114 protein-coding genes and 1 tRNA gene (2 of these 115 only partly in view) are annotated in these 112905 nt (G+C 66.5%); 60 read left to right on the top strand and 55 right to left on the bottom strand.

Annotation, left to right across the window (positions count from 1 at the left end; all coding sequences use genetic code 11):
* Positions 1–1324, bottom strand: partial view of an adenylate/guanylate cyclase domain-containing protein gene (locus tag G6N27_RS14105; RefSeq protein ID WP_163781788.1) — the 5' portion only. The gene continues 323 nt to the left of window position 1, outside the view; 1324 of the gene's 1647 nt are visible here — the first part of the coding sequence; its start codon is at positions 1322–1324; its stop codon lies beyond the left edge, outside the window.
* Positions 1325–1372: 48 nt separating this feature from the next.
* Here G6N27_RS14105 and G6N27_RS14100 point away from each other — a divergent pair, with 48 nt between their 5' ends.
* A complete protein-coding gene (locus tag G6N27_RS14100) occupies positions 1373–2569 on the top strand; it encodes a DNA polymerase III subunit delta' (RefSeq protein WP_163776893.1) in 1197 nt (398 codons plus the stop codon).
* 64 nt (positions 2570–2633) lie between these two features.
* Positions 2634–2709: transfer RNA gene (locus tag G6N27_RS14095), tRNA-Thr, on the top strand.
* Between the two features lie 11 nt (positions 2710–2720).
* Here G6N27_RS14095 and G6N27_RS14090 read toward each other — a convergent pair.
* Complete coding sequence (locus G6N27_RS14090; protein ID WP_163776892.1) at positions 2721–4550, bottom strand: hypothetical protein; 1830 nt, start codon at positions 4548–4550, stop codon at positions 2721–2723.
* Between G6N27_RS14090 and G6N27_RS14085 the strand changes: the two genes are divergently transcribed.
* From G6N27_RS14085 to G6N27_RS14075, 3 genes are all read left to right on the top strand, one after another.
* Positions 4516–5460, top strand: coding sequence for an NAD-dependent epimerase/dehydratase family protein (locus G6N27_RS14085; protein WP_163776891.1), 945 nt, complete (start codon positions 4516–4518; stop codon positions 5458–5460). The two genes, G6N27_RS14090 and G6N27_RS14085, sit on opposite strands and share 35 nt — an antisense overlap.
* A gap of 63 nt (positions 5461–5523) precedes the next feature.
* On the top strand, positions 5524–5667 hold the full coding sequence (locus G6N27_RS14080) for a hypothetical protein (protein ID WP_163774186.1): 144 nt from the start codon (positions 5524–5526) through the stop codon (positions 5665–5667).
* A 4-nt stretch (positions 5668–5671) separates the two neighbouring features.
* Positions 5672–6790, top strand: a complete 1119-nt coding sequence (locus G6N27_RS14075; protein ID WP_163776890.1) for a YeiH family protein — start codon at positions 5672–5674, stop codon at positions 6788–6790.
* 4 nt (positions 6791–6794) lie between these two features.
* On the opposite strand, the gene G6N27_RS14070 is transcribed toward G6N27_RS14075, so the two are convergent.
* From G6N27_RS14070 to G6N27_RS14055, 4 genes are all read right to left on the bottom strand, one after another.
* A complete protein-coding gene (locus tag G6N27_RS14070; protein WP_163776889.1) occupies positions 6795–8294 on the bottom strand; it encodes a hypothetical protein in 1500 nt (499 codons plus the stop codon).
* Between the two features lie 146 nt (positions 8295–8440).
* A complete protein-coding gene (locus G6N27_RS14065; RefSeq protein ID WP_163776888.1) occupies positions 8441–8779 on the bottom strand; it encodes a DUF2304 domain-containing protein in 339 nt (112 codons plus the stop codon).
* A complete protein-coding gene (locus tag G6N27_RS14060; RefSeq protein WP_163776887.1) occupies positions 8776–9468 on the bottom strand; it encodes a glycosyltransferase family 2 protein in 693 nt (230 codons plus the stop codon). The genes G6N27_RS14065 and G6N27_RS14060 overlap by 4 nt, the downstream gene beginning before the upstream one ends.
* Before the next feature lie 43 nt (positions 9469–9511).
* Entirely contained in the window at positions 9512–10786 is a 1275-nt protein-coding gene (locus tag G6N27_RS14055; protein WP_163776886.1) for a hypothetical protein, read from the bottom strand.
* A 199-nt stretch (positions 10787–10985) separates the two neighbouring features.
* Between G6N27_RS14055 and G6N27_RS14050 the strand changes: the two genes are divergently transcribed.
* Positions 10986–11945, top strand: a complete 960-nt coding sequence (locus G6N27_RS14050; RefSeq protein ID WP_163781786.1) for a TerC/Alx family metal homeostasis membrane protein — start codon at positions 10986–10988, stop codon at positions 11943–11945.
* Here the strand turns inward: G6N27_RS14050 and G6N27_RS14045 are convergent.
* Positions 11942–12631 carry a hypothetical protein gene (locus tag G6N27_RS14045; RefSeq protein ID WP_163776885.1) on the bottom strand — a complete coding sequence of 230 codons (690 nt, stop codon included), beginning with the start codon at positions 12629–12631 and terminating at the stop codon, positions 11942–11944. The genes G6N27_RS14050 and G6N27_RS14045 overlap by 4 nt on opposite strands.
* A gap of 44 nt (positions 12632–12675) precedes the next feature.
* Complete coding sequence (locus G6N27_RS14040; RefSeq protein ID WP_163776884.1) at positions 12676–13164, bottom strand: inorganic diphosphatase; 489 nt, start codon at positions 13162–13164, stop codon at positions 12676–12678.
* A gap of 121 nt (positions 13165–13285) precedes the next feature.
* Between G6N27_RS14040 and dacB the strand changes: the two genes are divergently transcribed.
* From dacB to hpt, 4 genes are read left to right on the top strand one after another with little or no spacing between them, the layout of a single operon-like run.
* The gene (gene dacB / locus G6N27_RS14035; protein WP_163776883.1) at positions 13286–14683 is read left to right on the top strand and encodes a D-alanyl-D-alanine carboxypeptidase/D-alanyl-D-alanine endopeptidase; all 1398 of its coding nucleotides are present in this window, start codon (positions 13286–13288) and stop codon (positions 14681–14683) included.
* The gene (locus G6N27_RS14030) at positions 14680–15726 is read left to right on the top strand and encodes a zinc-dependent metalloprotease (RefSeq protein WP_163781784.1); all 1047 of its coding nucleotides are present in this window, start codon (positions 14680–14682) and stop codon (positions 15724–15726) included. The genes dacB and G6N27_RS14030 overlap by 4 nt, the downstream gene beginning before the upstream one ends.
* Complete coding sequence (gene tilS / locus G6N27_RS14025; RefSeq protein WP_163776882.1) at positions 15705–16742, top strand: tRNA lysidine(34) synthetase TilS; 1038 nt, start codon at positions 15705–15707, stop codon at positions 16740–16742. Before G6N27_RS14030 ends, tilS begins: the two co-directional genes overlap by 22 nt.
* Before the next feature lie 17 nt (positions 16743–16759).
* On the top strand, positions 16760–17377 hold the full coding sequence (gene hpt, locus G6N27_RS14020; protein WP_163776881.1) for a hypoxanthine phosphoribosyltransferase: 618 nt from the start codon (positions 16760–16762) through the stop codon (positions 17375–17377).
* A gap of 7 nt (positions 17378–17384) precedes the next feature.
* On the opposite strand, the gene G6N27_RS14015 is transcribed toward hpt, so the two are convergent.
* From G6N27_RS14015 to G6N27_RS13995, 5 genes are all read right to left on the bottom strand, one after another.
* Positions 17385–18101 carry an SIMPL domain-containing protein gene (locus tag G6N27_RS14015; protein WP_163776880.1) on the bottom strand — a complete coding sequence of 239 codons (717 nt, stop codon included), beginning with the start codon at positions 18099–18101 and terminating at the stop codon, positions 17385–17387.
* 10 nt (positions 18102–18111) lie between these two features.
* Entirely contained in the window at positions 18112–19560 is a 1449-nt protein-coding gene (locus G6N27_RS14010) for an APC family permease (RefSeq protein ID WP_170308170.1), read from the bottom strand.
* Positions 19561–19800: 240 nt separating this feature from the next.
* On the bottom strand, positions 19801–20805 hold the full coding sequence (locus G6N27_RS14005; protein ID WP_163776879.1) for a zinc-binding dehydrogenase: 1005 nt from the start codon (positions 20803–20805) through the stop codon (positions 19801–19803).
* On the bottom strand, positions 20805–21995 hold the full coding sequence (locus G6N27_RS14000; RefSeq protein ID WP_163776878.1) for an LLM class flavin-dependent oxidoreductase: 1191 nt from the start codon (positions 21993–21995) through the stop codon (positions 20805–20807). The genes G6N27_RS14005 and G6N27_RS14000 overlap by 1 nt, the downstream gene beginning before the upstream one ends.
* Entirely contained in the window at positions 21992–22981 is a 990-nt protein-coding gene (locus G6N27_RS13995) for an alpha/beta fold hydrolase (RefSeq protein WP_163776877.1), read from the bottom strand. The genes G6N27_RS14000 and G6N27_RS13995 overlap by 4 nt, the downstream gene beginning before the upstream one ends.
* A gap of 194 nt (positions 22982–23175) precedes the next feature.
* On the opposite strand from G6N27_RS13995, the gene ftsH reads away from it, so the two are divergent.
* From ftsH to clpC1, 14 genes are all read left to right on the top strand, one after another.
* Positions 23176–25506 carry an ATP-dependent zinc metalloprotease FtsH gene (gene ftsH / locus G6N27_RS13990; protein WP_163776876.1) on the top strand — a complete coding sequence of 777 codons (2331 nt, stop codon included), beginning with the start codon at positions 23176–23178 and terminating at the stop codon, positions 25504–25506.
* Between the two features lie 17 nt (positions 25507–25523).
* Positions 25524–26132, top strand: coding sequence for a GTP cyclohydrolase I FolE (gene folE, locus G6N27_RS13985; RefSeq protein ID WP_163776875.1), 609 nt, complete (start codon positions 25524–25526; stop codon positions 26130–26132).
* Positions 26129–26959 (top strand): dihydropteroate synthase, encoded by an 831-nt coding sequence (gene folP, locus G6N27_RS13980; protein ID WP_163776874.1) that lies wholly within the window; start codon positions 26129–26131, stop codon positions 26957–26959. The genes folE and folP overlap by 4 nt, the downstream gene beginning before the upstream one ends.
* Entirely contained in the window at positions 26952–27353 is a 402-nt protein-coding gene (folB, locus tag G6N27_RS13975; RefSeq protein WP_163776873.1) for a dihydroneopterin aldolase, read from the top strand. Before folP ends, folB begins: the two co-directional genes overlap by 8 nt.
* Positions 27354–27628: 275 nt before the next feature.
* Positions 27629–28195, top strand: a complete 567-nt coding sequence (gene folK / locus G6N27_RS13970) for a 2-amino-4-hydroxy-6-hydroxymethyldihydropteridine diphosphokinase (protein ID WP_163776872.1) — start codon at positions 27629–27631, stop codon at positions 28193–28195.
* Entirely contained in the window at positions 28195–28671 is a 477-nt protein-coding gene (locus tag G6N27_RS13965) for a DUF3180 domain-containing protein (protein WP_163776871.1), read from the top strand. The genes folK and G6N27_RS13965 overlap by 1 nt, the downstream gene beginning before the upstream one ends.
* Positions 28672–28757: 86 nt before the next feature.
* Entirely contained in the window at positions 28758–30353 is a 1596-nt protein-coding gene (locus tag G6N27_RS13960) for a DUF6779 domain-containing protein (RefSeq protein WP_163776870.1), read from the top strand.
* A gap of 110 nt (positions 30354–30463) precedes the next feature.
* Positions 30464–31375 (top strand): Rossmann-like and DUF2520 domain-containing protein, encoded by a 912-nt coding sequence (locus G6N27_RS13955; RefSeq protein WP_163776869.1) that lies wholly within the window; start codon positions 30464–30466, stop codon positions 31373–31375.
* 5 nt (positions 31376–31380) lie between these two features.
* Complete coding sequence (gene panC / locus G6N27_RS13950; protein ID WP_163781781.1) at positions 31381–32373, top strand: pantoate--beta-alanine ligase; 993 nt, start codon at positions 31381–31383, stop codon at positions 32371–32373.
* Positions 32373–32780, top strand: coding sequence for an aspartate 1-decarboxylase (gene panD, locus G6N27_RS13945; RefSeq protein WP_163776868.1), 408 nt, complete (start codon positions 32373–32375; stop codon positions 32778–32780). The genes panC and panD overlap by 1 nt, the downstream gene beginning before the upstream one ends.
* 13 nt (positions 32781–32793) lie before the next feature.
* Entirely contained in the window at positions 32794–33609 is an 816-nt protein-coding gene (locus tag G6N27_RS13940) for a type III pantothenate kinase (protein WP_163776867.1), read from the top strand.
* A gap of 44 nt (positions 33610–33653) precedes the next feature.
* On the top strand, positions 33654–35153 hold the full coding sequence (gene lysS, locus G6N27_RS13935; protein ID WP_163776866.1) for a lysine--tRNA ligase: 1500 nt from the start codon (positions 33654–33656) through the stop codon (positions 35151–35153).
* A gap of 114 nt (positions 35154–35267) precedes the next feature.
* Positions 35268–35606, top strand: a complete 339-nt coding sequence (gene lsr2, locus G6N27_RS13930) for a histone-like nucleoid-structuring protein Lsr2 (protein WP_163776865.1) — start codon at positions 35268–35270, stop codon at positions 35604–35606.
* A 230-nt stretch (positions 35607–35836) separates the two neighbouring features.
* Positions 35837–38386, top strand: coding sequence for an ATP-dependent protease ATP-binding subunit ClpC (clpC1, locus tag G6N27_RS13925; protein WP_163776864.1), 2550 nt, complete (start codon positions 35837–35839; stop codon positions 38384–38386).
* Positions 38387–38447: 61 nt separating this feature from the next.
* On the opposite strand, the gene G6N27_RS13920 is transcribed toward clpC1, so the two are convergent.
* Both G6N27_RS13920 and mhuD read right to left on the bottom strand, forming a co-directional pair.
* Positions 38448–39815: a serine hydrolase gene (locus tag G6N27_RS13920; protein ID WP_163776863.1), complete on the bottom strand. Its 1368-nt coding sequence runs from the start codon at positions 39813–39815 to the stop codon at positions 38448–38450.
* Positions 39790–40107 carry a mycobilin-forming heme oxygenase MhuD gene (gene mhuD, locus G6N27_RS13915; RefSeq protein ID WP_163776862.1) on the bottom strand — a complete coding sequence of 106 codons (318 nt, stop codon included), beginning with the start codon at positions 40105–40107 and terminating at the stop codon, positions 39790–39792. Before mhuD ends, G6N27_RS13920 begins: the two co-directional genes overlap by 26 nt.
* Before the next feature lie 181 nt (positions 40108–40288).
* Here mhuD and G6N27_RS13910 point away from each other — a divergent pair, with 181 nt between their 5' ends.
* Positions 40289–41047 (top strand): alpha/beta fold hydrolase, encoded by a 759-nt coding sequence (locus tag G6N27_RS13910; protein WP_163776861.1) that lies wholly within the window; start codon positions 40289–40291, stop codon positions 41045–41047.
* Here G6N27_RS13910 and G6N27_RS13905 read toward each other — a convergent pair.
* On the bottom strand, positions 41044–41952 hold the full coding sequence (locus G6N27_RS13905; protein WP_163776860.1) for an A/G-specific adenine glycosylase: 909 nt from the start codon (positions 41950–41952) through the stop codon (positions 41044–41046). The two genes, G6N27_RS13910 and G6N27_RS13905, sit on opposite strands and share 4 nt — an antisense overlap.
* Between G6N27_RS13905 and G6N27_RS13900 the strand changes: the two genes are divergently transcribed.
* Positions 41951–42586, top strand: coding sequence for a carbonic anhydrase (locus G6N27_RS13900; protein WP_163776859.1), 636 nt, complete (start codon positions 41951–41953; stop codon positions 42584–42586). The genes G6N27_RS13905 and G6N27_RS13900 overlap by 2 nt on opposite strands.
* A 116-nt stretch (positions 42587–42702) precedes the next feature.
* Here G6N27_RS13900 and G6N27_RS13895 read toward each other — a convergent pair whose 3' ends face one another.
* The 7 genes from G6N27_RS13895 to G6N27_RS13865 form a co-directional block, all read right to left on the bottom strand.
* Positions 42703–44142, bottom strand: coding sequence for a hydrogenase large subunit (locus G6N27_RS13895; protein WP_163776858.1), 1440 nt, complete (start codon positions 44140–44142; stop codon positions 42703–42705).
* A 47-nt stretch (positions 44143–44189) separates the two neighbouring features.
* Positions 44190–45659: a proton-conducting transporter transmembrane domain-containing protein gene (locus G6N27_RS13890; protein WP_163776857.1), complete on the bottom strand. Its 1470-nt coding sequence runs from the start codon at positions 45657–45659 to the stop codon at positions 44190–44192.
* Entirely contained in the window at positions 45659–46321 is a 663-nt protein-coding gene (locus G6N27_RS13885; protein ID WP_163776856.1) for a hypothetical protein, read from the bottom strand. Before G6N27_RS13885 ends, G6N27_RS13890 begins: the two co-directional genes overlap by 1 nt.
* 85 nt (positions 46322–46406) lie before the next feature.
* On the bottom strand, positions 46407–47354 hold the full coding sequence (locus G6N27_RS13880; RefSeq protein ID WP_163781779.1) for a respiratory chain complex I subunit 1 family protein: 948 nt from the start codon (positions 47352–47354) through the stop codon (positions 46407–46409).
* 5 nt (positions 47355–47359) lie between these two features.
* Positions 47360–49330 (bottom strand): proton-conducting transporter transmembrane domain-containing protein, encoded by a 1971-nt coding sequence (locus G6N27_RS13875; RefSeq protein WP_456320140.1) that lies wholly within the window; start codon positions 49328–49330, stop codon positions 47360–47362.
* Complete coding sequence (locus tag G6N27_RS13870; RefSeq protein ID WP_163776854.1) at positions 49327–49806, bottom strand: NADH-quinone oxidoreductase subunit B family protein; 480 nt, start codon at positions 49804–49806, stop codon at positions 49327–49329. The genes G6N27_RS13875 and G6N27_RS13870 overlap by 4 nt, the downstream gene beginning before the upstream one ends.
* Positions 49807–49810: 4 nt before the next feature.
* Positions 49811–50152 (bottom strand): ArsR/SmtB family transcription factor, encoded by a 342-nt coding sequence (locus G6N27_RS13865; RefSeq protein ID WP_163776853.1) that lies wholly within the window; start codon positions 50150–50152, stop codon positions 49811–49813.
* 212 nt (positions 50153–50364) lie between these two features.
* Here G6N27_RS13865 and G6N27_RS13860 point away from each other — a divergent pair, with 212 nt between their 5' ends.
* Positions 50365–51153 (top strand): hypothetical protein, encoded by a 789-nt coding sequence (locus tag G6N27_RS13860; RefSeq protein WP_179963287.1) that lies wholly within the window; start codon positions 50365–50367, stop codon positions 51151–51153.
* 2 nt (positions 51154–51155) lie between these two features.
* Here G6N27_RS13860 and disA read toward each other — a convergent pair whose 3' ends face one another.
* Genes disA through G6N27_RS13845 form a run of 3 tightly spaced genes read right to left on the bottom strand, consistent with a single transcriptional unit; the run spans position 51156 to position 54329 of the window.
* Positions 51156–52268, bottom strand: a complete 1113-nt coding sequence (gene disA, locus G6N27_RS13855) for a DNA integrity scanning diadenylate cyclase DisA (RefSeq protein ID WP_163776851.1) — start codon at positions 52266–52268, stop codon at positions 51156–51158.
* Positions 52268–53698 (bottom strand): DNA repair protein RadA, encoded by a 1431-nt coding sequence (gene radA, locus G6N27_RS13850; RefSeq protein WP_163776850.1) that lies wholly within the window; start codon positions 53696–53698, stop codon positions 52268–52270. The genes disA and radA overlap by 1 nt, the downstream gene beginning before the upstream one ends.
* A 40-nt stretch (positions 53699–53738) precedes the next feature.
* Entirely contained in the window at positions 53739–54329 is a 591-nt protein-coding gene (locus G6N27_RS13845) for a hypothetical protein (protein WP_372512988.1), read from the bottom strand.
* Positions 54330–54643: 314 nt separating this feature from the next.
* Here G6N27_RS13845 and carD point away from each other — a divergent pair, with 314 nt between their 5' ends.
* The 5 genes from carD (at position 54644) to rlmB (ending at position 58752) form a co-directional block, all read left to right on the top strand.
* Positions 54644–55132, top strand: coding sequence for an RNA polymerase-binding transcription factor CarD (gene carD, locus G6N27_RS13840; RefSeq protein ID WP_163781774.1), 489 nt, complete (start codon positions 54644–54646; stop codon positions 55130–55132).
* Between the two features lie 25 nt (positions 55133–55157).
* The gene (ispD, locus tag G6N27_RS13835; RefSeq protein ID WP_232064576.1) at positions 55158–55829 is read left to right on the top strand and encodes a 2-C-methyl-D-erythritol 4-phosphate cytidylyltransferase; all 672 of its coding nucleotides are present in this window, start codon (positions 55158–55160) and stop codon (positions 55827–55829) included.
* Entirely contained in the window at positions 55826–56299 is a 474-nt protein-coding gene (gene ispF, locus G6N27_RS13830) for a 2-C-methyl-D-erythritol 2,4-cyclodiphosphate synthase (protein ID WP_163776848.1), read from the top strand. Before ispD ends, ispF begins: the two co-directional genes overlap by 4 nt.
* Before the next feature lie 109 nt (positions 56300–56408).
* Positions 56409–57830, top strand: a complete 1422-nt coding sequence (cysS, locus tag G6N27_RS13825) for a cysteine--tRNA ligase (RefSeq protein ID WP_163776847.1) — start codon at positions 56409–56411, stop codon at positions 57828–57830.
* Positions 57820–58752, top strand: a complete 933-nt coding sequence (gene rlmB, locus G6N27_RS13820) for a 23S rRNA (guanosine(2251)-2'-O)-methyltransferase RlmB (RefSeq protein WP_163776846.1) — start codon at positions 57820–57822, stop codon at positions 58750–58752. The genes cysS and rlmB overlap by 11 nt, the downstream gene beginning before the upstream one ends.
* On the opposite strand, the gene G6N27_RS13815 is transcribed toward rlmB, so the two are convergent.
* From G6N27_RS13815 to G6N27_RS13805, 3 genes are read right to left on the bottom strand one after another with little or no spacing between them, the layout of a single operon-like run.
* Positions 58749–59990 (bottom strand): SLC13 family permease, encoded by a 1242-nt coding sequence (locus G6N27_RS13815; RefSeq protein ID WP_163781772.1) that lies wholly within the window; start codon positions 59988–59990, stop codon positions 58749–58751. The genes rlmB and G6N27_RS13815 overlap by 4 nt on opposite strands.
* Positions 59987–60913, bottom strand: a complete 927-nt coding sequence (locus tag G6N27_RS13810) for an MBL fold metallo-hydrolase (protein ID WP_163776845.1) — start codon at positions 60911–60913, stop codon at positions 59987–59989. Before G6N27_RS13810 ends, G6N27_RS13815 begins: the two co-directional genes overlap by 4 nt.
* Positions 60913–61671, bottom strand: coding sequence for a LamB/YcsF family protein (locus G6N27_RS13805; protein ID WP_163776844.1), 759 nt, complete (start codon positions 61669–61671; stop codon positions 60913–60915). The genes G6N27_RS13810 and G6N27_RS13805 overlap by 1 nt, the downstream gene beginning before the upstream one ends.
* 99 nt (positions 61672–61770) lie before the next feature.
* On the opposite strand from G6N27_RS13805, the gene G6N27_RS13800 reads away from it, so the two are divergent.
* Positions 61771–62844 (top strand): LacI family DNA-binding transcriptional regulator, encoded by a 1074-nt coding sequence (locus G6N27_RS13800; protein WP_163776843.1) that lies wholly within the window; start codon positions 61771–61773, stop codon positions 62842–62844.
* 4 nt (positions 62845–62848) lie between these two features.
* Here G6N27_RS13800 and kstR read toward each other — a convergent pair whose 3' ends face one another.
* Positions 62849–63457, bottom strand: coding sequence for a cholesterol catabolism transcriptional regulator KstR (gene kstR / locus G6N27_RS13795; RefSeq protein ID WP_163776842.1), 609 nt, complete (start codon positions 63455–63457; stop codon positions 62849–62851).
* A 305-nt stretch (positions 63458–63762) separates the two neighbouring features.
* Here kstR and G6N27_RS13790 point away from each other — a divergent pair, with 305 nt between their 5' ends.
* Positions 63763–65871 (top strand): acyl-CoA dehydrogenase, encoded by a 2109-nt coding sequence (locus G6N27_RS13790; protein ID WP_163776841.1) that lies wholly within the window; start codon positions 63763–63765, stop codon positions 65869–65871.
* Between the two features lie 3 nt (positions 65872–65874).
* Here the strand turns inward: G6N27_RS13790 and G6N27_RS13785 are convergent, their stop codons facing one another.
* The gene (locus G6N27_RS13785) at positions 65875–66336 is read right to left on the bottom strand and encodes a cupin domain-containing protein (RefSeq protein WP_197746504.1); all 462 of its coding nucleotides are present in this window, start codon (positions 66334–66336) and stop codon (positions 65875–65877) included.
* 69 nt (positions 66337–66405) lie between these two features.
* Here G6N27_RS13785 and G6N27_RS13780 point away from each other — a divergent pair, with 69 nt between their 5' ends.
* Complete coding sequence (locus G6N27_RS13780; RefSeq protein WP_163776839.1) at positions 66406–66780, top strand: hypothetical protein; 375 nt, start codon at positions 66406–66408, stop codon at positions 66778–66780.
* 79 nt (positions 66781–66859) lie between these two features.
* Here G6N27_RS13780 and G6N27_RS13775 read toward each other — a convergent pair whose 3' ends face one another.
* The gene (locus G6N27_RS13775; RefSeq protein ID WP_163776838.1) at positions 66860–67696 is read right to left on the bottom strand and encodes a DUF5995 family protein; all 837 of its coding nucleotides are present in this window, start codon (positions 67694–67696) and stop codon (positions 66860–66862) included.
* Between the two features lie 145 nt (positions 67697–67841).
* Between G6N27_RS13775 and G6N27_RS13770 the strand changes: the two genes are divergently transcribed.
* Complete coding sequence (locus G6N27_RS13770; RefSeq protein ID WP_163776837.1) at positions 67842–68693, top strand: type 1 glutamine amidotransferase domain-containing protein; 852 nt, start codon at positions 67842–67844, stop codon at positions 68691–68693.
* 4 nt (positions 68694–68697) lie between these two features.
* Here the strand turns inward: G6N27_RS13770 and G6N27_RS13765 are convergent, their stop codons facing one another.
* Both G6N27_RS13765 and G6N27_RS13760 read right to left on the bottom strand, forming a co-directional pair.
* Positions 68698–69222 carry a hypothetical protein gene (locus tag G6N27_RS13765; RefSeq protein WP_163776836.1) on the bottom strand — a complete coding sequence of 175 codons (525 nt, stop codon included), beginning with the start codon at positions 69220–69222 and terminating at the stop codon, positions 68698–68700.
* Positions 69223–69269: 47 nt separating this feature from the next.
* Positions 69270–70340, bottom strand: a complete 1071-nt coding sequence (locus G6N27_RS13760; protein ID WP_163776835.1) for a ferredoxin--NADP reductase — start codon at positions 70338–70340, stop codon at positions 69270–69272.
* Between the two features lie 145 nt (positions 70341–70485).
* On the opposite strand from G6N27_RS13760, the gene hsaA reads away from it, so the two are divergent.
* The 5 genes from hsaA to G6N27_RS13735 all read left to right on the top strand — a co-directional run bounded on the left by hsaA (position 70486) and on the right by G6N27_RS13735 (position 75681).
* Positions 70486–71670, top strand: coding sequence for a 3-hydroxy-9,10-secoandrosta-1,3,5(10)-triene-9,17-dione monooxygenase oxygenase subunit (hsaA, locus tag G6N27_RS13755; RefSeq protein ID WP_163776834.1), 1185 nt, complete (start codon positions 70486–70488; stop codon positions 71668–71670).
* Positions 71671–71673: 3 nt separating this feature from the next.
* Positions 71674–72546, top strand: a complete 873-nt coding sequence (gene hsaD, locus G6N27_RS13750) for a 4,5:9,10-diseco-3-hydroxy-5,9,17-trioxoandrosta-1(10),2-diene-4-oate hydrolase (protein ID WP_163776833.1) — start codon at positions 71674–71676, stop codon at positions 72544–72546.
* Positions 72546–73448: an iron-dependent extradiol dioxygenase HsaC gene (gene hsaC / locus G6N27_RS13745; RefSeq protein ID WP_163776832.1), complete on the top strand. Its 903-nt coding sequence runs from the start codon at positions 72546–72548 to the stop codon at positions 73446–73448. The genes hsaD and hsaC overlap by 1 nt, the downstream gene beginning before the upstream one ends.
* Positions 73449–73450: 2 nt before the next feature.
* Positions 73451–74014, top strand: a complete 564-nt coding sequence (gene hsaB / locus G6N27_RS13740) for a 3-hydroxy-9,10-secoandrosta-1,3,5(10)-triene-9,17-dione monooxygenase reductase subunit (RefSeq protein WP_163776831.1) — start codon at positions 73451–73453, stop codon at positions 74012–74014.
* A 110-nt stretch (positions 74015–74124) separates the two neighbouring features.
* Positions 74125–75681: an FMN-binding glutamate synthase family protein gene (locus G6N27_RS13735; RefSeq protein ID WP_179963396.1), complete on the top strand. Its 1557-nt coding sequence runs from the start codon at positions 74125–74127 to the stop codon at positions 75679–75681.
* Here G6N27_RS13735 and G6N27_RS13730 read toward each other — a convergent pair.
* The gene (locus tag G6N27_RS13730; protein WP_163776829.1) at positions 75678–76922 is read right to left on the bottom strand and encodes a hypothetical protein; all 1245 of its coding nucleotides are present in this window, start codon (positions 76920–76922) and stop codon (positions 75678–75680) included. The two genes, G6N27_RS13735 and G6N27_RS13730, sit on opposite strands and share 4 nt — an antisense overlap.
* A gap of 202 nt (positions 76923–77124) precedes the next feature.
* Between G6N27_RS13730 and G6N27_RS13725 the strand changes: the two genes are divergently transcribed.
* Genes G6N27_RS13725 through G6N27_RS13715 form a run of 3 tightly spaced genes read left to right on the top strand, consistent with a single transcriptional unit; the run spans position 77125 to position 80237 of the window.
* Positions 77125–78294 (top strand): FAD-dependent oxidoreductase, encoded by a 1170-nt coding sequence (locus tag G6N27_RS13725; RefSeq protein WP_163781771.1) that lies wholly within the window; start codon positions 77125–77127, stop codon positions 78292–78294.
* A complete protein-coding gene (locus tag G6N27_RS13720; protein WP_163776828.1) occupies positions 78294–79379 on the top strand; it encodes a methyltransferase in 1086 nt (361 codons plus the stop codon). Before G6N27_RS13725 ends, G6N27_RS13720 begins: the two co-directional genes overlap by 1 nt.
* Positions 79380–79409: 30 nt before the next feature.
* The gene (locus G6N27_RS13715) at positions 79410–80237 is read left to right on the top strand and encodes an arylamine N-acetyltransferase family protein (RefSeq protein WP_163776827.1); all 828 of its coding nucleotides are present in this window, start codon (positions 79410–79412) and stop codon (positions 80235–80237) included.
* Here the strand turns inward: G6N27_RS13715 and G6N27_RS13710 are convergent.
* From G6N27_RS13710 to fadD3, 5 genes are read right to left on the bottom strand one after another with little or no spacing between them, the layout of a single operon-like run.
* Positions 80234–81394, bottom strand: coding sequence for a pyridoxal phosphate-dependent aminotransferase (locus G6N27_RS13710; protein ID WP_163776826.1), 1161 nt, complete (start codon positions 81392–81394; stop codon positions 80234–80236). The genes G6N27_RS13715 and G6N27_RS13710 overlap by 4 nt on opposite strands.
* 10 nt (positions 81395–81404) lie before the next feature.
* The gene (gene ipdE2, locus G6N27_RS13705; protein ID WP_163776825.1) at positions 81405–82352 is read right to left on the bottom strand and encodes an acyl-CoA dehydrogenase IpdE2; all 948 of its coding nucleotides are present in this window, start codon (positions 82350–82352) and stop codon (positions 81405–81407) included.
* Positions 82349–83308 carry an acyl-CoA dehydrogenase family protein gene (locus tag G6N27_RS13700; RefSeq protein ID WP_163776824.1) on the bottom strand — a complete coding sequence of 320 codons (960 nt, stop codon included), beginning with the start codon at positions 83306–83308 and terminating at the stop codon, positions 82349–82351. Before G6N27_RS13700 ends, ipdE2 begins: the two co-directional genes overlap by 4 nt.
* Complete coding sequence (locus G6N27_RS13695) at positions 83305–84438, bottom strand: acyl-CoA dehydrogenase family protein (RefSeq protein WP_163776823.1); 1134 nt, start codon at positions 84436–84438, stop codon at positions 83305–83307. Before G6N27_RS13695 ends, G6N27_RS13700 begins: the two co-directional genes overlap by 4 nt.
* Positions 84438–85973, bottom strand: coding sequence for a 3-((3aS,4S,7aS)-7a-methyl-1,5-dioxo-octahydro-1H-inden-4-yl)propanoate--CoA ligase FadD3 (fadD3, locus tag G6N27_RS13690; protein WP_163776822.1), 1536 nt, complete (start codon positions 85971–85973; stop codon positions 84438–84440). The genes G6N27_RS13695 and fadD3 overlap by 1 nt, the downstream gene beginning before the upstream one ends.
* A gap of 73 nt (positions 85974–86046) precedes the next feature.
* On the opposite strand from fadD3, the gene ipdE1 reads away from it, so the two are divergent.
* Genes ipdE1 through fadA6 form a run of 4 tightly spaced genes read left to right on the top strand, consistent with a single transcriptional unit; the run spans position 86047 to position 89744 of the window.
* Positions 86047–87192 carry an acyl-CoA dehydrogenase IpdE1 gene (gene ipdE1 / locus G6N27_RS13685; protein ID WP_163776821.1) on the top strand — a complete coding sequence of 382 codons (1146 nt, stop codon included), beginning with the start codon at positions 86047–86049 and terminating at the stop codon, positions 87190–87192.
* Positions 87189–87977, top strand: coding sequence for a (5R,7aS)-5-hydroxy-7a-methyl-1-oxo-2,3,5,6,7,7a-hexahydro-1H-indene-carboxyl-CoA reductase (ipdF, locus tag G6N27_RS13680; RefSeq protein ID WP_163776820.1), 789 nt, complete (start codon positions 87189–87191; stop codon positions 87975–87977). Before ipdE1 ends, ipdF begins: the two co-directional genes overlap by 4 nt.
* A complete protein-coding gene (kstR2, locus tag G6N27_RS13675) occupies positions 87974–88573 on the top strand; it encodes a TetR family transcriptional regulator KstR2 (RefSeq protein WP_163776819.1) in 600 nt (199 codons plus the stop codon). The genes ipdF and kstR2 overlap by 4 nt, the downstream gene beginning before the upstream one ends.
* A gap of 1 nt (position 88574) precedes the next feature.
* Positions 88575–89744: a steroid 3-ketoacyl-CoA thiolase FadA6 gene (fadA6, locus tag G6N27_RS13670; RefSeq protein ID WP_163776818.1), complete on the top strand. Its 1170-nt coding sequence runs from the start codon at positions 88575–88577 to the stop codon at positions 89742–89744.
* Between the two features lie 11 nt (positions 89745–89755).
* On the opposite strand, the gene G6N27_RS13665 is transcribed toward fadA6, so the two are convergent.
* The 3 genes from G6N27_RS13665 to G6N27_RS13655 all read right to left on the bottom strand — a co-directional run bounded on the left by G6N27_RS13665 (position 89756) and on the right by G6N27_RS13655 (position 91794).
* The gene (locus G6N27_RS13665; protein ID WP_163776817.1) at positions 89756–90502 is read right to left on the bottom strand and encodes a hypothetical protein; all 747 of its coding nucleotides are present in this window, start codon (positions 90500–90502) and stop codon (positions 89756–89758) included.
* Positions 90499–91146 (bottom strand): SatD family protein, encoded by a 648-nt coding sequence (locus tag G6N27_RS13660; RefSeq protein ID WP_163776816.1) that lies wholly within the window; start codon positions 91144–91146, stop codon positions 90499–90501. Before G6N27_RS13660 ends, G6N27_RS13665 begins: the two co-directional genes overlap by 4 nt.
* A gap of 63 nt (positions 91147–91209) precedes the next feature.
* Positions 91210–91794, bottom strand: coding sequence for a TetR/AcrR family transcriptional regulator (locus G6N27_RS13655; protein ID WP_163776815.1), 585 nt, complete (start codon positions 91792–91794; stop codon positions 91210–91212).
* Positions 91795–91878: 84 nt separating this feature from the next.
* Here G6N27_RS13655 and G6N27_RS13650 point away from each other — a divergent pair, with 84 nt between their 5' ends.
* Both G6N27_RS13650 and G6N27_RS13645 read left to right on the top strand, forming a co-directional pair.
* Positions 91879–92565, top strand: coding sequence for a DUF899 domain-containing protein (locus tag G6N27_RS13650; RefSeq protein ID WP_163776814.1), 687 nt, complete (start codon positions 91879–91881; stop codon positions 92563–92565).
* Positions 92562–92939 (top strand): VOC family protein, encoded by a 378-nt coding sequence (locus G6N27_RS13645; protein WP_163776813.1) that lies wholly within the window; start codon positions 92562–92564, stop codon positions 92937–92939. Before G6N27_RS13650 ends, G6N27_RS13645 begins: the two co-directional genes overlap by 4 nt.
* Positions 92940–92944: 5 nt before the next feature.
* Here the strand turns inward: G6N27_RS13645 and G6N27_RS13640 are convergent, their stop codons facing one another.
* From G6N27_RS13640 to echA20, 5 genes are read right to left on the bottom strand one after another with little or no spacing between them, the layout of a single operon-like run.
* A complete protein-coding gene (locus G6N27_RS13640; RefSeq protein ID WP_163776812.1) occupies positions 92945–93361 on the bottom strand; it encodes a PNPOx family protein in 417 nt (138 codons plus the stop codon).
* 60 nt (positions 93362–93421) lie between these two features.
* Positions 93422–94480: a (3aS,4S,5R,7aS)-5-hydroxy-7a-methyl-1-oxo-octahydro-1H-indene-4-carboxyl-CoA dehydrogenase gene (gene ipdC, locus G6N27_RS13635; RefSeq protein ID WP_232065081.1), complete on the bottom strand. Its 1059-nt coding sequence runs from the start codon at positions 94478–94480 to the stop codon at positions 93422–93424.
* 10 nt (positions 94481–94490) lie between these two features.
* Complete coding sequence (gene ipdB / locus G6N27_RS13630) at positions 94491–95234, bottom strand: cholesterol ring-cleaving hydrolase subunit IpdB (RefSeq protein ID WP_163776810.1); 744 nt, start codon at positions 95232–95234, stop codon at positions 94491–94493.
* Positions 95231–96115: a cholesterol ring-cleaving hydrolase subunit IpdA gene (gene ipdA, locus G6N27_RS13625; RefSeq protein WP_163776809.1), complete on the bottom strand. Its 885-nt coding sequence runs from the start codon at positions 96113–96115 to the stop codon at positions 95231–95233. The genes ipdB and ipdA overlap by 4 nt, the downstream gene beginning before the upstream one ends.
* Complete coding sequence (gene echA20 / locus G6N27_RS13620; RefSeq protein ID WP_163776808.1) at positions 96112–96873, bottom strand: (7aS)-7a-methyl-1,5-dioxo-2,3,5,6,7,7a-hexahydro-1H-indene-carboxyl-CoA hydrolase; 762 nt, start codon at positions 96871–96873, stop codon at positions 96112–96114. The genes ipdA and echA20 overlap by 4 nt, the downstream gene beginning before the upstream one ends.
* A 67-nt stretch (positions 96874–96940) precedes the next feature.
* Between echA20 and G6N27_RS13615 the strand changes: the two genes are divergently transcribed.
* Genes G6N27_RS13615 through G6N27_RS13605 form a run of 3 tightly spaced genes read left to right on the top strand, consistent with a single transcriptional unit; the run spans position 96941 to position 99358 of the window.
* Entirely contained in the window at positions 96941–97726 is a 786-nt protein-coding gene (locus G6N27_RS13615) for an SDR family oxidoreductase (RefSeq protein ID WP_163776807.1), read from the top strand.
* Between the two features lie 16 nt (positions 97727–97742).
* Positions 97743–98648 (top strand): SDR family oxidoreductase, encoded by a 906-nt coding sequence (locus G6N27_RS13610; RefSeq protein ID WP_163776806.1) that lies wholly within the window; start codon positions 97743–97745, stop codon positions 98646–98648.
* An 8-nt stretch (positions 98649–98656) separates the two neighbouring features.
* Positions 98657–99358: an MBL fold metallo-hydrolase gene (locus G6N27_RS13605; protein WP_163776805.1), complete on the top strand. Its 702-nt coding sequence runs from the start codon at positions 98657–98659 to the stop codon at positions 99356–99358.
* Here G6N27_RS13605 and G6N27_RS13600 read toward each other — a convergent pair.
* The 5 genes from G6N27_RS13600 to G6N27_RS13580 form a co-directional block, all read right to left on the bottom strand.
* Complete coding sequence (locus G6N27_RS13600) at positions 99333–100274, bottom strand: phosphoglycerate mutase family protein (RefSeq protein ID WP_163776804.1); 942 nt, start codon at positions 100272–100274, stop codon at positions 99333–99335. The two genes, G6N27_RS13605 and G6N27_RS13600, sit on opposite strands and share 26 nt — an antisense overlap.
* Positions 100275–100414: 140 nt before the next feature.
* Positions 100415–101404: an NAD-dependent epimerase/dehydratase family protein gene (locus tag G6N27_RS13595; protein WP_163776803.1), complete on the bottom strand. Its 990-nt coding sequence runs from the start codon at positions 101402–101404 to the stop codon at positions 100415–100417.
* A 32-nt stretch (positions 101405–101436) separates the two neighbouring features.
* Positions 101437–101895: a nitroreductase family deazaflavin-dependent oxidoreductase gene (locus G6N27_RS13590; RefSeq protein ID WP_163776802.1), complete on the bottom strand. Its 459-nt coding sequence runs from the start codon at positions 101893–101895 to the stop codon at positions 101437–101439.
* 64 nt (positions 101896–101959) lie between these two features.
* The gene (locus tag G6N27_RS13585) at positions 101960–102325 is read right to left on the bottom strand and encodes a nuclear transport factor 2 family protein (RefSeq protein ID WP_163776801.1); all 366 of its coding nucleotides are present in this window, start codon (positions 102323–102325) and stop codon (positions 101960–101962) included.
* Positions 102318–103481: a steroid 3-ketoacyl-CoA thiolase gene (locus G6N27_RS13580; RefSeq protein ID WP_163776800.1), complete on the bottom strand. Its 1164-nt coding sequence runs from the start codon at positions 103479–103481 to the stop codon at positions 102318–102320. Before G6N27_RS13580 ends, G6N27_RS13585 begins: the two co-directional genes overlap by 8 nt.
* 133 nt (positions 103482–103614) lie before the next feature.
* On the opposite strand from G6N27_RS13580, the gene G6N27_RS13575 reads away from it, so the two are divergent.
* The 7 genes from G6N27_RS13575 (at position 103615) to G6N27_RS13545 (ending at position 110487) form a co-directional block, all read left to right on the top strand.
* Positions 103615–104853 (top strand): cytochrome P450, encoded by a 1239-nt coding sequence (locus tag G6N27_RS13575; RefSeq protein ID WP_163776799.1) that lies wholly within the window; start codon positions 103615–103617, stop codon positions 104851–104853.
* Positions 104853–105872, top strand: coding sequence for an acyl-CoA dehydrogenase family protein (locus G6N27_RS13570; RefSeq protein ID WP_163776798.1), 1020 nt, complete (start codon positions 104853–104855; stop codon positions 105870–105872). Before G6N27_RS13575 ends, G6N27_RS13570 begins: the two co-directional genes overlap by 1 nt.
* Positions 105857–107020: an acyl-CoA dehydrogenase FadE29 gene (gene fadE29 / locus G6N27_RS13565; RefSeq protein ID WP_163776797.1), complete on the top strand. Its 1164-nt coding sequence runs from the start codon at positions 105857–105859 to the stop codon at positions 107018–107020. The genes G6N27_RS13570 and fadE29 overlap by 16 nt, the downstream gene beginning before the upstream one ends.
* On the top strand, positions 107017–107967 hold the full coding sequence (locus G6N27_RS13560; protein WP_163776796.1) for a bifunctional MaoC family dehydratase N-terminal/OB-fold nucleic acid binding domain-containing protein: 951 nt from the start codon (positions 107017–107019) through the stop codon (positions 107965–107967). Before fadE29 ends, G6N27_RS13560 begins: the two co-directional genes overlap by 4 nt.
* Entirely contained in the window at positions 107964–108374 is a 411-nt protein-coding gene (locus G6N27_RS13555) for a MaoC family dehydratase (protein WP_163776795.1), read from the top strand. Before G6N27_RS13560 ends, G6N27_RS13555 begins: the two co-directional genes overlap by 4 nt.
* Positions 108364–109533 (top strand): lipid-transfer protein, encoded by a 1170-nt coding sequence (locus G6N27_RS13550; protein ID WP_163776794.1) that lies wholly within the window; start codon positions 108364–108366, stop codon positions 109531–109533. The genes G6N27_RS13555 and G6N27_RS13550 overlap by 11 nt, the downstream gene beginning before the upstream one ends.
* A gap of 78 nt (positions 109534–109611) precedes the next feature.
* On the top strand, positions 109612–110487 hold the full coding sequence (locus tag G6N27_RS13545) for a DUF559 domain-containing protein (protein WP_163776793.1): 876 nt from the start codon (positions 109612–109614) through the stop codon (positions 110485–110487).
* 33 nt (positions 110488–110520) lie between these two features.
* Here G6N27_RS13545 and G6N27_RS13540 read toward each other — a convergent pair whose 3' ends face one another.
* Both G6N27_RS13540 and kstD read right to left on the bottom strand, forming a co-directional pair.
* A complete protein-coding gene (locus G6N27_RS13540) occupies positions 110521–111381 on the bottom strand; it encodes a MaoC family dehydratase (RefSeq protein ID WP_163776792.1) in 861 nt (286 codons plus the stop codon).
* Position 111382: 1 nt separating this feature from the next.
* On the bottom strand, positions 111383–112905 hold the 3' portion of the coding sequence (kstD, locus tag G6N27_RS13535; RefSeq protein ID WP_163776791.1) for a 3-oxosteroid 1-dehydrogenase. It continues 160 nt past the right edge of the window; the window shows 1523 of its 1683 coding nt (coding positions 161–1683); the start codon falls outside the window, past its right edge; the stop codon is at positions 111383–111385.

Raw genomic sequence — 112905 nt, 5'->3', positions numbered from 1 at the left:
GCAGCAACTCGTCGTGCAGCTCGCGGGCCGCGGCCAGGGCGCCACCGGAGGCGTCCGGATGCTCGATCGGAGCGCCGAAGATGGCCAGCGCGGCGTCACCCTGGAACTTGTTGACGAAACCGCCGTGCCGGCCGACGGTGTCGACCACCACCCGGAAGAACTCGTTGAGCATGCTGACCACCTCAGCCGGCGGTCTCGTGGACGCCAGCTTGGTCGAGCCGACCAGGTCGACGAACAGCACCGCAACGTCGCGCTCCTGGCCGCCCAGCTCGGTGCCCCGCTCCAGCGCGCGACGGGCCACGTCTTCGCCGACATAGCGGCCGAACAGGTCGCGCAGCCGTTGCCGCTCGGCCAGGTCGCGGACCATGTCGTTGAAGCCGGCCTGCAGCAGGCCCAACTCGCTGGCGTCGTAGATCTGCATGTGCGCGTTGTAGTTACCGCGTTGCACCTCGCCGAGCGCCCAGCGCAGCTGGCGCAGCGGGTCGGCGATCGACATGGCCACCAGCAGCGTGCTGGCCAGCCCGATGCCCAAGGCCAGCAGCGCCAGCAGCAGGATCGGGTTCAGCAGCTTCTCCGGTGGCCCGTGCAGGTACTCAGCCTTGTCGGCGACCACGGCCAGCACGATCGTCAGCACCGGAACGCCGGTGGACAACGCCCAGGCCAGCATTTGCCGCCCGATCACACCGGAGGCCCGGATGTTCTCCGGCAGGCCGCCGCGCAGCGCGGCCACCGCCACCGGGCGCAGCACCCGCTCGGACTGCAGGTAGCCGATGATCGCGGTCGCGGTCGCACCCAGCGCGGTCGCGACGGCCACCACCGGCGCGGCGTGTTTGGCCACCGGCCAGCTGGCGACGATGAAGATCGTGCCGCCGATGCACCAGGACGCCAGGTTGATGACGGTGCGGTAGAAAGGCGTGCGCAGCGCCCGGCTGCGGGCCAGTGCGGTGGCGGTGGGGTCGGTGTCGGTGAGCAGACCGTCGCGCCGCTGCCACCGGAACACCGGTACCAGCAGACGTGCGCTGATCGCGGTACCGATGAGGAAAAGCAGGACGATCGACCCGGCGAAGGTGGCCAGGTTGAGGGTCGGCAGCTTCTGCAGTTCGATGCGGTCTTCGGGCGGCAGCCCGTACCGCAGGAAGCCCAGGACCAGCAGCGCGCCGATGATGTCGGCCTGCAATTGGCTCAGCGTGAAAACCGGCCACGGTGTGCGCACGAACCATTGGACGAATCCACTGATCCGTCCGGGTAGGCCCGCCGCGGTGCTCACCTGCCCACCGTATCGGTCGGCGGCGACCAAAAAGTAGCCAAAACGTTCGATCGTCAGCCGCTGACGGTGTCGGAGTGTCCGCCGTGAGCACTACTGTTTCGGGTGATGTCGCGGGTATTCACACGCTTGGTTGGCCAGGAGTCGGTCGAGGCCGACCTGGTGGCCGCTGCCACGGCGGCGCGTGGTGATTCGACTCACAACGCCGCGATGACGCACGCCTGGCTGATCACCGGCCCACCCGGGTCGGGCCGATCGATCGCGGCGCTGTGCTTTGCGGCCGCCCTGCAGTGCACCTCCGACGGGGTAGCGGGCTGCGGGGAATGCCGGTCCTGTTCGACGACGATGGCCGGCACCCACGCCGACGTGCGGCGCGTCATCCCCGAAGGGCTCTCCATTGGTGTCGACGACATGCGCGCGATCGTCCAGATCGCCTCGCGACGGCCGAGCACCGGTCGCTGGCAGATCGTGCTGATCGAGGACGCCGACCGGTTGACCGAAGGCGCGGCGAACGCGCTGCTCAAGGTGGTCGAGGAGCCGCCGCCGCGGACGGTGTTTCTGCTGTGTGCGCCGTCGGTGGACCCCGAGGACATCGCGATCACGCTGCGGTCCCGCTGTCGGCACGTCGCGCTGGTGACGCCGGCGCCGGAGGCGATCGCCCAGGTGCTGGTCGACAACGACGATCTGCCGGCGAAGACCGCGACCTGGGCGGCGTCGGTCAGCGGCGGTCACGTCGGCCGGGCGCGCCGGCTGGCCATCGACCCCGAGGCCCGGGATCGACGGCTTCAGGCGTTGGGGCTGGCCCGCGACGCGGCGACCCGGTCGAAGGGTTACGCCGCAGGCGAGGCGCTGGTGGCCGCTGCCGAGGCGGAAGCGGCGGTGCTCACTGCCGGGCGCGACGAGGCCGAGACCGAGGAGTTGCGCACCGCGCTGGGCGCGGGCGGCACCGGTAAGGGCACCGCCGGCGCGTTGCGTGGCGCGACGGGTGCGATCAAAGACCTTGAGCGACGACAGAAGTCGCGTCAGACCCGAGCGTCGCGAGATGCGTTGGATCGCGCGCTGATCGACCTGGCGACCTACTTTCGGGACGCGCTGCTGGTCTCGTCGGGCGCGGGGGGTGTTCGGCCCAATCATCCCGACATGGCTGAGCAGGTCGCGGCGATGGCCGCGCACGCCCCGCCCGATCGACTGCTGCGCTGCATCGAGGCGGTGCTGGAGTGCCGCGAAGCCCTGGCCGTCAACGTCAAGCCCAAGTTCGCCGTCGACGCGATGGTCGCCACGATCGGTCAGGCGCTGCGCGACTAGGCGTGCAGGCGAAGTTGGGCGGCTGAACGGGCCTGTCGTAGACTCGTGCCGCCCGTCAGGGCACGCCACCTTAGCTCAGTCGGTAGAGCGGCTCACTCGTAATGAGCAGGTCAGGAGTTCGATTCTCCTAGGTGGCTCCACGTTTGCCCGCTCAACGCGGCAGCACGTAGCCCACCGGGCCGGCCGCCACGCACACGCTCAACGCGGTCGTATTGGCCCGCACGAGTACCGCATCGCCCGCGCCGGGCAGTCGGACGAATACGCGGTTGAGCCCGGGATGCACCGCAACCCGGGTCGCGGTGCCCTCGGGCAACGACATCGTCATCGAGCCGTCGCTGTTGGCGAGGTAGTTGATCTCCGCCGTCCAATCCGTCGGCAGCAGCGGCCCGTCCAGCGCGAGCCTAACCGGCCGGTCGGGCTGCACGAGATACCCACACCGTGGCACCGGTCCGGGCTTGATCGCGCGCACCCAGGTCACCTGCGCGTCCACTAGTCGACCCGAAGTGTCAAGGGTACGCAATTGCGTTGTGGCCGAGGAGAATTCCGGGCGATCGTGCAATAGGGCGAACATGTGACTGGCCAGATTGCTCGGCCAGGCCACCCGTCCGAGCACCAACGGATCGACCTCCTGGTCGAGCAGCGGTGCACTAGAAGCGGCATGCGCGGCGGCCAACCCGCGTCGCGCATTCTGTAGAAACGGCTGAGCCGGGTTGTCCCGCCAGGACTTTAAGAAGGTCGCCGTCGAATATCCGCTGCTCGCAACAAAACACGTGGCGACGGCGGTGGTCATGAGCGCGCGGGCCGACGAAGCGTCCAGCCAACGTGACGCAGGGCGGTTGGGCGCGCAAAATCCAACGGCGGCAAGCAAAGCCAGCACCGTGACGAGATCGGGGAAATACCGCAACGTCTGGGCCAGTTCCAGCGCGGTGAACCGCGACGAGCGCATCAGGTAGATCGGCACCTGGCAGGCGACCACGTAGCCGGCGGCGGTCAGCCACAGCGGCGCGATGCGCTGTTTGCGGGCCAGCGACAGCGCCAGCAGCGTGGCCAGCACCAACCAGCCCAGCACCCTGACCGTCGTCGGCGGCACGGCCCACGGCGAGGCCGGCGCCCACCTGGCCCACGCCCACGGTCCGCCGGCCAGACCCGGCACGATCCCATGAGTCACCGAGCGGCACAACAGGTCCCACGTCATCGACAGATCCGAACTCCACCGCCGCTGGTTGACCACGACCAGATACACCGCGACCCAGGCGCCGGTCAGCGCCAGCGACGCCGTCCACAGTCGGATGCCGGCCCGCCACACCGTCGCGCACGCCGAGCGATCGCCGTTGACGTGCCACAGCAGCGCTGCGATCGCGAACGCAACGAACGGGATCACCGCGGCCTTCTCGAAGAACACCAGCCCGCCGAGGTAGGCCGATACGCCCGTCACGGCATAGCGCCGGTTTCCGGTGCGGACCAACAGGACCGCGTCGGCGCACACCCAGGCGAGCGCGGTCAGCATCGGTAACGAGTTCAGCGCCGCCGCCCACCAGGCGAACCCGGGCACGCCCAACGGGGTGAACAACGCGAAGGTCAGCGGAATCAGCAGCACCGGCCGCCAGCCCAGGATCACGTACAGCGCACGCAGCAGCGCGAGCGAAGCCAGGAGCTGCAGCACGAGAAGGCTGATGGCGGGCCCGACCCAGTTCAACGGCGCCAACCGGGTGACGGCGCCGGCGACCAAGAACGCGGCCGGCATCACGTGGCCGTCGTGATCGTCGAACAGGTATGACGGCGACAGCAGGCCGTGCGTCCCCGCCCGGCTTACCAGAATCAGGTCGTCCCAGTAGAAGTAGCCCCGAAACGCCAGCACGCCGCGAATCACCAGCTGCAGCGCCACCAGCGTCGCCGCTGCCAGCGCCACCTTCGGCACCCGGTGCGCCCGCCGGTATGGTGGGCCGGTGCGCGCACTGGTCACCGGGGCAGCCGGGTTCATCGGGTCGACGCTAGTCGACCGGTTGCTGAACGACGGGCACCGCGTCGTCGGCCTGGACAACTACGCCTCTGGCCGGGCGACCAACCTCGAGCATCTGGTCGGCATCGGCGAGTTCGTCTTCGTCGAGGCCGACATCGTCACCGCCGACCTGCACGCCATCTTCGGCGAGCACCGGCCGGAGGTGGTGTTCCACCTGGCCGCCCAGATCGACGTGCGGCACTCGGTGGCCGACCCGCAGTTCGACGCGTCGGTCAACGTGCTCGGCACGGTACGGATCGCCGAAGCCGCGCGCAGCACCGGCGTCCGCAAGGTCGTGCACACCTCGTCGGGGGGATCGATCTACGGCATCCCGCCGACCTACCCGACCAGCGAAGCGGTGCCCACCGATCCGGCGTCGCCCTACGCCGCGGGCAAGGTGGCCGGCGAGATCTACCTCAACACGTTTAGTCATCTCTACGACCTGGAGTGCTCGCACATCGCACCGGCCAATGTCTATGGCCCACGCCAGGATCCGCACGGCGAGGCCGGCGTCGTCGCGATCTTCGCGCAGGCGCTGTTGTCCGGCAAACCCACCAAAGTCTTCGGCGACGGGTCCAACACCCGCGACTATGTCTTCGTCGACGACGTGGTGGAGGCGTTCGTCAAGGCGTCCGGCCCGGCCGGGGGTGGGCAGCGGTTCAACGTCGGCACCGGTGTGGAAACCTCTGACCGCCAACTTCATTCAGCGGTGGCCGCCGCCGTCGGTGCGCCCGACGACCCGGAATTCCATCCGCCGCGGCTCGGCGATTTGAAGCGGTCCTGCCTCGACATCGCCTCAGCTGAAAAGGTTTTGGGCTGGCTACCGCAGGTGCCACTCGATGAGGGCATACGCCGCACGGTGGACTACTTCCGGAAGACGCACTCCGGCTAGCTTATCGATCAGCCAGAACCAATCTCTTGTCCGGTGGCACGGACGGCGTAAGCATGTTTGACCGTGAACGATCAGAGTCACGAAGCGGGCTCGACCAGTGGGGCCGGACACCTGGCCCGGATAAGCGTCGACTGGTGGGCCACCATCGTGGCCGGCATCGTGGTGCTGTTGGCCGTGGCCGGCTTGCTGCCCAAGATTCCGTGGTGACCCGGTGAGCACCGTCGTCGCTGACCAGGCCGAACCCGACGAAGCCGGTTTCACCAGCGGCAACCTGTTCGCGTACTTGCCAGGTGTGCTTCTGCTCATTGCGGTCGGACTGCTCGGCAAGTATTCCCAGATCTGGTGGAATTCCTTTGCCCACCAACAACATTGGGTGGTGCCGGACGTCGAGTATGTGCTATGGGCGATTCTCATCGGCCTGCTCGTGACCAACACCGTCGGGTTGCACCGCATCTTCCGCGCCGGGGTGCAGACGTACGAATTCTGGCTGAAAATCGGGATCGTCGCACTGGGCGTGCGGTTCGTGCTCGGCGATGTCCTGAAGCTGGGCGGGATCTCGCTGGTGCAGATCTTGGTGGACATGACCGTTGCCGGGGCGATCATTGTGGCCGCGGCCCGCTTCTTCGGCCTGTCCGGCAAGCTCGGTTCGCTGTTGGCGATCGGAACCTCGATCTGCGGCGTCTCGGCAATCATCGCGTCCAAAGGTGCCATCCGGGCGCGTAACTCCGACGTCTCCTACGCCATCGCCGCGATCTTGGCGCTCGGCGCGGTCGGCCTGTTCACGCTGCCGGTCCTGGGACACGCGCTCGGCTTGACCGATCACGAATTCGGTTTGTGGGCAGGGCTTTCGGTGGACAACACCGCGGAGACCACCGCGACGGGTTACCTCTATTCCGAGCAAGCGGGCAAGCTTGCGGTGCTGGTGAAGTCGACCCGCAATGCGCTGATCGGTTTCGTCGTCCTCGGCTTCGCTCTCTACTGGGCGTCGCGCGGTGAAGCCGACGAAGTCGCGCCAGGTCTTCGCGCGCGGGCGGCGTTCGTGTGGGTCAAGTTCCCGAAATTCGTGTTGGGCTTTTTGGCAGTGTCGGCGATCGCGACCGCGCACTGGCTCAGCAAGGGCCAGACCGCCAACGTCGCCAACGTGTCGAAGTGGGCGTTTTTGTTGACGTTCGCCGGCGTCGGGCTGAACACCAACATTCGCGAACTCGTCCACACCGGGTGGCGGCCGCTGGTGGTCGCCGTCGTCGGACTGGTCGTCGTTGCCGCGGTCTCGCTCGGGCTGGTGCTGCTCACCTCACGCGGCCTGCACTGGGGTGTCGGCGCAGGCTGATCGCTCAGAAGCTATTGAACAGGTCCAACCACGGTGCATCGAGGAATGTCACCAAGCCGTCGCTGGGACTGAGACCCGCGGACGCGTCGATCAACGAGGTGAGGTCGGTGTTGCCGAACGGGGTCACGAGCGTATCGGTGATGAGGTTGTGCCCGTCGGTTCCCAGCCCCGGCAGGTCGGCGTAGACGCTCGCGAATCCGCTGCCATAGGTCGTCATGTCGATGATCGAGCCGTCCGGCAGCACCGTCGGGTCGCTGGAGTCCGTAACGAGCAGCGCCTCGGAGTAGTGGCTGTAAAACATCTCCTGAATGTTGGTGACGTCGGCCGTGAAGGTCGTCGACGGTGTGTCCGAGCCACCCGAGTAGATGCCGAACGTGTCGGTGCCCTGGATCGAGGCGTTGCCCGGCGGCAGCCCGTTGATCCCGGTGAACGCCTCCTGCGCCCCCGAGATCGGGTGGATGGTGGCGTCGCCGAACGTGATCGGGTGCAGCGCCGTACCGTCATTGAGGCCCAGGGATGCGTCGTAGGGGGCGAACAGGTACGTCAGGTCCGTCGTCTGTCCGGTGGTCGTGTCGATCAATGTGTCGGTGACCTTGTCGATGCCGTCGGCCTGCGGAATCGACGAGTAGACATTCGACATGTTGCTGTAATCGATGATGTTGTAGATGGATCCGACCGGCAGCGAGTCAGCGGTGCCGGTGTCTTTGGTGACGAGGAATGCCTCGGTGTGGAATCCGAGGCCGTCCCTGGTGGTCGTTTCGACCGCGTTGAAGGTCGCATCCGGATTGCTGTCGACCTCGAAGGGTTGATAGCCCTGAAGCGCGATAGTGAGCGGCGGCAACCCGTTTACCGCGGTGATCACCGGATCGGCAGTCGACGTAATGCCGTCGGGCAACGCCGGGGCGACGTCGGCCGCGTCAAAATCAAGCGAGTCGACGAACGGGGAGATGTCGAATGTCCCAAACGGGGACTTCAAGACGTCGGTGACCGTATCGATGCCGTCGGCGTCGGGGATGGCGGAATAGATGTGTTGGATCTCGCCGCCGAAGCTGGTGGTCGTGCTGATGATCGAGTCGGCGGGCGGGGCTACCCCGGACGAATCTGTATAGCCCGGGGCGTCGGGGCTGACGTAGAGCACCTGGCTGGTGACCAGATTGGCGTCGGACGACGGTGATACGTACGGCGAGAGATACGGCGATGTCGACTCGTAGCCGAAGAAGGTGCCATCGGTGTTGCCATCGCCGTCGACGACGTCGAACTGCTGGTAACCCTGCACGCTTTCGTTGATGCCCGGTGGAGCCGTGGCCATGTTGTACAGCCCGGTCACTTTTTCCGGTGCGACGGGAACGAACGTGTAAGACGACGCGTCGAAAGAATCTGCGGCGAGCGGATCGGCCGCGATGGTGTCGGCGACGGCGACGGCGCCCGAGAGCAGTGCGGCGCCGACGAGCCCGCCGGCAGCGGCGGCCAGGGTGAGGGTGAGGGTAAGGCGACAACTGTTCACGGGTGGGCGCTCCCGGTTCTGCTATAGGTCTCTGAACAGCCTCTTTCCGATTGGAGGTGACCGCGAGTTTAATTCCAGTCGACTGCAAGCCTGGGAATTTCCCGTAAAAACGGTATGACGAACCTGAGGAAACGCGCGCCAAGTTGTTATTCGAGCGGCGCCTGCGCACCCTCGAGTGCGACGGCGCGAGCAAGTCGGGCATAACGCAGTTCGAGGTCTTTGAACCGCAGGTAGGTGTTCAGCGTGCTGAAGCTGAACGCGATGATCAGCGCATACAACATCAGGTCGGTGCCGCGGTCGACGCCAAGCCAGTGCGCCACCACCGTGGTGTCGTTGGGCCGCAGCACGGCGTACACCCCGGCGAACACGAAAGCCAGGAAGCCGACTTTGACCCAGGCTTGCGACTGGACGCTGCGACGCGAGCGCAGCAGGAAAACCACCAGCGCGAAGATCGAGGCGATGAGGAGACCCTGTATCCAGTTCAACGCGGCATCCTTCCTCGCAAGAATCCATCGACGACGATGTTGACGCCGTTGAGCAGCGGTTGCCCCTTGGCCGAGGAGTATTCGGTGTAGAGCACCTCGACGGGTTGTTCGGCCACCCGCCAATGGTTTTCGGCAATCAGCATGACGAATTCGGTGGCGTGGCTCATCCCGTTCATGGTGATGTCCAAGCCGTCGGCGACGGTCTTGTTGAACACTCGCAGCCCGTTGTTGGTATCGGTCAGGCCCAACCGGCGACCGCGCGGGCTCAGCCGCACGGCTGTTTGCAGCACAAGCCTTTTCAGCAGTGGTGGCCTGCTGACCCCCTGGCCGAATCGCGTGCCGATGACGATGTCGACGTCGCCTGAGCCCAGCCGCTCGATCATCGTGACGACATCCTGGACGCGGTGCTGCCCGTCGGCGTCGAAGGTGGCGAAGACCTGCGCGCCGGGCTGGCTGCGGGCGTACTCGACGCCGGTCTGAATCGCCGCGCCCTGACCGAGATTCACCGGGTGGCGCACCAGATGCGCCCCGGCCCGCAGGGCGATGTCGCCGGTGCCGTCGGCGCTACCGTCGTCCACGCACACCACGTTGGCGAAAACCGACCGCAGAGCGGCGATCACGTCGCCGATGACACCGGCCTCGTTGAAGGCCGGGACGACGATCCAGGCGTCCGAAGTTTGACTGGGCATGTCAAGCCCACAACGTACACGCCCGACCGGCCGATTCGGCTGATCAGCCGCGGCTGCGTGCCAGCGCGGCCAGGTGTACGCCGATGCCGACCAGCGGGCCGCAGCACAGTGCGACGACGGTCCGGGTCTGCAGCGGCAGCGGCAACACCAGCAGCAGCGCCGAGGCGACGGTCGCGCAGACCCAGCCCAGTGCGTACGCGCGATGCAGCGCGGCTGCGACCGCCGCGGCGCCGGTGAGCGTCAGCATCGCGATCGCCAGCGCGGCCGCGGTCAGCCAGGCCAGCAGCCCACCGGTCGCGTGATAGTCGGGCCCGAAGCCGACCCGCAACAGCCACGGGCCGACGAGGCCCGCTGCCAGCACGCCGGCCGCCCCGATCGCCCCGATCAGCGCGGCCGGGGTGATCAGCGCGCGCAGTCGCTTGGTCCGTTCGTCGACGAAATGGGCGATCAGATTGCCCTGCATCGCGGTCAGCGGCACCAGTAGCGGCGCGCGGGTCAATGTGACCGCCAGAATCACCACCCCGCCCTGCGCACCGAGCCCATGAGATGTTCCATCCAGCGACGTGACCTTCAGCAGCACCGGAAAACCCATCACCAGAATCGCGCTGGCGCCGGCCGCGGTGATCGAATGGGCCGCGCCGCGCAGAAATGTCGCGGTGCCGCCCGGGGTCAGCAGTCGCGCCGCGGCCCTGGTCGTCGGCGAGGCGACGATCATGATCAGCCAGGCCAATGCGCCCGCGACGGTGGCCCACAGAAACCCGACCAGGCTCCAGCCGACCACGACGGTCGCCACCGCGACCGCGACGCGGATGACGGCATCGGTGACCATCAGCGCGCCGTACTGTGTCCATCGGCTGGTGCCGGCCAGCATCCCCAGCAACGTGGCGTGCAGGCAGAACCCGGCCAGACCGACGCTGAGCAGTCCCACCGAAAGCCAGCGGGCGTCGGTGAACACCCGGCCGCTCCACAGCGGTGAGCTGCCGGCGATCAGCACGGCGGAGACGATCCCGACCATGCCGGCGACCCTCAGCGGATGCGTACGTTGACCCGGCAGTACGTCGGCATAGCCCGCGGCGCGGACTTCCCGGGTGGTCTCCTGAAGCAGACCGTTGGCCGCGCCGGTGACCAGCCCGAACCCACCCCAGAACACCGCGAAGACGGAGAAGCCCGCCGGCGCCAGATCGCGGGCGGCCAGGTAGACCACCGCGTAGCCGCAGAGGGCGGTCACCGCGGTCGCGGTGCCCACCCTGGCCACGCTGCTGCGGGCAATCGGGCCGGCGAATGCCCCGATAGCAGGAGTGCCGCCCACTTCCGTCACGGTTCGAAACTACCCACAGCCAATTCCGGGCCCGGCACGCTGGGACGACCTCGACCTGACAGACTCATCGGCGGAGGGGAGTATTCCTCGGCCGCGGTGTCGTCATCACGTCGCCCACCATCGGGCGTCCGTACCGCGGGCCGTCGTGACCGCGACGGTGGAAGAGACCTCTGGTTTTCACCGAACCGGAGGTAAGCCCGTGCACGTCTCATCGCTGGAATGGATCGTCACCCTGGCGGTGACGATCGGCGTGCTGATGTTCGACGTCACGGTGATGGCGCGCCGATCGGGTGAACCGACCATGCGCGGCTGCGCGATCGCGTTGTCGGCCTATATCGGGCTCGCGATCGGTTTCGCCGTCTGGACGTGGTACTTCCATGGCCGGCAGTTCGCCGTGGAGTTCGTCGCGGGATGGCTCACCGAGTACAGCCTGTCGGTCGACAACCTGTTCGTCTTCGTCATCGTGATGACGAGCTTCAAGGTGCCCAGGGTGTATCAGCGCGAAGCGCTGCTCGTCGGGATCGTGCTCGCGCTGATACTCCGCGGCGTGTTCATCGCACTGGGTGCGGCGGCCATTCAGCAATTTTCTTGGATCTTCTACCTTTTCGGCGCTTTTCTGGTCTACACCGCGGCGCGGTTGGCGCGTGGCACCGCGCACCAGACGAACACCGAGAACGCCGCCGTCCGGTTCGCCCGCAATCACGTGAAAGTCACCGACTCCTGGCACGGTCTGAAGCTCGTCGTCAAGGAGGGCTCGCAGCGACTGATGACGCCGATGGCTCTGGTGATCCTGACCCTCGGCGCCGCAGACCTGCTTTTCGCGCTGGATTCCATTCCCGCGATCTACGGTCTCACCAGCCAGGCTTATCTCGTGTTGGCCGCCAACGTGTTTGCGTTGATGGGCTTGCGGCAGCTGTATTTCATGCTCGAGGGTCTGCTGGGGCGGCTGGTGTATCTGTCGAAAGGCCTCGGCATCATTCTGGCGTTCATCGGCGTCAAGCTGATCCTGCACGCGTTGCACGAGAATCAACTGCCATTCATCAACCGCGGCAAGCACATTGACGTTCCCGATATACCGACGTCGGTCAGTCTTGCGGTGATCGCTGCGACGCTGGTCGTTACCGCGGCCGCCAGTGTGTGGAGCAGCCGACCCGGCTAGGCCTCGATGGCCGCGGCGATGCGGCGTTCGATCGCCGCCCGGGTCGGAGCGGGCAGCACGATCAGCCCGTCGAGTTCCTTGCTTGCCCGCGTGTAGGCGTTCTGCCGTTCCTGAGGCGACGCCGCGGCGTCCTGAGCGAGCTGCAACAGGTGCTGCGCGCGCGCCAGCCGGTCCTGGTCGTCGTCGGAAAAGTCGCTGCGGCGTCGGCGGATCGCCTCGGTCTCGGCGACTTCGAACGCCACGACGTATTCGTGGACGGCATCGCGATAGTCCAGCTGCGCGGCACGGTCCTCGAGCAGGTCCTCGGGCCGTTCCGGGCGCAGCAGGTCCGCCTGGCGCTTCGCCTTGTGAAAGGCGACGGTCAGCGGATTGCGCATGTCGGTCATCGACGGAAAGTCGAGCAGTTTCGCGATGTCGACTTCGTAGTCCAACCACCGCGCGTCGGTGCGGTCATGCTCGGCGAGCAGCTTGATGACTTCGCGTCGGTTGCTGTCCTTGGTGTTGCGACCGCGACCGGATGCCTCGGCTATCGCGATCTTGGTCTGCTGCTTCAGCCGATACCGTTCCATCCGTCGCTCGGCCCGGCGTTCGTTGGCCGCGGCGATCGCCCGCACACCCCCGCCGATCGCACCGCCCAGCGGGAAGATCAGCCACCAGAAATTGGCGGCGAAATGCATCGGGCCCATCTTGACAGGATGCCACCGCTGCGCAGTGCGCGCCGTGAGACCAGTTAGTGGCCTTCGGTTTTGAACCGCTCGATGGAACGCAGCACCTCGGCCTCGGCGTCTTCGCGGCCGACCCAGTCGGCGGTTTTGACGAATTTGCCCGGCTCCAGCGCCTTGTATTGGGAGAAGAAGTGCTTGATCTCGTCCAGCTCTTGCTGCGGCACGTCGCCGATGTCCTGGATGTGATCCCAGCGGTGGTCCTTGGCCGGCACGCACAGCACCTTGTCGTCGCCGCCGGCCTCGTCGGTCATCCGGAACATGGCCACCGGCCGCGCCTTGACCACCACACCCGGAAAGACTGACTGGGGCAGGAGCACCAAGGCGTCCAGTGGATCGCCGTCCTCGCCGAGGGTGTTGTCGATGAAGCCGTAGTCCGTCGGATAGACCATCGACGTGTAGAGATAGCGGTCCAGGAAGACGCGCCCGGTCTCGTGGTCGACCTCGTACTTGTTTCGCTGACCCTTGGGGATCTCGACGATCACCTCGAACTGCACCGGCTCGGCTCCTTCGCCTGGAAATCACTGTTTGTCGCTTGGCGTTGATCGTAGGGCTCCCGCGCCGCGCCGCTCCGCGGGGGTTTGCAGCAGAATGGGCGCAAACGTTGTCAGGAGAGTCATGCGTCCCACTCAGTGGCGGCCCGCCACGCACCTACTGGTGGGCGTCGGCGTGCTGGCCGTCGTCGCCGCGGTGGTGGCCGCGGCCGCGATGCTCACCGGCAGAGTGCATGGCGCCGCCCACGCACAGGTTCCGCCGCCGCCACCGGGCGTGACCGCCAAGTCGAGCATTGTCGCGGCGTCCGGCGATGCGCAGATGCCGACCCGGTCCGGGCTGGCCGCCGCGCTGGCGCCGGTGGTCGCCGACCCCAACCTGGGCAAGCTGGGCGGCCGGGTCACCGACGCGATGACCGGCCAAGAACTCTGGAGCCAATCCGACGACCTGCCGCTGCAGCCGGCGTCGACCAACAAAACGCTCACCACCGCCGCTGCCCTGTTGGCGCTGGACCGCCAAGCCCGGGTCACCACGCGGGTCGTCGAGGCCAGTGAGCCTGGGGACGCTGGAGTGATCGTGCTGGTCGGCGGCGGCGATCCGACCCTTTCGGGTGCGCCGCCCGGACAGGCCACCTGGTACCACGGTGCCGCCCGGCTCAGCGACCTCGCCGACCAGGTCCGCCGCAGCGGCGTGACACCGACGGCCGTCCAGGTGGACACGTCGCTGTTCAGTGGGCCGACCTTCGCGCCGGGCTGGGACCCGGCCGACATCGAGGGCGGCGACATCGCGCCGGTCGAGTCGGTGATGCTCGACGCCGGACGCATCCAGCCGGCGACCGACGAGTCACGGCGGTCGACGACACCGGCCCTGGACGCGGGCCGCGCGCTGGCCACTGCGCTGGGCCTCGACCCCGCCCGGGTGACTGTCACCGGCAACGCCGTTTCCAGCGGCGCACGCCAACTGGCCGCCGTGCAATCGGCCCCGCTGATCGACCGGCTCAACGAGATGATGAACGTCTCGGACAACGTGATGGCCGAGTGCATTGCCCGCGAGGTCGCGGCATCGATGCAGCGGCCGTTGAGCTTCGCCGGCGCCGTCGACGCGGTGACCAACCGACTGAACACAGCGCACGTCGACACCGGCTCCGCGATACTGCGGGACTCCAGCGGTTTGTCGGTGGACGACCGGTTGACCGCCAAGATTCTCGACTCCGTGGTGCAGGCGGCGGCCGGCCCCGACGAGCCCAAGCTTCGACCTCTGCTCGACCTGTTGCCGATCGCGGGCGGTAGCGGCACGCTGTCCGATCGTTTCCTCGACGCCACCTTCCACGCCGCCGGGCCCGCCGGCTGGCTGCGCGCCAAAACCGGCTCGCTGACCGCGATCAACGCGTTAGCTGGGGTGGTGACCGACCGCAGCGGACGGGTGCTGACCTTCGCGCTGATCTCCAACGACGCCGGGATGAGTGGGCGCACCGCCATCGACGCGGTGGCCTCCACCCTCTGGTCGTGCGGATGCGCACCATGACGTCGTCAGCGGAGTTGACGGTCGGGCGCACGGTCGACTGGGGGTTCGCCGCGACGGTCGGTCAACGGTTGGCGCGGCCGGGCCCGCCGTCCACCGACTACACCCGCCGCCAGGCCGTCGACAACCTGGCGACCGCCGCCAAAGCGGCCGAACCGCCGGTTCGTGACGTCACCGGTCTGCACACCGACGGCGTGGTGCCCGACGCCCGCATCATCGACCGGCCGGGCTGGATTCGCGCCGCTACCGAGTCGATGCGGGTGATGACCGGCGGGACCGACAAGCCGCGGGGCGTGATCAGCGGGCGGATCACCGGTGCTCAGACCGGCGCGGTGCTGGCGTTCGTTTCATCCGGGATTCTCGGCCAGTACGACCCGTTCACCGACGACGGCGGGGCGCTGTTGCTGGTTTACCCCAACGTGATCGCGGTCGAGCGCCAATTGCGGGTCGAGCCAGCCGATTTCCGGCTGTGGGTGTGCTTGCACGAGGTCACCCACCGGGTGCAGTTCACCGCGAACCCGTGGCTGTCCGGATACATGTCGCAGGCGCTGGGTGTGTTGACGACCGACGGCGCCGACGACGTCACGAAGGTGGTCGGCCGGCTGGCCGAATTCGCCCGGGCCAGAGGTGAATCGTCGGCGGCCGACCCTAATTCGTCCGGCATTCTCGGGCTGCTGCGCGCCGTGCAGTCCGAGCCGCAGCGGAAAGCCCTCGATCAGCTGCTGGTGTTGGGCACGCTGTTGGAAGGGCATGCCGATCACGTGATGGATGCGGTTGGGCCCGTGGTGGTTCCGTCGGTGTCGACCATCCGCGCCCGTTTCGACGAACGACGTCACCGCAAACAGCCACCGCTGCAACGCCTTTTGCGGGCGCTGTTGGGGATCGACGCGAAACTGAGCCAGTACACCCGGGGCAAGGCCTTCGTCGACCATGTCGTCGACCGGGTCGGTATGCAACGGTTCAACGCGGTGTGGACCAGTCCGGAAACCCTGCCCCGACCAATCGAAATCGAGTACCCGCAACAGTGGATCGACCGGGTGCTGTAGCCGAGCTCCGCGAGGCTGTTGCGGCGTTCGCCAAGCAATTCGTCCCCACCGCCGACAGCTGGTGTGTGGCGCTTTCTGGCGGGCCGGATTCGTTGGCGCTCACCGCAATTGCGGCGACGATGCTGCCGACGACCGCGCTGATCGTCGACCACCGTCTGCAGCCCGGCTCGGCCGATGTCGCCGCCACCGCACGTCAACACGCCCGTGATTTGGGATGCGTTGACGCGCAAGTGCTTTCCGTGCAGGTAGGTGAGGACGGCGGCCCGGAGGCCGCCGCCCGTGCGGCTCGCTACGGCGCGCTGGCGGCCGCGTGTGGTGATCACCCGGTGTTGCTGGCGCACACCCTCGACGACCAGGCCGAGACCGTGTTGCTCGGACTGGGCCGCGGTTCGGGCGCCCGGTCGATCGCCGGCATGCGTGCATACGACCCGCCTTGGTGTCGTCCGCTGCTCGGGGTGCGACGCGACGTGACGCATGCCGCCTGCGCGGCGCTGGGTCTGCAGGCCTGGCATGACCCGCACAACAGCGACCGCCGCTTCACCCGGACCCGGCTGCGCCACGAGGTGCTACCGCTGCTCGAAGAGGTGCTCGGCGGCGGCGTCGCCGAGGCCCTGGCCCGCACCGCGACGGCGTTGCGCGAGGACACCGAACTGATCGACTCGCTGATCGATCAAGCGTTGACTCGATGCGCGACCCTCGACGGGCTCGACACCGCGACGCTGGCGGCGCTGCCCGCGCCGGTCCGTCGCGGCGTGATCCGCCGCTGGCTGATCGCCGGCGGCGCGGTCGGCCTGACCGACAAGCAGATTCGTGCAGTGGATGCCCTCGTCACCGGATGGCGCGGCCAGGGCGGGGTCGCCGTCGGCTCCGCATTGCGCCGGCAACGGTTGGTCGCCGGCCGACGCGACGGACTGCTGGTGCTGCGTTGTGAATCTGTCCGCCCGGCGACGATGCAGAGCGCGCAGCGCGATGAGGCGGGGGCACCTCCCGCTTGCGGGGGCGAGGCGGGCAATTGACCTAGCGCCGACCAGCGGTGGTTTCCGGCCCGAAGGCATGGCACGCTGTGCTCGTGACGGCGGAATCTCCGGAGCTGTATCCAGGGGACATCAAATCGGTCCTACTGCGCGAAGAGCAGATCCAGACCCGCATTTCCGAACTCGGCGCACAGATCGCCGCGGACTACCGCGAACGGTCCATCGGTGACGGCCGCGACCTCCTGTTGATCACCGTGCTCAAGGGCGCTGTCATGTTCGTCACCGATCTGGCCCGCGCGATCCCGCTGCCCACCCAGTTCGAATTCATGGCGGTCAGCTCCTACGGATCGTCGACGTCGTCGTCGGGCGTGGTCCGGATCCTGAAGGACCTCGACCGTGACATCAACGACCGAGACGTGCTGATCGTCGAGGACGTCGTCGACTCCGGGCTGACGTTGTCGTGGTTGCTGCGCAATCTGAACTCCCGGCGTCCACACTCATTGCGAGTGTGCACGCTGCTGCGAAAGCCGGACGCGTTGCGCGCCAACGTCGACATCGCCTACGTGGGCTTCGACATTCCCAACGATTTCGTGGTGGGTTACGGCCTCGATTACGACGAGCGTTACCGCGATCTGCCCTACATCGGAATGCTGGACCCGCGGGTCTACCAGGACTGAGCCGGCCTTAACGCAGTTCCCACACCGCGGTCACCGAGAAGCTGACCGTCTGCTGGCCCGGCTCCAACGGAACGGCGGACGACATCGCGCCCCGCAGCGGCCCGGGTGCCGGCGGCGTGCCGCCCGCTGCCTCCGAGATCGAGATGATCTTGCCCAACCCGAGGCCGGACAGCGAGGCGTACTGCTCGGCCCGGTCCTTGGCGTCCTGAAATGCGCGGGCGCGGGCGTCTTTCACCAACTGTGAGTCGTCGGCGATGGAATAGCTCACCGAGTTGATCCGGGTCGCTGTTCCGCCGGTGCCGACGACGACGGCCAACACCCGCGACGCCGAGCCGGCGGGGTGGATCTTGACCCGGATCGAGTTGTTGGCCCGGTATCCGGAGATGGTGTTGCCGGCGCTGTCGAACTGTGGTTGCAGGGTGACGTCGGTGGTGCTGATGTCCTTGCGGTCGACGCCGGCGCCGGCCAGGGCATCGATGACGGCCTGCTGCCGTGCGTTGGTCTGATCCATCGCCGCGGTGACGTCCGGAGCGATGAATTCGATGGCCACGTCGGCGGTGAGGGTGTCCGGGACGCCCTGGACGTGTCCCGAGCCTATGACGGTGACCTGACGCGGATTGCTGCTGACGCGTTCGTGGTCGTGGTCGCAGGCGGCCGTCGTCGCGGCCAGGCCCGATGCGAGCACGATGCCGAATGTGATCTTGGCGCGGCGGGAGAGGGGCATGGTTGGCACCCTAGTCGTGCGCGACGGCCGCGGAGGTCGCGTCGTCGTTCAGCGCGCTGTGTCGGCGGCCCCACACCACGTAGAAGACCATCGCTACGGCGACCCATCCGCTGAACGCGATCCAGGTGTACCAATGCAGGCTGAACAGGATGTAGGCGCACGCCGCGATCGACAGGAACGGGGTCAGCGGGTAACCGGGCACCCGGAAACCGCGCGGCAGGTCGGGTGCCTGGATGCGCAGGACGATGACTCCGGCCGACACCACGATGAACGCCGTCAGCGTGCCGATGGAAACGGTTTCGGCCAGCTTTTCCAGCGGCACCAGCGCGGCGAGGACGGCGACCGCCAGCGCCACGATCATGGTGTTCCTGACCGGTGTCATCGTGCGCGGGTTCACCTTGGCGAACATCGGCGGCAGTAGGCCGTCGCGGCCCATCGTGAACAAAATGCGGGTCTGGCCGTACAGCGTCACCAGCGTCACCGAGAAGATGGATATCACTGCGCCGGCGCACACCAGGGTGCTGCCCAGGGTATTGCCGGTGATGTGGTCCAGTATCACCGCCAGCACCGCGTCTTCGCCCCTGAACTCCTGCCAGGGCTGACTGCCCACGGCGGCAACGGCGACGAGGACGTGGATCGCCGTGACGATGAGCAGGGCATAGATGATCGCGCGCGGCATGGTGTGCTGTGGATCTTTGACTTCGTCACCTGCGGTGGAGACCGCATCCAGGCCGATGTAGGCGAAAAAGATTGTGCCAGAGGCCAAGCTGATGCCCGACATGCCGAACGGCGCCAGGTCGGAGAAGTGGCTCGATTTGAAAGCGGTGAACGCGATGGCCGCGAAGACCACCAGCACGCTGAGCTTGATCACCACCATCACGGCGTTGGCCTTCGCGGATTGACTGGCGCCGCGGATCAACAGGACGGCACACATCGCCACCAACACGATGGCCGGCAGGTTGACCACACCCGGCGCGAAGTCCCACGGTCCCGCCGAGATGGCTTGCGGCAGATGGAATCCGAGGACATTGTCCAGCAGCTTGTTCAGGTACTGACTCCAGCCGACCGCGACGGCGGCGGTGGACACACCGTATTCGAGCAGCAGGCACGCCGCGACACCCATCGCCGGAAGCTCACCGAGGGTGGCGTAGCAGTATGAGTATGCCGACCCGGAAACCGGTACCGCCGAGGCCATCTCGGCGTAGCAGACCGCGGCCAGGCCCGCCGCGATGCCGGCCAGGATGAACGAGATGACAACCGCCGGCCCGGCTTGTGGCACCGACTGCGACAGCACGATGAAGATACCTGCGCCGACCGTCTCGCCGACGCCGAACATCGTCAGCAGGAAAGTTCCAAGGGTGCGTTCGAGTTGAGCCGAGGCCCCGTCCGCTATCGGCGCACCGGTGATTGGTCGACGCCGCAGCATCTGCCGTCGCAGGCTGTTCGCCGGCGTTGGCATGGTGCCTCCTCGGAAGCATGTGTGGTCGCCACGTCGTGCTCGATCGCGGTGAGTTAGCCAGTTTGCGTCACGATATACCAGCGGCCAGCACCGCCGCCCGCTGAAATTCGGCTGCCACCGAGCGGGCGATTCGGCGACGGCCTGCCGTCACGGTCGAGCGGTGTTATCGAATTGTATTGTCGCATAGGACTGTTAGATGCAATGATCTTGAATCGGCAACTGCCGCACGCCGGAGGCGAGTTACGGTGTCACCAGTATCTTGCAATGCCGGTCCGGGTCGGCGAGATCGTCGAACGCCGCCCCGACGTCCTCGAGGCCGACGTCGCCGGTGATCATCGGGCTGACGTCGATGTCACCTTCGGCGATCGCCCGCAGCGAGTCGGCGAACTCGTTGGGGTCGTACGCCAGCGAAAACTGAACGTTGATCTCCTTGGCGATCGCGAAGAACGGGTGCACGGTGTCGGGTTGCATGCAGACTCCGACGACGACCAACCGGGTGCCGTGTCGGGCGCGGCGCAAAACGTCGTCGATGATGCCGGGCACGCCGACGGCTTCGAAGACCACCGCCGGGGTGACGGTGTCGAACGGTGAGCCCTGAGCCGGGTCGAGAGACTTGTGCGCACCCATCGACGCCGCGAGCTCACGTCGCTTCGCTGAAAAATCAGCCCCCACAATGTGTTCGACGCCGCGGGCACGCAGCGCGGCGATGACGGCGATGCCGATCGGACCGCAGCCGAGCACCAGCGCCGTCTCGCCCGCTTGCACGCCGGACTTGTTCACGGCGTGCAGTCCGACCGCCATCGGTTCGGTGAGTGCGGCATGCTGCGCGTCGAGGCCGTTGGGGATGGGCAGCAACAGCGGCGCCGACAGCAGCATCCGTTCGGCGTAGCCACCGAGGGTGGTGTTGCTGTAGACGATCGGTTCGACGTGTTTGCCCGAGATCAACACCGGAATCGACGTGATCAGGGTGCCGGCCGGAAAGGTGTCGGTGTCGGGCCCTGCCTCGAGGACCTCGGCGCTGAACTCGTGTCCCATGAAGATGTCGCGGCCCAGGTCGATGTTCATACCGCCGTCCATCTCCGCGGTCAGCGTGAGCACCTCAGCGCCGTGCGCGGCGAAATGCAGGTCAGAGCCGCAGATCCCGCAGGACCGCACCGCCACCAGCACCTGGCCCGGCCCGGGCGCCGGTTCGGGCAGGTCGTCGCGGTACACCATCCGGCCGTCGCGCAGCACCGCGCCGCGCATCAGTTGCTGTGCTCCGTCTCGAGTTCGCTGGTGTGCTGGGTGATCGCGTTGACCACCGCCTGGCCTGCGCGGCCGAGCAACTGATCACGCATGCCCCTGGCCCAGTCGTGCGAAGCCCGCGACGCTTCCAGTTGGCCTTTGAAATGGGGAATCACCTTGCGGGCGAACAGATCGTAGGAGTGGAACGTCGCCTCGGGCGATGCCCAGTCGTGGCCGAGTAGCAGCAACGTGCCGAAGCCGCCCGACCGAGCCAGCAGGTCCTGGACATAGGCGATGCCGTCTTCGGGCGTGCCGATACAGCAGTTGCCTTGTCCGGCATAGTCTTCGACGAACTCATAGGCGGACTGCTCACCTTCGACCGAATTGGCCAGCGGCACGAAGCCGGCGGCGCCGAAGTAGTTCGCAAAGTCCTGCAGCCCGTAGGTGCAGTCCTCGATCGCCTGCTCACGGCTGTCGGCCAGATGCATGATGCCGAGCACCCGCCATTGCGCCCGGTCGGGTTCGTCACGTCCGGCCTTGGCGGCTTGTTCGCGCACGATCTCCCAGGTGTTGTCCAGCGCCGCGTACCCGCCCGGCACGGACATCGACAGTGACAGCAGCGACGTGCCCAGTGCACCGGCGAGCCGTGGGCCGGATGGCGAAATCATTGCGGCCGTGGAGATTTCCGGGTAGGGCCAGGTGTAGGGGCGGACATGCAGCTGCGCGTCGCGCAAGGTGAACCAGTCCGTGTGGCGATCGACCCGCTCGCTGGGTGCGGCACGGAACAAGGCCAGGATCGCCTCCAGCGATTCCTGCATCATTCTGCGCTGCTCGACCGGATCGATGCCCATCATGTGGGCGTCCGACGGGAGGGCGCCGGGGCCGGCGCCGAACATCACCCGTCCGCGGGTCAGATGATCCAGCAGCACCCAGCGGTCGGCCACCATCAGCGGATGGTGGTAGGGCAGCGACACCACGCCGGTACCCAACCGGATGTGTTTGGTCCGTTCGGCCGCTGCGGCGATGAACACCTCGGGGCAGGCGATCAGCTCGTAGCCGCCGGAGTGGTGCTCGCCGAACCACGCTTCGTCGAAGCCGAGCCGGTCCAGCGCCTCCACTCGTTCCATGTCGTATTCGAGTGCCCGCGTAGGGGATTGGCCCGTCGGATGAAACGGGGTGATGAACACACCGAAATTCAGCGGCCGGTTCATGACGGCTGCGCGCCGGCCCTCAGGCTCGACAAGAAGTCCAGCAGCACCTCGTTGATCTCATCCGGACGCTCCTGCTGCAGCCAATGCCCGGCGCCGTCGATCAGCACCTCGCGGTAGCGGCCGGTCACCACTTCGGTGGCACGGTCGGGGCGCATGAAGCTCAGCACCGGGTCGTCGGTGCCGCCGATGAACATGGCCGGCACGTCGATGGAGGCCGCCGGAGGGTCGGCCATGATTTCCCAGTTGCGGTCCAGATTGCGATACCAATTCAGCCCGCCGGTGAATCCGGTGCGGGTGAATTCGGAGACGTAGTGGTCGATCTCCGCGGCGCTGATCCAGGCGGGCAGACCGTCGGCCTCCGGCAGCCGCGCGATGAAGCCGTCCGGACCCGGCCGGATCATCCGCAACGCGGCCTCGGGGTCGTCGGATCGCGTCAGGCCGCCCAGCATCCGCGCGATGGTCGTGCCGGGATCGCCGTCCAGCTCGGCATCGGCGGCTCCGGGCTCCTGGAAATACAGCATGTAGAAGAAGTTGTCGCCGAAGATCGCCCGGAACGCCTTGGTCGGCGGGATCTGCGCACGCGGTACCGGTGGAACGCTCATCCCGACCACCGCTGACACCCGGTTGGGATGCAGCTGTGCTGAACTCCACACCACCTGCGCGCCCCAGTCGTGGCCGACGAACACCGCCTGGTCGGCGCCGACGTGGTCGAGCAGACCGATGAGGTCGGCGGACAGCGCGGCGACGTTGTAGTCGGCGATGTCGGTCGGGCGGCTGGATCGGCCGTAGCCCCGCTGGTCGGGGGCCAGCACGTGGTATCCGGCGGCGGCCAGCGCCGGAATCTGGTGGCGCCACGAATAGGCGAGCTCGGGAAATCCGTGCGCCAGCACTACCAGCGGGGCGCCACGCTCCCCGGCCTCAAGGGTGTGCAACTGCACGCCGTTGGTCTCGATCGTGTGCTCGGTGACGGGGAGGGTGTCAGACACAGTCTCACCAAAGCACACGCGGAGTCCGCCCGAAAGGGCGTCCGACGGTGGTTTGCGCAGATCTCGGGAACCGCGGCTCGTTGTTTGAGGTAGCCAGACCGCTGCGCCGGGCTGCTGGTGGTGATGGGGCGGTAACCTGGACTATTCCAGCTGCGTGTAATGGGAAGGACCTGGCCGATGACGGCCGATGATTGATGAACCGGAAAAACGTGATCCGCACGCTCACGGCCATCGCTGTCGTGCTGCTGCTTGGTTGGTCCTTCTTCTACTTCAGCGACGACACCCGCGGATTCAAGCCGGTCGACACCTCGGTGGCGATGGCCCAGATCAAGGCCGGCAACGTCAAGAACGCCCAGATCGACGACCGCGAGCAGCAGGTGCGGCTGACGCTGAAGAGCGCCGCGACCGGCACCGACGGCTCCGACAAGGTCATCACCAAATTCCCGACCGGCTACGCCGTCCCGCTGTTCGACGCGCTGAACAGTAAAGACGCGCAGGTCAGCACGGTCGTCAACCAGGGCAGCATCCTGGGCTCGCTGGTCATCTACGTGTTGCCGCTGCTGCTGCTGGTCGGGCTGTTCATGATGTTCTCCCGCATGCAGGGCGGCGCCCGGATGGGCTTCGGCTTCGGCAAATCCCGGGCCAAGATGCTGAACAAGGACATGCCCAAGACCACCTTCGCCGACGTCGCCGGCGCCGACGAGGCGGTCGAGGAGCTCTACGAGATCAAGGACTTCCTGCAGAACCCGTCGCGGTATCAGGCGCTGGGCGCCAAGATTCCCAAGGGCGTGCTGCTCTACGGCCCGCCGGGAACCGGTAAAACCCTGCTGGCGCGTGCCGTCGCCGGCGAAGCGGGTGTCCCGTTCTTCACCATCTCCGGCTCCGACTTCGTCGAGATGTTCGTCGGTGTGGGTGCGTCGCGGGTCCGTGACCTGTTCGAGCAGGCCAAGCAGAACAGCCCGTGCATCATCTTCGTCGACGAGATCGACGCCGTCGGCCGCCAGCGCGGCGCCGGACTCGGCGGCGGTCACGACGAACGCGAGCAGACGCTCAACCAGTTGCTGGTGGAGATGGACGGCTTCGGCGACCGCACCGGCGTCATCCTGATCGCGGCGACCAACCGGCCCGACATTCTCGACCCCGCGTTGCTGCGCCCCGGCCGCTTCGACCGCCAGATTCCGGTGTCCAGCCCCGACCTGGCCGGGCGGCGCGCCGTGCTCCGGGTGCATTCCAACGGCAAGCCGTTCGGTCCCGACGTCGACTTCGACGGGCTGGCCAAGCGGACCGTCGGCATGACCGGCGCCGACTTGGCCAACGTCATCAACGAGGCGGCGCTACTCACCGCCCGGGAGAACGGCACCGTGATCGCCGGCGCCGCCCTGGAGGAGGCGGTGGACCGGGTCGTCGGCGGTCCGCGGCGCAAGAGCCGGATCATCAGCGAGCAGGAGAAGAAGACCACCGCCTACCACGAAGCCGGTCACACGCTGGCGGGTTGGGCGATGCCGGGCGTCGACCCGGTCTACAAGGTGACCATCCTGGCCCGCGGCAACACCGGTGGCCACGCGCTGGCCGTGCCGGAAGACGACAAGGGTCTGCACACCCGCTCCGAACTGATTGCGCGACTGGTGATGGCGCTGGGTGGCCGGGCCGCCGAGGAGCTGGTGTTCCACGAGCCGACCACGGGTGCATCGTCGGACATCGAACAGGCCACCAAGATCGCGCGGGCCATGGTCACCGAATTCGGCATGAGCTCCAAACTCGGCGCGGTCAAATACGGAACCGAACACGGCGATCCGTTCCTGGGCCGCACCATGGGTAACCAGGCTGACTACTCCCACGAGGTAGCGCGGGACATCGACGACGAAGTCCGCAAGCTCATCGAGGCCGCGCACACCGAGGCGTGGGAGATCCTCACCGAGTACCGCGACGTGCTCGACACCGTGGCGGGCGAGCTGCTGGAAAAGGAGACACTGCACCGCGCTGAACTGGAGGCGATCTTCGCCGACGTCGAAAAGCGGCCGCGGCTAACCCTTTTCGACGACTTCGGTGGCCGCATTCCGTCGGACAAGCCGCCGATCAAGACCCCCGGCGAGTTGGCCATCGAGCGCGGCGAGGAGTGGCCCAAGCCGGCGCCCGAGCCGGCGTTCAAGGCGGCGATCGCTGCGGCATCTCGCGACGCCGCGAACGCGCAGTCCGAACGAGGAACCAACGGCGCCAACGGTTCTCACGGCCTATCGGACGGTAGGACCGCCGCGCCACACCAGTCGACCCAGCCCGACTACGGCGCCCCGGCGGGCTGGCACGCCCCCGGCTGGCCGCCGCAGCAACAGCCGCCGGGCTACTGGTATCCGCCGCAGGCTCCGCCACAACCGCCGCATTGGCCGGCGCCGAACCAGCACGCGGGCCAGCCCTACCCGCCGTATCCGCCGTATCCGCCGCCCGGCGCACCCGCACCGGAGACGGGCCAGGCCGCCGAACCGCCCGGTGGTGACCCGAGCCCGTCCAACCCCCCGGCGCACGGCTGACACGAACGGAGACTGCGATGGTGCGGCCGAATTCCCATAATTCGACCTTCAACAAGCTGGTCTTCGACCAGCAGCGCGCCGAAGCCGCTGTCCGCGAGCTGCTCCTTGCGATCGGAGAAGACCCGGACCGGCACGGTTTGGCGGACACCCCGGCCCGTGTCGCCCGTAGCTACCAGGAAATGTTCGCCGGTCTCTACACCGACCCGGATTCGGTGCTGGACACCACCTTTGACGAACAGCACGACGAGCTGGTGCTGGTCAAGGAGATCCCGCTGTATTCCACCTGCGAACATCACCTGGTGGCGTTTCACGGTGTCGCGCACGTCGGCTACATACCCGGCCACGACGGCCGGGTCACCGGGTTGTCCAAGATCGCACGGCTGGTCGACCTGTATGCCAAGCGGCCACAGGTGCAGGAGCGGCTGACCACCCAGATCGCCGACGCGCTGATGCGAAAACTGGACCCGCGTGGGGTCATCGTCGTGATCGAGGCCGAACACCTGTGCATGTCGATGCGCGGGGTCCGTAAACCCGGCGCGACCACCACGACCTCGGCCGTGCGCGGACAGTTCAAGTCCAACAATGCATCTCGAGCCGAGGCGCTCGACCTGATCCTGCGCAAGTGAGCACGACGCGCGTCCAGGTCATGGGGGTGGTGAACGTCACCGACGACTCGTTCTCGGATGGTGGGCGCTATCTGGATGCTGACCGCGCTGTCGAGCAGGGCCTGGCGTTGGCCGGCGACGGCGCGTCGATCATCGACGTCGGGGGAGAGTCGACCCGGCCCGGCGCGGTCCGCGTCGACCCGGACGTGGAGACCGCCCGCATCCTGCCGGTCGTCAAAGGGCTTGCATCGCAAGGAATTACCGTCAGCATCGACACGATGCGCGCCACTGTCGCACAGGCGGCGCTGGAAAGCGGTGCGGCGATGGTCAACGACGTGTCCGGTGGGCGCGCCGACAATGCGATGGCAGGCGTGCTCGTCGAGGCCGACGTGCCATGGGTGCTGATGCATTGGCGTTCGGTGTCCGCTGACCACCCGCATCGGGCGCCGGCCTACCACGATGTGGTGTCCGAGGTCCGCGCCGAGCTGCTCTCCTGCGTCGACGACGCCGTTGCGGCCGGGGTCGATCCGGCGAAGCTGATCATCGACCCCGGTTTGGGATTCGCCAAATCGGCGCACGATAATTGGGCGCTGTTACATGCGTTGCCGGAGTTGGTGGCAGCTGGTATCCCGGTGTTGGTCGGCGCGTCGCGCAAGCGATTTCTCGGCAGCTTGCTAGCCGAGGACGACGGTGCGGTACGGCCGCCGGACGGTCGCGAGACGGCGACCGCCGTGATATCGGCGCTGGCCGCCGAACACGGCGCCTGGGGAGTGCGGGTACACGATGTGCGGGCCTCGGTCGACGCCGTCAAGGTCGTCGAGGCGTGGACGTTAGGATCTGATGGCTGATCGAATCGAGTTGCGCGGCTTGACAGTTCGCGGTCGTCATGGAGTATTCGAGCACGAGCGCGTCGACGGTCAGGATTTCGTCGTCGATATCACGGTGTGGATCGATTTGGCGGACGCCGCGGACAGTGACGACTTGGCAGACACCTACGACTACGGCGTTCTGGCCGAGCGCGCGGCGGCGGTGGTCGCCGGCCCGGCACGCAATCTGATCGAGACAGTTGCCGGCGAGATTGCGCAGGATGTGATGAAAGACGAACGGGTGCATGCCGTCGAGGTGACGGTGCATAAACCCCAGGCACCAATCCCGCAGGCATTCGATGACGTCGCAGTGGTGGCACGTCGGTCGCGACGCGGCGGACGTGGTCAGGTAGTACCCGCAGGAGGGGCTTTATGACCCGCGCCGATGACGATGATGCCGGCGTAGCCGGGATTGAGGAGTGGCGCCGATGACCCGCGCCGATGACGATGATGCCGGCGTAGCCGGGATTGAGGAGTGGCGCCGATGACCCGCGCCGATGACGATGATGCCGGCGTAGCCGGATTGAGGAGTGGCGCCGATGACCCGCGCCGATGACGATGATGCCGGCGTAGCCGGGATTGAGGAGTGGCGCCGATGACCCGCGCCGATGACGATGATGCCGGCGTAGCCGGGATTGAGGAGTGGCGCCGATGACCCGCGTGGTGTTGTCGATCGGATCCAACCTCGGCGACCGGCTGGCCCGCCTGCAGTCGGTGCTGGACCGGCTCGGCGATGCGGTGCAAGCGGTCTCCCCGGTGTACGAGACGGCAGCTTGGGGTGGTGTCGAGCAGGGCCCGTTCCTCAACGCGGTGCTGATCGCCGACGATCCAACTCTCGACGGGCATGGCTGGCTGCGGTGCGCCCAGGAGATGGAAAAGACCGCGGATCGGATCCGGGGGCAGCGGTGGGGCCCCCGCACTCTGGACGTCGACCTGGTCGCTTGCTACTTGACGTCGCTGAATGGCGACACCGAGCTGTTCTCCCTGGAGGACGGACTGACGCTGCCGCACCCGCTGGCGCACCTGCGGGCTTTCGTGCTGATTCCCTGGCTGGCAGTGGACCCGGGCGCTGAGTTGACCGTCGCGGGCGGAAAGCAACCCATCGCGAAGCTGCTCGCCGAGCTGGATCCCGCGGACCGCGCCGGGGTGCGGCTCACCGAATGGGTGCTCGAGCTGCGCAACGGCGGTGCGGATACCGACTCGGCATCGCAAAGCTGATGGGACCCACCCGAAAACGTGATCTGACCGTCGCGGCGCTCGGCGCGGCGGTCCTCGGGTACCTGCTGGTGGTGGCGCTCTACCAGTGGTTTCCCCCGATCACGGTGTGGACGGGGTCGTCGCTGTTTGCGGTCGGGGTGGCCGAGGCGGTGTGGGGACGCCACGTCCGGGCCAAAATCAGCGACGGTGAGATCGGCGATGGACCCGGGTGGCTGCATCCGCTGTCCGTAGCCCAGAGCATGTTCATTGCCAAGGCGTCGGCCTGGGTCGGCGCCCTCGCGTTGGGCTGGTGGGTCGGTGTCCTGGTGTATCTGCTGCCACGGCGGTCATGGCTGCGGGTGGCCGGCCAAGACACCGCCGGCGCGACCGTCGCGGCTGTCAGCGCGCTGGCTCTGGTGGTTGCTGCGCTCTGGTTGCAACATTGCTGCAAATCGCCGGGTGACCCGACCGAAAACGGCGAGGGCGCGGAAGGCTAGCCGCGCCTGGATTGACGATTAGACCAGGTGAGAATCGCCGGAGCGCGGCGACACGCGCAGTGACCTCGGGCCGGTACAGTCGGGCCATGACCGATCTGTCCCGCGGCGCCCGGGCGCGGCGCGGCGGCCGCAGACCGGGTTGGGTGCTGCTGACGGCGTTGCTGGTCCTGGCGATCGGCGCCAGTTCCGCGCTGGTTTTCACCAATCGGGTGGAGCTGCTCAAGCTAGCTGTGATCCTCGCGCTGTGGGCGGCCGTCGTCGCTGCGTTCGTCTCGGTGATCTATCGCCGGCAGAGCGACGTGGATCAGGCCCGGGCGCGGGACCTGAAGCTGGTATACGACCTGCAGTTGGACCGGGAGATCTCCGCACGCCGCGAGTACGAGCTGACGGTCGAATCCCAGCTGCGCCGAGAGCTGGCCAGCGAATTGCGCGCCAATTCATCCGATGAGGTGTCGGCGCTGCGGGCCGAGTTGGCCGCCCTGCGCACGAATCTCGAGATCCTGTTCGACGCGGAGCTCAGTGACCGACCGGCGCTGGAAACCGAACGCAAAACCGTGCACAGCGACTGGGACCGCGAGCACGAGAGCGCTCGCGAACGCATCAATCGGGTCGCCTCAGTGCGGGCCGAAGAACCCGCCCGGCGTCAGGACGACAATTCGATCATCGACGTCCATGAGGAGCCGCTGGTCCCGCCACCGCCGCGGCAGCCCGCGGAGACCTACCATCCGGCCTACACCTATCAGGCCGCCGACTCTTATGCGCCGCCGCGTCGACGCCGGGCCGCCGAGCCCACCCCACAGGAGCATGACGAGGCGACGCCGCCGGAGGGGTGGGCGTCGCCGCAGGCACCACCTGCGGCCGAGCCTCCGCCCGCTCCCGCAGCCGAACGCCAGCCGGAGAGCCGCGGCTGGACTCCGCCGGACTCGCCGTCGCAGGTGGGCGGTTGGCCCGGGCCGTCGGCGCCGCCCGCCGGCGAGGCCGCGCGCTTCGAGCCCGCACCGCGGCGACGCTCACACCGGCGGCCTGAACCGCCTCAACAGCCCGAACCGCAGTTCGTGCCACCGCAGCCGCCGCCCGAGCCGGCACCGCAACTGCAGCGCCCCGGCTGGCCGCCGCCGGAGCCACCCCGGCCGCAAGAGCCGCCGACCTGGCAACCGGTCGGCGCCGAGGGACAGTGGTCGTCGCCTGCGGGAGCACGGCAGCGCGACACCGCAGGCCCGGTCTCGTGGGCCTACGACAATGGGCCGTCGCGTGATATACCCGCTGACCGTCCACCGACCGCCGGTGAGTCCGAGGAGCGCGCAGAACGGCGGGGACGGCATTCCAGCGCCGCCGCCGAGCAGGCGCCCGGCCAGACCGGCGATCCGGTAGCCGATTGGAGCGAGCCGGGCCGACGCGCGCGGTCCCGGCATTCCGCGGACATCGACAACTCCGGCGCGACCGCGACACCGGCGCCGGCCATGTCGCCGCCGCCACCGCCAATGCCAATGCCGCCGCCGCCGACGCTGTCGATCGACAAAGAACCGGCGATGTCGCCGCCACCCAGCGCCCGTCATCGCGGCACCGATCCGCTCTCGGAGAGCGACGCGCCACAGTCCGGCGGCCAGTCGGTCGCCGAATTGCTGGCCCGCCTGCAGACCACCCCGTCGCAGGGTGGCCGTCGCCGTCGCCGCGAAGATTGAGGCGAACGCCACAGCCCGGCTGCATCGTCGCGCGGTAGAGTCTTACCGACCGTCCGGTACCCGCCACGCGGGACTGGAACGCAACAAGAGACTTGTGAGGGTCGTCTGCGATGGTGCAGTTCGACGGGCTGCGCCCAGCCAGGCTCAAAGTGGGGATCATCTCCGCCGGCCGGGTGGGCACCGCGGTGGGCGTCGCGCTCGAGCGCGTCGATCACGTCGTGGTGGCTTGCAGCGCCGTCTCCCGTGCATCTCGGCAACGCGCCGAGCGTTGGTTGACCGATACCCCGGTCGCCCCGGTTCCCGACGTCGCCGGTAACGCCGAATTGTTGGTGCTGGCTGTCCCCGACACCGAATTGGCCGGCCTGGTGTCCGGCTTGGCCGCCACCGCAGCGGTGCGGCCCGGCACGATCGTCGTGCACACTTCCGGCGTCAACGGGATCGGTGTGCTGGCGCCGCTGACCGCACAGGACTGCATCCCGCTGGCCATCCACCCGGCGATGACGTTTACCGGCGCGCAAGAAGACATCTCCCGGCTGCCGGACACCTGCTTCGGGATCACCGCGGCCGACGAGGTCGGCTACGCCATCGCGCAGTCCCTGGTGCTCGAGATCGGCGGTGAGCCGTTCCGGGTGCCGGAGAACGCGCGGACGCTGTATCACGCCGCCTTGGCCCACGCCGGCAACCACATCGTCACCGTCGTCGCCGACGCGCTGGACGCATTGCGGGCCGCCTTGTCGGGCAACGAACTTCTGGGCCAACAGCTTGTCGAGGACGCGCCCGCCGGCATCGCCGAGCGGATCCTCGGACCACTCGCCCGCGCCGCGCTGGAAAACACCCTGCAACGCGGGCAGGCGGCGCTCACCGGTCCGATCGCACGCGGTGACGCCGCCGCGGTGGCCGGACACCTGACCGCGCTGGAGGCGGTCGATTCGCAACTGGCACAGGCTTATCGGGTGAATGCGCTGCGCACCGCGCAGCGAGTGCATGCCCCCGAGGACGTGCTCGAGGTGCTGGCGCAGTGAACAATATGCGGTCGCCGAAGTTCAACACCGGCGAACTCAACGTCTACGCGAGCCCCGGCGATGTCGGCGACGTCAGCCGGGCGCTGCGGCGTACCGGCCGACGGGTGATGCTGGTGCCGACGATGGGCGCACTGCACGACGGCCATCTTGCGCTGGTTCGCGCCGCCAAGCGGGTGCCGGGTTCGGTGGTGGTGGTCTCGATCTTCGTCAACCCGTTACAGTTCGGCGCCGGCGAGGATCTCGACGCCTACCCGCGCGTCCTCGAGGGCGACCTGGCGCTGTTGCGCGGCGAGGGAGTCGAAATAGCCTTCACGCCAAGTGCTTCGGCGATGTATCCGGACGGCCAGCGCACCACCGTCTATCCCGGTCCGCTGGGATCCGAACTGGAGGGGGCCGTGCGTCCCACGCATTTCGCGGGCATGCTCACCGTCGTCCTCAAGCTGCTGCAGATCGTGACGCCGGACCGGGTTTTCTTCGGCGAGAAGGACTATCAGCAGCTGGTGTTGGTACGCCAGATGGTTGCCGACCTCAACGTCGACGTCCGCGTCGTCGGTGTGCCGATCGTGCGGGAGGGCGACGGCCTGGCGATGTCGTCGCGGAACCGCTATCTCGATGCCGCGCAACGTGAACTGGCCGGCATTCTGTCTGCGGCGCTGCTGGCCGGGACGCACGCCGCGGCCGCCGGTTCCGACGCCGCGTTGCAAGCCGCCCGCGCGGTGCTGTCGGCGGTGCCCGCGATCGACGTGGATTACCTCGAAGTGCGGGACAGCGCGCTGGGGCCGGCACCCGCTACCGGCGCGGGACGCCTGCTGGTCGCCGCCCGGCTCGGCAAGACCAGACTGCTCGACAACGTCGCAATCGACATCGGAACGACCGTCGACGCCGATGGGCGAGTGCCCGCGGTTTCAGCTGAACTCCGCCCGGCGACGATGCGGGCCGCTCGTAGGCCCGAGGAGGAGCTGGACAATCAAACTCCGCAATCACCTTGGAGGAACTGATGTTACGAACCATGCTCAAGTCCAAGATCCACCGGGCGACCGTCACGCAAGCGGACTTGCACTACGTCGGCTCGGTGACGATCGACGCGGACTTGATGGACGCCGCCGATCTGCTCGAGGGCGAACAGGTGACCATCGTCGACATCGACAATGGCGCGCGGCTGGTGACCTATGCGATCACCGGTCAGCGTGGCAGCGGTGTGATCGGTATCAACGGTGCCGCAGCGCATCTCGTGCATCCCGGTGACCTGGTGATCCTGATCGCCTACGCAACCATGGACGACGCCGAGGCGCGCAGCTACCAACCGAAGATCGTCTTCGTCGACGCCGACAACCACGCGATCGACCTGGGCAGCGACCCGGCGTTCGTCCCCGCCGACGCGGGCGAGCTGGTCTCGCCGCGATGAAGGTCTGCTAGCTGTGTTGTTGGCAATCGACGTCCGCAACACGCATACCGTCGTCGGTCTGCTCTCCGGTTCCAAGGAAAACGCGAAGGTCGTGCAGCAGTGGCGGATTCGCACCGAATCGGAGATCACCGCCGACGAGTTGGCGTTGACCCTGGACGGTCTGATCGGTGAAGACTCCGACCGGCTGACCGGTGCGGCCGCGTTGTCCACGGTTCCCTCGGTGCTGCACGAGGTCCGGCTGATGCTGGAGCAGTACTGGCCGTCGGTACCCCACGTGCTGATCGAGCCAGGTGTGCGGACCGGCATCCCGTTGCTGGTCGACAACCCCAAAGAGGTCGGGGCGGATCGAATCGTCAACTGCCTGGCCGCATTCCAGATGTACGGCACGGCGGCAATCGTCATCGACTTCGGCTCGTCGATCTGTGTGGACGTGGTCTCGGCCAAGGGCGAGTTCCTCGGCGGCGCGATCGCGCCGGGGGTACAGGTCTCTTCCGATGCAGCCGCGGCCCGATCGGCTGCGCTGCGGCGAGTCGAGCTGTCCCGCCCGCGCTCTGTGGTCGGCAAGAACACCGTCGAATGCATGCAGGCCGGTGCGGTCTTCGGTTTCGCGGGTCTGGTCGACGGACTGGTCGGCCGAATCCGCGACGACGTCGACGGGTTCGCCGGTGAGAACGTCACCGTGGTCGCCACTGGTCACACCGCGCCGCTGCTGCTGGCCGAGCTGACCTCCGTCGACCATTACGACCAGCACCTGACGCTGCAGGGGCTGCGGCTGGTGTTCGAGCGCAACCGCGACAGTCAGCGCGGACGGCTCAAGACGGCGCGCTGACTGGCGCGGACCGACGCCGCAAAGTTCCTTTAAGCTGGCACGTCGTGAACTCCGACGACCCAGACCTCCCAGAGCAATTCCGGATCCGTCGGGACAAGCGCGCTCGCTTGGCGGCCGAGGGCCGCGATCCCTATCCCGTCGAAGTCGTGCGCACGCACACGCTGGCGCAGATTCGCGCCGCCTACCCCGACCTGCCGGCCGACTCGGCCACCGGCGACATCGTCGCGGTCGCGGGGCGAGTGGTGTTCGCGCGGAATTCGGGCAAGTTGTGCTTCGCCACACTGCAAGAGGGCGACGGCACCCAGCTGCAGATCATGCTCAGCCTGGCCAGTGTCGGTCAGGAAGCGCTCGACCAGTGGAAAGCCGACGTCGACATCGGCGACATCGTCAGCGTGCACGGCGAGGTGATCAGCTCACGGCGTGGCGAATTGTCTGTGCTCGGCGACAGCTGGGAGATGGCGTCCAAGGCGCTGCGGCCGCTACCCGTCGCGCATAAGGAGATGAGTGAAGAGTCGCGGGTGCGCCAGCGCTACGTGGATTTGATCGTCCGTCCGCAGGCGCGCGAAGTGGCTCGCCAGCGGATTGCCGTCATACGCGCATTACGAACCGCGCTGGAGCAGCGCGGATTTCTCGAAGTCGAAACACCGATGCTGCAGACTTTGGCGGGTGGCGCGGCGGCCCGGCCGTTCATCACGCACTCCAATGCGCTCGACATCGATCTCTACCTTCGTATAGCGCCGGAACTGTTCCTGAAGCGCTGCGTCGTCGGTGGGTTCGATAAGGTTTTCGAACTTAATCGCGTGTTCCGAAACGAAGGAGCGGATTCCACCCATTCACCTGAATTCTCTATGTTGGAGACCTACCAGGCGTACGGAACGTATGACGATTCTGCAGTTGTAACCCGTGAGCTTATTCAACAGGTGGCTGATGAGGCGATCGGAACTCGGCAACTCTTGCTGCCGGACGGCAGTGTGTACGACATCGACGGAGAATGGCCCTCGATCGAAATGTACCCGTCGCTATCTGAGGCCCTCGGCGAGCAGATCACCCCGAACACCACGGTCGAGCACCTGCTGGCAATCGCCGAACGACTCGGTGTGGAGGTGCCGATCGACCGCGGTTATGGGCACGGCAAGCTGGTCGAGGAGCTGTGGGAACACACCGTCGGGGCTGGTTTGACGGCTCCGACTTTCGTCAAAGATTTTCCGGTGGAGACAACGCCTTTGACACGTCAGCATCGCAGTATCGCCGGCGTCACAGAGAAGTGGGACCTGTATATCCGGGGTTTCGAACTGGCCACCGGATACTCGGAATTGATTGATCCGATCGTGCAGCGTGAAAGGTTCGCTGAGCAGGCCAGAGCCGCTGCGGCAGGCGACGACGAGGCAATGGTGCTCGACGAGGATTTTCTGGTTGCCTTGGAGCATGCTATGCCACCGTGTACCGGGACCGGAATGGGCATCGATCGCTTGCTGATGGCTTTGACCGGCCTGTCAATAAGAGAGACAGTATTGTTTCCTATTGTGCGTCCTCATACCAACTGACAGTTCTGCCGCGCTGTATTGAATAACGCGCCTCGATATGGCACATTGATGCCACGGGGGCGGTCCGACCACTTGCATGGCAAGTGTCCAAGAAGAAAGCAAGAGGCTCAGCCAATGGCTAAGAAAGTGACCGTCACTCTGGTCGACGATTTCGACGGCGAGGGTGCCGCCGATGAAACCGTCGAATTCGGTCTCGACGGCGTGACCTACGAGATTGACCTTTCGGGCAAAAATGCCACGAAACTTCGTAACGACCTGAAGCAGTGGGTCGAAGCCGGTCGTCGGGTCGGCGGCCGTCGGCGCGGACGTACCAGCACAGGTCGGGGCCGTGGCGCTATCGATCGCGAGCAGAGCGCGGCGATCCGGGACTGGGCCCGTCGAAACGGTCACAACGTCTCGACCCGCGGCCGTATCCCCGCCGATGTGATCGACGCATTCCACGCCGCGACCTGACTTTCGCTGGCGGCGAACTGATCGCCCATTCCAGTTGGAAACGATTCGTCGTTTTCCCGCGTTGCTCTGTTGCAACTGCGTTGTAGCCGGCTATCCGCAGCGCCCGGTTATGGGCCGCAAGGTGGGTGGCCCGTCGGCCCGCCCACTACAGTGGACGGCAGGTACGCGGTGTCGGCCCCTGTGCCGGCGATGACGAAGTACCGATGGTGAGGGAGAGCAGGTAACCGCCAATGTTTGAACGTTTTACGGACCGTGCCCGCAGGGTCGTCGTCCTGGCGCAAGAAGAGGCCCGGATGCTCAACCACAACTACATCGGCACCGAGCACATCCTGTTGGGTCTTATCCACGAAGGCGAAGGCGTAGCCGCCAAGTCGCTGGAGTCGTTGGGCATCTCGCTGGAGGGCGTCCGCAGCCAGGTCGAGGAGATCATCGGCCAAGGTCAGCAGGCCCCGTCCGGGCACATCCCGTTCACTCCGCGCGCCAAGAAGGTCCTGGAGCTGAGCCTGCGCGAGGCGCTGCAGCTCGGCCACAACTACATCGGCACCGAGCACATTCTTCTCGGCCTGATCCGGGAGGGCGAGGGTGTCGCCGCGCAGGTCCTGGTCAAGCTGGGCGCTGAACTGACCCGGGTGCGCCAGCAGGTGATCCAGCTGCTGAGCGGCTACCAGGGCAAGGAGACCGCGGAAGCCGGTACCGGCGGCCGCGGCGGAGAGTCCGGCTCGCCGTCCACGTCGCTGGTTCTCGACCAGTTCGGCCGCAACCTGACCGCGGCGGCCATGGAGGGCAAGCTCGATCCGGTCATCGGCCGCGAGAAGGAAATCGAGCGGGTCATGCAGGTGCTGTCCCGACGCACCAAGAACAACCCGGTGCTGATCGGAGAGCCCGGCGTCGGAAAGACCGCCGTCGTCGAGGGCCTCGCGCAGGCCATCGTGCACGGCGAGGTCCCCGAGACGCTGAAGGACAAGCAGCTGTACACCCTGGACCTGGGTTCGCTGGTGGCCGGCAGCCGCTATCGCGGTGACTTCGAGGAACGCCTGAAGAAGGTGCTCAAGGAGATCAACACCCGCGGCGACATCATCCTGTTCATCGACGAGCTGCACACGCTGGTCGGGGCGGGCGCCGCCGAGGGCGCGATCGACGCGGCGTCGATCCTCAAGCCCAAGCTGGCCCGCGGTGAGCTGCAGACCATCGGCGCCACCACTCTCGACGAGTACCGCAAGTACATCGAGAAGGACGCCGCCCTGGAGCGCCGCTTCCAGCCGGTGCAGGTGGGCGAGCCCACGGTGGAGCACACCATCGAGATCCTCAAGGGTCTGCGCGACCGCTACGAGGCGCACCACCGGGTGTCGATCACCGACTCCGCGATCACCGCCGCTGCCACCTTGGCCGACCGCTACATCAACGACCGATTCCTGCCGGACAAGGCGATCGACCTGATCGACGAGGCCGGCGCCCGGATGCGGATCCGCCGGATGACAGCTCCGCCAGACCTGCGCGAGTTCGATGAGAAGATCGCCGACGCCCGCCGTGAGAAGGAGTCCGCGATCGACGCGCAGGACTTCGAGAAGGCGGCTAGCCTGCGCGACCGCGAGAAGCAGCTGGTCGCGCAGCGCGCCGAGCGCGAAAAGCAGTGGCGCTCAGGCGATCTCGATGTGGTCGCCGAGGTCGATGACGAGCAGATCGCCGAGGTGCTCGGCAACTGGACCGGCATCCCGGTGTTCAAGCTCACCGAGGCCGAGACCACCCGGTTGCTGCGGATGGAAGATGAGCTGCACAAGCGGATCATCGGTCAGGAGGACGCGGTCCGGGCTGTCTCGAAGGCCATCCGTCGTACCCGCGCCGGGTTGAAGGACCCCAAGCGCCCGTCCGGTTCGTTCATCTTCGCCGGCCCGTCCGGTGTGGGTAAGACCGAGCTGTCCAAGGCGCTGGCCAACTTCCTGTTCGGCGACGACGACGCGCTCATCCAGATCGACATGGGTGAGTTCCACGACCGGTTCACCGCGTCGCGGCTGTTCGGTGCCCCTCCGGGATACGTCGGATACGAGGAGGGCGGCCAGCTCACCGAGAAGGTGCGGCGCAAGCCGTTCTCGGTGGTGCTGTTCGACGAGATCGAGAAGGCGCACCAGGAGATCTACAACAGCCTGTTGCAGGTCCTCGAGGACGGCCGGCTCACCGACGGTCAAGGGCGCACGGTCGACTTCAAGAACACCGTGTTGATCTTCACCTCCAACCTCGGTACCTCCGACATCTCCAAGGCGGTCGGTCTGGGCTTCACCCAGGGCGGTGGCGAGAACAACTACGAGCGGATGAAGCAGAAGGTCAACGACGAGCTGAAGAAGCATTTCCGCCCGGAGTTCCTGAACCGTATCGACGACATCATCGTCTTCCACCAGCTGACCAAGGAAGAGATCATCGAGATGGTCGATCTGATGATCGGCCGGGTCGGAAAGCAGCTCAAGACCAAGGACATGGCCATGGAGCTCACCGATAAGGCCAAGGCGCTGCTGGCCAAGCGGGGCTTCGACCCAGTGCTCGGCGCCCGCCCGCTACGGCGGACCATCCAGCGCGAGATCGAGGACCAGCTGTCGGAGAAGATCCTGTTCGAAGAGGTCGGTCCGGGCCAGCTTGTCACGGTCGACGTGGACAACTGGGATGGCGAGGGCGCCGGAGAAGACGCGGTGTTCACCTTCAAGGGAGCCCGCAAGCCGGCCGAGTCACAGGCGGACCTGGCGTCCACCGGCGCGCACGCCGCGGGCGGAACGCCGACCACCGGGCAGTAGAACGAAAACGCGCAGGGGCGGTCACCGGCAGGTGGCCGCCCTTGACGTTTGTCCGGTCGGCTCAGCGCTGCGGGGGCGTGATCAACGCGAAGACTTGCTTGGCGACCTGCAACATCCAGCTGCCGACGCTCGGCCCATGGTCGCGAGCCCAATTGAGTTGGAAACTCACCACCCACGGCTGTCCGGTCCGGTCGATCGCGTACCAGCTGAACGTCAGATCACCGGGTAGGCCGCCGGCTTTTGCGCCGATATAGGGCCAGTCCTGGGTATCGAGATTGACATTCGGACTGGCCGCCAGGATCTGCTTGACGGGCGCGGCTTTGCCAACGGCGCCGGCTTGAAGCGCCACGTGCACGCGGCAGATATCTTCAGCGCTGCCAAACCATTCCGCGCCGTATTCCGAGGCCGGCACGTGGGCACGGAACGGATCCGGTTTGTAGACATGGGAATCGGCGTCGTGCAGCATCTGGGCGCGGGTTTGCGGCGTGCCGTTCTTCCACTGCTCGCGCACATCCGGCTGTCCCCACGCCACCGAAAACAATTCGTACATGGTCGGAAACGGCGTCATGGCCGCTGGATCGTGGTGTCCCGCGTTGGCCAGCGCATCGTCGATGGCCTGGGGGCCGAGCTTGCCGATCAGCAAGTCGGTCGCCATGTTGTCGCTGGTGGCAATCATCTTCTCGGCGGCGGTACGCACTGAAATGTGATCTCCCACAGCCAGATCCATCCCGGAGCCGACGGCCTTGCCCTGCTCGGTCACGCTGAGCTGGTCGTCCCAGGAGACCGTTCCGGCCTTGACGGCGTCGGCTACCGCGTAGAGCACGTACAGCTTGAAGATCGACGCCAGCGGCAGCGACTCGTCGGTGTTGGTCCCGGCCACCCGATCACACTGGCCGTCATCGACCTTGGCGACCTGCCAGGAATAGCGGGCTCCGGTCTTGCCTAACACGGCGTCAACGTCGCGCCACGACGAGATCGTCGGGCTTTGCGTGGTGACCTCGAACCCGTCCACCAATGTGTCGTCGGCGGTGTGTATCCGGATATCTTGGCGCGCACCGTAAGACGTGGTCAGCTGCAAAGTGGCCGCGCCGGCCGTGATGTCAACGCCGTGCAGCGTGAACGGGCGATCCCACCAGAGTTTCTCCATGGTGGTCTCGACCTGTTTGGCCAGTCTTTGGGTGGCCAGCGTGCCAACTCCGACCGGACCGATCGGCCAGTCGGAGTTCAACATGTCCAGGGTCTGCTGAGCACGCAGACCTTGCGGAGTCCTGACGTCGATCTGCCTGCCGGCGCCCGCTGCGTTCGCGGACGGCGTCGGCTGCGGCGCGCAACCCGGGGCCAGGGCGACGACCAGTGCGGCAGCGGCGGTCAGCGCCGCGGCGCGACGTCGGCCCCCGCGCCGCTTACGCGTGGTGGCCGGATCCGGCAACGTCTAACACAACCTCGAATTCCAGCAGCGACGCACCGGTCGCCACCGGGTTGGCCCGCTGCCCGGCGTGTGCCTCGATGGCAGGCCCGGTCGCCCACGCCTGGAATGCCTCCTCGGATTCCCACTGCGTCACGACGAAGTACCGGTCTTCGCCTTTGACGGGCCGCAGCAGCTGAAAACCGAGGAAACCCGGTGAGTTCTCGACGGCGTGCGCGCGATGAGCGAACCGCTTCTCCAGCTCGGGGCCCGCGTCGGCGGGCACCTCGATTGCGTTGATCTTCACCACTGGCATGCCGATCAGGCTACCGTGCCGCCCACCGGTCGCCGGAGGCCGTCGTCGGCGACGATGCGGGGCGCACAGCGGCCCGGTGAGGAGCCGGTAAATCAAAACGGGTCGGCGACGATGCGGGGCGCGCAGCGGCCCGGTGAGGAGCCGTTCATCAAACGGAGGCCGTCCGCGCAAAGATAGGCACATGTCCGCTGATCTGCTGACCCATCGTGGTGGACAGGGCGAGCCGGTGGTTCTGGTGCACGGCCTGATGGGTCGCGGTACCACCTGGTCGCGTCAGCTGCCGTGGCTGACCCGGCTGGGCGCCGTCTACACCTACGACGCGCCGTGGCACCGCGGCCGTGACATCCCCGACCCGCACCCGATCAGCACCGAGCGTTTCGTCGCTGACCTGGGTGACGCGGTCGCGGCGCTCGGGGCGCCGGTCCGGCTGGTTGGGCATTCGATGGGCGGGCTGCACTCCTGGTGCTTGGCCGCCGAACATCCCGAACTGGTCTCCGCGCTGGTCGTCGAGGACATGGCACCGGATTTCCGCGGGCGCACCACCGGCCCGTGGGAGCCGTGGCTGCATCAACTGCCGGTCGAATTCGGTTCTGCTGAACAGCTTTTCGCCGAATTCGGACCGATAGCCGGGCAGTACTTTCTGGACGCCTTCGACCGGACCGCGACGGGATGGCGGTTGCACGGCCACACCTCTCGATGGATCGAGATCGCCGCCGAATGGGGAACCCGCGACTACTGGACGCAGTGGCGTGCGGTGCGCGCACCGGTGCTGCTCGTCGAGGCAGGCAACTCGGTCACTCCGGCCGGTCAGATGTGCGCGATGCACGAAACCGGTTATCAGGCAAAATATTTGCGTGTCGCCGATGCCGGCCACCTGGTGCACGACGAGGCGCCGCAGGTGTATCGCCAGGCGGTGGAAGCGTTCCTGGCAGCGCGTTAGCCCTCTTCGCCGAGCAACGCGAACCGGCCGTCGCTGGTCTTGGTCACCAGGCCGTCGGCGAGCAGCGAGTCCAGCGCCCGGTCCCGTTGCACGACGTCGGTCGTCCACGCTACGTCGAGCTGGGCACGGGTGACCGGTAGCTCGTTGGCCCGCAACACATCCATCAGCCGGCCTCGGACCTGCCGGTCGGTGCCGGCGTAGCCCTGCGGTTTACGCGCCGGGCCGTCCGCGGGCGGAAAGCCGGCCTGCCGCCACTGGCACACGCTGAGCGGGCACAGCCCGCACCGCGGCGAACGCGCGGTGCACACCGTCGCACCCAGCTCCATGAGCGCCGCTGAAAACCGGTGTGCCGAATCGTCATCGGGCAGCAACGCGGCGACGTCCGCGTGATCGCGGACGGTAGCGGCCGAGGCCGCGTCGGCCCGGCCGTGGACGACCCGGGCCACGACGCGGCGCACGTTGGTGTCCACCACCGGCACCGCCTGCTGGTAGGCGAAGCACGCCACCGCCCGTGCGGTGTAGGCGCCGATCCCGGGCAGCGTCAGCAGAACCTCGACATCGTCGGGAACGACGTCGTCGTGGTCGCGGGCGATCACGGTCGCGCACTCGTGCAGGCGTTTGGCGCGCCGCGGGTAACCCAGCTTCCCCCAGGCCCGCACGATCTCGCCCGGCCCGGCCGCCGCCGTGGCCGATGGCGTCGGCCACCGCGCGACCCAGTCCAACCAAATCGGCACCACCCGCGACACCGGCGTCTGCTGCAGCATGAACTCGCTGACCAGGATCTGCCACGGTGTCACCTCGGGATTCCGCCACGGCAGGTCGCGCCGGCTCAGCTCGTACCAGTCGAGAAGTTCATGCGGCGTTAAAAGGGACTTCGACGCCCCGTGCGGCAGAATATGCGCCATGCCTAATACGAATCCGGTGAGCGCCTGGAAGTCACTCAAAGAGGGTAACGAGCGGTTCGTCACCGGCCAGCCCGAGCACCCGAGCCAAAGTGTCGAGCATCGGGCCAGCCTGGCCGCGGGGCAGAAGCCGACAGTGGCGCTGTTCGGCTGTGGCGACAGCCGGGTGGCCGCCGAGCTGATCTTCGATCAGGGCCTGGGTGACATGTTCGTGGTCCGGACCGCCGGGCATGTGATCGACTCCGCGGTGCTGGGCTCGATCGAGTTCGCGGTCGCTGTGCTCGGCGTGCCCCTGATCGTGATCCTCGGCCACGACAGCTGCGGCGCGGTGAAGGCCACGCTGACCGCCCTCGACGATGGCGTGCTGCCCGGTGGGTATGTGCGCGACGTGGTCGAGCGGGTGACTCCGTCGATCCTGCTGGGCCGCCGCGAAGGTCTGAAACGGCCGGACGAATTCGAGGCGCGCCACGTGGTCGAGACCGGCACCCAGCTGGTGTCGCGCTCCACGACGATCGCCGAGAAGGTCGCCGCCGGCGAGCTGGCGATCGTGGGCGCCACCTATCACCTGGCGGACGGCAAAGTGGCGCTGCGCAACGTGATCGGCGATGTCGGAGACGAGCCGCCACGGGAGTCGTAGACCGGACGTCGCGGCGCGAAGAGGGCCGTGGTGTGCAGGTACTGGAGTTTCAGATTCGCGACGGGTTGTTTGTCAGGCGGGTTTAAAGCTCAACGCGATCCGATGTCCAGATGGCTTCATAAGTCGTTGCCGGCATAGGACTGGTTGAAGCTCTTGTTGGCCAGCGGGAAGTCGGGAACGATGGTGTCTGCGATCGCGACGGGCAGCGCCGGCCAGTTGAACCAGGACGGGTCGACGACTTTGGCGCGGGTGAGACGAGCCTGCGATCCTGGGGTTCCGTCGATTTCGACGCGATGCACGATGGTGCCGCGCCATCCTTCTGAGATGCCGACGCCGCTGCGTGTGCCGGTCGTCGAGGGCATCTCAGCGACGTATGCGGTTGGGCCGGTGTGGGATTCAATCAGGTGTGCGGCAAGCTCAGCAGACGCTGCGAATTCGTCTCGACGCACGGTGTAGCGGGACAGTACGTCACCGGCGCTCGCTCCGGCCTCAATCACGGGCAGGGCAGTGGTGGGGTGTTCAAGACGTGCGTCGGTGCGCACACCGCTGGCTCGCGCCACGTACCCCAGGCATCCGAGAGCGCGCGCATCCTCGGACGTGAGAACCGCGGTGCCGGTGAACCGGTCGTGCACCACGGTATTCGCGAGGGTAAGCGTGGCGACCTCGGCCAGGTCACCCGCGATGGATCGCAGCTTGGCTGCATCGGGCAGGGCTTGTAGCGTCACCGCGCCCGGTCGGATCGCCCCGCGTAGCAGCCGGTGCCCGGTCACCTCGGCGTTGAGCCGCAGGAGCTGCTCGCGGATGCGTTGGGCGTGCGCATTGGCCAGGGCGAAGCCGACGTCGTTGGCGAGTGCACCGAGATCGGCGGCGTGATTGTAGAGACGTTCGAGTTCGATGAGCAGGGCCCGCATCCGGTGTGCCGCGTCGGGCAACTCGATTCCGAGGGCGTCTTCGACAGCAAGGCTGTGCGCCAGCGCGTGCGCGGCTGACGTGTCGCCGCTGATGCGTTCCGCGAGTTCGACCGCTTCGCCGGCGCCGCGGCCGGCGAAGAGTTTCTCGATGCCCCGGTGGACGAACCACAGCCGCGCTTTGAGGCGCAGCACGGTCTCGCCGACGACGGAGAAGCGGAAGTGCCCGGGCTCGATCAACCCGGCGTGAACGGGCCCGACGGGGATTTCGTACACCCCAGGTCCTTCCACAACGAGAAACGGGAACCGTCCAGTGTGCTCGAAACCCGGTGGTGGCCCGGCGTGGTTGCGCATCGGATGCCAATCCTCGGGCCAGTGGGCGTGGCGCACCAGACGGCGTGGCTGTGGATGGCCGATCGGTCGAATTCCGTACAGGTCAGCCATTTCCCGCTCGAACCGGCCCAGCGGAAAGGACAGGTGACTCAGCGACGGAATTACCGGATCATCTTTCGGTACTTGATATTCCAGCTCGATCCTGCGTTCGGGCCGGCTGGCGAGGAAAAGGTAGACGATCCGCAGCGTGTCGTCGTCGTCATGCGCGGCCACCAGTCCGAGACGGAGACCGTTCGCCAGCAGTTCTTCGGTCATTCTCGGCAGTTCCGACGCTGATAAGCTGTGACGCAACCTGTTTGGAGTCACGGCATCGCTCCGACATTCCTTGCGGCAGTACTTAATAGATTTGTCAGAGGCCCGGCGCTGACGCCGAGCGCGAGCGAGGCGGCCATGCCGACGGACAATGCTGCAGCGACGGTCACCGGCACGGTGATCGAGGGGTCAGCCGTGGTTGGGGCGCCTAACAGCATCCGGCCTGAGTTGCGTGCCAGCGCGGCGAAGCCGATTGCGAGCAGCAACAACGCCGACGCGAGTGCCCAGGCGAGGCGCGCGTCCGCCAGCGAGCGGGCAATCGCCAATTCGCTGGCGAATATCGCGAATGGTGGCAGGCCCAGTAGCACGATCAGGCCGACTGCGAACGACACGCCAATAAGCCGCGAGCGCCGCAGTACGCCGGTGATGTCAGCGATCGCGGTCGAATCGTGTGCGGCTTGTAGTTGGCCGCCGGCCAGGAACAGGACCGTTTTGCCGAGGCCATGTGCCAGTATGTGCAGCAGCAGCGCCGTTATCGCCAGGGTCGTCCCGGCAGCGGCCGTGATCGCGATCAGGCCCATGTTCTCCATCGACGAATAGGCCAGCATTCGTTTGATGTCCGGCGTGACGGTCAACATCAGGACTGCGATCAACAATGTCGCCAACCCGACCACCAGCAGTCCGGCGCGCATGAATGCGGGTCCGGTAGCTGCGTCGATTATGGGCTTTATTCGGATCAGCACTGTGAATGCGACCGACAGCAACACCCCGCTCATGAGCGCGGAGACCGGCGCAGGCGCCTGGCTGTGGGCATCGGCCAGCCACGTGTGAAACGGGAACAGGCCGGCCTTGGCGCCGTATCCGATCAGCAGTAGTCCACCGGCCAGACGCGCGACGCCAGGATCGAGGCTGCGGGCGTGGGCCGCCAGCATATCGAGGTTCAACCCGTTTTCGGCGGGGGCGCCGGCGTGGCGAGCGGCGAAGTACAACAGCACCGTGCCGAGGAAGGCCATCGCGATACCGACCGAGCAGATCACGACGTATTTCCATGTCGCCTCTAAGGCGCTGCGGGTGCGGCGATGGCCGACCAGGAAGGCGGTGGCGATCGTGGTGGCCTCGATCGCCACCCAGATCACACCAATATTGTTGGCGCACAATGCAACAACCATTGCGGCCAGGAATGCCTGCGTCAGGAACCCGTACAACCGCGCTCCACGCGCGTCGGTGTGGCCGTGTGCGAGTTCGGCGTCGATATAGCCGATGCTCGCCCAGCTGGTGAGCGTCCCGACCACCCCAATGACGATCAGCATCGTTGCGGTGAGCGCGTCGGCGCGCAGCAACCCGTCCAGCGCGAGGTACGTGGTCGAGTGCAGCCGGAATGCGAGCACCGTCCCGCAGGTAAGCACGGTGACGGCCGACAGCAGCGCTAGCGTCATAGTGGCACGTCGCCACCCCGCGATCAGGTTGGCGATCGACGCGGCGAGGGGGGCAAGGATCGGTGCGAGCAGCAGAGCGGTCATCAGTCGTGCAACTCCCGCAGCGCGTCGAGGTCGGCAGCGCCGAATGTGCGGCGCAGTCGGCCAGTAAGCACCCCGATCACGATCACCGCGAACAGCACATCCAGCGACGCTCCTAGTTCGACGATCATCGGCACACCCGCTGTCAGCAGAAATGCGACCGCGGCAATCCCGTTGTCCAGCATGAGAAATCCCGCGGCCTGCGAAACCGCGTGACGTCGCGTCGTCATTACGAACAGCGCGATGAACACCACCGCGAAGGCGGCAGGGACGGCTTCGGCGGTGGCGCTTGGTTCCAGGTCCGCGACTGGCCGGGAGACCGCGAGGGCGATGATCGTGAGCAGCGCGGTGACCAGCAGCGAACTGGCGGTGTTCACCAACGGTGTCGCCTCGCGCTGGTCTTGTCGCTCGGCGGCCACCGCTCGGGCCAGCAGCCACGGCAGGATCGCCGTACGCAGGGCAAGTATTGCGACGCCGATGAGGATCAGCGCAGTGTCATCGTCGTGGATCCCGCGCACGATCGGGATTGCGGTCAGCGCGACGCCCTGACACGCCAGCAGGCGCACGATAGCGCGCAGGCGGCGCCGCCACACGACGAGCACCGACGTGAGCATCAGTCCGCCGGCGGCGAAACTTATGAGGGTCGCAAAGTCCGCGTCGCTCATGTGCACTGCCCTCCCCCACAAGCGGGGAATGCGCCCACCTCATCGCTTCGCCCTGCATCGTCATCGGTGTGGGTCATCGATCTCCTCACACCCCAGAGAAGAAGTTCGCGGCTGTCACCGACAGCAGGGCGAGCAGAAATGAGCCGGCGAGCAGTTCGGGCACCCGGAATAGCCGCAGTTTCGCCATGAATACCTCGGCCGTCGCGAGCAGCACCGCCAGCACCGCCACCTTGACGACGATCGCTGCAAGGCCGATCGCGACATCCACGCCGCCCGGGCGCAGGCCCGCGATTCCCCACGGCATGAACAGATTCGCCAGCAGCGCCAGCAGAATCGTGAGCCGCATCGCGGCGGCCCACTCGACCAGCGCCAGCCGTGGACCGGCGTACTCGAGCACCATCGCTTCATGCACCATGGTCAGCTCGAGGTGCGTGGCCGGGTTGTCAACAGGCAACCGCCCGGTTTCGGCGATGATGACGATCACCAGGGCGGCCAATGCGAGCACGCCGGCCACCGACACCACGTGGCCGGGGTGTCCGAGCGTATTAGCAACCAGCGCACCGAGATTCGCTGATCCCGCCGGAATTGAGAGCGCAAAGACCGCCAGCAGGATCGTGGGTTCAACCAGTGCCGCAATGGTGATCTCGCGGCTTGCGCCCATGCCGCCGAATGATGTGCCGGTGTCAATGCCGGCCAGCGTCGACGCGACAGTACCCAGAAACAGCAGACCCACGACAGCGAACAGGTCGGCGCTCGAATCCAGCGGGGAACCCGTCGCAATTAAGGGCGCGATGACGGCGATCAGCACCATCGTGCCCGCGACAACTACCGGTGCCGCCGCGAACACCACCGTCGTGCCCAGCGGTCTGATCTGTTGTTTGCCAAGCAGTTTGCGTAAGTCGCGCCACGGCTGCAGCACCCCGCCACCGGCTCGGCCTTCGAAGCGTGCCCGTACCTGCCGGGTCACGCCGATTACGAGCGGAGCGCCAATTGTGACCGCGAGAAGCTGCACGGTGCTTGCGAGATAGGACATCTCGTTCATCTGGCTACCACCAGCATGATCAACACGCTCAGTGCACCGTATGCGAGGTAGACGTGAACGCTTCCGGTGTGAACGCGTTGCACCACCGTGGCGGCCATCGTTACCAGGCGAATCACTGGCTTATAGAGCCACTCTTCGAACGCGTCGACGATCCTGGCCCGGTAGGCGACGTGCAAGGCCAAGTAACGCGACTCCTCGTGAGGCGTGATCTCGATGTCGGTGTCCAGACGCAAGACGTCGTGGAACACCCGTTGCAGCGGCTCGGCGAACGATGTCGCGGTGTACTGCATCCGCGGGGTGAGATCCTCGGCGCCGCAGGCCCATAGCGGCAGGGTGGCCGACTCAGGGCGATGGCGCGAGCGCCAGTGCGTTAACACGACGACCGCTATCACAGCCACTGCCAGGCCTGCGGCGATCACGCCGGGGGCGATCGATCCCTGCAGTCCAGGCAGGCGCACCATCGTCCCGAGGCCGGTGAACTCACTCTGTGCGGTCGCGGGCAACACCTCCAGCACCCTTCGCAGCGCGGGCGCTACCACCACGGGTACCACCGCCAACAGCAGGCATGCGAGCGCGGCAATTGTCATGCCTGCGAGCATGCTGGCCGGTGCCTCACGCGCGTCACTGGCAGCCGATGAACGTGGCCGGGCGAGGAATCCGATGCCGAATGCCTTGACCATCGCAGCAACACCCAGGCCCGTGGTCAGCGCGACTACGCCGACCGCCAACGGCGTCGCGAGCGCGACGAGAGTTTGGTGGCCGGGCGTGGTGTGAATCAGCGATTGGACCAGCAGCCATTCGCCGACAAAACCGGCCCCCATCGGCAGCCCCGACGCTCCGAGGGCGGCGATCCCGAACAGCGCCGTGGTCACGGGCATCCGACGGGCCAATCCCCCGAGTAGGTCTAGGTTTCTCAGCCCGGTGGTCGCCAGAACGGATCCCGCGCCGAGGAAACCAAGGCACTTGAATGCCGCATGTGCAGCCAGGTGCAGCATCGCTGCGGTCATCGCGACGGTCGCGGCCGCCCGCATGCCGGAGCCGGCAAATAGCGTGGCCGCACCCAGCGCCAGCGTGATCAGCCCCATGTTCTCGCTCGTCGAATAGGCCAGCAGCCGCTTGAGATCGGTTGCGACACAGGCCTGTAGAACTCCGTAGAGCGCGGACAATCCGCCGATGATCAACAGAACCAGCCCCCACGAACGCGGACCCGGACCAAGCAGCTGCAGGTCGAACCGGACGATGCCGTAGACACCCATATTGACCATCGCCGCGCTCATCAACGCCGACACGGGACTCGGCGCCTCCGGATGGGCGCGCGGGAGCCACGCGTGCAGCGGCAGCAAGCCCGCTTTCGAGCCGAAGCCTGCAACAGTGAGCAAAAATACGGCGGTGCGTGTGCTTTCGGGCACCCGAGTCAGTTGTGTGAGCCGGTCCGCGTGACCAGCGGCCGACAGCAGCATCAGCCCGACCAAGATCGCCACAAATCCGAGCTGCGTCATCACCGCGTACAGCAGGCCGGCCGAACGCACTTCGGGGGAATCGTGATCAGACAGCACAAGCACCAGCGACGCGATTGCCATCAGCTCCCACGCGAGGAGGAAGGACGTGACCGACCCCGCGGCGGGAACCAGAAGCATCGCTGCGACGAACAGCGGCAGCACTGCCCGTGCTACTGAGCTCATGTGCCGCGCGTAGCCGATCGAATAGATGCCCACCGGAATCGCGACGGCACTAGTGATCGCCACGAAGAAGCCACCAAGCGGATCGAGTTCGAGCCAAACTCCTGACAACGGCAGCAGCCAGCCGAGGTGCACCGACCGCATCGCGCCAAACAACCCAGCGATGCCTGTCAAAAGTCCGACCACTCCGACAAGAGACGTCAGCGCTCCGGCCAGAGCAGATCCGAAATCGTTGTGACGCAGTATGTCTGGCGCACGACCCGAGGCCGATGACAGGGTCGCTGTCACTTTCCCGTCACCGATCGCAAGCCCGCGACGATGTCACTGGGTGTGGGCGGACATCCCGGAATCTCAACGTCGACAGGCACCACTTCACCCACCGCGCCGACCACGCCGTACGCGTCCCCGAAAACACCTCGGTTCAGCGCGCAGTCCCCGCACGCGATCACCACCCGCGGCCGCGGAGTCGCATCTAGCGTATTTCGCAGCGGCTCAACCATATTGCGCGTCACAACGCCGGTCACCAGCAGCGCGTCGGCGTGCCGGGGTGAGGCCACCAACCGAGTCCCGAACCTTTCGGCGTCGTACACCGGCCCGAATGCGCCCGAGATCTCCACCTCGCAGCCGTTGCACGAACCTGCATCGACGTGGCGGATCGACAGCGTTCCGCGGATTCCCGTAGGTGGTTTCACCGATGGTTTCGGCCTCGCGTCTGCCGGCTCAACGACGCGGCCAACCAGGAGGATCTTGCGGATCCAGCCCATCGTGCTATTCCGACGATCCGCCGGCGCGCAGGTCGTCCAAGACGGCGACCCGATCGCTCAGCATTCGCGTCAACACCTTGCGTGCCACGGCGAGCAACTCCGCGATGTCTGGGGACGCAATCGAATAGATCACGTTGTTGCCGTCCTTACGAGCGTTGACCACACCCGCCCGTCGCAGCACCCCTAATTGCTGCGACAAATTGGACAACTCGATCCCGACCTCCAACGCCAGCTCACCCACCGATTGGTCGTGCACCGCCAGCAATTCCAAGATCCTGACGCGTGCCGGATGACCGAGCGTCTTGAAGAACTCGCCTTTGAGCTTGTAAAGCGGCTGCGAATCCACTGTCCTCCCGAAGGCTTCTTAGTTCCTGCAATCGATTGATTGAAAATTTTATCAAATAGTTGATCAGTCGGCGCCCGGGTGCTGAGTTCGGCCGGATACCTCGTTTGACCAGGCGGCAGTGCGCGGCGCAGCACGATCGACACGTCAGCTGAATGGGCGACACGCCGAGTTATGTCGCCCGAGTCGACGTGACCTGGGCTTACCGTGTGAATGTGCTGGATCTGGAACCACGGGGGCCGCTACCGCCGGAGATCTACTGGCGACGCCGGGGATTGGCGATCGGCCTCGCGGTCGTCGTGGTCGCCGTCGTCGTCGCGATCATCGTCGCCGTGTTGAGCAGCAGCGCCGGCGCCAACAGCTCCGGCCCCGCCAAAAAGCCTGCCGCACAAGGCCAGCAGAATCCGGGACCTGAGGTCAAGACGCAGGTCGAGCCGCCGGCAGGGGAGAACCCCGACCAGCCCGCCGAGACGCCGACGGCCGCCGTGCAGCCGCCGCCGATTCTCAAAGAAGGCGACGACTGCCCCGACTCCACGCTGGCCGTCAAGGGTCTGACCAACCTGCCCCAGTACGCGATCGGCGACCAGCCGAAGTTCGTCATGGTCGTGACGAACATCGGGCTGGTGGCCTGCAAGCGCGACGTCGGCGCCGCGGTGCTGGCCGCCTACGTCTACTCGCTGGACAACAAGCGGCTCTGGTCGAACCTGGACTGCGCGCCGTCCAACGAAACCCTGGTCAAGACATTCGCGCCGGGCGAACAGGTGACCACCGCGGTGACCTGGACCGGTATGGGCTCGGCGCCACATTGCCCGCTGCCGCGGCCGGCGATCGGGCCCGGCACCTACAACCTCGTCGTGCAACTGGGGAATCTACGTTCGCTGGCGGTGCCGTTCATCCTGGCGCCGCCGCTGGCTCCGGGCGCCGCGCCTCCGCAGCTACCGGGAGTGCCCGGCCCGCCGGCCCCCGGACCACTGCCCGGCCCGGCACCCGCCCCCGGCGGCTAGGGCTAGCTGAGCGGGTCGGCGATCGTCGACTCCGCCAATTGCGAGAGGCCCTCGCGCACATGGCGGGCCCAGATTTCGCCGATCCCTTCGACGGCCTCCAGGTCGCCGGCGCTGGCCGCCAGCAGGCCCTGCAGCGAGCCGAACTCGCGGACCAGCCGGTCGGCGTGGGCGAACTGCAGCCGTGGGATCTCCGACATGGCGCGGTAGCCGCGCGAGCTGACCGCCGAGTCCTGGGCCTCCGCCGTCGGCGGATAGCCGAAAACCTTTGCCATCGTGGTGAAGTCGAGCAGCTCGGCGTCGGACATCGCGTCCAGCTCCTCGAGTGTGACCGCGAGCTCGGCCTTGGACAGTGGCTCGGGGTTGGCGTGGTAGTCGCGCACGATCAACTCCCGCGACGCGTCGTTGCCGCCGAGCAGTTCTTCGAGCTGCAGCCGCAGCTGGCGTCCGTCGGTGCCCAGTTCGACGACCTCGTTGTCGAGTTCCACGCCGATCCGGCGGACCAGCTCGAGCCGCTGCACCACCGTCATCACGTCGCGCAGCGCCACGAAGTCCTCGATCTCCGCCCGCGACAGCTGCCTGCTGACCTCGTCGAGCCGGGCCTTGTACCGTTCCAGCGTCGCGATGGCCTGATTGGCCCGCGACAAGATGGTCGACGAGTCGGCCAGCACGTGGCGCTCACCGCTGAGGTAGACGGTCACGATGCTCATCGAGTGGCTGACTGAGATCACCGGATAGCCGACCTGGCTGGCGGCCCGCTCGGCCGATCGGTGCCGGGTCCCGGATTCGTCGGTGGGTATCGACGGATCGGGCACCAGCTGCACGTTGGCCCGCAGAATCCGGCTGCCGTCGGTGGACAGCACGACCGCTCCGTCCATCTTGCAGAGTTCTCGCAGCCGGGTCGGCGCGTACCGGACGTCGAGCGAGAAGCCGCCGTCGCAGATGGCCTCGACACTGTCGTCGTAGCCCAGGACTATCAGGGCGCCGGTCCGGCCGCGCAGGATGCGTTCCAGGCCGTCGCGCAGGGCGGTTCCCGGCGCCAGCCGGGCCACCGCTTCACGCAGGGTGGGACGTGCCGGCTGCGCCGATCCGTTCGTGTTCGATTTCCCCGTACTCATCACCAGTCATTGTGCTCCGTCGGCGGCGCGTCCAGTCGATGTGGTCGGGTCGGAGCTTTGCTGCGGTGCTCGCCGAGGTTGAGCATGTGCTCCAGCGCGGCGACGATGGTGGGCGCCTGCAACACCCGCAGGCCCGGTGGCACCGCGTCGGTACCCGACGGGACCAGCGCGGTGGTGAAGCCCTGCCGGGCGGCCTCGGCCAGCCGCCGCTCCATGCCGCCGACCCGCCGCAGATCTCCGGCCAATCCGACTTCGCCGATCATCACCGCCGTCGCCGGCATCGGCAGATCCACGTAGGCCGACGCCAGCGCTGCGGCAACCGCCAGATCCGACGACGGGTCGGTCAGACGCATACCGCCCACGGTCGACAGGTACACGTCGTTGACGGCGATTTTCAGCCGGGCGTGCTTTTCCAGCACCGCTGCGATCATCGCGGCCCGGGCGTGGTCGATGCCGCTGACCGCGCGGCGCGGCGAGCTGCCCGACGGCTCGGCCAGCAACGCTTGGATCTCGCCGACCAGCGGGCGCTTGCCGTCGAGCGTCACGGTGATCGCGGTACCCGACACCGGCTGCGGCCGCTGATCCAGAAACAGCCCGGACGCGTCGGCAACGCCTTCAATCCCGCTGTCCTGCAACAGAAAACAACCGACTTCGTCGGCCGCTCCGAAGCGATTCTTCACGCCGCGAACCATGCGCAGCAGCGAATTGCGATCACCCTCGAAATGCAGCACCACGTCGACGAGATGCTCGAGCGACCGAGGGCCGGCGATCGCCCCGTCCTTGGTGACGTGACCGACCAGGATCAGCGGCACGCCAGTGGTTTTCGCCGCGGCGGTCAGCGCGGCGGTGACGGCCCGGACCTGCGTGACACCGCCGGTGACGCCGTCGGTGTCGGTGCTGCACATGGTCTGCACCGAGTCGACGACTACCAGGGTGGGCTGCACCGCCTCGATGTGGCCAAGCACCGCATGAAGATCCGACTCGGCGGCCAGATAAAGCTCGTCGTCGCTGCAACCGGTCCGGTCGGCGCGCATCCGAATCTGGCCGCGCGACTCCTCACCCGACACGTACAGCGCCCGCCGCCCCGACGCCGCCCACTGATGAGCAACCTTGAGTAGCAACGTGGACTTACCCACCCCCGGGTCACCCGCGAGCAGCGTCACCGAGCCCGGCACCACGCCGCCGCCCAGCACCCGGTCGAGTTCGTCGATGCCGGTGGGGCAGTGCCGGGTTCCGTCGGCCTCGATCGAGGTGATCGGTACCGCGGCTGAGGACGGGCTGACGACGGCGCGAGTGCTGCCCCGCACGGCGCTGAGCACGGCCACCTCGTCGACCGAACCCCAGGTGCCGCACTCCAGGCAGCGGCCGACCCATTTCGCGGTGACGTGGCGGCACTCCGAACAGCGGTACTGCGAACGTGCCTTGGCCACCCGGTGACGGTATCCGGATGGTCCGACAGATCAGGGGAGGTTAGGCCGGCTTCGGCGGTTCGTTTTGCCGGGGACCCTCGGGCGCCGAAATCGGCACCGCGACGTTGACGCTGCCGGCCTTCTCGAAGGTGAAGGTCACGTCGTAGTTCGGGCCGTTGGTGATCGGCTTGGTCAGCGCGATGGTCGCCTTGACCGTGTCGCCTGCCTCAATGGCGCGATCGGCTTGCTTTGTCTGGCCGTTCTGGGCGCCGAAGAACAGCACGCCGCTGGGGGGCAGCGTCGGGTCGCCGGTCACCGTCACCGTGCCGATGTCGGTGGTGACGCCGATCAGCTTGTCGGCGGTGTCCGGCGACTGGTTGACCGCGACCAGCACCAGGTCCACCGTGGCGCCCGGGCGCAGGAAGTCGCCGGTCTGCGCGGCCTGAATGCGGACGTTGCGCAACGCGACGTTCTTGACCACCGCGGCGTTGCCGTCGACCGCGGATTGCTGCATCGCGGTCTGTGAAAGCTGCCCGGCACCGCAGCCGGTGACCGTCACAGCGCCGATCACGGCACCGGCAGCCAACACAGCGGCCCTTGCCGAGCGACGACTCGAGCGGGATTTCGAGTCGCGGTAGTCGAAGCGAATCACTCAAAGCCTCCTGCTCGGCCCACGAACGCTACTGCGGTTCGACTATGCAGAGTAGTAGGTCGATCGGACCCGCGGTAGCCGAGGGCGCCGCAGCCGGATCGAAGCAGCGCAGCAAAGCCCTGACCGCGTCATACGGCGGATATCCACAGGCCGGCGGACGGCGCCGAACAGGCTCTCGGCGCGATGGGGCCTTGCACGAATTCACCCGTCTGTCAAGCCCCTCTCCGCACGTATGGTGCCCCTGACCTGCACCGTTGTTCCGCATGTGTTTGCGCAACGTGTTAGCATGGAGTAACGAAAGGGGCTCGAAACTGATGAATTTTGCGGTCGGAGACACCGTTGTCTATCCACACCACGGTGCTGCGTTAATCGAGGCGATTGAAACCCGAACCATCAAGGGGGAACAAAAAGAGTATCTCGTCTTGAAGGTGGCGCAGGGAGACCTGACAGTTCGAGTACCCGCCGACAACGCCGAATACGTCGGCGTGCGCGATGTGGTTGGCCAAGAAGGCCTCGACAAGGTGTTCCAGGTGCTCCGCGCACCGCACACCGAAGAGCCGACCAACTGGTCCCGCCGCTATAAGGCCAATCTGGAAAAGCTCGCCTCCGGCGACGTCAACAAGGTTGCTGAGGTGGTCCGCGACCTGTGGCGCCGCGACCAGGAGCGCGGACTGTCCGCCGGCGAGAAGCGCATGCTGGCCAAGGCCCGTCAGATTCTGGTCGGCGAGCTCGCGCTGGCCGAGAGCACGGATGACGCCAAGGCGTCGATCATCCTCGACGAGGTTCTGGCCGCCGCTTCCTGAATTCCCTGATGCACGAGGACCGGGTTTGACCAGCACGGTCGCGGTGGTTCCGGCTGCCGGATCCGGTGAACGGCTGGCAGCCGGTGTACCGAAGGCTTTTTATCAGCTCGAGGGACGGACCCTGGTTGAGCGCGCCGTCGACGGCCTGCTCGAGTCGGGTGTCGTCGATTACGTGGTGGTGGCGGTTCCCGCCGACCGCACAGACCGGGCCAAGCTGATCCTGGGCAGTGATGCGACCGTCGTCGCCGGGGGCGCCAATCGCGGCGACTCGGTCAGCCGGGCGTTGGCGGCCGTCACCGACGGCGAAAATCCTGACTTTGTGCTGGTCCACGACGCCGCACGCGCTCTGACACCGCCCGATCTGGTGGTGCGGGTGGTCGAGGCGCTGCGAGCCGGGCATCCGGCCGTCATCCCGGTGCTGCCCTTGTCCGACACCGTCAAGGCCGTCGACGCCAACGGTGCGGTGCTGGGCACGCCGGACCGGGCCGGGCTGCGGGCCGTGCAGACCCCGCAGGGTTTCGCCACCGACCTGCTGCTGCGGGCCTACCAGCAGGCCGGAACGGCCGATTTCACCGACGACGCCTCGCTGGTCGAGCGCATCGGCGGCCAGGTGCAGGTGGTTCCCGGCGACCCGCTGGCCTTCAAGATCACCACCCGGTTGGACTTGATGCTGGCGCAAGCGATCGTGGCCCAGTGAGCTTCCGGGTCGGCGTCGGCACCGACGTGCACGTAATCGAATCCGGCAGGCCGTGCTGGCTGCTGGGCCTGCTGTTTCCCGACGACGACGGCTGCGCCGGGCACTCCGACGGCGACGTCGCGGTGCATGCGCTGTGCGATGCGCTGCTATCGGCGGCCGGGCTGGGCGACATCGGCGATGTGTTCGGTGTCGACGACCCGCAGTGGGCCGGTGCCAGCGGCATGACCATGCTGCGCCACGTCGCCGACCTGCTTGCGCGGCACGGCTGCCGGGTCGGCAATGCGGCCGTCCAGGTGATCGGCAACCGTCCCCGAATCGGCCCGCGACGCGCCGAGGCGCAGACGACGTTGTCGGAGGTGCTGGACGCGCCGGTGTCGGTGTCGGCGACCACCACCGACGGGCTCGGGCTGACCGGGCGCGGTGAGGGCCGGGCGGCGATCGCGACGGCTCTGCTGATCGAAACGGACTAGATCTCGCGCTTTGGCATCTCGGTGATCGTTTCCCTTGCCGTCGTGTTCGCTCCGCGAACACGACGCTGTGGTCATCGACGGCGTATTCGGCCCGGTAAGCTGGCACGTCGTGACCGATAGCGCCGGCCTGCGGCTACACGACACGGCAGCCGGTGCCGTGCGTGATTTCGTCCCGTTGCGCCCCGGCCATGTCTCCATCTATCTGTGCGGCGCCACAGTGCAGGGCCTGCCGCACATCGGTCATGTGCGCAGCGGGGTGGCCTTTGACATCCTGCGGCGATGGCTGATGGCTCGCGGCTGCGACGTCGCGTTCATCCGCAACGTCACTGACATCGACGACAAGATCCTCAATAAGGCCGCCGCGGCCGACCGCCCGTGGTGGGAGTGGGCGGCCACCTTCGAGCGGGCGTTCTCGGCCGCCTACGACGCGCTGGGCGTCTTGCCGCCGTCGGCCGAACCCCGGGCCACCGGCCACATCACCCAGATGGTGGAGCTGATCGAGCGGCTGATCGAGTCGGGCAGCGCGTACCCAGGTCAAAAGGGCTGCGGCGACGTCTATTTCGATGTGCTGAGCTACCCCGAATACGGCCGGCTGTCGGGGCACAAGATCGACGATGTGCACCAAGGTGAGGGCGTGGCCACCGGCAAGCGGGATCAGCGCGACTTCACGCTGTGGAAGGGCGCCAAGCCCGGCGAGCCGTCATGGCCGACGCCGTGGGGCCGCGGACGGCCCGGCTGGCATCTGGAATGCTCCGCGATGGCCCGCACCTATCTCGGACCGGAATTTGATATCCATTGCGGTGGAATGGATTTGGTATTCCCCCACCATGAGAACGAGATCGCTCAGAGTCGCGCCGCCGGCGACCAGTTCGCGCGCTACTGGTTGCACAACGGCTGGGTCACCATGGGCGGCGAGAAGATGAGCAAGTCGCTGGGCAACGTGCTGTCGATCCCGGCCATGCTGCAGCGGGTCCGTCCCGCCGAGTTGCGCTACTACCTGGGCAGCGCGCACTACCGCTCGATGCTGGAGTTCTCCGAGACGGCCCTGAAGGACGCGGTAAACGCCTACGTCGGCATCGAGGATTTCCTGCACCGGGTGCGCACCCGGGTCGGTGTAGTCGAACTCGGGCAGTGCACACCGCAGTTCGCCGCCGCGCTCAACGACGACCTGGCCGTACCGACCGCGCTGGCCGAAGTGCACCGCACCCGCGCCGAGGGAAACCGCGCATTGGACGCCGGTGACCACGACGGCGCGATGACTCACGCCGGCGAGATCCGCGCGATGATGGACATCCTCGGCTGCGACCCGCTGCACGAGCGTTGGGAATCGCGTGACGAGACGTCCGCCGCGCTGGAGGCGGTCGACGTGCTGGTCCGCTCCGAGCTGCATCGCCGCGAACAGGCTCGCGTGCAACGTGATTGGAAGCTGGCCGACGAGATCCGGGATCGGCTCAAGGACGCCGGTGTCGAGGTCACCGACACATCCGACGGCCCGCAGTGGTCGTTGGGAAGCCACGCCGATGGCCGGTAATTCGCAGCGCCGCGGCGCCATCCGCAAAGCCGGCACGAAGAAGGGGCCGACGGTCGGGTCCGGCGGTCAGCGCCGCCGCGGCCTGGAAGGGCGCGGCGCCACTCCGCCCGCGCACATGCGGCCCAATCATCCGGCCGCCAAACGGGCCAAGGCGCAAGCGCGGCGCCCCGCGAAGCGCAAGGACGACGACTTCGAGACGGTGCTGGGCCGCAACCCGGTGCTCGAGTGCCTGCGGGCCGGTGTTCCGGCGACCGCGCTGTATGTCGCGCTCGGCGCCCAGGCCGACGAACGCCTCAGTGAATCCGTCACGCTGGCAGCCGATTCCGGTATCGCGATCCTCGAAGTGCCGCGCACCGATCTCGATCGGATCGCCACCAACGGGTTGCACCAGGGCATCGCGTTGCAGGTGCCGCCCTACAACTACGTCCACCCCGACGAGTTGCTTGCGGCGGCCTCGCGCACTCCGCCGGCTCTTCTGGTTGCCCTGGACAACATCTCCGACCCGCGGAACCTCGGCGCGATCGTCCGGTCGGTCGCGGCGTTCGGCGGCCACGGGGTGCTGATCCCGCAGCGGCGCTCCGCCTCGGTGACCGCGGTCGCCTGGCGGACGAGCGCCGGTGCGGCTGCCCGGATTCCCATCGCACGAGCCACCAATCTGACTCGTACACTGAAGGATTGGGCCGACCACGGCGTTCAGCTGATCGGGCTGGACGCCGACGGCGACACCGTCGTCGACGATCTCGACGCCACCGGCCCGGTGGTGATCGTGGTCGGCTCCGAAGGCAAAGGGCTGTCCCGGTTGGTGCGGCAGAGTTGCGACGCGGTGGTGTCGATCCCGATGTGCGGGGTGGGTGAATCGTTGAACGCCTCGGTGGCCGCCGGGGTGGTGCTGGCCGACGTCGCCCGTCAGCGCCGGGGTTAGAGCCCCAGCATCCGCACCCCGGCCCACAGCGCCAGCACCGACGTCACCAGCGCTGTCGGCACGGTACACAAACCCAGCCGGGTGTATTCACCGAAGCTGGCCGGAACGTCGTAACGCCGTAATACACTACGCCACAACAGGTTCGACAGCGATCCTACGTACGTCAGGTTCGGGCCGATGTTCACGCCGATCAGCACGGCCAGCACCGCCGCCGGCCCGGTCGACGCCACCAGCGGCACCAGCACCAGCGTGGCGGGCAGGTTGTTGACGACGTTGGCCAGCACGGCAGCCAGCGCCGCATACCCCAACAGCGCCGCAAGCCCGGTCCCGGACGGCAGCAGCGCTCCCATCCGGGCGGTCATCCCGTTGTTCATGACCGCCTGCACCACCACGCCGAGCGCCAGCACGAAGACCAGGAATGGCACATTGGCCGAGCGCACGATCTCCACCGGCGACGTGTGTCGACGAACCAGACCGCGAACCGCCAGCACCGCGGCCCCCGCCAACGCCGCCCACGCCGGCGCCACTCCTACGGCTTCGGCGACCACGAACCCGATCAGCGTCAGCGCCACCACCACCAACGCGAATACCGGTGTGGCGGGCACCGTCTCGTCGTCCTGCGGCTCGGGCTGCACGCTGAGGTCGCGCCGGAAGAACACCCGGAACACCACGTACACGGCGGCGACCGCGGCCAGCCACGGCAGCGTCATCACCGCGGTGAACTTCAGGAACGAGACGTTCGCGGCATGAAAGGCCAGCAGGTTGGTCAGGTTCGACACCGGCAGCAGCAACGACGCGGCGTTGGCCAGGTGCGCCGTGGCGTAGGCATGCGGACGTACCGGCGCCCGAAGCCGCCGGACCGTGGTCAGCACCACCGGCGTCAGCAGCACCACGGTCGCGTCCAGGCTCAGCGCCGCGGTGATCACGGCGGCGATCACGAAGACCTGCCGCAGCAGGCTGGTCGAGCCGGAGCTGGCGCGGGCCATCGCCGCCCCGGCCGCCTCGAACAGGCCCTCGTCGTCACACATCTTGGCCAGTACCAGCACCGCGCCCAGGAAGGCAACGACGTGGGACAACTGGGCCGCTTCGCCGGCGGCGTCGTGCACCGAGATCGCGCCGACGGCGATCAGTAGCACCACAGCCGGCACGGCCGCGATCGCCTCCGGCCACCCCCGGGGCCGGGCAACCGCGAACGCGAGGACAGCCGCCAGTGACAGCAGAGCCAGGAACAGGTTCAAATCGCGGCCCACGGGTCTTCGCGCCGCCAGACTGTCGGCATGTCCAGGGCCACACCGTCCTGCGTGGCCAGTTTCGTCAACACGCGCAGTGACACATCGAGGTCGTCGCCCGCATAGGGTAACGCCCGCAACGGTTTCGACAGCGGCCGGAAGAAGTCGTCCCAGTGGGTCAGGACCACGCGGCGTGCGCCCACGGCGCGCACGGTCTCCGTCCAGTAGTCGACCTGGTAGGACGCGGGCTGGACGCCCAGCTGCCCCACGCCGAGATAGACAACGTCGGCGTGCTGCCCGGCCAGCGAGCCTTTGACGAAGCCGGCGCTGCCCTGGATGAGTAGTCGCCGGTCCGACGGCCGGTGATGGACGAACGCCGACCATGCCTCGCCGCACCGGTAGGCCGATGCTCTTGTCGGTGTCAGCACCGGTGCGGTGATGGTGCCCGGGAACCGGTCGGGCGGGCAGTGGTGCGATTCGATCAGCGTGATATCGAAGGCGCCCAACCGAATTGGCGCGCCCGATTCGGCGACCACAATGCGGTCCTCGTCGAGGCCGTGACCGCGACCGACGTTGGCGGCGGATTCACCGCCGACCAGTTGCGCGCCGGTGCGCTCGGCGACCAGCGCGGAGTCCAATGCGTGGTCGAAGTGGGTGTGCACCGGGACGACCGCCGCCAGCCGCGTGACCTGAGCCCGCGCCAGACAGCCGTCGACCCGGGCCGCCGACGGCGCCACCTTGCCGAGACCGACGCGGGCGAGGCCGGGTCGGGAGAAGAAGCCGTCGGTCATCAGCGCCGACGACCCGTCGTCGATCAGCAGCGTCGTGACACCCAGCCAGGTCACCGTCAGCGGCGCACCCGATTCGGCGACCGGCACGGTGAAGCGATGCGAGTGCCGCGCGAGATCCGGACGCCCTGGCCGCAGCCGCATCAGCTGAACGCTCCCAACTCGATGCCCGCGCCCAGCAGTCGATCCCGGACAGCGGAGGCGATCTGCACCGCGCCAGGTGAATCGCCGTGCACGCAAACCGATTCCACGTGGACCTCAACGACAGATCCGTCGATCGCGGTCACGGCTCCGTCGGTCACCATCGACAGCACCCGCTCGGCGACGGCGGCCGGATCGTCGAGGACCGCGCCCGGTTCACGCCGCGACACCAGCCGGCCGTCCGGTCGATAGGCCCGGTCGGCGAACGCCTCGGACACGGTTCGCAGGCCACGCCGTTGCGCCTCGTCGAAGAACACCGAACCGGCCAAGCCGAGCACCGGCAGGCCGGCATCGACCGTGCGCACCGCTTCCGCGACGGCCCCCGCCTGCTCGGCGTGGGTGACGATCGTGTTGTACAGCGCGCCATGGGGTTTGACATACGACACGGTCGAGCCGACGGATTGAGCCAGCCCGTGCAACGCGCCGATCTGATAGACGACGTCGGCGAGCAGATCGTCCGGGGCCACGTCGATGAAGCGACGGCCGAAACCGGCCAGATCGCGGTAACTCACCTGCGCCCCGATCCGGACGCCGCGCCGAGCGGCCAGCCTGCACACCGACAACAGCCCGGCCGGGTCCCCGGCATGGAAGCCGCATGCCACGTTGGCGCTGGTCACGATGCCGAGCATGGCGTCGTCGTCGCCGAGTCGCCAGACTCCGAAGCCCTCGCCCAGGTCGGCGTTGAGATCGATGCGGGCCACGGTCGATAGCTTAGGGCGCGCCGTCGCGTGCAGCTCGGGCCGCCGGGAAAAGTCCGCGACGTGCCCGCTCAGGCGCGCGATGCCCGGTAGCCTCGCAGCATGAGCCCCCTGCCGCGACGCCGGGCGACGCTCGCGTCGTTGGCAGCCGAGCTCAAGGTGTCACGCACGACCATCTCCAACGCGTACAACCGGCCCGACCAGCTCTCGGATGCGCTGCGTGAGCGAGTGCTCGCGACGGCCAAACGTCTGGGTTACGCCGGCCCCGACCCGGTGGCGCGGTCGCTGCGGACCCGCAAGGCGGGCGCGGTGGGTCTGGTGGTCACCGAGCCGTTGACCTACTCCTTCCGCGATCCGGCCGCCCTGGATTTCGTTGCGGGACTTGCACAATCGTGTGAAGAGCTCGGACAGGGGCTGCTGCTGGTCGCGGTCGGCCCGAGTCGCAGCGTCGCCGAGGGGACGTCGTCGGTGCTGGCCGCGGGCGTCGACGGCTTCGTGGTGTATTCGGCGTCCGGCGACGATCCTTACCTGCAGGTCGTGCTGCAACGACGGCTGCCGCTGGTGGTGGTCGATCAGCCGAAAGACGTGCCAGGTGCATCCCAGGTCGGCATCGACGACCGGGCCGCAATGCGCGGGATCGCCGACTACGTTGTCGGTCTGGGGCATCGCGAGATCGGGCTACTGACGATGCGCCTGCTCCGCGACAGTTACCAGGGTGTGGTGAATTCCGAGCGGCTGCGGGCGTCGACTTTTCACGTGCAGAGCGAACGGATTCGCGGCGCTCGCGACGCGATGGCCGCGGCGGGCCTCGATCCGGAATCACTGACCGTGGTGGAAAGCCACGAGCACACCCCTGAGGCCGGCGGCATCGCCGCCGAGGTTGCGCTGCAAGCCAACCCGCGTATCACCGCGTTGATGTGCACCGCTGACGTGCTGGCTCTGTCGGCGATGGACTATCTGCGTGGCCACGGCAAATACGTGCCCGGCCAGATGACCGTCACCGGGTTCGACGGCGTGCCCGAGGCGATGAACCGCGGCTTGACCACGGTCGCGCAGCCGAGCCTGCAAAAAGGCCGTCGCGCAGGCGAACTCCTGCACAAAGGTGACATCAATCCGACCATCGAGGTGTTCGACACCACGTTGATTCGCGGACGCACCGCCGGCCCGCCGGCCTGAACGCTCAGACCTGGGCGGCGGCGTCCCCGTTGCCGATCAGCAGCCGAACGGCGAGATCGAGCCGCTTGCTGACATCGGTGGCCGAAGCCCGACGGGTCAACCAGGCCAGCAGATTCGACAGCCACACATCGGAGATCACCCTGGCGATGTGGTACTGGTCCTCGCTCGGTTCGCCGTCGCTCATTGCGCGGGCGAACATGGAGTCGATGAGCTTCTCGACGTGATCGACCTCGCCCGCCGCCGATGCGTCGGCGAACACGTAGGCACGGGTCATGGCCTCGGTCAGCAGTGGATTGCGCTGCATCGCGCGGTTGAGCTTGCTCACCATGAAGTTCAGCCGTTGATACGGCGTTCCGCCGGTCAGCGTGGAGCGGTCGGTCTTGGCGTCGATGCGTTCGAACTCGCGACCCAGCGCGGACACCAGCAGGTGCACCTTCGACGGGAAGTAGCGGTAGAGCGTGCCCACGGCGACGTCGGCGCGGTCGGCGACCGCACGCATCTGCACCGCTTCGTAGCCACCCTTGGAGGCGATCGCCATGGTGGCGTCCAGGATCCGCTTGCGGCGTTCCCGTTGTGCCTCCGAGCCGAGTTCGGACTCGGCGAGTACTGCCACGTTCATCACCTCACGAGGCTGCGCGGCGGACGAACCCGAAGGCCGGCCCGAGTCGGTGTTGGCTGGCCCCGATCCAGAAGGGGTCATCTGACGGACAGCTCCTTTTCTTGCGTCCTCGCTCGAAACGATACGCACGCCGAGCGCGAATATCTCACCTCCAAGCCGCCGGGACACCGTGATGTCCTGCTGCGATGGCATTCGACTTGACGGTCGAACACTGGCACTATTAGAACACGTTCTAGTGTTGCGCGCGGCGTCTCTGGCAGCACCAATCCCGACGACCGAGAGAGTTCAGGTGGCAGCCGATGGTTGAGACCATCACCGACGAACAGTTTGCGGCGCGGGAATTGGTGCGTGACTGGGCCGCCGGATCCGGCGCGGTGGCGGCGGTCCGGGATATCGAGCAGGGTGAGCCGAAAGCCTGGCAGCCCGTCTTCGCCGGCCTCGCCGAATTGGGCCTGTTCGGCGTCGCGGTCCCCGAGGAACACGGCGGCGCGGGTGGCAGCATCGACGACCTCGCGGCCATGGTCGAGGAGGCCGCCAAGGCCCTGGTGCCCGGCCCGGTGGCCAGCACCGCGCTGGCCACGCTGGTCGTGTCCGACCCGGCTCTGCGCGAGGCGCTCGCGTCGGGGGAGCGCACCGCCGGGGTGGCGCTGGTCGCCGATGTCGAATTCGACGGCGCCCGGGTATCGGGCACTGTGCCGTGGGTGCTGGGCGGCGTCGCCGACGGCTTGCTGCTGGTGCCGGCCGGGAATAAGACGTTGCTCATCGACGCGAATTCCGACGGTGTCGCCGTCGAGCCGCTGCAGCCGACGGACTTCTCCCGGCCGCTGGCGCGGGTGGTGCTGACGTCGGCGCCGGCCACCGTGCTGGACGTGTCCGCCGACCGGGTCACGGACTTGGCCGCGACGGTCCTGGCCGTCGAGGCAGCGGGCATCACCCGGTGGGCGCTCGACACCGCCGTCGCCTATGCCAAGGTGCGTGAGCAGTTCGGCAAACCGATCGGCAGCTTCCAGGCAATCAAGCACCTGTGCGCCGAGATGCTGTGCCGCGCCGAGCAGGTCGCGGTGGCCGCCGCCGACGCCGCACGGGCGGCGGGCGAGGGCGACGACAGCCAACTGTCGATCGCCGCTGCCATCGCCGCGAGCATCGCGATCGACGCCGCCAAGGCCAACACCAAGGACTGCATCCAGGTGCTCGGCGGCATCGGCATCACCTGGGAACACGACGCGCATCTGTACCTGCGACGGGCGTACGGCATCGGGCAGTTTCTCGGCGGTCCCGCGCGCTGGCTGCGCCGTGTCGCCGAGTTGACCCAGAGCGGCGTGCGCCGCAACCTCGGCATCGACCTCAGCGACGTCGCCGACCTGCAGCCCGAGATCGCCGACGCGGTCGCCGGTGTCGCCGCGCTGCCCGACGAAAAGCGTCAGGTAGGCCTCGCGGAGGCGGGTCTGCAGGCGCCGCACTGGCCGGCGCCGTATGGCCGCGGCGCCGGACCCGCCGAGCAGTTGCTGATCGACCAGGAATTGGCATCGGCCGGTATCACCCGTCCCGACCTGGTTATCGGCTGGTGGGCCGCGCCGACCATCCTCGAACACGGCACCCCGGAGCAAATCGAGCGTTTCGTACCCGGCACTCTGAGCGGCGAAATCCTTTGGTGCCAACTATTTTCCGAGCCCGGAGCCGGCTCCGACCTGGCGTCGCTGCGCACGAAGGCGGTGCGGGTCGACGGCGGATGGGAGCTCACCGGCCAGAAGGTGTGGACGTCGGCGGCGCACAAGGCGCAGTGGGGGGTGTGCCTGGCCAGAACGGACCAAGACGCCCCAAAGCATAAAGGGATCACCTACTTCCTGATCGACATGAAGTCGCCCGGCCTCCTGATTCGGCCGCTGCGCGAGATCACCGGCGACAACCTGTTCAACGAGGTCTTCCTGGACGGCGTATTCGTGCCCGACGAGTTGGTGGTCGGTGGCGTGAACGACGGCTGGCGGTTGGCTCGCACGACGCTGGCCAACGAGCGGGTCGCGATGGCCGCGGGCACCGCATTGGGCAACCCGATGGAAGAACTGCTCGCAATGGTCGCGAAGCTGGATATCGATGTGGCCCAGCAGGATCAGCTGGGACGCCTGATCATCACCGCCCAGGCCGGCGCGCTGCTGGACCAGCGGATCGCCCAGCTCGCGGTGGGCGGTCAGGACCCTGGCGCGCAGTCCAGTGTGCGCAAACTCGTCGGCGTGCGTTACCGGCAGGCGCTCGCCGAATACCGGATGGACCTATCGGACGGGGCAGGCCTCGTTGAGCACGACAAGCTGGTGCACGACTTCCTCAACACCCGCTGCCTGACCATCGCCGGCGGTACCGAGCAGATCCTGCTGACCTTGGCTGCCGAACGGCTGCTTGGCTTGCCGCGCTGAGGTTCAGCGCGGAGGGCCGAGAATGATCTGCCCGAACTTGTCGGCTCCCTCGGCCATGCGTTCCGGTGAGATCTCGAAACCCTCTGGGCGCGGCGTCGCTTTGTCACGACCGGCGTAGCGGAACATTCCCTCGATTCCGGCGGGCGTGTTGATCATCAGCAGATCGGCCTTCTTGGATGTGATGCGGTATGCGTGCGGAATGTTCTTGGGCAAGAACACGATTCCGCCTTCCGACAGCTCCATCTCCTGATCATCGAGCCACAGCAGCGCCGTCCCTTTGATGAGCATGAATACCTCATCCTCACGCGTGTGCTTGTGATACGGCGGTGCTTCGCCTTCGCTGACGTCAAAGCGCCCGACCATCAACTGGCCGTTGGTGGCGTTGCCGTCGAGCAGGATGGCCAATGTGCCGCCATCGAGCCATTCCAGTTGTTGCTGCTGCTCCGGCTGCGCCAGGTATGCCATGCTCATGGGTGATCCTCTTCGTCGACGGGGGCTCTGGCTGCTCCCCAGTGGCTCAGGTGGGCGACGTCAATGTCGGACAGTCGAAAAGATGCAGGCGCGGCGCTAGAGGCTGTTGCCAGAGTCGCTTGTGTAGTAGCCGCCATCGCCGCGTTGTTCATAAGCTACCTAGCCGCCGGGGATCTGTACCTGGCAGGTTTTCCAGACGGGCATCTCACCGACTACGACAAGGCGGTCGAAACGCCCAAACGAATCCTGCTGTGGGTGGAGTTCGGTTTCGCTCCGCTTTTTCTGGTTCTTGTCTTTCTCCCCATCGGCACCCGGATCCGAGCCGCTGGATTGCTCGCCGCGCTGATCGTGTTGGGTCTCGCAGTGCAGCTCCAACTGGTAGGCCTCCCTTGGTATTTCGGAAGCCATCTCGGGCTCGACAACGGAATCGGCGGCTGATGGCGATCCAGCACGTCGCGCAACAGTCAATTCGAGTCGCGGATACTCGTGACGCTCGGCGTGAAGGACGGGATGTTGCTCACAATGTCGTCCTGATCGGCGCGGGCCTCGACGCGATCTGGTCGAGCACCTGAATGTTGCGGACAACGTCGCGGCTTTCCTTTTCGGCGATGTCGCGAAGCGTCGCCTGGATCACGCCGATGATGCCAGGCGGGTGGTAGATCAGGTCTGCCTGGGCTGCGACCACCCGATCGCGCACCCAAATAGTAAGCGGCCGAGTGAATCCCGGTACCACTGCGAGCAAGATCGCGAACCGCCATGCGCTGTCACGCATAGCAGCGACTGCTTGGTTGATCATGAAAATCTCGTTCTCGGCCAGGATCTGGTAGAGGTCGGCCAGTTCTGGAGACAGTTGATTGATGTCGTCGACTACCCCGTTGACCTGGCTCGCCAACACGGCGTTGAGAGTGTTGAAGTCGTCGTGCAGCTTCGGCAGTTTCACTGCTGGAGCGATCTTTTGGGCCGTGATCCCAAGATCCAGCTCGATATGGGCGTTTATGCCGCCCAGCATGTGCTGCAAGATGATCAGGTCAACGCGATCGGCGGCATCGAAAGCCTTTTGCCATGAGCGTGTCGGCCGCGGGAATTGGTTCGGGTGAAAGTAACCGTTCAGCGCGTCGAAGTAACGGCCCGCGAATGACGCGTCGAACCGCTCCATCCGTGGTCCGTCCTGGAATACGTCGTTGGTGACCGCCGTGCGGACTGCGATCGTGATCCGCTTGTACAGCGCGGCGAAGTAGCCCAGCCGGCAGGACGCGGCGATTGACCACTCGATAACCGAGTCGAGCGCCGACACCACGGCATCGAATGTCGACACGGGCGGTATGGGCGCCGGAGGTGGCGGCGTAGCAGGCATGGGTGAATTATGACGCCAATCTACGAGCGTCGTGGTGTAAGTAGCCATGCAGCGTAAGGGCGTTCGGTACTCGGTACTGGGTCGGCCAGTGATCGCGGCGACGGTTTGCCAGGGATCCTCTGGGCCGTAAGCTCAGCTATTACCCATGGGCACTGTGCTGATCCCGATTCCCGATCGTGACTTCGACCCGACCGAAGTCGCGGTCAGTTGGCAGGTGCTGCGGGCCAACGGTCACCGGGTGGTGTTCGCCACCGAAAGCGGCGCACCAGGTGTCGCCGACGACATTATGGTCAGCGGCCGCGGTCTCGACTTGTGGTCTGCGGTGCCGGTATTGGGCGCGATCACGGTTGTGGGGCGGGCGCTGCGGGCCAATAAGGATGCCCGTGGCGCCTACCGGGAGATGTTGCAGTCGGCGGAGTACCACAACCCGTCCAGCTGGGCGCAGACCAGTCTCGACGGCATCGACGCGTTGCTGCTTCCCGGCGGCCACCGCGCCCGCGGCATGCGCTCCTACATCGACAGCGAAATCCTGCACCGGCTGGTCGTCGACGCCTTCGCCCGCGGCGTGACCGTTGCCGCGATTTGTCACGGTGTGCTGCTGGCCGCCCGCAGCGTCGATCCCGCCACCGGGCGCTCAGTGCTCTACGGGCGTCGGACCACCGCGCTGACCTGGGCGCTGGAGCGCACCGCATGGCGCCTGACCCGCGTCACCCGGTTCTGGGATCCCGACTACTACCGCACCTACAGCGAGGACAACGGCCAGCCGTCGGGGTACATGTCCGTGCAGTCCGAAGTCACCCGCGCACTGGAAAGCCCGACCGATTTTCGCGACGTCGAACGCGGCTCACCGCACTGGCGGAAGAAGACGTCGGGGATGGCGCGCGACACCGCAACCGATTCGCGACCGGCCTTCGTCGTGGACGACGGCGCCTACCTGTCGGCGCGCTGGCCCGGCGACACCCACACGTTCGCAAAGGTGTTGTCGCAGAAGCTTTGACGTCTCAGGAGAAGGTGGCTTGCGCGCAGGTGCTCGGTGAGGCGATGTTGTTTCCGCCGTAGACCACCTGAATGTGCGTGCACAAGATGACGGGAATATTGGTCCGCGACTGGCCGGTGCGCCAGTCGGTGGCGTCGATGCGGCCGGTGGTCTGGTACTTGTCCGGGCCGCCCTCGCCCATGTAGATCGTCGTGACGTTGTCGTTCCCGCCCTCTTTGAACACCCGGTCGTATTGCGCGGTGGCGTGCACGTCGAGGTACAACGTGCGGTCCATCGAGCGGATGTCGGTGCTCTGCCGCGACCAGAGGTCGTGCGGGAAACCGTCGACTGCATCGCCGGTCCTGCGGTCGGCGCCGACGGTGAAGTCGCAGCTGCCGTTCGCGGCGTGGCAGTCGAGCGTGGCGCGGGTCTCCAACTGGCTGCCGTCGTTGAGCGGTATCAGCGAGGTGGCGGTGTTGCTTGCGGCCGACGACGTCGCAGGAGGCGTCAATGCGAGAACCAGACCAACAGCCGCGGCCAGCCGCTTCATCTCCAAGCTCCTCACGAGGTCGAACCTGAGCAGAATTTACGCTGCGGCTATTCGTCGTAGGTGACTTCGACCGAATCGGTCTCGGGGTGCGACTGGCAGGCCAGGATCAGCCCTTCGTCGAGGTCCTGCTGCTCGAGCACGTCGTTGACCTCCATGTTCACCTTGCCTTTGCGCAGGCTGGTGGCGCAGGCGCCGCAGTGGCCCTCGCGGCAGGAGAACGGCGCGTCCAGGCCGGCGTCCAGCAGCACGTCGAGCAGTTTGGCTTTGCGTGGCCAGGTGACAGTGTGGGTTTGTCCGTCGAGTTCGACGACCGCGGTGGCCGGCGGCTCGTCAGAATCGTCGTGCTCGATCTTCACCGCCGCGAACGGGTCGCTGTCCAGCGACTTGAACACCTCGAGATGTATTTGCGGCGCAGGCACTTTCAGGGTCTCGAGGGCCTCGCGGGCGGCGGCCATGAACGGCCCGGGCCCGCAGATGAAGGCCTGGCGGTCGGTGAACGGGGCGGCCAGTTGCGCCAGCGCGGTGGCCGAAGGCAATCCTTGCAGCGACTCCAGCCAATGCACGACGGTCAGTCGGTCGGGGTATTTGGCCGCGAGCTCGCGTAGCGCATCGCCGAAGATCACCGATCGTTCGTCGCGGTTGGCGTAGAGCAGCACTACCCGGCCGCCGCCTTCGGACAGCGCGGACTTGCAGATCGACAGGATCGGCGTGATGCCGCTGCCCGCGGCGAGCAGCAGGAAGTCGTCGTCGAGCGTCTTCGGCACGAATGTGCCCGACGGCGCCAGCACGTGAATCCGCATGCCGGGGCGAGCGTGATCGCACAGCCAGTTCGACGCGTACCCGTCCTTGTCGCGCTTGACGGTGACGGTCAGCGCCTCGTCGGTGAACGGCGAACTGCACAGCGAATAGCAGCGGGCGACCGAGCCGGTGCGGTCGCTGGGCACCCGCAACGTCAGGAACTGACCGGGGGCGTAGCGCAGCCGGTCGGCCGGTGTCTCGGCATCGTCGGGCAGCCTGAACACCAACGACCGCGCATCGTCGGTCTCGGCGACGACGTCGGCGATCTCCAGTTCCAGAACGTGGCTGCCGAGCGGTTCGTCGGGAACTGCGTCCGTCACAACCCCGCCCTTCCTTCCGTCATAACTAGAACAGGTTACAGAAACCTGGATCAGTATCGCTACCAGCCGCAGGAACACGGTGCTCGACACAAATCGGAACGTGTTCTAGTCTTTGTCTAAGTTAGCCACCTTTATGGAGGAACCCGTGACGTCCATTCAACAACGTGACGCCCAGTCGGTCCTAGACGGCATCGACGAACTGCTGCCCAAGCTGCGGCAGCGGGCCCAGGAGACCGAGGACCTACGCAAACTGCCGGATGCCACGGTCAGCGAGCTGCAGGAGATCGGCTTCTTCCGGTTGCTGCAGCCCGAGCAGTGGGGCGGCCTGCAAGTCGATCCGGCAGTGTTCTACGAAGCCGTTCGGCGGCTGGCCAGCGCATGCGGGTCCACCGGCTGGGTCAGCTCGATCATCGGCGTGCACAACTGGCATCTGGCGCTGTTCGACCAGCAGGCCCAGGACGAGGTCTGGGGCGATGACGCCCATGTGCGGGTGTCGTCGTCGTACGCCCCGATGGGGGCGGGCACGGTCGTCGATGGCGGTTACTTGGTCAGCGGCTCGTGGAACTGGTCGTCGGGTTGTGACCACGCCACCTGGGCCTTCCTCGGCGGTCCGGTCATCAAGGACGGCCGGCCCGTCGACTTCGGCAGCTTTCTGATCCCGCGTACCGAATACCGCATCGACGATGTCTGGCATGTGGTGGGCCTGAAGGGGACCGGCAGCAACACGGTCGTCGTCAAGGATGTGTTCGTTCCACGGCATCGGTTCCTGTCCTACAAGCAGATGAATGACGGCACCGCGGGCGGCTATCAGAACAACACCGCGCCGGTGTACAAGATGCCGTGGGGCACAATGCATCCCACCACCATCTCGGCACCGATCGTCGGCATGGCCTACGGCGCCTACGACGCGCATGTCGAGCACCAGGGTAAGCGGGTGCGTGCGGCGTTCGCCGGCGAGAAGGCCAAGGACGATCCGTTCGCCAAGGTGCGTATCGCCGAGGCGGCCAGCGACATCGATGCGGCGTGGCGTCAGCTGATCGGCAACGTGGGTGACGAATACGCCCTGTTGTCGGCGGGCAAGGAGATTCCGTTCGAGCTGCGGGCCCGCGCACGACGCGACCAGGTGCGCGCCACCGGACGCGCCATCGCGTCGGTCGACCGGCTGTTCGAGGCCTCCGGTGCCACCGCGCTTGCCAATGACGCACCGGTGCAACGGTTCTGGCGTGACGCACACGCCGGCCGGGTGCACGCGGCCAACGACCCTGAGCGGGCCTACGTGATCTTCGGTAACAACGAGTTCGGGCTGCCGCCCGGCGACACGATGGTCTAATTTGTGACGGCATTAGAAGAGCTGACGTTCGAATCCACGTCTCGCTACGCGGAAGTCGACGTCGACGGACCGCTGAAGCTGCACTACCACGAGGCCGGTGTCGGCAACGAGCAGACAGTGGTGCTGCTGCACGGCGGCGGTCCCGGCGCGGCGAGCTGGACGAACTTCTCCCGCAACATCCCGGTGCTGGCCCGGCAGTTTCACGTGCTGGCCGTCGACCAACCCGGCTACGGGAACTCCGACAAGCGCGCGGAGCACGGACAGTTCAACCACTACGCCGCCAGGGCTCTCAAAGGTCTCTTCGCCCATTTGGGCCTGGGACGTGTTCCGCTGGTGGGTAATTCGCTCGGCGGCGGCACCGCGGTCCGGTTCGCACTCGACTACCCGGACAACGCCGGGAAGCTGGTGCTGATGGGACCTGGCGGGCTGAGCGTCAACCTGTTCGCGCCCGATCCCACCGAGGGTGTCAAGCGGCTGGGCAAGTTTTCCGTGGAGCCGACTCGGGAAAACCTCGAGGCGTTCCTGCGGGTCATGGTGCACAACCAGAAGCTGATCACCCCCGAACTGATCGACGAGCGGTTCGCACTGGCGTCCACGCCGGAATCGCTGACGGCGACTCGGGCGATGGGAATGTCCTTCTCGGGAGCTGATTTTGAGCTCGGGATGATGTGGCGCGAGGTTTACAAGCTGCGCCAGCCGGTGTTGCTGATCTGGGGGCGTGAAGACCGGGTCAACCCGTTGGACGGCGCGCTGGTGGCGCTGAAGACCATTCCTCGCGCGCAGCTGCACGTGTTCGGGCAGTGCGGACACTGGGCGCAGGTGGAGAAATTCGACGAATTCAACAAGCTGACCATCGACTTTCTGGGAGGTGCGTGATGAGCATCCGATCACTGGGCTACCTGCGCATCGAAGCCACCGACATGGCGGCGTGGCGGGAGTACGGCCTGAAAGTCCTCGGCATGGTCGAGGGCAAGGGCAGCACCGAGGGCGCGCTCTACCTGCGGATGGACGACTTCCCTGCGCGGCTGGTGATCGTGCCGGGCCAGCACGACCGGTTGTCGGAGGCGGGCTGGGAATGCGCGAACGCCGAAGGGCTGCAAGAGATCCGGAACCGGCTCGACCTCGAAGGGACGCCGTACAAAGAGGCCACCGCTGCCGAACTGGCAGACCGTCGGGTCGACGAGATGATCCGGTTCTCCGACCCCTCGGGCAACGGCCTGGAAGTCTTCCACGGTGCCGCGCTCGAACATCGCCGCGTCGTCAGCCCCTATGGGCACAAGTTCGTCACCGGAGAGCAGGGTCTGGGTCACGTGGTGCTGACCACCCGCGATGACGCGGAAACCTTGCATTTCTACCGCGACGTGCTGGGCTTTAAGCTTCGTGACTCGATGCGACTGCCGCCGCAGTTGGTGGGCCGACCCGCTGACGGGGCGCCGGCGTGGCTGCGGTTTTTGGGCTGCAACCCGCGTCACCACAGCCTGGCCTTCATGCCCGGGCAGACGCCCAGTGGCATCGTGCACCTGATGGTCGAAGTCCAAGAGGCCGACGACGTCGGGCTGTGCCTGGATCGCGCGCTGCGGCGCAAGGTGCCGATGTCGGCCACGCTGGGCCGCCACGTCAACGACCTGATGCTGTCGTTCTACATGAAGACGCCTGGTGGATTCGACATCGAATTCGGTTGCGAAGGAAGACAAGTCGACGACCACGACTGGATCGCCAGGGAAAGCACCGCGGTCAGCCTGTGGGGCCACGACTTCACCGTCGGCTTCAAGAGCTAGCGATGGCCGCGCAGATCGACGCACGCATATTTCGCAATGTGCTGGGCCAGTTCTGCACCGGGATCACGATCATCACCACCGTGCACGACGACGTCCCGGTCGGCTTCGCGTGCCAGTCCTTCGCCGCGTTGTCGTTGGACCCGCCCCTCGTCCTGTTCTGCCCGACCAAGGTGTCGCGGTCCTGGAAGGCCATCGAGGCCAGCGGGAAATTCTGCGTCAACATGTTGACCGAGAGCCAGCAGAACGTCTCGGCGCGCTTCGGCTCGCGGGAGCCGGACAAGTTCGCCGGTATCGACTGGCACACATCGGATTTGGGATCACCGATCATCGACGGTTCGCTGGCCTACATCGACTGCACGGTCACCTCGGTGCACGACGGCGGTGACCACTTCGTGGTGTTCGGCGCGGTCCAGGCGCTTTCCGAAATACCAGAGATCAAGCCGCGGCCACTGCTGTTCTATCGCGGCGACTACACCGGTATCGAACCCGACAAGACCTCACCCGCTCAGTGGCGCGACGACCTGGAGGCGTTCCTGACCACGACCACTCAGGACACCTGGCTGTAGTCGCTCCGCGATGAGTTCCGTTCGCCGAGCCACCTGACGCTACGCTTCGCGGTGTGATCCGGTTTGTCTCAGTCGCGTTGTTGACAGCTTTGGCGGGGGCATTGCTGCTCATGGCTGTTCTGTGGACGTGGGTGTGGTGGATTCCCGCGGTCCTGGTCGCCGTTGTCGCGGCGGTCGGCATCTACGACCTGGTCCAACGCCAGCACTCGCTGCTGCGTAACTATCCAGTGCTCGGACACATGCGGTTCCTGCTGGAGGCGCTGCGCCCGGAAATGCAGCAGTACTTCATCGAACGCAACTTCGATGGGCGTCCGTTCGACCGCGACGTCCGGTCGTTGATCTACGAGCGGGCCAAGGGCACCGCCGCGGAGCTGGCGTTCGGGACCGAGCGCGACATCGACCAGATCGGCTACGAGTATCTGGTGCATTCGGCGCGGCCGGTCGATCCCCCCGACGAGCCGTTCCGGGTGCGGATCGGCGGCCCCGATTGCGCGCGACCCTACGACATGGCGCTGATGAACGTCTCGGCGATGAGTTTCGGTGCGCTGTCCGGCAACGCACTGCGCGCGCTGAACAACGGCGCCCGCAAGGGGCGTTTCGCCCACGACACGGGTGAGGGCGGGCTGACTCCCTACCACCTTGGCGGTGCCGACGTGGTGTGGGAGCTCGGCTCAGGCTATTTCGGTGCCCGCACCCCCGACGGCGCCTTCGATCCGGATCAGTTCGCGGACAAGGTAGCTCACGATCTGGTGAAGTGCGTCTCGATCAAGCTGAGCCAGGGCGCGAAACCCGGTATCGGCGGTGTCCTGCCCGCCGCGAAGGTCAGCAAGGAGATCGCCGAATACCGTGGCGTGCCGGTCGGCGAGAAGTGTGTCAGCCCGGCCGCGCATTCGGCGTTTCACACTCCGCGCGAACTGGTGAAGTTCGTGGCGCGACTGCGCGAACTGGCCGGCGGGAAACCGGTGGGCTTCAAGCTGTGCGTGGGTTCCCGTGTCGACGTGCTGGCGACCTGCAAGGCGATGCTGGCCGAAGGGGTGACCCCCGACTTCGTGATCGTGGACGGCGCCGAGGGCGGAACTGCCGCGGCGCCACTGGAATACGAGGACAACATCGGACTTCCGCTGACCGACGGGCTGATGATCGTGCACAACGCCTTGGTGGGAACGGGGCTGCGGGACCGGATACGAATCGGTGCGAGCGGCAAGGTCGCTTCCGGCAACGACATCATCAAGCGGCTGATCCAGGGAGCGGATTACACCAACTCGGCTCGGTCGATGATGATGGCGACGGGCTGCATCCAATCTCAGCGCTGTCACACCAACCACTGCCCAGTCGGCGTCGCCACCCAGGATCCGCGTCGGGCCCGCGCTCTGGACGTGGCCGACAAGAGCGAACGTGTGTACCGCTACCAGAAGGCCACCGTCGCACAGGCGATGCGCATGATGGCCTCGATGGGCGTCTCGGACCCGTCGATGCTCAACCCGCACATGCTTCGCAAACGGGTGTCGCCCACCGAACAACGTTCGTACGCTGAGCTTTACGAATGGCTGGAGCCCGGAGTGCTGCTCAATCATGCGCCGCCCAGCTGGCGTTCGGACTGGGAGAGCGCCGACCCGGATTGCTACGCGCCTGCCGGTGTCCGGCCGAATGTGGTCAGGCCCGGCTAACGTCCGTGCCAGCGCGCCTGGTGGTCGGCATGAGTCGGCAGATAAGCGCCCGGTGCGAAAAACGTGTCGTAGAACTCGGTGTCGAGATGTTGCGCCTGGAGATACATCAGGACGTGCACCGTCGGCACGGTGCCGGGCAGCTTGCCGAAGGTGTCGTAGATGTAGGACGCCTCGGCGGTGACGACCTCCTGAATCCCCTCTGGCGGTAGCGCCGAGGCGCGCACCTTGGGCGTGTCCGACCACGGGCCGCGTGTGTCGGGGTGAAAAGGCCCACCAGGGGCGAACTTTCGCGCCACCAGCTTCTCCACGCCGGCTGCCACCGACGGGACGTGCGGCGGGCTGAGCGTCTCGAAATACTCGGGCAACCCGGTGACGTTGGGGAACGGCCAGCGTTCGTCCTGGTCTTCCGCGAAGCCCACGCCGCGCAGCACCGACAACCGGTCGAGCCCGTCGTAGGTCCAGCCGCCGAGGCCCATCGCCTGCAATGCCAGCACCCCGTTGTTCGCGGCGATGGCGAGTTCCGCGCTGGCCTCGGTGAGCGTGTACTGCTCGACGAACGACAACGGAAGCGGGTCATCGGCATGCGGCATCGAGTGCGGCAGGCCGGGGATGTCACGGCCGTTGATGTCATCGACGACCGGGTAACCGTTGGCCGCGAAGAACCACAGATTTTCCATCAGGTGCTCGGCAAGATCGGCGACCGGGAAGGCCAGCAGACTGCCCGGATGGTTGCCGATCCAGATGTTGTGGCCTTCCATGTGCGGTTCCTCGCGAAGCAACTCGAGGCGCGTCTCCGAGATCCGCACACAACTGTCCGCGGCGTGGCCGATCCACTGCTCGATGGCTTCGAAGTCGCGCGGCGCATCGTCCCGGTTGGGCAGCAGATAGATGCCGGTGTCGTCGGTGAAGAACAGCTGGCTGGTATGGAATCCGGCCGCCGACGGAAACGTCCGGCCGGTCGCGCTGCCGGAGTAATTGGGGAACGACGGCGCATAGCTGGGGTTGTGAGTGATGCCGAAATTCCACCCCGTCACCCCGCCCGCGACTGAGATCAGCAGCGCACGTTCGACTTCCGACAACGGCTGAACCGGCTGACGGCTGGTGTAAGCCAATGCGCCGGCAGGGATCCGGCCGCCCACCGGAAACCGTCGCGAGCGTCGACCGGTGATCGCGGCCAACAGCGGGAAATGCCCGACCTCGGCGAGCGCGGCCCGCTCGTGGTCGGAGACTTCCAAGGGCATGTGCGGATGCTAGCCCGATGAACTTTCCGCCGAGGAATCGCGTGTTAACAGCAGTTGGTCTCCAGAGAGGTGAGTGAGATGAGTCCGCTGCTGATGGTCTATTTCTCGGTCGGCGCGCCGCTCGCCGGATTCGGTCTGGTGAGGCTGCAGGCACGGCTGGAGCAGTGGGCCTACGACCGGCATGCGCAGGACTGAGGTGGCGATGCGACCGCTGCGGATCCTGGTGGTCGGTGCGGGCGTCAGCGGTATCGCTGTCGCCCGCGGTCTGCTGCGCGACGGACACGACGTCACCGTGTTCGACCGCCGACCGGACACCGCCGCAGGCGGCGGCGCGGTGACCATCTGGTCCAACGGGGCGACGGTTCTCGACCAGCTCGGAGTCGACATGACCGGCGCCGGGCAGCAGTTGTCCGCCGTGCGGGTCATGACGTCGACCGGCCGCCCGCTGTCCACAATGGACCTCAACGCCATGGTCAATCGGCTCGGCGCATCCGTCCGGATGGTTCCACGCCGAATTCTGCTGGAGCGTCTGCTCGACGGCTTTCCGGCCGACCGGATCCGCGCCAACTCACGCGCGGTCGGGGTGAGCGATACGGGCGACGGTGTGCGAGTCGAATTCGACGACGGCAGCTCGGTCGATGGCGACCTGTTGATCGGTGCCGACGGGCTGCATTCGGTCGTCCGCGGTGTCGTCGGCGCACCCCCGGCGACACCGACCGGATGGTGCAGCTGGCAGGGTCTGGTCCGCCTGTCCGAGATCGCCGACCCGCATGTCGCGGTCATGATGATCGGCCCGCGCGGCAGCCTGGGCCTATGGCCTGCCGGCGGTGCTGACATGCAGTGGTGGTTCGACTTACCTTGGTCACCAAACTTTCTCAGGCCGCAACGACCGCTCGACATGATTCGCCGTCATTTCGCCGGGTGGTCCGAGCGGGTCGATGAGGTACTCGATGCCCTCACCGACGACGATCTGGCCCCCTCGCCGTTCCCGCACTACCGTCATCCGGTGCCCGGCCCGGGTCGGGGCGCCGTCACGTTGCTCGGCGATGCCGCGCACACGATGCCTCCGACACTCGCCCAGGGCACCAACCAGGCACTGTTGGACACGATGGTGCTACGAAAAATGCTGTCCAACAGAGATATTGACGTCAATAAGGCCTTGCGCCGGTACGAGAACACCCGTCGGCGCAAGGTCAGGGCTGTCTCGTGGGTGACCACCCAGCAGGTGTCTCGCAGCGAGGCCGCGCTGCGGCCGGCTGCGTTGATCCCCGACCGGGTCATGACGTGGGTGCTGACGACGTTCCTCGGCTTGGTCAGTCACCGCGGAATGGCGGCGGAGATCAGCCGGGATTCGCTAGCGGAGGTGAGTTGATGGCTGCCGGAGTACCGCCCGCCGGAGCTGCCCGCGTGGTCGAGCGGGTTCGTCACCACCTGTACCGATTGCATCAGAAGCTGCTGCCCGCACCCGCAGCGATGATGGAGATGATCATCGCCACCTGGACATCTCAGGCGATCACCGTCGCCGCCGAACTGGGTGTGGCCGACGCGCTTGCGGACGGGCCGTTGACGATCGACGAATTGGCGCGTCGGGTGCACGCCGATCCCGATGCGTTGCGGCGGTTACTCCGCGCGCTGATCGGGCGAGGCGTCTTTCGGCGTCGGCCTGACGGACGCTACGAGATGAATTCCCTTGCCCACACCCTGCGTTCGGACGTTCCGACGTCGATGGCATGGGCAGCGAGGTTCTACGGGTCCCGCGAGCAGCGCGAGCGGTGGACTCGGCTTGTCGACGCGATCCGAACCGGACGGTCGGTCGTGCCGGCCATGCACGGCTCAGCGGGCTTCGACTATTTCGCCGAGCATTCCGAGCACGCGGAGCTGTTCAACCGAACCATGACCAGCATCTCGGAGTTGACCGATGCGTCCGTGGTCGGCGGCTACGACTTCAGTGCCTACTCGAGGATCGTCGATGTCGGCGGTGGACACGGCCCGCTGCTGGCCAACATCCTGGCGGCGGCGCCGAATTCGCACGGCGTCCTGTACGACTTACCGACGGTCGTGTGCTCGGCGTCGGATCTCGACTGCACGAACGACGTGGCTGATCGCATGTACATCGAGGCCGGATCGTTCTTTGAACGCGTCCCGTCGGACGGTGACGCCTACGTCTTGAAGAACATCCTGCACGATTGGCCGGACGAAAAAGCGGTGCAGATCCTACGCAACGTTCGCAGATTTGCCCGCCCGGATAGCACCGTGCTGTTGATCGAACTGGTGATCCCGGACCACGACCGCGACTTCCCCGGAAACTGGGCGGATCTGGAGATGCTGCTGAACTTGGCGGCTCGTGAGCGGACCGCCGCCGAATACCGAACTCTGCTGAGCCGAGCCGGATTACGGATGACACGGCTGGTGCCGACCGCGTCGCCGCTGAGCATCGTGGAAGCCCGGGTCGCCTGACCGGATCGTTGTTGCGCGACAATGGCGGTTATGGCATTCGACCTCCCCGGCTACTTCGAACGGATCGACTATCGCGGTGCTGCGGATCCGACGTTACCGGTGCTGCAGGATCTGGTGACCGCACACACCCAGACGATTCCGTTTGAAAACCTCGATCCAATGTTGGGGCGGCCGATCGACGATTTGAGCCCTGAAGCTTTGGCCGACAAGCTGATTCATCGACGTCGCGGTGGCTACTGCTACGAGCAGAACGGGTTGATGGGTTACGCGCTCGAAGAACTCGGCTTCGGCGTCCGCCGGTTCGCAGGCCGAGTGGTATGGATGCGCGGCCCGGGTGACCCGATGCCTCCGCAGACGCACACCCTGTTGGAGGTCACGCTGCCCGACGATCAGCAGCCGTATCTCGTCGACGTCGGTTTCGGCGGCCAGACGCCCACCTCGCCCATCCGGTTGGAGACCGGCAGCATCCAGCAGACCACGCACGAACCGTACCGGCTCCGAACCCGCGACGACGTTCTGGTGTTACAGGCCTTGATCCGCGGCGAGTGGCAGTCGTTGTACGAATTCGCCGCCAGGACAGCGCCGCCGATCGACCTGAAGGTGGGCAGCTGGTACGTCTCGACGCATCCCTCGTCGCACTTCGTCACCGGCTTGATGGTTTCGCTGATCACCGTCGACGGACGATACAACCTGGCCGGACGCGACCTCACTTTCCACGGCAACGACATCACCGAGAAGACCCGATTCGACGACGCGGCCGCAGTGATCGACGCTCTGTCCGACCGCTTCGGCATCAACGTCACCGACGCCGGGCCACGCGAAGCACTGGAAGCGCGTATCGACGAGGTGCTGGCCTAACCGAGCCAGCTACCCAAGCGTCGTAACGCCTCTTCGATGTCGGTTGTCGGGCCGGCGAAGGACAGCCGGACGTACGAGCTGCCGCGCTGCGGGTCGAAATCGATCCCCGGGGCGATCGCAACGCCGGTGTCGGCCAACAGTTTCGAACAGAACGACATCGAATCCTTGGTGAAATCGGAGACGTCGGCGTAAACGTAGAACGCGCCGTCGGTGGGTGCCAGCCGGTTGATGCCGATCTTGCGAAGGCCGTCCAGCAACGTCGTTCGATTGAGGGCGTACTGATGCAGATGCCCTTCGGCTTCGTCCACCGATTCCGGGCTGAACGCCGCGACCGCGGCGTACTGGGACAACACCGGCGGACAGATGGTGAAGTTCCCGGTGAGGCGGTCGACCGCGCGTTGCAGCTCACGCGGAACAAGCAGCCATCCCAGACGCCAGCCAGTCATCGCGAAATATTTGGAAAAGCTGTTCACCACGAACGCATTTCGTGACGTCGCCCATGCGCAGCTGGTTTGCGGTGCGCCGTCGTAGACCAGACCGTGGTAGACCTCGTCGCTGATCAGCCGCACTCCCGATGCGTCGCACCAGGAGGCGATCGTGGCCAACTCGGCGGGCGGGATGACCGTGCCGGTCGGGTTGGCCGGGCTGGCCACCACGACACCCTGCACCGGCGGGTCGAGCTCGGCGAGCATCTGCGCGGTGGGCTGAAAGCGAGTCTCCGGACCGCACTCGATCACCACGACCTCGCAACCTAGTGCCGACAGGATGTTGCGATAGCACGGATAGCCGGGGCTGCTCACGGCTACCCGGTCGCCAACGTCGAAGCAGGACAGGAAGGTCAGCAGAAAGCCGCCGGATGAGCCGGTCGTGATCACCACGTCGTTCAGGTCGACGTCGAGGCCGTACCGATCCTGATACGACGCCGCGATCGCCCCACGCAGTTCCGGAATGCCCAGTGCCACGGTGTAGCCGAGTTGGTTTCGCTGTAGCGCGGCGACGGCGGCGGCGCGGACCGGTTCGGGAGCCCCGGCGCTCGGCTGCCCCGCCGACAGGTTGACCAGGTCGCCGTGGGTGCGTTGACGCTCGGCGGCGGACAGCCACACGTCCATCACGTAGAACGGCGGCACCCCGGCACGTAGTGCGACCCCATCGGTCATGACGCCAACGCTAGAACACTTCGGATTCAAGCCGGCGCAGATGCTCCGCGGGAGGACCGAGCAACTGCGAACTGCCATGCGCGCGTTTGAAGTACAGCTGCATGTCGTGTTCCCAGGTGATCGCGATGCCGCCGTGCAGCTGGATGCCCTCGGCGGCCACCGTGCTGAACGCCTCGGTCGCGGCGATGCGGGCCAAGGCCGCCGAGGTCGGCGACGGCGCTTCGGCGGCCTCGTTGACGACGGCGCGGGCCGCGTGCACCGCGACGTAGAGGTCGGCCATCCGGTGCTTGAGGGCCTGGAAGCTGCCGATCGGCCGGCCGAACTGCTGACGCTCCTTGGTGTAGTCGACGGTGAGTTCCAGGCAGCGCGCTGCCGCGCCGATCTGCTCGGCGGCCAACAGGATCGCCGCCGCGTCGGCCACCCCGGGGTCGGTCCCGAGCGGCTCGGTGTTCTCCGCAGTGAGCCGGGCCAGCCGCCGGGTCGGGTCCATCGGCGTCACCGGTTCGGCGCTGAACTCGGTCCAGCGGGTGAGCGCGCCGTCGGCCGTGCCGATGACGATGTCGGCGACGTCGCCGTTGATGACGTAGCCGGCGTCGAACACCACCGCGCCGATCGCGACGCCCTCGGCCAGCGAACCGAGCGCGTCGGCGTCGGGTTCATCGGCGGCCAGCAGTGCCAGCTCGGCCAGCGTGCTGCCCAGTAGCGGGCTCGGCACCAAACCCTTACCCAGTTCCTCGAGCACGACGGCCGCGTCGGCGAGAGCGCCTCCGGCGCCGCCGAATTCCTCCGGCACTACGAGCGCGGCGGCGCCGACCTGCTCGCACAGCAGCCGCCATAGCGACTCGTCGTAACCGTGCTCAGATTCCATCGCCTTACGCACCGCGGCAGGAGAAGCGTGCTTGGCGACCAGCGCAGCGACGGTTGCGCGCAACAGCTCCCGTTCGTCCGACGCGGTCATGCCAAGGCCTCCAGCACCCGTCGCCGGTGGGTCGCCGGGTCACCCCACGCGGGGCGCAGCGCCTGCACCCGCAGCAGCCACAGCGACAAGTCGTGTTCGGCGGTGAAGCCGATGGCGCCATGGGTCTGCAGTGCCGATCGCGCGGCCAGCAGCGCGGCATCCGACGCCGCAGCCTTGGCCGCACTGACGTCGCGGGCGGTGTCGGGCGAGTGATCGGCCAGCGACAGCGCCGCGCCGTAGACCAGTGGCCGGGCCAACTCGAGCGCAATGTGCACGTCGGCCAGCTTGTGCTTGATCGCCTGGTAAGAACCGATCACACGGCCGAACTGGGCACGCTGTTTGGCGTAGTCGACCGCCGCGTCCAGCAGCGCCTGACCCGCCCCGACGAGTTGGGCGGCGGTGGCTAACGCACCGAACTCGTACGCGCGCGCGACGTCGGCCTGCCATGCGTCGCAGACCGCTTCGGCGTCGAACAGGTGGCGGCTCGGGTCGACGGATTCGTGCCGGTCGCCGACGTGCGCTTCGCTGACCCAGCCGTCGGCTTCGGCGGCCAAAACCAGCCCGGCTGCGTCGGCGTCCACAGCCCGCGGCACCTGCGGCCGGAGCACGACGCTGACGATCAGTTCGCCGGCTGCCAGCGCCGCGTTGCGTTCATCGTCGGCAAGCAGAATCGGCGCCACCGCAACGGATTCGGTGACCGGCCCTGGCACACACCAGCGTCCGAGCCGTTCCAGCGCGACCACCAGGTCACTCGGGTGCGCGTCGAGACCGTCGAACTTCTCCGGCACCGCCAACGCGGTGACGCCCAAGTCGGCCAGGCGGGCCCAGATCTTACGGCCGGGAGCGGTGTCGCCGGAGGCCCAGGCGCGCACGGCCCCAGGCACGTCGGCGGCGGACAGCGCCGCATCGATGCTCGCGGCGAAGTCGCGCTGCTGCTCGTCGAGATCAAATTTCATTTGGCCTTCTCCCGCGGCAGTCCCAGCAGTCGCTCCGCGATGATGTTGCGCTGAATCTCGTTGGTGCCGGCGTAGATCGGGCCACCCAACGCGAACAGCAACCCATCCGTCCAGGTGTCCGCCAGTTCGCCGTCGGCCCCGCGGATGTCCAGCGCGGTCTGGTGTACGGCGACGTCCAGATCGGACCAGAACACCTTGGTCACCGAGGACTCCGCCCCGAGTTCACCGCCTCCCGCCAGTCGGGTGACAGTGCCGAAGGTGTGCAGTCGATAGGCCTGCGCCTTGATCCAGGCATCGGCAACCTGGTCGCCGAATGCGTTGCCGTCCTGGCTCTTCCACAGTTCGGCAAGCCTTTCCGCGGCCGCCAGGAATCGCGCCGGGCTGCGCAGCGACATGCCACGCTCGTTGCTCGACGTGCTCATCGCCGCACGCCAGCCGTCGTTCGGCTGGCCGATCACATCCGCGTCGGGCACGAAGACGTCGTCGAGGAAGATCTCCCCGAAGCCGGTGTCACCGCCGAGTTGCGCGATCGGCCGTACCGTGATCCCGTCGGCCTTCAAGTCGAACATGAAATACGTCAGCCCGCTGTGACGTTGCGCTTCGGGATCAGAACGGAACAAGCCGAATGCCCTGTCGCCGAACGGTGCTCGCGAACTCCAGATCTTCTGGCCGTTGAGCAACCAGCCACCGTCGGTGCGGGTGGCCGTCGAACGCAGCGAGGCGAGGTCGCTGCCGGACTCGGGCTCCGACCACGCCTGCGCCCAGATCTCTTCGCCGCTCGCCATTTTCGGCAGCACCCGGTCCAGCTGCTCCTCGGTGCCGTGCGCGAACAACGTCGGCGCCAGCATCGACGTCCCGTTGGCACTGGCCCGCCCGGGCGCACCGGCGCGGAAGTATTCTTCCTCGTACACCACCCACTGCAGCAGCGTCGCGTCGCGCCCACCGTACTTCTGCGGCCAGGTGATCACCGAGAGGCCGGCGTCGAAAAGCACCTTGTCCCAACTGCGGTGCTGGTCGAAACCCTCGGCGGTGTCGTAGGAGTGGGTCGGAAACGAGCCCCGGTGGGCCGACAGGAACTCGCGCACTTCCCGCTGGAACGCCAACGTCTCATCGTCGAATTGCAGATCCATCACGCCATCTCTCGCAGTAGCGGTTTGACCACCTTGCCACCGGCATTACGCGGCAGCGCGTCGACAAACCTCACCGAACGGGGAGCCTTGAAATTCGCCAGATAGTTACGGGTATAGGCGATCACCGACTTCTCGTCGAGCCCGGCGTCGGGGTTCGTCACCAGGTAGGCGCGGCCGACTTCGCCGAGGCGCTCGTCGGGTACGCCGATCACCGCGCAGTCCAGCACGCCGTCGAGGCGGGCCAGCACCTGCTCGACCTCGGCGGGGTAGACGTTGAAGCCGCCGCAGATGTACATGTCCTTGAGCCGGTCAGTGATCTGGAGATTACCTGCGGCATCGAGCTTTCCGATGTCGCCGGTGTGCAGCCAGCCGTCTGGGTCGATAGTGGCGGCGGTGGCGTGCTCGTCGTCGAGGTAGCCGAGCATCACGTTGGGTCCGCGCAGCAACACCTCACCTGTTTCGGAGCCGTGCTCCTCGTTGATGCGCAGCTCGAAGTCGGCGATCGGTCGCCCGCAGGTGGTGGCGACCGTGACGGCGTCGTCGTCGACTCGGCACATGGTGCCGAACCCGTTGGATTCGGTGAGGCCGTAGGCGGTCAACACGATCTCGATGTCGAGTTCGGTCTGCATCCGCTCGATCAGCACCACCGGCACCGTCGCAGCGCCGGTGACAGCGAATCGCAGCGAGCTCAAGTCGTAGCGGCCGCGGGCGGGGTGGTCGAGCAGCGTCTGGTAGATCGTCGGCGGCCCGGGCAGCACCGTGATCCGATGCTCGGCGACGGCCCGCATCGCCTGTTCGGCGTCGAAGGTGAGCTGCGGGATCAGGGTGGCTCCGGTCTGCAGGCAGGCCAGGATCCCGGCCTTGTAGCCGAAGTTGTGGAAGAACGGATTGATGCACAGGTATCGGTCGTCGCTGGTGATCTTGCCGCAGGCCGCCCACGCGGCTGACCCGGCCAGCGACTGCCGGTGCGCGCACAGCACGCCTTTGCTGCGGCCGGTGGTCCCGGAGGTGAACAGCACGTCGGCGACGTCGTCGGGCCGGACCGCGCCGGCGCGGGCATCAGCGGCCGCGAGGTCGGATCCATGGCTGACGAATTCGTCCCATGTCCCGTCGTCGCGGTCGATGGGCACCCGCACGATGTGGCGCAGGTCGGGCAGCGCGGACCCATCCAGATCGCCGACGCGGTCGGCGCCGAGGAACTCGCCCATCGCCACCAACAGCGGCGCGCCGGTGCGGGCCAGGATGTCGGTGGCCTCGGCCGCGGTGTAGCGGGTGTTCAACGGCACGACGGTGGCACCCGCATAATGGCTGGCCAGGCATGCCACCACCCAGTGCCAGGTGTTGGGCGACCAGATCGCCACCCGGTCGCCGACGGCCACACCGAGGTCGATCATCGCTGCTGCGGCTTGGCGCACCTCGTTGCGCAACTCGGCGAAAGTGATCGCCCGATCGGGCGTGACCAGGGCGTCGTGGTCGGGCAGTTCGCTCGCGATGCGATCCAACGCCGCAGGAATGGTCTGCGGATGGCTCGACATCGAACTCCTCTTGCTCGGCTGATATCGCCGGCGGGGCTAACAAAGCAAGTGCTTGGTAGGTTAGCCTACAGGGGTGCAAGGCGTCGAGGAGTTCCGGGCCGAGGTCCGCGATTGGCTCACCGAGAACCTGGTTGGAGAATTCGCCGCCCTCAAGGGGCTCGGCGGGCCCGGCCGCGAGCACGAGGCTTTCGAAGAGCGGCGGGCCTGGAATCAGCACCTCGCCAAGGCCGGTCTCACTTGTCTGGGGTGGCCGGTCGAGCACGGCGGCCGCGGCCTGTCCGTCGCCCATCGGGTCGCGTTCTACGAGGAATACGCGATCGCCAATGCGCCCGCGAAGGTGAACCATTTCGGCGAAGAGTTGCTGGGGCCGACGCTGATCGCCTTCGGAACCCCGGAGCACCAACGGCGTTTTCTGCCGCGCATCCTCGATGTCACCGAGCTGTGGTCGCAGGGCTATTCCGAACCCGGGGCCGGCAGCGACCTGGCCAACGTGGCGACCACCGCGTTGCTCGACGGCGACCAGTGGGTGATCAACGGCCAGAAGGTCTGGACATCGCTGGCGCACTGGGCGCAATGGTGCTTTGTGGTGGCGCGCACCGAAAAAGGCTCCAAGCGGCACGCAGGACTGTCTTACCTGCTGGTGCCGCTGGATCAGCCCGGCGTCGACGTCCGCCCGATCGTCCAGCTGACCGGCGATTCGGAATTCAACGAGGTGTTCTTCGACGACGCCCGCACCGACGCCGATCTCGTCGTCGGTTCACCGGGCGACGGCTGGCGGGTGGCGATGGGAACGCTGACCTTCGAGCGCGGTGTGTCGACGCTGGGCCAGCAGATCGTCTACGCGCGCGAGCTGAACAGCGTTGTCGAGCTCGCCAAAAAGACTGGCGCAGCGGATGATCCGCTGATTCGCGAGCGTCTGACCCGATCATGGGCGGGCCTCCGGGCGATGCGTTCCTACGCGCTGGCGACCATGGACGTTGAACAGCCGGGACAAGATAACGTGTCGAAGTTGTTGTGGGCCAACTGGCATCGCGAACTCGGCGAGATCGCGATGGACGTGCGCGGCAAGGCGGGCCTGGTGCTGGACGGCGGCGATTTCGACGAGTGGCAGCGGCTTTACCTGTTCACTCGCGCGGACACCATCTACGGCGGCTCCAACGAGATTCAGCGCAACATCATCGCCGAGCGTGTGCTCGGCCTACCCAGGGAGGCTCGATGACCTTAGCCGTGGCGCCGAAAGAGGTTGCCGGGCACGGCCTTCTCGATGGCAAGGTGGTGATCGTCACGGCGGCCGCCGGTACCGGTATCGGGTCGGCAACCGCGCGGCGCGCGTTGGCCGAAGGCGCCGATGTCGTGGTATCCGACCACCACGAGCGACGGCTGGGTGAGACCCGCGACGAGTTGACCGCGCTCGGACTCGGCCGGGTGGAGAGCGTGCTGTGCGATGTCACGTCCACCGCGCAGGTCGACGCGCTGATCGCATCCACCACCGCGCGGATGGGCCGGTTCGACGTGCTGGTCAACAACGCAGGTCTGGGTGGGCAGACCCCGGTGGTCGACATGACCGACGACGAATGGGACCGCGTGCTGAACGTGACTCTCACCTCGGTCTTCCGCACCACCCGGGCGGCCTTGAGCTACTTCCGCGACGCCGGCCACGGCGGCGTCATCGTCAACAACGCGAGCGTGCTCGGCTGGCGCGCTCAGCACTCGCAGTCCCACTATGCGGCGGCCAAGGCCGGCGTGATGGCGTTGACCCGTTGCAGCGCAATCGAAGCCGTCGAATACGGGGTACGGATCAACGCGGTCTCGCCGAGCATCGCACGACACAAATTTCTCGACAAGACCAGCTCGCCGGAACTGCTCGATCAACTGTCGGCCGGCGAGGCCTTCGGCCGGGCCGCCGAACCGTGGGAGATCGCCGCCACCATCGCGTTCCTGGCCAGTGACTACTCCAGTTATCTGACTGGAGAAGTGATTTCGGTGTCGAGCCAGCACCCATGACCGAACTGAGCCCGCCGAACAGCCGCCGCAACGAGTTACTGGAGCTCGCCGCGACGATGTTCGCCGAACGCGGGCTGCGCGCGACGACGGTGCGTGACATCGCTGACAGTGCGGGCATTCTCTCCGGGAGCCTGTATCACCACTTCTCGTCCAAAGAGGAGATGGTCGACGAGGTGCTGCGGAATTTCCTGGAATGGCTGTTCGCCCGCTACCGCGAAATCATTGCGGCGCAGTCGAATCCGCTGGAGCGGCTCAAGGGCCTGTTCATGGCGTCCTTCGACGCGATCGAACACCGGCATGCCCAGGTCGTCATCTACCAGGACGAGGCGAAGCGCCTGCTGTCGCAGCCACGGTTCGCCTACCTCGAGGACCTGAACAAAGAACAGCGCAAGATGTGGGTCGACGTGCTGCATCAGGGCATCGAAGAGGGCTATTTGCGTCCCGACCTCGACGTCGACCTGGTTTACCGGTTTATCCGTGACACCACCTGGGTGTCGGTTCGCTGGTATCAGCCCGGTGGACCGCTCACCGCCGAACAGGTGGGCCAGCAGTATCTCGCTATCGTCCTAGGTGGAATAACCAAAGAAGGAAGTTGATATGGCCTCGAACAATCAGGCGTACGTCATCGACGCTGTGCGCACCGCGGTTGGTAAGCGCAACGGCTCACTCGCGGGCGTGCATCCCGTGGACCTGGGCGCCCTCGGCTGGCGTGGACTGCTCGACCGGGTCGACATCGACCCGGCCGCGGTCGAGGACGTCATCGCCGGATGCGTCGACGCGATCGGCGCGCAGGCCGGCAACATCGCCCGGCTGTCCTGGCTCGCCGCGGGCTACCCCGAAGAGGTCCCCGGCGTCACCGTGGACCGGCAGTGTGGCTCGAGTCAGCAGGCGATTTCCTTTGGCGCGCAGGCGATCATGGCGGGTACCGCGGACGTGATCGTGGCCGGTGGCATGCAGAACATGAGCCAGATCCCCATCTCGTCGGCGATGACGGTCGGTGAGCAGTTCGGATTCACTTCGCCGACAAACGAATCCAAGCAGTGGCTGCACCGCTACGGCGACCAGGAAATCTCGCAATTCCGCGGCTCGGAGCTGATCGCCGAGAAGTGGAACCTGTCCCGCGAGGAGATGGAGCAGTACGCGCTGACCAGCCACGAGCGCGCATTCGCGGCGATCCGCGGCGGCCACTTCGACAACGAGATCATCACTGTGGAAACCGAACACGGCGCGTTCCGGGTCGACGAAGGTCCGCGCGAGTCGTCGCTGGAGAAGATGGCCGGCCTCAAGCCGTTGGTCGAGGGCGGTCGGTTGACCGCCGCGATGGCCAGCCAGATCTCCGACGGCGCCAGCGCCGTGCTGCTGGCGTCAGAGCAGGCGGTCAAGGACCACAAACTGACGCCGCGTGCGCGTATCCACCACATCAGCGCGCGCGCCGCCGACCCGGTGTTCATGCTCACCGGACCGATTCCGGCAACTCGCTATGCCTTGGAGAAGACCGGTCTGTCGATCGACGACATCGACACCGTCGAGATCAACGAGGCGTTCGCGCCGGTCGTGTTGGCCTGGCTCAAGGAGATCAAGGCCGACCCGGAGAAGGTGAACCCCAACGGCGGCGCGATCGCCCTGGGCCACCCGTTGGGCGCCACCGGCGCAAAGCTGTTCACCACGATGCTCAATGAGCTGGAGCGCACCGGCGGCCGCTACGGGCTGCAGACGATGTGCGAGGGCGGTGGCACCGCCAACGTCACCATCATCGAGCGGCTCTAGTCGGCTGCGTCTCAGGTAGTCAGCACCAGCGCCATACCGCTGAGTGCGAGCAACCAACTCGCGAAGCTGCCAACCAAGAAGTACTCGGTGACCTCGTCGATACCGATGCCGGTGGCGTTGTCGGCGCCGCGTTTCTGCGCATTCAATTCCGGGAATCGGATGATGCCTTTGGCGGCGACGACCGCGCTGGCCGCGGCCACCTGTCCGCCCACACCGAGGCTGAGGATCAGCAGACGCTCCATCGGGCCGAGTAGGCGTCCGCCCTTGAGTTGATCCGAGGGTTGCGGTTGCCCGAGTGGACGCACCGCCCCGACCGAGGCGAGCACCAGACGCACCAGTCGATTGCCGGTGGCGAACTGTGACAATACGACCCCGATGGTCATCAGCAGCCGTGTCGGTCGAACGTTGTTGATAGGCAGCGCAACCCATTTCGACCATCCCGCGATGAGGCCGCCGGCCTCACATCCCCAACCGGACATGACCGTCAGCAGTGCCAGCGATGTGCCGAACACGAGCAACGGTGCCAAGTGCTTCGAATCGGTTCGATCGCTGCGCGCGCACAGTATCTGCCAGGCGACGGTCGCTGCCGCTGCCAGCGCGAGGAGCACGATGTCGCCGCGGTGCCACAGCCCGCCGAGCGCCGCACATACCGCCACGACGACCGGTCCGACCACGGCAGGCAGCCACACACCGCGGGTCGGTCTACGGCATACGTCGGCGACCCCGATGGCGATGAGCAGGACCGCGACGGCGCTCACGGCACGCTCCGGAGATATTGGCCGGCAACGACGATCAGGTCCAGACCGTCGCGGCTTGCCCGCTGTGATACCGCCGACGGGCTGATGCCCTCGGCTGCGGCGAGCTCCTTTTTGGTCCGGTTGCTCATCAAGCCCTTCAGGATCCGTAGTGACCGGTCATCGAGGGATCCAAGCAGATGGTCCCGACATAACAGGGCGGCGTTGATCGCCGCGACGTCGTCGCGACTGTCCTCCGCCGTCCGGAACGTCGTTCGGGTAAGTGCGAAGCCGGGCTGCCGCTGCGCCGCAGCGGTCTGTTCGATCGCGTCGCGCGCGGCCCACCAGCCCGGTCCGTCCTGGATGCCTGCCTTGGCGTCCAGCACGGTGGTCGCACCCCACCCGATGCCGAAACGCACATCGATGTTCGGAGCGACCAAGAGCCGCAACGACATCGCGGCATCGATGGCCGCGCCCACCGTCGGATAGCTGCCCTGGAACTCGTCGCCGACTGTGAATCTCGGCGGATCGATTGCGCCGGCGGCGATCCTCTTCAAGGCGGCGGCGACGGCCCGGTGGAGCTCGACGCGGTCGGCGGCCAGCCGTGAGCCCACGACATCGCCGATCAGCATTCCGCACGGTGAAGTCACATGCTTCATCAAGGCCATATGAAGACTATAGCTTCAATCAGCAAAAATGAACTAATGAACTTCATTCAAGGTCTACCGGCGTCACGCACGGCGCGTGACGCCCTCGATGATGTCATCGACCGTGCGCTGCGCCAGTTTTTCGACGTCGCGGCGGCGGGCGTGGCGCAGCGGTCCGCGTAGGGCGAGCTCGGCGAACCCGTGCACCGCTGACCAGCATGGCCATTCGGCGCCGTCGCGTCGTTCGGCGGTGAGCACTTTCGCTTCCGCCATGGCGTCGAGGGCGTCGACCAGCGCCAGATACGGCGGCGCGCTGCCTGTCTCGTCGAGTCCGGCTCCGAAAAAGGCCACGCCGAACCATCCCGGCTCGTCCAGCGCGAATTTGATGTAACCCATCCCGACCGCGCGCAGCCGGTCAGATGCGTGCCGGAGTGGCCGGCGCTGCATCTGCGCCGCCATCCGGTGCTGGATGGCCACCGCAACCGCGCCGAGCAGAGCCTCACGATCGGCAAAGTGCCGGTATGCGGCGTTGGGTGAAACGCCAACTCGCCGAGTCGCTTCCCGGATGGTCAGCGCGTCCGGGCCGCCGGTCCGCGTGAGCGCCAGGCCGGCATCGATCAACGCTGCGCGCAGGTCCCCATGGTGATAGCCGGTCTTCAAGGTCGCCATCTCTTGACCCTCCCCGAAGCCGAAGTGTACGGTGTGAACATTAGCATGTTGACGGCGTAAATATCGACATCGGAGGGGATTGTTGTGACAACCGCAGGATTGCCGCCCGTGGTGGACGAGCAGGTCTGGCGGCGCGAATTGGAGGCTCTGCGCGTCCGGGAGAAGGCGGCCACCCGCGAACTCGACGCAATTGCCGCGCAGCGACGACGGCTGCCCATGGTCGCGATGCCCGATTACTTGTTGGAGGGCGAGAACGGACCCGTGCGGCTCGTCGACGTGTTCGACGGCAAGTCGCAGCTGATCGTCTACAACCACATGTGGTTTCCGGGCGAAGAGTGGCAGTGTCCGGGCTGCACCGGCTTCACTTCTCAGTACACCCGGTTGGAGTTCCTGGACAATTGGGACGCCAGGTTCGTGATCGTCACCCAGGGGCCTATCGACGAAGCGCTTGCGTACAAGACGCGGGTGGGCAACCAGATGACCTGGTACTCCACCGCGAACAGCTCGTTCGGTACAGATGTCGGCGCCTCACCGGGAGGCGGTTTCGCGGTGAATGTCTTTCTGCGCGAGGGGGATCAGGTATTCCGGACCTGGCACACCAATGGCCGGGGGACTGAGCAGCTGAGTCACTCGTTCGCCTTGATCGACCTGCTGCCGTACGGCCGTCAGGAGGAATGGCAGGACTCCCCGGACGGCTGGCCGCAATCGCCGACCTACAGCCGCTGGGCCGGATCGCAAGACATCGCAAAGATTTACGGAGGAGCAAGATGACCGGTTTGGCGACGATCAGCCTGGTGTGTGTGCCGACACCCGAGCAGGACGAGGCGGTGGCGTTCTACGAGTCGCTCGGGTTCGAGAAGAGGACCGACGAGCCGTTCGGCGGAGGTTACCGCTGGATCGAGGTCTACCCGCCCGAGGGTACGACCGGCATCGCCCTTGCGCCACCCCCGCCGGACGGCGGACCGGTGCAGCCGACAAACACAGGTATCACGTTGACCACCAACGACATCGACGCCACCCATGCGGCGCTCAAGGACCTGGGCGTCGACGTCGACGTGGGCGTGTCGCGAATGGGAGAGCCGGTCCCACCGATGTTCTGGTTCCGCGACCCGACCGGGCACACGCTGATGGTCGTGGAGTCCTGACGGGGTTACGGCGCGTCCAACACCTTCAGATAGTGCTCGATGCCGAGGCGGGCGAAGTAGCGTTGCCGTCGGGTCGAGAGCAAGCTCATCGCCGCCGCGGTGTCGATGATTTCGGGGTGGTTCACGGTAGAGGTTTCGCCTTGCGACGAGATGCTCGCCGTCCCCGCGGCCAGGACGTTCAACACCCAGTCCACTCGTGTGCCATAGGGCAGCGGTACGACGAAACCCCCTGCGAAGCGCTCGACTACGACCGGTGTGGCGTATCGCGCGCCCGACCGTCGGCCGGTGTGGTGGATGGCCGCCGCGTAAAAGTGCCGACGGCCCGCCAAGCGCAACATCACCGGGTTGAGCAGGTATCTGTTGGAGTGGCGAATAGCGTCCCGGAGCGGCTTTGGCCATGAACCCGGTGTGATGACACTCATGGCACCAGGGTGGCCGCGGACCTCGAGCCCGAGCTAGGGCCATTGGTCAACGGCGCGCCGCTATTCGACCATGGCCGACGCGGCCTGCAGGTGCTTGATGGCGTCGGCGACGATCGACTCGATCAGTTCCGCGCATGACGGCAGGTCCTCGACGATGCCGGCCACCTGACCTGACGCCAGCACCCCGGCGTCGGTGTTGCCTTCGACCAATCCGGCCTTGAGCAGCATCGGGGTGTTGGCGGCCATGACGACCTGCGACCAGCTGAGTTCTTTGCCGTGCCGCATGGCCAGGCCGTCGCGAATCATCGAGGCCCAGGTCATCTGCGACATCTTCTTGAACTTCGCCGCGTTGCGGACCGCTGCGGCGAAACCTCGTGCGCGCGAGCCGCTTTCCAGCTTTTCGACCAGACCGGTGCGCAGCACGCGGTGCGGCATCCCGTCGACCCGTGTAGTGACGACGGTGCCATCAAGGGCGGACTGCAGATAGCGCTGCTTGACCGCTTCGGGCACCGTGGACTCCGAGGTGAGCAGGAACCGGGTTCCCATCGCGACCCCGGCCGCGCCGTAGCACAACGCCGCCGCCAGCCCGCGGCCGTCGAAGAAGCCGCCCGCGGCGATGACGGGGATGCTCACCGCGTCGAGCACCGACGGCAGCAGTAGTGTCGTGGCGATCGGCCCGGTGTGGCCGCCGCCTTCGCCGCCCTGCACGATCACCGCGTCGGCGCCCCAGGACGCCACCTTGCGGGCATGCTTGGCGAGACCGACAGACGGAATCACCACGGAGCCGGCCTCTTTGAGCTTGCCAATCAATTCCTGCTTGGGCGCCAGCGCGAACGATGCGACCTTCACGCCTTCGCGGATCATCAGATCCACCCGTTCGGAAGCATCGCCGGCGTCGGCGCGAATGTTCACACCGAACGGCTTGTCGGTGGCTGCCTTGACCTTGCCGATCGCCGTGGCGAGTTCGTCGAGGGTCATGGTGGCCGAAGCCAGGATGCCCAGCCCACCCGCATTGGACGTCGCCGCGACCAGTCGTGCGCCGGCCACCCATCCCATGCCGGTCTGCACGACGGGATGCTCGATGCCGATCAGCTCGGTGAGCGGCGTGCGCAGCTTCACAGCCACCGCCTCATGATCGGATCTCCCTGTCTCGCAACGCTTTGGGGTCGATGACCTCGCGGATCAGGCGCGCCTCGCCGTCGGTCGGCAGTCTGGTCTCGCCGGCATCGTCCAAGCCGTGGATGTCGAACGACGTGGCCTCGCGAACCTCGTCGGCCGACACGCCGGGATGCAGCGACAGCGCCCGCATGGTCCGATCGGGACCGCCGAAATCGAACACGCCGAGGTTGGACACCACTCGGTAGGTGTTGGCGAAGCGGAACGCCGGGTTGTCGTCGTCGACGTTGTCCCAGCCGACCCCGCAGACGATGTCGACCTCGTCGCAGAACACCCGCTTGGAGTGGTTACCGACCCAATAGCTGGTGGCGTGGTTGATCGCGTTGCCGGGCGCGCCCCGCACGCCGAACATCTGCCGCTTCGGCTGCTGCAGCGGCCCGAAGGCGGAGATGTTCTGATTGCCATGCTGGTCAACCTGATTGGCGCCCATGACCACATGGCGTCGACCCCAGGCCAGTGTCTCGAACACCCGGCCGAACGGCATCCATCCCTCGACGGCGCCTGCGGCACCAAGCGCAGGGGTGTCGGCCAGCAGTTGAGCTTCACCGTCGGTCAGCACGATGTCCGGCGAGAAGGTCAGCCGGGCCAGCCGCGCACCGACCGACGCCATGTTCGTCATCGGGCTGACCATGATTTCGCCTGCGTCGCGGAACAATTCGGCGCACGCGACTGCGCATACTTCGGCGCGGGTGCTCATTTTGACGCCTCCTCGGCGAACTTGCGCACCGCCGCCTGGTACTCGGCTTCACCGCTGGACAAGTATGTCTGGACGAAGGCCTGCCAGCCCTCGTCTGATCCTGCAGCCTCGGCGTAGTGCCGTTGGAACTTCTCGTCTCGGCCGTAATCGGGTGCGGCAGTAGTGAAGTGGGCACCGCCAGGTGCCTCGACCACACTGTCGACCATCATCCGGTTCACCAGCAACGCCTGTGGTGGCACGGCTTTGACCAGTTCGTCGGTCGATACGATGCGCTCCACCGACAGGAAGCGCTTGTCCGCGGCCATCAGGAACAAATCGTCGAAGTACGGGTCGATGCCGGTATAGGCCGCATTGCCTCGAGAGTCACCGAGATTGAGGTGAACGAAAGCCGCATCCAGGTGCAGCGCCGGCATCGCGATCAGCGTCTCGTGTCCACCGCCGGGCGCGGGATAGGGGCTGGTGACGGTCTGTAACTCGCCGTCCCAGAAGTCCAGCACCGAACTGCCCAGGCCGGCGCGTATCGGCAGGAACGGCAATCGTTGTGCCGCCGCCTGCAGTCCGCACCGCAGCATGCCCTCATCCATTTCCCTTGCCTCGATCGCACCGGCGCTGCGGGCCTTCGCGAACCAGGGATCGTAGAACGGCGGGGAATCCAGCGAGACGAATCCGTAGTAGACCCGCTTCACCTTGCCCGCCGAACAGAGCAATCCGAGATCCGGGCCGCCGTAGGTGACCACGGTGAGGTCGCTGACATCGGACCGCAGCATGGCACGGACGAATGCCATCGGCTTGCGGCGAGATCCCCAGCCGCCGATACCGATCGTCATGCCGCTGCGCAATTGCGCGACGGCGTCGTCGAGAGTAGTTCTCTTGTCGCTCATGAAGACTGCTTGCCCTTTGACGTGCCGGCGAACGCGTCGCGGTGCTCGTCGGATACCCCGGCAAGGTTGAGCTCGAAGGTAAACCCTTGCTCCATGCGGTAACTGGAGTTGACCCGCTGGACGTCGATCAAGTTCAGCGCCTCCTTGGCCGCGCGGATGACCCGGGTGTCCTTCGCGGCGATGTCGCGGGCCACCCGCAGCGCGGCCTCGTCGAGTTCGTCGCGCGGCACCACCTCGTGCACCGATCCGAAGTGGTGCAGGGTGGCGGCGTCGACGGTGGCCGCGGTGAAGAACAGTCGCCGCATCATGTGCTGCGGCACGAGCCGGGACAGGTGGGTGGCCGCGCCCAGTGCTCCGCGCTCGACCTCGGGCAGGCCGAAGGTCGCATCGTCGGAGGCCACGATCACGTCGGCGTTGCCCACCAGGCCGATGCCACCGCCGACGCAGAATCCGTTGACGGCGGCGATCACCGGCACCGCGCATTCGTAGACGGCGCGGAACGCGGCGAAGCAGCCGCGGTTGGCGTCGATCAGCGCGGTGAAGCCTTCGGTGCGCTGCATCTCTTTGATGTCGACCCCGGCGTTGAAGCCGCGGCCCTCGGCCCGCAGGATCACCGCATGGGTGCTCTGGTCGTTGCCGACGGCGGTCAGCACCTCGGCGAGTTCGAACCAGCCCTGCGATGGGATGGCGTTGACGGGGGGATAGTCGACGGTGACCGCGACGATCCCCGGTTCGACGGCGCGCGACGAGATTGTCATCGAGATCCTCGACCACTTCCTTGGGGGACGATTACCTAAGCAAGCACTTGCTTGGTACGCTAGCACAGTGACCCATGCCGACGAAGGCCCCGGATTCAGCTTCGGGCTCACCGGCCGGGTCGTGCTCGTGACCGGCGGCGTTCGAGGGGTCGGCGCCGGCATCAGCTCCGTCTTCGCCGAGCAGGGTGCCACCGTGGTCACCTGTGCCAGGCGCGAGGTCGACGGCCTGCCCTACGAATTCGACCCCTGCGACATCCGCGACGACGACGCGGTCAAGGCGATGATCGACGCGATCGTCGAACGGCACGGCCGCCTCGACACGGTCGTCAACAATGCCGGCGGATCGCCCTTCGTCCTGACCGCTGAGTCCAGCGCGAAATTCAATCGCAAAATTATCGAACTCAATCTGCTTGGCGCGCTGTCGGTTTCCCAGCACGCCAACGAGAAGATGCAGAGCCAGCCGAACGGCGGATCGATTGTCAATATCTGCAGTCTCAGCGGGCGGAGGCCGTCTCCGGGCACCGGCGCGTACGGGGCGGCCAAGGCCGGCCTGGAAAGTTTGACGCAGACCTTGGCCGTGGAGTGGGGTCCGAAGGTGCGGGTGAACGCCTGCGTGGTCGGCATGGTGGAGACCGAACAGTCTGAGCTGTTCTACGGCGACGCCGACTCGATCGCCGCGATTTCCAAGAACGTGCCGCTCGGGCGGCTGGCCGTTCCCGCCGACGTCGGTTGGGCCGCAGCGTTTCTGGCCTCCGATGCGGCGTCGTATATCAGTGGCGCCTCGTTGGAGGTGCACGGTGGCGGTGAACCGCCGCACTATCTGGCGACCACCAACGCCGGCGCGATCAAGTAGAGGAAGGTTAGCGATTATGGGTGTGGTTGACGGCCGGGTTGTCATCGTGACCGGTGCCGGCGGCGGTATCGGGCGGGCGCACGCCCTGGCGTTTGCCGCCGAGGGTGCGCGTGTCGTGGTCAACGACATCGGAGTGGGCCTGGACGGTTCACCGGCCGGCGGCGGTAGCGCAGCGCAGAGCGTGGTCGACGAGATCACCTCTGCCGGAGGCGAAGCCATAGCCAACGGCTCCAACATCGCCGACTGGGACCAAGCCGCCGGTCTCATCCAGACCGCCGTCGACACCTTCGGCGGCCTGGATGTGCTGGTCAACAACGCCGGCATCGTGCGCGACCGGATGATGGCCAACACCAGCGAAGAGGAATTCGACGCCGTCATCGCCGTACACCTCAAAGGGCATTTTGCGACGATGCGGCACGCCGCTTCGTTCTGGCGCGGACTGAGCAAAGAAGGCAAGACTGTTGACGCACGGATCATCAACACGAGTTCCGGTGCGGGTCTGCAGGGCAGCGTCGGGCAGGGCAATTACAGTGCGGCGAAGGCGGGCATCGCGGCGATGACTCTCGTCGGCGCCGCCGAAATGGGCCGGTACGGAGTCACGGTCAACGCGATCGCACCGTCTGCCCGAACCCGGATGACCGAGACGGTGTTCGCCGAGATGATGTCCACGCAGGACGACGATTTCGATGCGATGGCACCGGAAAACATTGCGCCGCTGGTAGTTTGGCTGGGGAGTGTCGAGTCTCGCGACATCACCGGCAAGGTCTTCGAGGTCGAGGGCGGCAAGATCCGGATCGCCGAAGGCTGGGCGCACGGGCCGCAGATCGACAAGGGTGCGCGCTGGGATCCCGCCGAGTTGGGGCCCGTGGTCGCAGACCTGCTGGCCAAGTCACGCCCGCCGGTTCCGGTATACGGAGCCTAGACCCACGGGTGCAGTTCGACTGGGAGTCGTTGACCGACAGCGTGTATCGTTGTCGGTTGCCGTTTCTCGACGTCACTGTCGGTGTTGTGCAGGGCCGAACCGGGGTGTTGCTCGTCGACACCGGCACCACGCTCACCGAAGCGCGCGCGATCAATGACGACATCCGCGAGATCACCGGACGCGACGTGACGCATGTGGTGCTGACCCACAAGCATTTCGATCATGTGTTGGGCTCGGGCGCATTCGCCGATGCTGAAAGCTACTGTGCGCCACAGGTTATGGATTACCTCGCGATGGCAACCGGTCAACTTCGGACCGATGCGTTGAGTCACGGCGCCGATCCTGCCGAGATCGACCACGCGATCGCGGCGCTGCCGACGCCCCGGCACGCGGTCAACGACGCCGTCGTCGACCTCGGAAACCGTCAGGTGGTCGTCACGCTTCTGGGCTGTGGTCACACCGACGCCGATCTGATCGTCGTGGTGCCTGGCGAGCGGACAGTGGTCTTCACCGGTGATCTGATCGAGGAGTCCGGCGACCCGGCGATCGACGCCGATTCCGACGTGGCGGCGTGGCCGGGCACGCTCGACCGGCTGCTCGCGATCGGCGGACCCGACGCGATCTATGTGCCCGGGCATGGCAGCGTGGTGGACGCCGAATTCGTCCGCCGCCAGCAAGATTGGCTCAGACGGTACCGCCCAGTGCGGTGACGATCTGATCGAACACCTCGACGGGGAATTGCGCTACCGCCGTGTCGATTTGACCGGCACCGGCCTGGATGGCGCTGTCGATCGTCGCCGAGTTGCCGGTCAGCAGCGCTTCGTAGATGTCGTAGCCGGCGAATTGGGGTGCTTCGAAGAGGTTGCGGACATCGACGAACAGCTCGGTGCCCAGACCTGGATCCTGTGGCACGGTCATCCCGTCGTAGCTGACCAGCGTCCAGCCATCCGTCGGATCACCTTGCACCACAACCTGACCCCCGTTGGAGAGCAATCCGCCGGTCTTCGCCAGGTCTTGCAGCAGGACCGAGAAATCCGGGTTCTTGACGTTCATCAGCGTCCAGACCGCGATCGCGCCCTCGCTGGAGAATGCGACGTCGGCTGGGGTACCGGCGCCGGCGACGTCGGTTGCGCTGTAGATCGTCTGAACGGCGCTGTTGAACGCCTCGTCGAAGGTGACGCCGTTGACGCTGGGGTCGCCCAGGTCCGGCACCAGGTCCAAGCCGAACGCCCATGACAGCGGGCCCAGTAGGTAGAGGATGCCCTCGAGGCTGTTCGTCTGCGCGCCCTCGAACGCCCCGGCGGGAATTTCGTTGAGCCCGGACAACTGCTCGACAGGGTTGCTGATGTGCAGCAAGTCGGCCAACGGTGCTGCGGTCTGCACGGCTCGCACTTCTTCGGACGCAACGACGTTGGCGATGCTGTTGCCGTATTCGCCTTGGATCAAGCCGGCGACTGTATCCGCCTGAATCCCGCCCGCCACGTCAAGATTCGCCCCGGGCGGCACCGTGTCGATGATGCCCGCGGCGTTGGCTGTCGATTCGCCGTGCCGAACCAGATCCAGCACGATCGATCCGTCGTCAGCCCAGGCCAGCGCCGATGCCGTGCACATCAACCCGGTCGACACCAGCCCCACGATGAAGAAACGACAGCAACGCGAACTAAACATGGCCCCCCCTGACGGCATGCGTGTCAGGGGGAATGTACCCCGCGCAACGTCACGGTTGAGCGAAATCGCAGGCTCAACAAGCCGGTTCGCGCACGAACCTAAATGCGGCCGACCCGCTGCAACCCGTCGACGGTGTCGGCCAGCGTCTGCGCCGCGTCTCGTTGCGTGATGCCGAGGTCGCGTTCGGCGGGGGTGTCATCTGCGGGCGGCATCTGGGTGTAGTACTGCATTGCCGCGGAGTTGATCGGAGTCTCGAACGGCAGATGATCGCCGATGACGTCGAAAACGCGCCCCAGGGCACGTAGTCCGGCGTCGGGGACCGGGTAGACCAGCAGTTTGCGATGAGCGGCGGCACCGAGCAGTGACGCGAGGCGATCCACCGCGATGCGTTGTCCACCGGCCATGTATCGACGCGGTCCCTCGCCCGGCTGCAACAGTGCGACATGCAAAGCGGCGAGGTCGCGGACGTCCACCACGGTCCAGGCGGCGCTGCGCCCGGGTACCCCGCGCATCGTGAGAGCTGCCTGCACGCCCTCGGCCGCCTCACCGAACTGATCGCCCGCAGGCGGTCCCAGCACCATGCCGGGGTAAGTGATGTTCACCGGCGCGCCGGCGTCCTGAAGACCGCGCGCATACGCTTCGACGACGGCCTTGGACTTGCCGTAGCCGTCCGACCCGCCGACCACGGGCAGGTTCGCATGCAGCATGGGAAGGCCGGGGCGAAACAGCGCCGAGAAACTCGAGACGTGGATGATCGGATCCACTTTCGCGGCGACAGCTCCTCCGAGCACGTTGCGGGCGCCTTCGAGGTTGGTGCGCAGCATTTCCTCGGAGCGGGCGGGGTCGGTGGAAACCATTGCTGCGCAGTGAATGACGGCGTCACAGCCGCGTAGTGCCGTGGCAGTGCTGTCTGGGTCGGCGATGTCACCGACGACGTGATCGCTTACGTCGACGCCGATTTGCCCAGCGCTGGTGTGAAGACGGTCGGGGCTTCGCACGAGAAATCTGACGTGGTGTCCACCATCCTGGGCGGCCTTCGCGGTCCAGGCACCGACGAATCCAGTGCCGCCGGTGATCAGAACCTTCATCAAGCGTCGTCCCCCTCGGTCGACCTCCGAGGTTACGGGTCGCAGATGACGATCGGGATGGTCCGGTCAGTCCACGACTGGTAGTCCTCGTAGGTCGGATACATGTCGACCAGCTGGGGCCAGTAGTGGGCGCGTTCTTCGTCGGTGGCGTCGCGCGCCGTCAGGTCCAGCACTTCCTTCTTGATTTGCACCGACACCTTGGGATTCGCCTTCAGGTTGAGGTACCACATCGGGTTCTTCTCGGCGCCGCCCTTCGACGCGGCCACGATCACCCGATCGCCGTCACGGAGGAAATACAACGGGGATACGCGCGGCTGTCCGGACTTACGGCCCGTCGTTGTGAGCAGGGCGACCGGGATCTTCTGGAAGGTGCTGCCCAGTCCCTCGCCGCCGCCGCGGCGGTAGAAGAACGTGTTGATCTTCGACATCCACTTGATGAAGACGTCGGCGAACGCCGAATCCATATAGCGCGGACGTGATTTCTCAGCCATGACAAGGATCCTATGCTGGATTTCCCGGCTCCTCATCGCCCCACGGGGGCGCATCGTCGCCGGGCTAAGTTCGCTGGATGAACGGGCGCATCTGGGCGTTGATGTGGTGGATCTTGCCGTCCACGATGAGGAACGTCTCGTCGATGTGTGAGCACACCCGCCGCCCGGCGAGCTTCGGCTTGGTGATCACATCGAACTGGGCGCGCACCCGGTCGCCGTCGACTTCGAACTTCGGCGGTGTGCACTCCTGGATGATCCGGAACTGCGGGCCACGATTCAGGCTGCGCCGCAAATGGTTTCCGGAAAACCCGGTCTTGATGCCCATCTCGAAACGGACGCAGTCCGGCGCGAACGGGACGTCATCGCCGCGGTGGTTCGCCAGCGCGTCGATGTACAACTGGGCCGCGGCGATGCGGTCGGCGTCAGACACGCTCGATGATGGTGCCGGTCGACAGCGCGCCGCCCGCGCACATGGTGATCAGCGCGGTGGTCTGATCGGTGCGCTCCAGCTCGTGCAGCGCGGTGGTGATCAGCCGGCTGCCGGTGCTGCCCACCGGGTGGCCCAGCGCGATCGCACCGCCGTTGACGTTGACGCGGTCCATGTCCGGCTCGTGCACGCGGGCCCAGGACAGCACGACCGACGCGAATGCCTCATTGATCTCGGTGATGTCGATGTCACCCATCTTCATGCCGGCCTTCTCGAGCACCTTCGCCGTGGACTGCACCGGGCCGTCGAGGTGGTAGTAGGGCTCGGCGCCGACGAGCGCTTGGCTGATGATCCGGGCCCGCGGCCGCAGCCCGAGCGCTTTGGCCTTGTCTTCGTCCATCCAGAGCACCGCGGCGGCGCCGTCCGAGATCTGCGACGACGTGCCCGCGGTGTGGATTCCGCCGTCGATCACCGGCTTGAGCTGGCTCAGGCCTTCGAGCGTGGTGTCGCGCAGGCCCTGGTCTTTGGTGACGACGTGCCGGTCGCTCGTCGGTTGCTTGTTCTCGTCGAGCACGGGTGCCTCGATGCCGCTGATCTCGCGGTCGAAGCGGCCTTCGGACCAGGCCTGCTTGGCCTTTCGCTGCGAGTCGAAACCGAACTGGTCGATCTCTTCGCGGGTGATGCCGCGGCGCTTGGCGATCCGCTCGGCCGCGGTGAACTGATCGGGCAGATCGATGTCCCACGACGCGGGCCGCAGTATGCCGCGGTCGGGGCCGGCGTTGGCGCCCAGCCCGACGCGGCTCATCGCTTCGATGCCGCACGCAATGCCCACGTCGATGGCGCCCGCCGCGATCAGACCTGCGATCAAACCGTTGGCCTGCTGACTGCTGCCACACTGGCAGTCGACGGTCATCGCGCCGACCTGCTCGGGCAGACCGGCGACCAGCCAGCTCACCCGGGTGATGTTGTTGGACTGTTCGCCGTACTGCGTGACGCAGCCGCCGATGACCTGTTCAATCTCGCCGGCATCGATGCCGGCCTTCTCCACGAGCGCCTTCTGCGTGGCCCCGAGCAGCTCGGTGGCGTGCAGTCCGGACAACCACCCCGCGCGTTTGCCGATGGGGCTGCGGGTGGCTTCAACAATTACCGGGTTACCCATGCTGGTCAGGCTAGAACACGTTTCATTACTCTGACAAGCGACGATGGCGACCTGCCTTTTATCTGCGCAGGAGCCGTGTTTTACTGGCACTAGAACACGTTGCAATTAGTGTTGAAGAGGAGCGCACCACGTTATGGCACCCCCCAACATCCCCGCCGACTTCGACTTTCTCGATCCGGACGTCAACCTCGCCGGTCTGCCCGTCGCGGAGCTTGCTGAGTTGCGGACGGCGGAGCCCATCCACTGGGTCGACATTCCGGGCGGAGCGGGAGGCTTCGAAGACAAGGGATATTGGATCGTCTCCAAGCATGCCGATGTCAAGGAGGTGTCGCGCCGCAGCGACGTCTTCTCCAGCTGGCTGAACGGCGCCATCCCGACCTGGCCGCCGGAGATGAAGCGGGAGCAGGTCGAACTGCAGCGCAGCGTCATGCTCAACATGGACGCGCCGCACCACACTCGGCTGCGCAAGATCATCTCCCGCGGCTTCACGCCACGGGCGATCGGTCGGCTGGAAGACGAACTCGCCCAACGCGCCCAGAACATCGCCAAGACCGCCGCGGCCGAGGGGAGCGGCGACTTCGTCGAGCAGGTGTCGTGCGAGCTGCCGCTGCAGGCCATCGCCGGTCTGCTGGGTGTTCCACAAGAAGACCGCGACAAGCTCTTTCGCTGGTCCAACGAGATGACGGGCGGCACCGACCCCGAGTACGCCGACGTCGATCCCGCGCAGTCGTCGATGGAACTGATCATGTACGCGATGGCGATGGCTGACGAGCGGGGCAAGAACCCCACCGACGACATCGTCACCACGCTCATCCAGGCCGACATCGACGGGGAGAAGCTCTCCGACGACGAGTTCGGTTTCTTTGTGATCATGCTCGCGGTGGCCGGCAACGAGACCACCCGCAACTCGATCACGCACGGCATGATCGCGATGGCCAACAACCCCGACCAGTGGGAGCTCTACAAGAAGGAACGCCCGTCGACGGCCGCCGACGAGATCATCCGGTGGGCCACCCCGGTGTCGGCGTTCCAGCGCACCGCCAACGAGGACGTCGAGTTGGGCGGCGTGCAGATCAAGAAGGGTCAGCGGGTGGTGATGTCTTACCGGTCGGCCAACTTCGACGATGAGGTCTTCGAAGACCCGCACGCCTTCAATATCCTGCGCGACCCGAATCCGCACGTCGGATTCGGCGGCACCGGTGCGCACTACTGCATCGGCGCGAACCTGGCCCGGATGACGATCAACCTGATCTTCAACGCCGTTGCCGACCACATGCCGGATCTGAAGCCGATCGGCGAGCCCGAGCGGCTGCGGTCGGGCTGGCTGAACGGCATCAAGCACTGGCAGGTCGACTACACCGGCGCGCGCTGATGGATTTCACACCGGACCCGGAGCAGCAAGCTGTCGCCGATGTGGTCACGTCGGTATTGGACCGGGACAACTCGTGGGATGCGCTGGTCGCCGGTGGCGTCACGTCGCTGCCGGTGCCTGAACGTGCAGGCGGTGACGGCGTCGGGCTGCCCGAGATCGCCACGGCACTGACCGAGATCGGTCGGCACGGGCTGATCGGCCCGGCGCTGGCCACTCTCGGTTTCGGCGCAATCACGTTGCTGGACTTGGCTTCCGAAGAGCAGCAAGATCGCTACCTGGCCGGTCTGGCCAAAGGTTCGCTGCTCACCGCCGCGCTGAACGAACCCGGCGCCGCGCTGCCGGACCGGCCGGCGACGACCTTCGTGCATGGTCGGCTGTCCGGAACGAAAGTCGGTGTCGGCTACGCCGAGAACGCGGACTGGATCGTCGTGACCACCGACAGCGCGGTGGTCGTGGTGTCGCCCAAAGCCGACGGCGTGCACGTGGCGAAGACCCCGACCTCCAACGGATCCGACGAATACGTGGTCACCTTCTCCGACGTCACGGTGCCCGACGAGGACGTGCTGACCGGGGCCGGCGCGCCGCGGGTGAACCAGTTGGCGCTGGCATCGATCGGTGCCTACACCGCCGGCCTGGTCGCCGGCGCGTTGCGGTTGACCGCCGATTACGTGGCGAACCGACAACAGTTCGGTAAGCCGCTGTCGACGTTCCAGACCGTTGCCGCGCAGCTCGCCGAGGTCTACATCGCCTCTCGGACCATCGATTTGGCGTCGACCTCAGTGATCTGGCGGCTTTCCGAAGGCCGTGATGCTGCCGAGGACCTCGACGTGCTCGGCTATTGGATCACCGCACAGGCGCCGCCGGTGATGCAGATCTGCCACCACTTGCACGGCGGCATGGGGATGGACATCACCTACCCGATGCATCGGTACTACTCCACAATCAAGGACCTGACCCGTTTGCTGGGCGGGCGGTCGCATCGTCTCGACTTGGTGGGAGCGCAATGTTCATCGACCTGACCCCGGAGCAGCGTCAGCTGCAAGCCGAACTGCGGCAATACTTCTCGAACCTGATCTCGTCCGACGAGATGAAGGCGATGGAGAAGGACCGCCACAACGACGCCTACCGCGCGGTGATCCGCCGGATGGGCAAGGACGGCAAGCTCGGCGTCGGGTGGCCAAAAGAGTTCGGCGGGTTGGGCTTCGGCCCGGTCGAGCAGTCGATCTTCGTCAACGAGGCCCATCGCGCCGACGTGCCGCTGCCGGCGGTGACACTGCAGACGGTCGGTCCGGTTCTGCAGCAGTTCGGCACTGAGCTGCAGAAGAAGAAGTTCCTGCCCGCGATCCTGGCCGGTGAGCTCCACTTCGCGATCGGCTATAGCGAACCCGAGGCCGGGACCGACCTTGCGTCGCTGCGGACCAGCGCCGTGCGGCACGGGGATGAATACATCGTCAACGGCCAGAAGATGTGGACCACCGGCGGGCATGACGCCGACTACATCTGGCTGGCCTGCCGGACAGACCCCGAAGCCGTGAAGCACAAAGGCATTTCGATTCTGATCGTCGACACCAAGGACCCGGGCTTCTCCTGGACGCCGGTCATCTTGTCCGACGGCGCCCACCACACCAACGCGACGTATTACAACGACGTGCGGGTGCCGGCCGACATGCTGGTCGGCGAGGAGAACGGCGGCTGGCGGCTGATCACCACTCAGCTCAACAACGAACGGGTGATGCTGGGCCCGGCGGGTCGCACCGCGGGCATTTACGACCGGTTGCACGACTGGGCGTCCAAGCCGGGCGGCGACGGGGTGACCCCGATCGACCACGACGACGTCAAACGGGCGCTCGGTGAGATCTATTCGCTGTGGCGTATCAACGAGCTGCTGAACTGGCAGGTCGCCGCGGCGGGCGAGGACATCAACGTCGCCGACGCCGCGTCCACGAAAGTGTTTGGGACCGAGAAGATCCAGTACATCGGTCGGCTCGCCGAAGAGATCGTCGGCAAGTACGGCAACCCCGCCGAGCAGGAGACGGCCGAGCTGCTCGACTGGCTGGACTCGCAGACCAAGCGCAACCTGGTGATCACCTTCGGCGGAGGCGTCAACGAGGTCATGCGCGAGATGATCGCGGCCTCGGGCCTCAAGGTGCCGAGGGTGCCTCGATGACAGACATTCACGAAGCCCTCGCGGAGATCAAAGCGGCGGGCGGCGCCAAGCCGCGCGCCGGTCGCGATCCGGTGAACCAGCCGATGGTCAACAGCTGGGTCGAAGCGATCGGCGACAGCAACCCCATCTACACCGATGAGAAGGCGGCCCGCGCCGCCGGCCATCCGGGAATTGTGGCTCCGCCGGCCATGATTCAGGTCTGGACGATGTTCGGCCTGGGTGGCGAGCGCCCGACCGACGACCCCATGGGCCCGATCATGAAGCTGTTCGACGACAACGGCTACGTCGGTGTGGTCGCGACGAACTGCGAGCAGACCTATCACCGCTACCTGCGGCCGGGCGAAGAAGTCAGCATCGCTGCGGAGATGGGTGACGTTGTCGGGCCCAAGCAGACCGGCCTCGGCGAGGGCTGGTTCATCAACCAGCACATCGTATGGCGGGTCGGTGACGAGGATGTCGCCGAGATGAACTGGCGCATACTCAAATTCAAGCCACGCGAATCTTCGCCGTCGGCTTCGGTGCCCGACGACCTGGACGCCGACGCCATGATGCGACCGTCGGAATCCAAAGACACCAAGTTCTTCTGGGACGGCGTCAAGGCGCACGAGCTGCGGATCCAGAAACGGCCCGACGGCAGCCTGCAGCATCCGCCGGTGCCGGCCATCTGGCAGGACAAGGAGCTGGCAACGGATTATGTCGTCGCCAGCGGCAAAGGCTCGGTGTTCAGCTTCGTGGTGCATCACGCGCCGAAAGTGCCGGGCCGGACCCTGCCGTTCGTCATCGCGCTGGTGGAACTGGAAGAGGGCGTGCGGATGCTCGGAGAGCTTCGCAACGTCGACCCTGCGACCGTGGAGATCGGAATGCCAGTCCAGGCAACGTTCATCGACTTTCCCGCCAACGACGTCGGCCCGGCCTGGACGCTCTATGCGTGGGAGCCGAGCGCATGAGCGCTCCGACGGTGGAGGTCGGCACGAAGCTGCCGGAGTTGTCGTTGTACGGCGACCCTACGTTCATCATCTCCACGGCGATCGCCACCCGCGATTACCAGGATGTCCACCACGACCGGGACAAGGCGCAGGCCAAGGGGTCCAAGGACATCTTCGTCAACATCCTCACCGACACCGGCCTGGTCCAGCGCTACATCACCGACTGGGCGGGGCCGTCGGCGATGATCAAGTCGATCGGGCTGCGGCTCGGGGTGCCGTGGTACGCCTACGACACGGTGACGTTCAAAGGCGAAGTGACCGCGATCGACGACGGCATGATCTCGCTGAAAATCGTTGGCAGCAACAGCCTCGGCGATCACGTCATCGCGAACGCGACGTTGACCATCGGGGGTTCCGATGCCCGGTGAACTGTCCGGTAAGGCGGCCATCGTCGGCATCGGTGCCACCGACTTCTCGAAGAACTCCGGCCGCAGCGAGCTTCGACTCGCCGCCGAGGCCGTGCTCGCCGCGCTCGATGATGCCGGCCTCACGCCCGATGACGTGGACGGCATGGTCACGTTCACGATGGACTCCAACACCGAGGTGGCCATCGCACGGGCGATCGGTATCGGGGACCTGAAATTCTTCTCCAAGATCCATCACGGCGGCGGCGCGGCCTGCGCCACCATCCAGCAGGCAGCCATCGCGGTCGCGACGGGTGTCGCGGATTGCGTTGTGGCATACCGCGCTTTCAACGAGCGCTCGGGCACGCGGTTCGGTCAGGTGCAGGCCCGCCTGTTCGAGAATGCCGATTCGACCGGCGTCGACAACTCGTTTTCCTATCCGCACGGGTTGTCGACGCCCGCTGCGCAGGTTGCGATGATCGCCAAGCGCTACATGCATCTGTCCGGGGCGACCAGCCGGGATTTCGGTGCCATCTCGGTGGCCGATCGCAAGCACGCCGCCAAGAATCCGAAGGCCTACTTCTACGAAAAGCCGATAACGATTGAGGAGCACCAGAATTCACGGTGGATCGCCGAGCCGTTGCGGCTGCTGGACTGCTGCCAGGAGACCGATGGCGCGGTCGCACTCGTGGTCATGTCGCCGGAGCGGGCGAAGGACCTGAAGAACCGTCCCGCGATCATCGAGGGAGCGGCCCAGGGCTCGAGCCCGAACCAGTATTCGATGGTCAGCTATTACCGCCCGGAGCTTGACGGTCTGCCCGAGATGGGCCTCGTGGGCAAGCAGCTGTGGGCCCAATCAGGCTTGAAGCCAACGGATATCCAAACCGCGATCCTCTACGACCACTTCACGCCGTTCACGCTCATCCAATTGGAGGAGTTGGGTTTTTGCGGCTGGGGAGAGGCCAAAGACTTCATCGCCGACGGCGCTATCGAGATCGGCGGCCGGTTGCCGATCAACACCCACGGCGGACAACTGGGCGAGGCCTACATCCACGGCATGAACGGCATCGCCGAGGGCGTCCGCCAGCTGCGCGGTACGTCGGTCAACCCGGTGCCCGACGTCGAGCACGTCTTGGTCACCGCGGGCACCGGCGTCCCCACGTCCGGCCTGATTCTGGGCTAGCTCTCCGACACGCGCCCGGCTGGCCGGGCAATCGACAGCTGAAGTGACGGCGATGATCTTGCATGCGAGTCTGCGGCGATGGGCCAGCCGTTTATCGGAAGCGAAGCCATCGCAGGTGGGGTGCTGACCAAGAGCCAATTGGAAACGCGCTACACCCGACTGTTTCGAGACGTTTATGTCGATCGAGGCGCCGCAATTACCGCCCTGGTGCGCGCTGAGGCCGGTTGGTTGTGGACCGGCCGTCGGGGAGTTGTCGCGGGGTTCTCGGCGGCTGCGCTGCACGGGAGTAAATGGGTCGACGAGAGAAGACCTGCGGAGTTGATTCACGACAATCACCATCGCGCGGCGGGGATTCAACTGCACAGGGACGTTGTCGAGGCGGACGAAATCGAAACGATCGACGGTGTCGCGGTGACATCGCCGACAAGGACAGCGCTCGACCTCGGTTGCTGGTACCCGAAGATGACCGCCGTGGCGGGGATAGATGCGCTAGCCGAAGCGACGGAAATCAAAACTGCTGATGTAGAGCTGTTGGCTCGCAGGTATGCCGGCCGCCGAGGGATCGCCCGAGCGCGGCGAGCGATCGAACTGTTCGACCCGGGCGCGCAGTCGCCGAAGGAGTCGTGGCTACGCGTCGTATTGATCGAGGCCGGCTTGCCGCGACCGCAAACTCAGATCGCCGTTCGCGACGAATTCGGCTCTGCGGTGGCCTACCTGGACATGGGCTGGAAGGACGTGAAAGTCGCGGTCGAGTACGACGGTGAACAGCACCGGACCGATCGTCGGCAGTACACCTGGGACGTTCGAAGGCTGGAAATGCTTGAGCGACTCGGGTGGATCGTCGTACGAGTGGTGGCAGGAGACCGGCCCGCAGAAGTCGTGAGGCGTGTTCGCGCGGCATTGGCCCGCCGATCGCCCTGCCAGCCGGGCGCTCGACGACGTGGTCTCGGCTAGCCGGGCGCTCGGCGAGGCGTAGCCGCCAGAGAGCTAGACCGGGATCAACTCCACGCCGGTGAGCACCACGGCGTTGTCGCGTGACGGGGCGGTGACGGTGCCGAGCAGCCGGCCGTCTTCCTTCCACACCGCGGCCTTCAGGGTTTCGCCCGGGTAGGCGACGCCGGTGAACCGCGCTCCGTAGGAGGCGACGGCCGCGACGTCAGCGTCGAGTAGCGCGTCGACGAGGGCCTTACAGGTCATGCCGTAGGTGCATAAGCCGTGCAGGATGGGCCTGGGAAACCCTGCCGCAGCGGCGAATTCGGGATCGGAGTGCAGCGGATTGCGATCGCCGCAGAGCCGGTAGAGCAGCGCCTGCTGAGGCAGCACAGCGATGTCGAGCTCCAGATCGGGTGCCCGATCCGGGGCAGAAGCAGACGTCGAGGCCCCGCGCTCGCCGCCGAACCCGCCCTCGCCGCGGGCGAATATCGATCGCCGCTGCGTCCACAGCAGGGTCCCGTCTGGCGCGGTCACCTGGGTCTCGGACCAGATCACCGCGGCCTTGCCCTTGTCCCAGATGTCGGTGAACCGGGTGACCGCTTTCGCCGAACCCGACGGCGGCAACGGTGCGGGCGCGCTCACCTGCTCACTGGCATGCAGCACCTTGCTCAGCTCGATGTCGATGCCGGGGAACTGAACGGTCGGCGGCTTGGTCAAGTGGAAGCTCGCTGCGACGTTGCCGAATGTCGGCAGCACCTGTGGAGTATCGTCGACGAGGTAACGCAGCTCGTGCGGATCCATCGGGTCGGCGCCTGCGCCCAGCCCGAGGTGATAGAGCTGGATATCGCTACTGCTCCAAGAGAATTCGATCGGGTCCAGCTCGGCGTTCAGTGCGACGTCAGGATCGATGGGCATGTCAGTGCTCTCCGGCGATGTGCAGGGCGGCCAGGTAACCGAAGGTCATCGCGGGGCCGATGGTGCCCCCCGGTCCGGGATAGGTATGTCCCATCACCGGGGCGCTGACGTTGCCCGCTGCGTACAGGCCGTCGATGATGCTGCCGTCGTCGCGCAGCGCACGGCCGTGGACGTCGGTGCGGATGCCGCCCTTGGTGCCCAGATCGCCGGGCACCAACTTGGCGGCGTAGTAGGGCGCGTGGCTGATCTCACCGAGATTCGGGTTGGGCTTGTTCGTCGGGTCGCCGTAGTAGCGGTCGTATGCGCTCTCACCGCGGCGATAGTCGGCGTCGACGCCCGAACGGGCGAATCCGTTGAAGCGCTGCACCGTCGCGGTGAACTCGTCGACCGGCAGGCCCGCCTTGGCGGCCAACTCCTCGAGGGTGTCCGCCTGGATGATGACGCCGGACTCCATCCACTTTCGCGGAATTCGTTGCCCTGGCTGCAGTCCGGCGAAGATGTACCGGTCGCGGTATTGCTGGTCGAACACCAGCCACGCGGGAATGTTCTCACCCGGACCTGGGCCCTGGCCGAACTCGCCGCCGTACATGTGGTGGCACGCCTCGACATAGGGCATCGATTCGTTCATGAACCGCTGACCGGACATGTTGACGATGATCGAGCCGGGCGAGTTGCGTTCGGACAACGCGAACCAGGGCGCACCGACCAGTGGAACGGTCGGGCCCCACCAGGCGTCTTCCATGATGTCGAGCGCGGCACCGAGCTTTTCGGCGGCCACGATGCCGTCGCCGGTGTTGGCCTTGGCGCCGACCGTCCACTCGGTGGTGATCGGCGCACGCTGATATTTGACCCGCATCTGCTCGTTGTGCTCGAATCCGCCGCTGCCGAGGATCACCGCTTTGCGAGCCCGGATCAGTTGCGGCTCTGCGGCCTCCGACTTCTCGGTGTCGCGAACGTAGACGCCGCGGACCGCGCCGTCCTCGACGTAGAGGTCGGTCAGGGCGGTGTTGAGCTGCACAGGAACACCGGCCTTGCGCAGTCCGATCCGAAGCGGCCCGATCAGCGCGCGTCCCATGCCAACCAGGGCCTGACCGGTCGCCTTGGCCCACATGGTGCGTGCACCGACCTTGAGGCTGCGCAGCACGCCGCGCGGATGACGCTTCAGCTGGTTGAGCCGAACGTAGTCCTGTTGCATGACAACAACATTGAGCGGGACTTTGCCGTAAGGCGGCTCTAGGCCGGGAAGGTCCGGCCCGAGCTTCTTGGCGTTGAACGGCTTCGGTTCGATGGACCGCCCGCCGGGCCGCCCGCCCGGCGCCTCGGGGTAGTAGTCGGCGTACTGCGGCACCCAGCACATCTTCAACGGCGTGTGCTTCAGCACGAACGACAGCATCTCGGGTCCGCGCTCGAGATAGGTGTCGATGCGCTGCGCCTCGACGACGTCGCCGACGATCCCGTGCAGATAGGTGCGCGCCGCTTCCGGCGTGTCCTTGACGCCGTCACGCTTGAGGATCTCGTTGTTCG

This window comes from Mycobacterium cookii (genome assembly GCF_010727945.1).
In the GTDB taxonomy this organism is placed as follows: Bacteria; Actinomycetota; Actinomycetes; order Mycobacteriales; family Mycobacteriaceae; genus Mycobacterium; species Mycobacterium cookii.
This window is presented reverse-complemented; position numbering and strand designations above follow the sequence as displayed.

Bases quoted from the DNA above. Each gene is read 5' to 3' on its own strand.
- G6N27_RS13590 (WP_163776802.1), bottom strand. From the start codon at position 101,895: ATGGCTGAGAAATCACGTCCGCGCTATATGGATTCGGCGTTCGCCGAC.
- G6N27_RS13775 (WP_163776838.1), bottom strand. From the start codon at position 67,696: ATGCCTGCTACGCCGCCACCTCCGGCGCCCATACCGCCCGTGTCGACA.
- G6N27_RS14010 (WP_170308170.1), bottom strand. From the start codon at position 19,560: ATGCCAACGCCGGCGAACAGCCTGCGACGGCAGATGCTGCGGCGTCGA.
- folK (WP_163776872.1), top strand. From the start codon at position 27,629: ATGACCCGCGTGGTGTTGTCGATCGGATCCAACCTCGGCGACCGGCTG.
- panD (WP_163776868.1), top strand. From the start codon at position 32,373: ATGTTACGAACCATGCTCAAGTCCAAGATCCACCGGGCGACCGTCACG.
- rlmB (WP_163776846.1), top strand. From the start codon at position 57,820: ATGGCCGGTAATTCGCAGCGCCGCGGCGCCATCCGCAAAGCCGGCACG.
- G6N27_RS13800 (WP_163776843.1), top strand. From the start codon at position 61,771: ATGAGCCCCCTGCCGCGACGCCGGGCGACGCTCGCGTCGTTGGCAGCC.
- kstR2 (WP_163776819.1), top strand. From the start codon at position 87,974: ATGACCGAACTGAGCCCGCCGAACAGCCGCCGCAACGAGTTACTGGAG.
- G6N27_RS13780 (WP_163776839.1), top strand. From the start codon at position 66,406: ATGTCGGACAGTCGAAAAGATGCAGGCGCGGCGCTAGAGGCTGTTGCC.
- ipdF (WP_163776820.1), top strand. From the start codon at position 87,189: ATGACCTTAGCCGTGGCGCCGAAAGAGGTTGCCGGGCACGGCCTTCTC.
- G6N27_RS13645 (WP_163776813.1), top strand. From the start codon at position 92,562: ATGACCGGTTTGGCGACGATCAGCCTGGTGTGTGTGCCGACACCCGAG.
- G6N27_RS13545 (WP_163776793.1), top strand. From the start codon at position 109,612: ATGGGCCAGCCGTTTATCGGAAGCGAAGCCATCGCAGGTGGGGTGCTG.
- G6N27_RS14005 (WP_163776879.1), bottom strand. From the start codon at position 20,805: ATGCGCGGCGCGGTGCTGCGCGACGGCCGGATGGTGTACCGCGACGAC.
- disA (WP_163776851.1), bottom strand. From the start codon at position 52,268: ATGAGTACGGGGAAATCGAACACGAACGGATCGGCGCAGCCGGCACGT.
- G6N27_RS13965 (WP_163776871.1), top strand. From the start codon at position 28,195: ATGGGACCCACCCGAAAACGTGATCTGACCGTCGCGGCGCTCGGCGCG.
- G6N27_RS13720 (WP_163776828.1), top strand. From the start codon at position 78,294: ATGGCTGCCGGAGTACCGCCCGCCGGAGCTGCCCGCGTGGTCGAGCGG.
- fadD3 (WP_163776822.1), bottom strand. From the start codon at position 85,973: ATGTCGAGCCATCCGCAGACCATTCCTGCGGCGTTGGATCGCATCGCG.
- G6N27_RS13575 (WP_163776799.1), top strand. From the start codon at position 103,615: ATGGCACCCCCCAACATCCCCGCCGACTTCGACTTTCTCGATCCGGAC.
- panC (WP_163781781.1), top strand. From the start codon at position 31,381: ATGCGGTCGCCGAAGTTCAACACCGGCGAACTCAACGTCTACGCGAGC.
- G6N27_RS13870 (WP_163776854.1), bottom strand. From the start codon at position 49,806: ATGGGCTGGATCCGCAAGATCCTCCTGGTTGGCCGCGTCGTTGAGCCG.
- G6N27_RS13715 (WP_163776827.1), top strand. From the start codon at position 79,410: ATGGCATTCGACCTCCCCGGCTACTTCGAACGGATCGACTATCGCGGT.
- ipdA (WP_163776809.1), bottom strand. From the start codon at position 96,115: ATGAGCGACAAGAGAACTACTCTCGACGACGCCGTCGCGCAATTGCGC.
- G6N27_RS13770 (WP_163776837.1), top strand. From the start codon at position 67,842: ATGGGCACTGTGCTGATCCCGATTCCCGATCGTGACTTCGACCCGACC.
- G6N27_RS13900 (WP_163776859.1), top strand. From the start codon at position 41,951: ATGCCTAATACGAATCCGGTGAGCGCCTGGAAGTCACTCAAAGAGGGT.
- lsr2 (WP_163776865.1), top strand. From the start codon at position 35,268: ATGGCTAAGAAAGTGACCGTCACTCTGGTCGACGATTTCGACGGCGAG.
- G6N27_RS14030 (WP_163781784.1), top strand. From the start codon at position 14,680: ATGACGTCGTCAGCGGAGTTGACGGTCGGGCGCACGGTCGACTGGGGG.
- G6N27_RS13895 (WP_163776858.1), bottom strand. From the start codon at position 44,142: ATGACCGAAGAACTGCTGGCGAACGGTCTCCGTCTCGGACTGGTGGCC.
- G6N27_RS13570 (WP_163776798.1), top strand. From the start codon at position 104,853: ATGGATTTCACACCGGACCCGGAGCAGCAAGCTGTCGCCGATGTGGTC.
- G6N27_RS13540 (WP_163776792.1), bottom strand. From the start codon at position 111,381: ATGCCCATCGATCCTGACGTCGCACTGAACGCCGAGCTGGACCCGATC.
- G6N27_RS13610 (WP_163776806.1), top strand. From the start codon at position 97,743: ATGGGTGTGGTTGACGGCCGGGTTGTCATCGTGACCGGTGCCGGCGGC.
- G6N27_RS13555 (WP_163776795.1), top strand. From the start codon at position 107,964: ATGAGCGCTCCGACGGTGGAGGTCGGCACGAAGCTGCCGGAGTTGTCG.
- folB (WP_163776873.1), top strand. From the start codon at position 26,952: ATGGCTGATCGAATCGAGTTGCGCGGCTTGACAGTTCGCGGTCGTCAT.
- ipdB (WP_163776810.1), bottom strand. From the start codon at position 95,234: ATGAGCACCCGCGCCGAAGTATGCGCAGTCGCGTGCGCCGAATTGTTC.
- G6N27_RS14100 (WP_163776893.1), top strand. From the start codon at position 1,373: ATGTCGCGGGTATTCACACGCTTGGTTGGCCAGGAGTCGGTCGAGGCC.
- G6N27_RS13725 (WP_163781771.1), top strand. From the start codon at position 77,125: ATGCGACCGCTGCGGATCCTGGTGGTCGGTGCGGGCGTCAGCGGTATC.
- G6N27_RS14060 (WP_163776887.1), bottom strand. From the start codon at position 9,468: ATGCCCAGTCAAACTTCGGACGCCTGGATCGTCGTCCCGGCCTTCAAC.
- hsaC (WP_163776832.1), top strand. From the start codon at position 72,546: ATGAGCATCCGATCACTGGGCTACCTGCGCATCGAAGCCACCGACATG.
- G6N27_RS13660 (WP_163776816.1), bottom strand. From the start codon at position 91,146: ATGGCCTTGATGAAGCATGTGACTTCACCGTGCGGAATGCTGATCGGC.
- G6N27_RS13695 (WP_163776823.1), bottom strand. From the start codon at position 84,438: ATGGATCTGCAATTCGACGATGAGACGTTGGCGTTCCAGCGGGAAGTG.
- G6N27_RS13730 (WP_163776829.1), bottom strand. From the start codon at position 76,922: ATGCCCTTGGAAGTCTCCGACCACGAGCGGGCCGCGCTCGCCGAGGTC.
- G6N27_RS14090 (WP_163776892.1), bottom strand. From the start codon at position 4,550: ATGAACCCGGCTGCCCCGGTGACCAGTGCGCGCACCGGCCCACCATAC.
- G6N27_RS14000 (WP_163776878.1), bottom strand. From the start codon at position 21,995: ATGAACCGGCCGCTGAATTTCGGTGTGTTCATCACCCCGTTTCATCCG.
- G6N27_RS14045 (WP_163776885.1), bottom strand. From the start codon at position 12,631: ATGGGCCCGATGCATTTCGCCGCCAATTTCTGGTGGCTGATCTTCCCG.
- G6N27_RS13790 (WP_163776841.1), top strand. From the start codon at position 63,763: ATGGTTGAGACCATCACCGACGAACAGTTTGCGGCGCGGGAATTGGTG.
- clpC1 (WP_163776864.1), top strand. From the start codon at position 35,837: ATGTTTGAACGTTTTACGGACCGTGCCCGCAGGGTCGTCGTCCTGGCG.
- G6N27_RS13765 (WP_163776836.1), bottom strand. From the start codon at position 69,222: ATGAAGCGGCTGGCCGCGGCTGTTGGTCTGGTTCTCGCATTGACGCCT.
- hsaB (WP_163776831.1), top strand. From the start codon at position 73,451: ATGGCCGCGCAGATCGACGCACGCATATTTCGCAATGTGCTGGGCCAG.
- G6N27_RS14015 (WP_163776880.1), bottom strand. From the start codon at position 18,101: ATGCCCCTCTCCCGCCGCGCCAAGATCACATTCGGCATCGTGCTCGCA.
- folE (WP_163776875.1), top strand. From the start codon at position 25,524: ATGGTGCGGCCGAATTCCCATAATTCGACCTTCAACAAGCTGGTCTTC.
- G6N27_RS13905 (WP_163776860.1), bottom strand. From the start codon at position 41,952: ATGGCGCATATTCTGCCGCACGGGGCGTCGAAGTCCCTTTTAACGCCG.
- G6N27_RS13910 (WP_163776861.1), top strand. From the start codon at position 40,289: ATGTCCGCTGATCTGCTGACCCATCGTGGTGGACAGGGCGAGCCGGTG.
- echA20 (WP_163776808.1), bottom strand. From the start codon at position 96,873: ATGACAATCTCGTCGCGCGCCGTCGAACCGGGGATCGTCGCGGTCACC.
- G6N27_RS13960 (WP_163776870.1), top strand. From the start codon at position 28,758: ATGACCGATCTGTCCCGCGGCGCCCGGGCGCGGCGCGGCGGCCGCAGA.
- G6N27_RS13560 (WP_163776796.1), top strand. From the start codon at position 107,017: ATGACAGACATTCACGAAGCCCTCGCGGAGATCAAAGCGGCGGGCGGC.
- G6N27_RS13655 (WP_163776815.1), bottom strand. From the start codon at position 91,794: ATGGCGACCTTGAAGACCGGCTATCACCATGGGGACCTGCGCGCAGCG.
- G6N27_RS13885 (WP_163776856.1), bottom strand. From the start codon at position 46,321: ATGAGCGACGCGGACTTTGCGACCCTCATAAGTTTCGCCGCCGGCGGA.
- G6N27_RS13595 (WP_163776803.1), bottom strand. From the start codon at position 101,404: ATGAAGGTTCTGATCACCGGCGGCACTGGATTCGTCGGTGCCTGGACC.
- ftsH (WP_163776876.1), top strand. From the start codon at position 23,176: ATGAACCGGAAAAACGTGATCCGCACGCTCACGGCCATCGCTGTCGTG.
- G6N27_RS13640 (WP_163776812.1), bottom strand. From the start codon at position 93,361: ATGAGTGTCATCACACCGGGTTCATGGCCAAAGCCGCTCCGGGACGCT.
- G6N27_RS13880 (WP_163781779.1), bottom strand. From the start codon at position 47,354: ATGTCCTATCTCGCAAGCACCGTGCAGCTTCTCGCGGTCACAATTGGC.
- G6N27_RS13785 (WP_197746504.1), bottom strand. From the start codon at position 66,336: ATGGCATACCTGGCGCAGCCGGAGCAGCAGCAACAACTGGAATGGCTC.
- fadE29 (WP_163776797.1), top strand. From the start codon at position 105,857: ATGTTCATCGACCTGACCCCGGAGCAGCGTCAGCTGCAAGCCGAACTG.
- G6N27_RS13710 (WP_163776826.1), bottom strand. From the start codon at position 81,394: ATGACCGATGGGGTCGCACTACGTGCCGGGGTGCCGCCGTTCTACGTG.
- carD (WP_163781774.1), top strand. From the start codon at position 54,644: ATGAATTTTGCGGTCGGAGACACCGTTGTCTATCCACACCACGGTGCT.
- G6N27_RS13810 (WP_163776845.1), bottom strand. From the start codon at position 60,913: ATGCGGCTGCGGCCAGGGCGTCCGGATCTCGCGCGGCACTCGCATCGC.
- mhuD (WP_163776862.1), bottom strand. From the start codon at position 40,107: ATGCCAGTGGTGAAGATCAACGCAATCGAGGTGCCCGCCGACGCGGGC.
- G6N27_RS13550 (WP_163776794.1), top strand. From the start codon at position 108,364: ATGCCCGGTGAACTGTCCGGTAAGGCGGCCATCGTCGGCATCGGTGCC.
- G6N27_RS13700 (WP_163776824.1), bottom strand. From the start codon at position 83,308: ATGAAATTTGATCTCGACGAGCAGCAGCGCGACTTCGCCGCGAGCATC.
- fadA6 (WP_163776818.1), top strand. From the start codon at position 88,575: ATGGCCTCGAACAATCAGGCGTACGTCATCGACGCTGTGCGCACCGCG.
- G6N27_RS13580 (WP_163776800.1), bottom strand. From the start codon at position 103,481: ATGGGTAACCCGGTAATTGTTGAAGCCACCCGCAGCCCCATCGGCAAA.
- G6N27_RS13955 (WP_163776869.1), top strand. From the start codon at position 30,464: ATGGTGCAGTTCGACGGGCTGCGCCCAGCCAGGCTCAAAGTGGGGATC.
- G6N27_RS13735 (WP_179963396.1), top strand. From the start codon at position 74,125: ATGGCTGTTCTGTGGACGTGGGTGTGGTGGATTCCCGCGGTCCTGGTC.
- G6N27_RS13890 (WP_163776857.1), bottom strand. From the start codon at position 45,659: ATGACCGCTCTGCTGCTCGCACCGATCCTTGCCCCCCTCGCCGCGTCG.
- dacB (WP_163776883.1), top strand. From the start codon at position 13,286: ATGCGTCCCACTCAGTGGCGGCCCGCCACGCACCTACTGGTGGGCGTC.
- ipdE2 (WP_163776825.1), bottom strand. From the start codon at position 82,352: ATGACCGCGTCGGACGAACGGGAGCTGTTGCGCGCAACCGTCGCTGCG.